Source organism: Phenylobacterium sp. (assembly GCF_041916435.1).
Classification (GTDB): Bacteria; Pseudomonadota; Alphaproteobacteria; order Caulobacterales; family Caulobacteraceae; genus Phenylobacterium.
Genome location: NZ_JAYRZM010000003.1, coordinates 53,848 through 160,077 on the forward strand (window position 1 = coordinate 53,848; position 106,230 = coordinate 160,077).

Genomic DNA, 106,230 nt, shown 5'->3' on the forward strand with positions numbered 1-106,230 from the left:
CGACATCCTCGTCGTCGTCCTCCTCCTCGGCGCAGGCCTCGTCTTCGTCGTCGTCTTCGGCCTTGCCCTTCTTGGACTTGCCCTTGCGGCCGTCGGACTTGTTGTCGTCCTCGTCGCCGTCCTCGGCGTTCGGATCGTCGTCGGACTCGTCGTCCTCGGCCTTGCCTTTCTTGGACTTCCGGCTCTTGCGACCGTCGGACTTGTTATCGTCCTCGTCGTCGTCGCCGTCCTCGGCGCGGGCCTCGTCCTCGTCGTCGCGCTCGGGCGCCTCCTCGGCCTTGGCGGCGCGGGGCTTGCGGCCAAGGCCGAGCAGATGGGCGAACGGCATGGTCGCCGCGCCCGACATCAGCGAAGTCTTCATGGCTTTTCCTTGGAAGCTTTTCCGTGGGGGGTGTCAGCCGAGCTCGGCGAGCAGGGCCCGATAGGCGGCGTCAGGCGCCATCACCGCGTCGGCGAGGCCGACGCGCAGGCCGTTCCCGCCCTGGAAGGTCGCGGCCTTCAGGTCGTTGACAGCCCTGGACGTGAGGCCGCGGTTGCGCGCCACGGTCTCGTCGAAGAGGCGGCCCGCCTCGTCGATTTCGGTCTTGAAGGCCCGATAGGCCTCGTCGGAAAGCGGGATCTCCGAATGGCCGTCGGTCTTCCGGTCGGCGCCCTCGGAGGTGATGAAGGTGACCTTGACGCCGAAGTCGGCCAGGCCCTTGGAGACGTCCACGTGCATGGCGATGACGCCGATCGAGCCGGTCCCGCCGGTGCGCGGCACGACGATCCGGTCGGCCGCCGAGGCCAGGGCATAGGCCGCCGAATAGGCGCACTCGTTGAGCACGGCCCAGACCGGCTTTTCGCCGCGGGCGTCGAACATGGCGTCCACCAGGTCGAAGCAACCGGCCACCTCGCCGCCGGGACTGTCGACGTCCAGCATGATGGCGCGCACCTGGTCGTCGGCGACGGCGCCGAGGAACGCCTGGCGCAGGCCGTCGTATCCGGTCAGGCCCCAGAACGAACCCATCCAGCCCAGCCGGTGGAGAAGGACCCCGTCGACACGGATCAGGGCGATCCCGGTGTCGGCGACCATGTCGTAGCCGGGCCAGGGCCGGCGATCGGTGACGCCGGGACCGAAGGCGCCCGCAGCGAGCATGCCAGCGTCCGCCTCCATCGTCGGCGCGCGGGCCGCCTCGGCCATGGCGGCGACAAGGGCCTGGGCGCGGCCACGATGCAGGGCGATCGGCGTGTTGAAGAGCCGCCGCGCCAGAAGGGGATAGGGGTTCACTGTTCCTCCGGCGTGGTGGGCTTGCGGGCCGCGTCGCGGGCGGGCTGGGCCTGCGCCCAGGAGGGCGCCGGGATGCCGTGCTCCTTGAACAGGCGCAGCTCCTGCGCGCGCTCCTCCAGCACCTCGTCCAGGTCCTGGCCTTGCTCGGCCAGCTCGCGCGAGTGGGTGGTGAGGGCGCCGTCGAGACGCAGGATCGCGCCGGCCGGCTCGTCGACCGGGTCCATCCAGCCGAGGCCGGGACCGAGCCAGACGGCCCGGCCGTAGGCGGCGCGGCATTCGTGGAACGGCGGCGCGCCGGGCGGCAGCGGCGGGTCGTCCAGCTCCATCGACTCCTCGAGCCAGGCCCCATAGATCGGTTGGGCGAAGCCGACGGCGAAATCGGTGCGGCGGCGGGTGGAGGTTTTCCAGAACTCCAGCAGCGCGCCGCGGGCGGAGGAATAGTTCACGTCCGACCAGTCGTTGCTGGCCTGCTGGGCCGAGACGCCGGCGGCCGAGGCGGCGTTGCGCAGCACCGCCTTCTCGAACGCGGCGTAGTTGCCGGAGGGCCGCGTGGCGGCGACCGTGCCGATCTTCTCGCCGGGAAACAGCGTCGGCATGCGCACGCCGCCGATCGCCAGGCGGCGCTCGTCGTGGAACTCGGAACGCAGTGTCTGGTAGCGGCCGAGGTCTTCGGTCCCGCCCAGGGCGTCGGCGATCAGCTCGTGATCGAACGGGCTTTCGATGTAGGCGCCGAAGATGGCGTTGACGAGCGCCTGGTCCAGCTCGGCGCCGTCATAGCGGAAGAGCATCTTCAGGCGCTGCAGCACCGGCGTGAGGATCCCGGCGCCGCCGCGGTGCTGGCTCGCGCGCGTACGTTCGAAGTCGTGCACGACTAGGAGCCGGCCGAACTCGGTCTCGCGGGGGACGCGTTCCCAAGTGACGCTGTCGGGACCGGCCCACCAATCGCCCTGGTGCGCCTTGCGGAAGTGGTAGGCGATCGCGACCTGGCGTTCGTCGATCTCCACGCCGCCGCGGACGTAGCGCGTGTCGTAACGAAGTTGCGGATTCGATAGGCGGTCGGGATCGACCAGGTCGACGGCCGTGGCGTAGCTGGCGCGGCCCTCGCCGATCCGATCCGGCAGCCATGGCAGCAGCGCCACGGCGTCGCCGTCGACGATCTTGTGGCGGAAGCCCACCGCCAGGATCTGCGGAATGGTCATGCCCCGCGCCGCATCACAGTAGCGGCCGGGATCCATCGACCAGGCGCGATAGTTGGCCTTGGCGTGGGAGGCGTATTCGGCGGCCCAGTCGGCGTCGAAGCGCTTGTCGCCAGTGTAGGCGGCCAGGAACTTGAAGTCCGGCTTGGGGACGGGGTGGAAGTTTCCGCCGACCGCGTTGTCGAGGACGCGGGTGACGATGCCCGAGGACCAGCCGTCGTTGCGCACCATGTCGCGCACGCGCGCGACGATGCGATCCCGGAAGATGTTGAGCTCGTTGTCGGCCGACCAGAGGTAGGGCCGCCACAGGGCGCCGTGCTCGCCGGAAACGTCGGCGGCGTCATACGGCGTGTTCGTTCCGCCGGCGAGGCCGTGCGCCCGCGGGCGCGGGGCGACCATCGGCTGGCCGCGCGCGTCGAGCACGCGCACGGGATTGGCCGGCTGAACGCTCAACGGTAGGCGAGCCGGATCGGGCGGCGCGCGCGCGTGGTGACGCCCAGCGCCTGCTGGAGCTGACGGATCAGCATCTGGAGCTGGGCCATGTTGGTGCGGGTGTAGGTGACGGCTTTGACGCCGTCGCCCTGGGTGTAGGAGAAGCTTTCGCCCTGCGAGCCCGTCGCCAGGTTGAGATAGGCGAGCTGGGCGTTGGCCAGGGCGGCCCGGAGCTGCGCCTCGGTCATGCCCGCCAGCAGGCCCACGGGGGTGTCGCAGGACATAGGCGCTCCTTTGCGGCTGGGTGCGAGCGGCGCTCGCGTGGTCAGGCCAGGCGCTTGGCGACCGACGCCTTGGCCGCCGGCGCCGGGGTCTCGGCGGCGGCCTGGGGCGTGAACACCGAACTGGATTCGTCCCATTCGGCCGCCCAGCCCGGAGGCCGGGTCCAGTCGATGCGCGACAGGCCGTGCAGGTCGGCGACGACGTGCGTGAGCACCATCAGGTCCAGCGCCTCGTTGCGCATATGCGGCGCGATCTTTTCCCAGCGCCCGGACTTGTCGGGCCGCTCTGAGACCAGTTGCTCGAACCACACGTGCGGCGTGGCCGTGGACTTCAGCGCCGCCGGAAAGTGCACGTAGCTGTCGCCCGGCTCGGCGCGCTGAAGCTGGCCGGCGAGGTCTTCCTTGAAGATGTTCGGGTTGAACAGGGCCACCGGCACTTCGCCGCGAGCGGACGCCTTGTTCGACTTGCGGGCGGTGTCCGGATAGCTGACCGACAGGCGCGGCGCGCGCAGGCCGGTGGCGCCCTTGGTCGGAATGATGGTCCAGGCCTCGCGTCCGCCGATCTGGCCGACCCGGCGGGTGCGGCTGGCCTTGCGCCAGCGCCGCCAGGCTGCGTAGGCGTTGGCCGCGACGCCCGGCTGACCGCCGGAGTCGTAGCCCATGGCCCGCGGCTTCATCAGCCGGCCGGAGCCGTCGGCCAGCGGATAGCCGCGATCGAACAGGGCCAACAGCCGTTCCCAGTCGTCCGGCGAGGTGGCGGGATCGACCGCCTTGGCGGTCTTGTCGTCGGCGGCGATGCGGCCGGTGTCGACGATCCAGCTTTCGCCGCCGGGGCCGAAGCCGCGCACCAGGTACTCGAAGCCCCAGATCTGCACGTCGACGGCGACGATCAGGAAGCGCACGCCCTCGGGCACGACGCCCAGCTTCAGGCCCGGCTCGGCGCGGTCGACCAGGTCCTCGGCGGCGATCGAGCCGGCGGCGCGGGGCGGCGTGTAGGGAACGCCCCATTTCTTGACCACCACCTGGCGCAGCGGACCGTCGTCGCCGTCGGCCAGTCGGGCGCGATCGGCCTTCACGTACTCGCGGGCCAGGCCGCCGATCCCGCCCAGGACGAAGGGCGACATGGCGCCGACGATCCAGAAGCCGGCGGTGTCGCGCTTGACGAGCTCGCCGGTCACCACGCCGTCCTCGGAGATCGCCTGGCCCTCGCCGATCCAGCCGCCGAACGGCGCGTGGAAGGCGGCGAGGTTCATGGCCTTGCGATGGTGGTCCTCGACCACGCAGCCGTTGACCGGACAAAGCAGATGCGCCTGGCGCTCGACCTCGTCCAGCGGGACGTCCTCGTCGGAGGGGAACTCCAGGGTCATGACCCTGTCGGCGATCGGGGCCGGCGAGGACCACGCCCCGCAGTGGGGACAGGGCCAGTACCAGACGCAGCGGGTGCTGTCGGCGAAGATGGCCATGACGCCCGAGGTCCAATCCTTGGCCCGATCGAGGCCGCGGGCGAGGTCGGGGTGGCTGAGCGCCAGCAGCTTGGACTGGCGGCCGAAGGTCTGGCGGCGCACGTCCAAAACCGGCTTGACGTCGCCGAGCCACTGGTAGTTGTCGATTTCGTCGGCGACGATGCGCGGGGCCGACTTGTTGATGATCGTCCGCGGCCCGAAAGCCAGGAACTCCACCGACATGCCCTGGAAGCGCTTGAAGTGCAGGCTGTCGTCGACCGGCCGGCGGCCCTGCTTTCGGCGCAGGATCTCGTGCTCGTCGATGAACGGGTTGATGCGGGCCTTGACGTAGCTTTCGACGCCGTCGTCGCTCTGCATGTACCAGAGGAAGTCACCGGGGGCGGTGTCGATCGAGTGACCTAGCCAGTTCTCGGCGATGACGGTCTTGGCGACCTGGCCGGGGCCGACCACGGCGACGGTCAGGTAGTCCAGCGAGGTCAGGCAGCGGCTCGGCTCGACCGTATAGGGGGCCAGGTCGTGGGTGTAGCGGCCGACGTGGCCGCCGCCGGCGTTGGACATCCAGCGCTTGCGCTCGGCCCAGGTGGCCACGTCCAGGCGCTCCGGGGGCAGGAGGTCGGCGAAGAGGTCGAGCACCAGGCGCGGGGCCGAGGCATAGGCGACGTCACTCATCGGGCGAGGCCGGCTCGAGCACGTCGCGGAGCTGGGCGAAGAAGGCCCGGCGGGCGTCTTCGATCTCCTGGCGGACCACCAGACCGGCCGATTCCGGCAGGGACAGGCGGCGCACCAGAATGTCCGGCAGGGCGTTGAGCGAGGTCGCCAGCTTGGTCACGGCGGTGGAGAGGGCGATCTTCAGGTCGGCGGCGTCGACCAGCTCGCCGCGGCTCTTGCGAAGGCGATCCTCCAGCAGGGCCGCCTGGACGCTGTCGCGGCGCTGGCGGGCGGTGGCCTCGCCCTGGTGCGCCACACGGGCGAGCGGCGCGGGCTGTTCGGGCGCGGGGGCGTCGGCCATCGCCTCGTCGCCGTCGTCGTCGATCGCCGGCGGCGGATCGTCCAGACCGAGGTAGGCGAACACGTCGGCGGCGTCGAACTCCCAACCGCCGCGCTGGTCGCCGCGCTGACGGATCGGGAAGGCGGCGTCCTGGTCGATGCGCCGGTCGAGCGTCGGACGCGACCAGCCCAGCAGGCCGCAGAGTTGTTTCTTGCCGACGATGCGCGGGGCCTCGCCGGCGACCGCCTGCGCCGTCGCCGCCATGCTCACCTCGTGTCATGCGGACACGCCCCGGACTCGGTCGCGTGTAAGGCGACGTGTCACGTGTCACGCGTTTTTTTTGCTCAGCCGGTCCGAAAGAACGCGCGCGGAAAATGCCCCCGTAGCTTTGAGGGTCTGGGAAGGACCCGCGGGCGCTATCGGGCTGTGGCGAGCGCGGCGGCCAGCGCCTTGGTGAACTCCGGCCCGGCGTGGGCGTTGATCACCTTCTCAGCGCGCTCGAAGTAGTGGAGGCGCGGGGCCAGCGGCGCCGGGTCGGCGAAGCGGATCAGCAGCTTGAGGCCGCCGGCCTTGCCCTTCCCCGAGGGCGAGCGTTGCCACACGCCGGAGACCTCGCCGCCGCGCTTCAGCCGGACCTTTCCCACGAAGACGTTGGGCTTGGCCTTCAGCGCGGCCAGCTTGCCGCGCGGCAGGTTGCCGTAGGCGTTGAGCGCGATGTTGCGGGGCTTCAGGATCGCCCGCTTGGAGCCCAGCACCTGGCGGCCGCCGGACAGGAAAGGTTCGAGATAGCGGGCCTGGATATCCTTGGCGAAGACGATCGCCACCGGGTTGTCCTTGCGCGCCGCCTTCACGGCGAACGCCCGCATGGTGAAGGGCGAAGGCCGATCGAACACCGACGGCAGGGCGTCGGTCTCGGCCTTGGCCACGTGCTTGGCCAGGGCCGTGGTCGCCTGGGCGATCGCGAACGGGAGCTGGCGCTCCTCGATCAGGGTCAGGTTGCGGCTCAGCGCCCGGTATTCGGCCCGCAGGCTCAGCCTCACCTGACGCCCTCCCGCCCGGTCACGAAAAACCCGCCTCGGCGGAACCGGGCGGGCTTCGGTCGCAAATCTCAGCGATGCGCTTTTCATGCGCTTATCGGTCCCTGATTCGCAACCCCCCCATTTTCGCCACGACGTCCTTCGCGGCCTCGACCGCATCCAGCGCGCGGATCAGCGCCTCGCGATAGGCGGTCCTGGCGCTGCCGCTGGCCGCCAACTGCGAGATCGTCAGCCCTTCGCCGGCCACCTTCTGGAGCACGAACAGCTCGCGGCCATCGACGCGGGCCTCCAGCACGAAGCGATCGAAGTGGTTCAGGCGCGCGGAGAGATAGAGGGTCTGCAGCATCGCCGGATCGGCCTTGCCGCCGTCCACGTTGGCCCCGGCGTTGGCGAGACAAGATTTCAGCCCCTCGCGCTCGCGCTCATAGGCGATCCGGTAGGCCAGGCCCGCATGGTACTGGCCAACGGTGATCGCACCGGCGCCATAGAGCGTCTTCAGGCCATCGTGGTTGCGAATGCGCAGCACGTTGGCCGCCCGCTTCTCGCCGCGCCCGACGTCGACCACCCCTTCGGCCAAGGTCTCCGCATCGACCGCGAGCTCCGCTCGCGCCTGCGCAGGCGTCATGTGGCCGACGGCGACGGCGACGGCCAGGTCCAGGCCCTTCTGCCGCATCAGCCGTTCGGCGACCTGGTCGCGCACGGCCTCGCGCGCCGCCAGGCCCTTGGGCTCGCCGGCGGCCGCCACCTTCACGACCACGCCGGCCGCCTTGCCATGGCGGGGCTGCGCCGGGTTCCGGCGACGGTGCTCGGCGCGGGCGCGCTTGGCCGGCGACAGGCGGCTTTTCTTGCTCATCGCGCCCCTCCAAAGGCGTCGGAACGCAGCGGAACGCGGCCGTTCCGGAGTGCGTTCCTGGTTATTTCTTTGAAATTGTTATTGAAAATAGACATTGGAACGGTTGGAACGCTCGGAACGCACCACGCCTCGTGCGCGCTCGCGCTCACTCCCGAGGCCCTGATCTGCGTTCCGAGCGTTCCGGCGTTCCGGTCGGGCGGTTTTCGCTTACCACTCAATGTCTTGCTCCGGAACGTTCCCCGGAACGTGGCCGTTCTCGCGGCCCGCGGAAGCCCGGACAGGGCTCTCCAACCAGGGGGTGAGGGGGATGGCGAGGCCGCGTTGCTTCACACCGACGCCGTAGTTCAGCGGCTTGGACGGCCAGGTCGCGAACTCGGGACCGAGGGCGTCGACATAGGACAGGGTCCGCCGCCACTCCGCCCAGGCCGTGCGTTCGAAGATCCGGGTCAGCACCGGATGGTGGTTGGCGACCAGCAGCCAGGGACCGGGCCGATCGCCATAGGCCCCGCGCCATAGCCGCAGGCCGCAGCTCTTGAGCGTGTCCTCGACATCGTTGTCGCCGTCGACCCAGCGCCGGATCAGGTCGCCCATGGTCTGGCGGCGATCGGACCGGAAGACGCCCGCGTCGGCCGCCATCAGGTGGGCCAGCGCGTCGGCGCCGGGATTCGAGACCACCTCGCTCGCCTCGCGCTGCACCAGCAGCGGGCGCCAGAAGGCCGCCTCGTCGTCGGCCGCCTCCGGTCCCAACGGCTCATCGAACAGCAGCAGGCGCCGTCCCGCCGCGAGCATGGCGGTCAGATCGGCCGCGCGCGGACTCTCCCCGGCGCGCAGCAGCGCCGCCTTCAGCTCGCCGACGTCGCTGCGATAGCGCCATGCGCCCGCCAGGGCGCGCGCCAGCAGGCCGCCGGCGAGACGCTGGGCCTCGGCCATCACCTCGGCGAGCTGGCCGTCTGAGACCGGCCTGGGCTTCGGCGTCCCGGCCGGCAGGTCCGATCCCGACAGCGGCAGAAGCCGCACCTCCACGATCCGGCTGGCGTCGGCCGGGCCCAAGCGCGGCGGGTTGATGGCCGCCAGCATCACCGCGCCGACGGCCGTCTGCGTCACCGACCCGCCGCCCACGTCGCCCTGCTTGCGCGTACCGCCCGAGCCGGTCGACATGCGCCGCAGCAGCTCCAGCGCTCGCTCAACCACGCCCGGCCCCTGACCGCCCGGCGTGGCCTCGGCCTCGTCCAGCAACACCGGCCGGGCCATACCGGCCAGGTCGTTGCGCAGGCCAGCCTCGGAAAAGCTGTCGACCACGTCGCCGGCCAGCGCCGACAGCAGGGCGTGGACGAATTCGATCAGGGTCGACTTGCCCGAGCCGGCCAGGGCGTTGACCAGGAGGTGGCCGCGGAACGGCGCCACCGCGCCCAGCAGCGCCGCCATCAGCCAACCGGCCACCACGTCGCCGCCGGTCAGCCCGTCGTCGCCGATCGGCGCGAACCGCCAAAGATCGAGCGTCCGCCGCACCCACTGGCCGTCGAGCGCCGAGCCGGCCTCGCCCGGCCGGGGGGCCGGGGGGCGCAGGCGGTAGAGCGGCCCCCGCCGCGCCCGCAGCGCCTCCACGATCGGCCGTTCCACGCGCTCGCCGTCGGCGGTCAGCGACCACACCTCGTCGCCGACGTGCAGGATCAGCGCTCCAGCTTCCCCCGGCCATACACCGAGCGAGCGGATCGGCCGGTTGGCGTCCCAATAGCCCGCTTCACGGCACTTGCGGACGAACCACATGCTGGCCAGGTCGCGCTGAAACTTGTCGTCGCTGTCGCGCCAATAGCCGAGGAACGCCGCGCCCGCCTGGCAGGCGAAAATGTCCGTGCGCAGCATGGTCCCGATCTTGGAGGCCAGCTCCTGGCGGATTTCGCCCTCGGGCATGGCGAACACCACCTTGCCGCCGACGAAACCCAGCGGCACGACCGGACACTCGGTCAGGTCGGGATTGGGGAAGACGCCGAGCCGCCGTTCGCTGCCCTCCGGCGCGTTTTGCATGTCCTCTCCCGCCAGGGGCTCATAGCCGCCAAGACCGCTCACTCACCACGCTCCCGCGCCAGCACACGGCGCAACTCGTCATTGAAATCGCACTTCATGGGCGGAGCGATCGCCCGCGCCCGGCCCCAGCCGGCGGCGCGCCAGCCGGCCACCGCCAGGCGTCCGCAGAGGCGCGCGCGGGCTTCCGGGGTCAGGTTGAACCAGCAGGTCTTTCCCCGCCGGCTGCGGCCTTTCACGCGGACCTCGCTCATGTCCCGGTCGACGCCGATCACCACCTCGCCGCAGTCTTCGATCGGCGGCCAGGTGAACGGCGGCGAGGCCGGGTCCGGCTGGGGCTCGAACGGGTCGATCCGGCCGTCGTCGTCGCGCGCCAGGCCTCCTTGCAGGCGGTTCAGCGACAGCGCCGCGCAGGCGCGCATCGGCACGCCTGCGCGCCACGCCAAGGCCGCGACCGAGAGCGCGGTCTCGATCCCCTCGGCCACCACCAGGTCGCCCTCGCCCGACGGGCCGATCAGCCATGCGCCGCCGGGACGTCCCTCGCGGTCGAGCTGCGCGCCCCACATGCGCTTGGCGGGCGCCAGGGCCGCCTTGCCCTGCCCGTCGCGCGCCAGATAGGTGGCGTGGACGCCGCCGGTGGGCCCGCTGGCGGTGACGACCTGGGCCAGCATCGCCGGCGCGGTGATCCACGCGCCCCGCGCCGCGTCCCATCCCCACTTGGCATGCGGGTGATAGCGCAGGTTGGGCGAAGCCGCGGCGATCAGCTCGCGCGGCGCTCCCCGCGCGGCGAGGTAGCGCGCCGCCAGCGTGCCCTCGATCCCGACACGCGCCTCGCGCAGCAGCTCGGCCGCCACGCGCTCAGAGGTGCTGGGCTTGTCGGCCGCCTTGACCACGGCGGCCCGTGGGCGCGGCGCGGCATGCGGAACATCGCCGCCCGTGAGCCGCCGGGCGGCTTCCGCCGGCGTGCCGCCGCGCAGCTCGCGCTCGAGGTCGACCACGTCGCCGTGGGCGCCGCAGCCATAGCAGCGGAAAGTCTCCTTCTGGAGCTTGATCGCGAACGGCGGCGAGGCCGACTTGGCGCCCGCCCCGCACAGCGGACAGCCGCCGCGCAGCTCATGGCCGGAGCGGCGCAGCTTCACGCCCTCGCGCTCCGTCAGCTCCTGCAGCGTGATCGCCCCGCGCGCGGCGTCGAACAGGCCCGCCGTGCGAGCGGCGCTCGCATAGACGGTCATGGCTGCGCCCTGATCGATTGGCGTCGGCCGGCGGCAGTCAGGCGCGCCGCCGCCAATACTCGACCGCAACCTCGCGTGACCCGCACTCGGGACCGTAGCTCCAGCATTGGAAGCAACCGACCGCCCAAGTTTGCGAGCCGCGCCCGAGCACGCCGGCTCGACGCACAAAGAAGAGCCCTACGCCGCCGCAGAATGGGCAGGCGGCGCCAACGGCGGCGTTGGCGCCATCTAGGAAACCTTCGGTGCGCGACCTCTTTAGGAACACCACATTCATCCTCCCTCGGCTCGCAGCGGCGCACTTGGGCAAAAGGTCTCGCCTGGAAATATTTCCAATAGTTATATTCATCCTTGCCGGAAATATCACCCTGGGTTATATTCTCCCCATGAAAGAGATCGCCTTCACCGCCCCCGCCCGCCGCCAGTTCCGGGCTCTGCCCCAGGACATTCAGGCGCAAATCCGGGCCAAGCTGGCGCGCTACGCCGAAACCGGCGCTGGCGACGTGACGGCGCTCCAGGGCGTGGCGGGCTTCCGCCTGCGCCACCGCGACTACCGGGCGATCTTCGTGGAGACCGAGACCGCCCTCGAAATCCGCGCGGTGGGCCACCGCCGCGACATCTACCGCTGAGACCGCAGAAAGGAACGACCGATGGCCGTCCAATTCATCAAGACCGAGGCCGGCGAGGAGCTGGCCGTCCTGTCCCGCCGCGACTACGACGCGCTCCTGGCCCGCGCCGGCGACGCCGCCGCCGAGGACCGCATGAGCGCCGACATCGTCCGCGCCAGCGAGGGCGAAACCGCCCTGCCCGAAGCCGTGTGGGAGAAGATCGAGGCCGGCGAACACCCGATCCGCGCCGTGCGCGAGTGGCGCGGCCTGACCCAGGCCGAACTCGCCCAGGCCGCCGGCATCAAGCAGAGCTACGTCTCGGCCCTGGAGGGCCGCCTGAAGGCCGGATCGACCGAAACGCTCCGCAGGCTCGCCAGCGCCCTGCGCGTCACCTTGGACGTGCTGGTGGCAGACTCCATGGTCGCGGCCATGACCTCGCTCGCTCAGGCCGCCGGCGCGCTGATCACAGCCGCCCAAGCGGCGCATGGCGAAGATGCGGCCGGGGTCGAGGCGGTCACGCCGGCGGACGACTGAGGCGGCCATCATCGCTCCTCGACGGAGACGCCGCCCGGACGATCCTTCAGCATGTTGTCACCGAACCGCGCCGCCCACTGCGACATGGCGTCGGTGTCGGGGTTGAGCTGGCCGTCGACAATGTCGCGGACGGCCGCCTCGACCCGGCCGAACGCCTCGGCGTCGTTGGCCTCGACGAGCTGCGCGCCGAAGTTCTTCGGCGTCAGGTACTTCGGGCCCTCCTGGGCCGCCACGAACGGCTCGCGCCGCGCGTCGGGGTTCAGGGCGAAGACCCAAAGCTCGTGCGTCGCATCCTTCAGGTAGAAGCGAGTTGCGCCGACCAGGCCGGGGATCGGCCGCAGGTGAACGAGTGCGATCCAATAGCTGTGCCAGATCGGGTGCGCCCAAGGCGCCTCGACCACCCAATTGGCCACTTGGCCGTCGCGCGCGGCGCCGGGATTGAGCCTCCAAAGGGCCTCCTGGTCGACCAGCCACGCGCGGCCGTGCGCACCCTCGATCGTCGGCGCGACGGCGATCGGATCGCCGCTCGGGTCAGACTTCGCCAGCGGTCCAAGATGGCCGCTCAAGCCGGCGATCGTCTCTGCCGCCGTGCGGCCGGACCCGACGACGACGACGTTCAATCCGGGTTTCTTGTCCTCGCTCATGGCGCGGGGTCCTCTTCAGGAGAAGCGGGGTCGAGCACCCCGAAAAGCGGCTGCGCGCTCTTCGCGCCGAACAGGCGCGCGTCGTCGGCGCGGGTCAGGCGGCGCTTGGCGCCAGGGCCGATACCGATCTCCACGTGGCCCGGCAGGCCGCGCTGGAGCGCCGCAGCGCGCACGGCGGCGATCCATGCCGGCTCGATCTCCGGCTTGAACCAGACGTACCAGTCGTAGTCGGTGGCGGTGGAGGCGGCCGGATCCCACTTGCCGAGCACCATCGGCACGCGCTCGAAGAACGGCGCGCGCACGCCCAATGGATGATCGCCATGGAACAGCTCGTAGCGGCCCGCCGAGCCGTACCAGGCGCGCCGGCAGAGCATGGCCACGCCACGCCGGGCGACGCGCAACCCCCGCGCGACGAATTCGGCCGCCTTGTCGAACGGCGGATTGGTGATGATCCAATCGGACGGGATCCAAGCGGCGTCGTCGGCAAGGAAGTCCGCCCGCCACGCGGGCGCGCCGTCGAGCTGGGCATGGGCGTGAATGTCGGAGCGCCAGACGGCCCCAAACGTCTCCTGCAGCCCGTAGGCGCCATGACCTTCACCGCAGGCGGGGTCATGGGCGCGCCATGAGCCGGGGTCCAGGCGCTGGATCAGCTCGCCACCGGCGCGGAACGACCACGGCGGCGAGGGGAAATAGTTGAGCTTGCGATAGAGCGCGGTCTTGGCGTCGTCGGCCTCGACCGTCGCCGGCGCATGGGCGGCCATCACCGCGCCCGCGCCCTTGGGCCTGCGCGGGGCCTTCATGCCGCGCCTCCGGCCAGCCGCCAGCGGCGAAAGCGCGCGCCTTCGAACGGCGCTTCGTCGGCGCTGGCGCGGCCTTCGGCGACGAGCTGCTTCAGCGCCTGGGTGACGACCAGCTCCTTTTCGCCGAGCACGGTGGCCAGCGCGGGCGCCGACCAGTCGCGGTCGGCCAGGTGCGCCAGGATCCGCGAGGTCAGCGGCGCGCCGGCCGTCCGATCGGGCGTCGCGTGAAAGGCGGTGGCGCGCGGCGTGTCCATCAGGATGCGGCCGACCGGCTTGGACTTCGGTCCTTGCGGGACGCCTTCCGCGGGTCGTTCGGAGGCGGGCGGCGATGGATCGGTCGGCGTCTCGGCGTCGGGGCGCGAGCCTGCCGCATCGTCGGGCGAACTGTTCGCCAGCGCCGCCAGAGCCTGGACGGCCAAGGCCGCGTCGATGGCGTCGCGAGCGCGATCATAGGCCTGGTCAAAGGCGGCGCCGCCCGCGCGGCGGGCACGCCAAACGCTGTTCGCCAGGATTTTCAGGATATCGGCGATGGGCGGCACTGAACGGCCGGTCCCGTCGCTCAACGCCGCGACCGCCGCCGGCAGGCAGCGGCGACGCGGCCCTCGCTGGGCGGTCAACGCGCGCACGGGATCATCGCCATAGGCCCGCGCCGAGGCGATCACGGCATGGGCGCAGAGATCGGCGGTCAGGGGCGGCAGAGGCCGCGTGTCGTTGGCGTCGGTCATCGCCTCATCCATCCAGATCGGCGCGGTAGCGCGGGGCCGGCGGCGGCAACGGCGCGGGCGGCGCGTCGGTTGCGAGCGACGCGCGGCAGATCTTGGCGAGGGCGGCCAGCTCGGGGACGCGCGCTTCCCGCGCTTCGGGCGACATCCCGCCCCAGGCGCGGCCGAGGTCCATGAGCTGGACCAGCTCGCCGTCGCGGCGACGCTGCGCCATCGGCAGGACCGCCCTCCCGGCCTGGTCGGCCGCGCGGCGGAAGGCCTCGGGATCGGAGTGCGGCCGCCGGACCATGCCCTCGGCCCGGCGCACCAGCCGGTCCAGCGCCTTCAGGTCGTCCGACGTGCAAACGACGGCCGTGCGCGGGCGGAAACGGCGGGTCACGGCTGGGGCTCCTGGGCCGCCGGCTCAGGAGCCCCAGCCGCATGCGGCGGCAAGGCGAAGAACCAGTCGCCGCTGAACGCCACCCCGCGCCGAAGCGCTTCCTCCCGCAGGCGGGTCAGGAACGCGAAGGGCGGCGGGTCGCGTTCTGTCTCGTATCGGGACACGCGCGGGCGGCTGACGCCGCCGATTGCGGCGATTTCATCCTGGGTCGCGCGAAAAACGTGGCGCCGCACCCACCTGAGGGGGGATTCGCTTTGCATGAGCGATTTTTTGTGCGTGATTCGCACAAAGTGTCCACGGGGTTTCGTTCGGAATATGAACGTGCGCGCCGCGCACATAGTCGCGATACGGCCGTTCATGGCCGAGCCGCGAAAGCCGCGTTCGCCCTCGGGGCGCCCCGCAAACCCGGTGGACACCAACACGCCGGGTGGACGGCTGCGCGCCTTGCGTGACGACTTCGGCCTGAACCAGGAACAGCTCGCCGAAGTCGCCGGCGTCACCCGCAGCGTCGTGTCGCGCTACGAAATCGGCAACCTCGATATTCCCGACCCGGTGATCCTGCGCCTGGCGCGCCGGTTCGGCGTGACGCCGTCGTTCCTGCGCTATGGCGACAGGACCCAGATGGCCCCCGTGATGGGCTTTGTCGGCGCGGGCGGCCATGTCGAGGCGGCCGAAGGCGCGCCCATCCGCCATGTCGAGATCCCGTCGAGCTGGAGCGACGCCCTGGCGCTACAGGTCAAGGGCCTGTCCTGCTATCCGATCTATGAGGATGGCGACGCCCTGGTCATCCGCGGCGCCCAGCGCCTGGCCGAAGACGAGTTCCTGAACCGCATGAGCGTGGTGGAGACCGCCGACGGGCTCGGCCTGGTCAAGCGCGTGCGCCGCGGCTCAGCGTCCGGGCTCTACACCCTGGAAAGCCCCAATGCACCGCCGATCGAAGACGTGCGGCTGACCTCCGCACGGCCGATCTGCCTGCATATCCCCAAGCCCGCCTAGCGGTCGGCGTCGGCCCTCGCGGCGGCAAGATCGCCGCCGTTCACGGCCTGCGGCCCGTCGGCAGGGTCTGTCGGCGTGTCGTCTTCGGTGACGACGACGGTTTCAACGGGCTTCGGCCGCGGCGGCTCGTAGAGCTCCAACTGGCCGTTGAACGCGTCCTCCAACGCCAGGCCGACGATCGTATCGGGGTTGAACGCCAACCGCTGGACATCGCGTCCAAAGGCGTCGGCCGCGACGATCTTCACCACCTCGCACGGGTTCGTGCAGGAGGCCACCGCATAGGTTCCATGGCTGACGGTCGCCACCGAATAGACGCCGTCCTTCTCGCCCAGATAGCGATACATGAACACTTCCGGCGCGCCGACACCGGCGCGCTGGTCGGCCTCGCTCAGCGCGCCCTGATAGCCATATTCGCGGCCTTCCTGATAGAACCAGTTGTGCGCCGGCGCGGGCGGCGGCCCCATCGGATAGCCGGAATCGTCGTCGCCTAGCGGGGCGCCGGCGTCCGAACCCGCCGAGGCGGTCATGACGGGCTGGCTCGGCGGCGTCGCCGTCGGCGGCGGATCGGGCAGGAACGACCCGATAACGCCCAGCGCCACGAAGACCGCCGCGGCGATCGCCAGCCATTTCAAGATGGGCCTGCCTTTGAACATCCCGCCGCCTCGGCCGCTACCTCAAGTGGCGAATGCTAGCTGATTGACCTTGTAAGGGTCCAGTCCGCAGCGCCCGGCGCGCGAACATATCGGCCCAGGTTTCGTTCCTCGATCGTCGTACGCTAGGAGCGGCTGATACGCGTTGAGGGGCCGCCGCGGACTCGTTTGTGCGCATTACGCACATTTCTGTTGACGACTCACGTTCGCTTTGCGCACAAATTCGGTCGCGGTGATCAGCACCGCAACGCCCCGCGCAGGCCCCGGATGGTGGCGATTTCGCCAGCGCTCCGCCCTTTGCGTCAGCCGGCCGTCGGCGCGGGGCGTCTCCACACCCACCCGGAGCGACCATGCCCCTCCAAGTCTCCGCCCCGATCCACGTCCCCCTCGCCGATCGCCCGGCCGACCGCCTGGCCGCCATCGCCCAGGCCCTGGAGGACGCCTCCGCCGATCCGCGGTTGCTCTCGCTGGCGGTATACGCCGGCGACGTGATCGACGCGCGCCTGGTGCTGTTCATGCCCGACGGCGGCCGTGAGCCCCTGACCCTGGCCGAGGCGCTGCTGCTGGCCCGCGTGATCGAGGACGGCGCCGGCTGGCCCCGCGCGCCGTTCGCCGCCTTCCGCATCCGCCTGGCCGTCGGCGACGCCCAGATCAAGGCCGTGCTGCGCCGCCAGGCGCTGGACGCGGTGCGCTGGGGAGGCCTCGCGTGACCGCGCACGCGGCCGGCGGGGCCGAGATCGCCGCCATGCTGGCGCTCAGCGCGACCTTCGGGGTGCTGGCGCTCGTCAGCCTGTGGCTGGCGCGCCAACACCGCGAAGACGATCCGGCCGAGGCGCGCATCGCGCGTGGCGCCGTCAACGTCTTCGCCGTGATGGCGGCGATCTGCGCCGCCGTGGCGCTGATCAACGCCGTCTGGCCGGCGGGGGCGCGGTGATGGGCATGACGCTCGACAGCGAATGGCGGATCGAGGAGATCGCCAACTATCAGGGACAAGCGCACCTGGTCGGCGCATGCATCGTCAACGACGCGGTGATGATCGCCGAGATACGCGGCGCCATCAAAATCGACGGACGCGATTGGGAGCCCAACCTCGCGCCCGCGCGCGTGATCGCCGCAGCGCCGGACTTGCTCAGAGCCTGCAAGGCCATGGTCGAGGCCTATCGCGAGGAGGTCGACGACGACGACGAGCCAAGCGTGGTTCGCCAGGCCCTGGCCGCGATCGCCAAAGCCGAAGGCCGCTGGTGGTGACTGCCCCCGCCCTCGATGCGAGCGCCGCTCGCGCCGCCGCGCCGCCGGCGGACCCGAACGCGGCCCGCGATATCCGGGTGCACCTGACGCCGTTCGCGCCGGGCTGCGAGCGCCGGCGCATCGACGATCCGCGCTGCTGGCGCACCTTCTACGCCAAGCGCCCCGTCGACGTGATCCGCGCGGTGCTGACGCGCCTGGAGCGGGCGCCGCGCGAGGTCGAGGCGCACCAGGAGGTCAACGGCGACCTGTGCCTCACCGCCCAGGCGCCGCCGGAAATCCAGCGCCTGATCAACACCGAGCCGGGCGAGCCCGTGGTGCTGGCGATCGTCTGGGAAGGCCTGGCGCTCGCCGAATGGGCCGCCTCCCGCGAGGCGCTGATCGCCACGGGCTGGAGTCCGAAGCCGCAGGAGGCCGACGCGTGACCGTGATCATCAAAAGCCCTTGCTCGCCGGGATGGGACGGACCGCTGACCGGCCCGGATGAGCCTTGCCTGCCGCCGATGCTGCGCGCGGCCCTGCGCGCCGACGACGATCGCCGCACCGCCGCGCTGCTGGCGCTCCAGCTCGGCCAGCGCCTCGCCGGCTCGGCCGACCCGCTCGACCACCAGCTCCTCGCCGCCCTCGGCCGCTGGGCCGAAGGCGAGCTCGTCTGAAAGGCTCCCCGATGAACGGCCCGATCAACGCGCCAGCTCCCGCCGAGGCGAATGGCGGCCTCACCCCCTTCGCCCTGTCGCACGCCGACACCCTGCGCCACCTGGCGGCGCATCCGGCGGCCACGCACCTGGAGATCGCCGCGGCGACCGGGCGCGCCGCCTCCAACGTCAAGCGCGACCTGATCAAGCTCGCCGACGTCGGCGTGGTCGACCGCGGCCGCATCCTCACCGACGTGGGCCGCCGCATCGTCGAGAGTCTGCGCCGCCTGGACGACGACGCGCCCCCGGCCGGCGAGGGGCTGATGATCGCCCACCACCACCTGCGGCCCAATCCGCTGAATCCGCGCGGCAAGGGAAGCCTGGGCGACCTGGCGGCCCTGGCCGACACCATCGAGGCGGCCGGCGGGATCCTGCAGAACCTGGTGGTCTATCCGCCCGACGCCGAGGGCGTGCACACGATCGCCGCCGGCGAGCGCCGCTGGCGCGCGGTGGGCCGGCTGATCGGGCAAGGCCGCTGGCCGGCCGATCGCCCGCTGCCTTGCGTCCAGCGCGAGTTCGACGAGGTCCAGACCCATTTCATCGCCTTGGTCGAGAACGGCCAGCGCCAGAACCTGTCGATCATCGAGGAGGCCCGCGCCTACGCCGCCCTGGTCGAGGCGCAGGGCTGGAGCGCCCGCCAGGCCGCGCTCAGCACCGGCCGAGACCCGCGCACCGTCCAGGAGATGCTGAAGGTGCTGCGCGAGGCCACGCCCGAGGCGATCCGCTGGTGCGAGGAAGGCCGGCTCACCTGGGAGGAGCTGCGCGGCCTGGTCCGCACGCCCCAGGCGCCGGCGACGCCGGCGGCCGAGCCCGAGCAGATCGACATCGAGGAGGTCGCGCCGGCGCCGATGACGGGGGCGATGGAGCTGGGGCTGATCGAGCTGGCCTGGAAGATCGCGACGTCGCCTGTCGACGGTCTGATGGGCGAGCCCGCCGCGTCGACCAACGGTTACAGCTACATGTCCCAAGTCTGGCGCGCGCTCTCGAACGCCGGCCTCATCTGTGAGGAAATGCCGTCGCCATACGGCCGTCGCTGTTGCGTCACCTGGCTTACCCCGGCGGGGCGCGAACGCCTCGCTGCTTTGTGGCCCGACGGCGTGACGGAAGATGCTGTCAGGGCGGTGCGGGAGCGTGTCGGTTATCCCGAGGGGCACACGCCGGGCGCTGGAGAAGACCTGGGCTATCACACCTATGTGCTGAACACCCGCATCAGCGACACCGCGCAGAGGAGCGCGCGGCGCATCTGGCTGGAGCCCACGCCGGCAGAACGCCTTGTCCTAGTGGAGGTCGCGCACAAGGTGCAGCGCGCCCCGCTCGGCGGAAGGACCGGAGCAGGTAAGGTCCGCGGGCCCGAGAACGGCGATTGGGACGACGCCGTGCGCAATCTGAGCTTCGTCAGCCTTCTGCAGATCAGCTACGAGCATGGACGACAGGTCGCGCTCGTTCCCGTCGCCGGCTTGGTGCGCCTGCGTCAACTTGGATTCGACCTTGCAGCCGACGCCGACGGTGCGCTGCGCAGGGCTTGGAGCGAAGCGGGGGTCTCTGCTGACGAGCAGGACGAACTCTGCAGCGGCAGCCGCTACGTCACGGACTGGCTGAACGACGGAGCGTCGAAGGCCGCGCCCGCCGAGCGCCCCGGCCTGACCGGCGACGCCTTCTCGCAGCAGGTGCGCGAGGCGCTGGGCGAGCCGTCCGGCGCGGAGGTCCCCAACGAAAACGCGCACCTGGCCGATTTTCCCCCCGAGGTGACGGAAGTCTGGGCGCCCGACGAGGAGGAGCTGGCCTACGACGCGGCCATGCTGCGGCTCGTGGAGGCGCGCCACCTGGTGAACGCCTGGGCCAAGGCGGGGGCATATCGGTTCCCTCCCACCTCGCCCTCGGCGCCCGCGGAGGGCGTCTTCGCGACGATCCTTGAGCGGATGGGATTGCGCGGCCCCTTCACGGCGCCGTCCGGCCCCATGGCCGGCGCGGTGATGGATTCGAGCTGGAACGAGGTCTGCACGGTCGACGTCAATCGCACCCTTCCCGACCCCGCCGCCGAGGCGACGGCGACCCTGATCGCCGCCGCCCTGAACATCTGCGCGGGCTTCAAGCTCGCCGAGCTGCGCGACCCGGACGACGTCGTAACCGGGGAGGCCGCCGCGTGACCCTCCAGACCGTCCTCGACGCCCCCAGCGGCGTCGCCGCCATGCGCCTGGTCGGCGCCCTGGCCTTCGCGATCGGCGCGACCGATTTCATCGCCGCCCAGGCCAAGGCCAGGCGATCGGCGGTCAAGTGGGCCTGCCGGCTCGCCGCCGGCTTCTGCCTGATCGCCATGACCTGGTTCGGAAACGGCGCGTGACGCCGCCCCGCCGCCTTCGGCCCCACTGGCCGCGGCTGGCGGGCCTCGCCCTCAACCTCGCCCTGTGGGCCGCGATCCTCGCCGCCGCCAGGGCCATCTTCGGAGACCGCTAGGATGAACGAGCCAACGCCGGCGATCGGCGACACCTCGCAAGCGCCGTTGACCTGCCCTGCCTGCGGCAAGACGCAAGCGATCGACGAGGCCTTCTTCACCTGCGACAGGGTCGGCGACGGCCCCTGGTGCGATCGCTGTTTCGCCGTGACGCCGTGCGGCCAGGGCCTGCATGACGAAGGCTGCGCCACGATGATGATCGAGGCCGGCGAGGTCGGCGCACGACAGATTGTCGAGGCGGCCGACGGTGAGGCGGCGGCGGACGCGCCTCTGCCGCTCGGCCGCGTCCGCTGGCATTGCAGCGAGGAAGATGGCGGTCCGGACGTCGGCGTCGAGTTGGCGCTGGGCGGCGGACTGACGCTCTACGCCGGCGAACTCGCCGACGAAACGGTGAAGAGCCATGGGATCAAGGCGGCGTCTCCTTCGGGCTGGTGGCTCGTCCTGTGGGGCGACAAGATCGAGCATATCTTCGGCCCGGTGTCTGACAGCTATGAAGCCCGCGAAGCCGTCGATCTGATGGCAGGCGCGCTCCGCGCGCTTGAACAGCTCTGGCGCGGCGCCAGTGAGGAAGCCGTCGCCTACAAGGCTCAGGCGGACAGGCTGGAAGACGCGCTGAACTGGTTCTCCGGCCAGCACGACCTTTCGCTGGCCTATCACGCGCCCGTCTACTGCGACGATGATGAAGACGGCGAGGAGTGGCGCGTCTACCGCGAGCGCGGCCCGATCAACGATCGCGAGTGGGAGATGGTCGGCGCCGGCGACGACGCGCTGAAGGCGATCCTCGACGCCCGCCAGACGATCGCCGGCGAGGTGGCCGTCCATGGCTGACGAAACCCTCTACTACCCCGACGCCTTCACCGACGAGGTCATGCCCTGCGACGCGCGGCTGGCGAGCTGGGCGACGTGGCTCGCCGCGCCGGATCCCGAGTGGGGCCGCGCGGAGGCGGCGAAGCATGGCGAGACCTTCCGCGCCACCACGGCCGCCGTCGACGAGCTGGAGTGCATGTTCACCCTGGCGGGGTGGTCGATCCCCGATCATGTCTCCTTCGCCGAGGGCGGCGGCATCTACTTCCTGCGCCACGGCCCCGGCCTTGGCTGGAACGCCGAGGAGGCCGGCGACACGGCCGCCGAGGTGCTGGAGACCTGCGCCGACGGCGCGGAGATTGGCGACCGCGCCTGGCTCGCCGTCTTCCGCTGGGGCGCGCGGGTCGAGCTGACCTTCGTCGCCGCGCCCGAGGGGCCGCGCATGGACGTGCGCCTGCTGACGGCCGAGGAGCGGGCGGTGGAGGACGGCCATGGCTGAAGACACCCGCAGCATTCTGGTCACGTTCCCCGCGCCGGTGGAGATCTCGCGCGAAATCGAGCGCGCGCTTCACGACCTGGTCCACACCATCTGCAAGGGCTATGAGGCCGGCCATCCCGGCCGGGTGATGTGGGTCGCCGGCTTTGGCGGTTTGATCACCTCCATGCCTATCACGGCCGAGGACGAGGCCGCCGGCGTGCCGCTGAGCTTCGACATGTCGGTGCTCTCGATCGATTGCGCCGAGCGGGAGGACTACGACTGGCTCTGCGCCAAGTGCGGTCTGAAGCAAGGCGATCACGAGAGCTGCATCGTCGATCCGCCGGCCGGAGACTGCGCGTTCGAACCTGCCGAAAGAAACGCCGTCCGAGCCCATCCACACCTGACCGAGGTGCAGGAACAGCGCCAGTGGCTCGCCAAGCAGCTTCTCGACGAACGTCTGACCGATGCTGAAGCCTACGGTGTGGTGGCGTTCCATCCGTCTGTGAAGGATGCGTGGACCAAGCCGACGGCCGAGGAGCGGGCCGCGGAAGGCGCGGGCGTGGGCGGCGCGGCCAGGGCGCGCGGGGACGCCTGATCCATGGCCCGGCCTCGCCCTCATGGACAGCCGACGACGCGGGACACGCTCCCGCCCGCGCTGCTGGCCGTGATCGAGGCCCTTGCGAAGGCGCAGGCGCGTGCAGACTATGCCGCCGCCAAGGAATCTTCGAAGACCTGACCTGCCATGCGCGCCGCCATCTACGCCCGCTATTCGTCCGAACGTCAGAACGAGCGCTCGATCGACGACCAGGTCGCGGTGCTGACCGACCTCGCCGGCCGGCGCGGCTGGACCGTCGTGGGGGCCTTCACCGACGCAGCGATCTCCGGCGCGGCCATGGCCAACCGGCCCGGCCTGGTCGCGGCCCTGGCCGCCGGCGAGGCCGGCGCGTTCGACGTGCTGCTGGTCGAGGACGAGGACCGCATCGCCCGCAACCTTGAGCACCAGGCGCATGTGTTCAACCGGCTGAAGCGCGTCGGCGTGGCGATCGCCACCCTGGGCTCGGAGCGCATCGGCATCCTCGAGGTCGGCCTCAAGGGGATGATGGCCGAGCTTTACCTGACCAACCTGTCGGACAAGACCCGCCGCGGCATGCGCTCCAACGCCGAGAAGGGCCTGGCCACCGGATCGCGGCTCTATGGCTACCGCACGGCCCCCGGCGGCGACATGCGGATCGTGCCCGAGGAGGCGGCCGTGATCCGCCGCATCTGCGCGCTCTACGCCGACGACGGCCTCTCCGGGCGGGAGATCGCCGACCGGCTGAACCGCGACCACGTGCCGGGCCCGCGCGGGGGCACGTGGAACGGCTCGACCATCAACGGCTCGCGCCAGCGCGGCAACGGCGTGCTCAACACCGACCTCTACGCCGGCGAGAAGGTGTGGAATCGGATGGACGTGGTGAAGGACCCGGTCACCGGCCGCCGGCGGCCGATGATGAAGCCGCCGGCCGACTGGCGGCGCACGCCGGTCCCGCATCTGCGGATCGTCGACCAGGCGCTATGGGAGCGCGTGCGGGCGCGCAAGGGCGCCGAGGCCGAGCACGCGCCGCGCGAGCTGGCCAACCGCCGCAAGCCGGGGATCTTCTCCGGCCTCCTGCGCTGCGGCGTCTGCGGGGCCAGCTACACCTCCTATTCGAAGCGCACCCTGGTCTGCGCCGCGCACCGGGAGAAGGGCGACAGCATCTGCGCCAACGCCCGGCGGGTGAGCCGCGAGGCGGTGGAGACCCGCGTCCTCGCCGGCCTGCAGACCCGGCTGCTGACGCCCGAGGCGACGGCGGCCTATGTGCGCGCCTATCACGCCGCTTGGGAGGCCGAGGCCCGCGCCGATCGCGACCGCAGGGCGCCGCTCATGCGCCGCTTGGGCGAGCTGGAGCGCTCGATCGAGCGCCTGGTCGACGCGATCTGCGACGGCAGCGCCAGCCCGGCGATGCGCCAGCGCCTGGCCGCCCAAGAGGCGGAGAAGGCCGAGGTGGCCGCCAAGCTAGACAGCCTCGCCGGCGAGGCCCCGCCGCCGGTCACCCTGCACCCCAGGGCGGCCGAGGCCTACGCGGCCCAGGTGACGGCCCTGCGCGCGCTGCTGAGCGCCATCTCGGCCGACCCGGACCTCGCCGCGGCCAACCGCAACCTGATCGACGCCGTGCGCGGCCTGGTCGACCGCATCGAAATCCATCCCAGGGGCGCATCGAAACGCGGCGAGGCCGACTTCGACCTGACGCTTCACGGAAACCTGGCGGTGCTCCTGGAGCCCGTTCCTGACCAGCCCAACACCCTGAGGGGGGGACTGGTGGTAGCTGGGGGCGGGATCGAACCGCCGACCTGTGGGTTATGAATCCACCGCTCTAACCATCTGAGCTACCCAGCCATGGGTCCGCGCGATCGCTCGCGCGCGAGGCGCGGGTTATAGGGGCTCGTCTTCGACCATTCAAGCCGCTTGGGCCCGAGCCAATACGCCGCTAGGTTCGCCCCCGCATGAGCGTGCTCCATCTCCTGGGAACGGCCGGCGAAGGCGGCGCGGAAACCTATTTCGTCGACCTGGTCCAGGCGCTCGCCGAGGCCGGGGTGACTGAGGCCGCCGCCATCCGCGCCAACGCGGCCCGCGAGGACGCGCTGCTCGCCGCCGGCGTGCCGACCCAGGTGCTGCGCTTCGGCGGCCCGGTCGACATCCTCACCAAGCCCCAGGTCGCCCGCTTCGCCCGCAAGCAGGACACCAGGATCGCCGTGGCCTGGATGAACCGCGCCGCGCGCCACACGCCCAAGGGCCCCTGGGCGCGGATCGGCCGGCTCGGCGGCTACTACAGCCTGAAGTACTACAAGGGCTTCGACGTCCTGGTGGCCAACACCGAGCACATCGCCGAGTGGATCGTCGAGCAGGGCTGGCCCGCCGGCCAGGTGCGCTGCATCCCCAACTTCGCCGACGCCCCGGCCGAGGCCGCCCCCGTCGATCGCGCGGCCCTGGCCACGCCCGCCGAGGCGCCGCTGCTGCTCGGCATGGGCCGGCTGCACGAGGTCAAGGCCCACGACGTCAGCCTGGAGGCCCTGGCCCGCCTGCCGGACGCCTACCTCTGGATCGCCGGCGCCGGGCCGCAGGAGGCCAAGCTCAAGGCCCTGGCTACGGCGCTGGGCGTGGTCGACCGCGTGCGCTTCCTCGGCTGGCGCAACGATCCCTCGGCCCTCTACCGCGCCGCCGACGTCTGCGTCTTTCCCTCCCGCTACGAGCCCCTGGGCAACGTGGTGATCCAGTCCTGGGCCCACGGCCTGCCGGTGGTGGCCGCCGCCAGCCAGGGCCCCTCGGCCCTGATCCGCGACGGCGACGACGGGCTCCTGGTGCCGGTCGACGATTCGCAGGCCCTGGCCGGCGCCGTGCGCCGGGTGCTGGACGAGCCCATGCTGCGCATCCGCATGGTCCAGCACGGCGCCGAGCGGGTGGAGGCCGAGTTCTCCCGCGCCGCCGTGGTCGCCCAGTGGCGCGAGCTCTTCGCCGACCTCGGGGGCGAATAGATGTGCGGCGTCGCCGGACTGCTGCACGCGGACGGCGACGTGCGTCCGCTGATCGAGGCCCTGGTCCACCGCGGCCCCGACGGCGTCCGCACCGAAACCCTGGCCGACGCGTCCCTGGCCCACGCGCGCCTGTCGATCATCGACCTGGAGGGCGGCTGGCAGCCGCTGCACGCGGCCGGCTCCACCGTCGTCGGCAACGGCGAGATCTACAACTACGTCGAGCTGGCCCGCGACTTCCATCTCCAGGACAAGCTCGCCACCGGCTCGGACTTCGAGCCCCTCCTGCATCTCTACGGCATGGAGGGCGAGGCCGCCTTCGCCCGCCTGCGCGGCATGTACGCCCTGTGCCTGGTCGGCGCGGACGGGCGCACCTGGCTCGCCCGCGATCCCTTCGGCATCAAGCCGCTCTACACGCTGGAGCTGGAGACGGGCCTGGCCTTCGCCTCCGAGCCCCGCGCCTTCCTGAAGGCCGGCCTGATCGGCGCCGAGCTTTCCGAGGACCGCGCCCGCGAGCTCCTGGCCTTCAACTACACCCTGGAAGACGAGACCATCTTCAAGGGCGTCCGCCGCCTCGCCCCCGGCCAGCTCGTCGAGGTCGTGGAGGGCCGCATGGTCGAGCGGTCGCGCCGGCTTCCGCTTCCGATCCCGTCTTCCGCCAAGGCTGGCCCAAGGCCCGGCGCTCAAGATCCTCCCCCTCTGGGGGAGGTGGCCGCGAAGCGGACGGAGGGGGACTTCAACATCGAGTCCGCCGCCCTCGCCGAAGAATCAAAGTCCCCCTCAGTCCCTGCGGGACAGCTCCCCCAGAAGGGGAGCATCTCGCCGGCGGCCGGCGCGCGTGGTCGAGACCTGAGCGACTCCACGCTCCTCGCCCGCCTCGACGCGGTGCTGGAAGACAGCGTGCGCGTCCACCAGCGCTCGGACGTGCCCTATGGCCTGTTCCTCTCCGGCGGGATCGACTCGGCCGCCATCGCCACCCTGATGGCCCGCCTCAACGAGCGGCCGGTCACCGCCTTCACCTGCGGCTTCGAGGTGGACGGCGCCCGCGACGAACGCCGCCAGGCTGAGCGGGTGGCCCGCGCGCTGAAGCTCGACTGGCGCGAGACCGGCTTCGGCGAGGCCGATTTCTGGCGGATCCTCCCCGAGGTCGCCTGGGCGATGGACGATCCCACCGCCGACTACGCCTGCCTGCCCACCTACAAGCTCGCCGAGGCGGCCAAGGGCACCCTCACCGTCGTGCTCACCGGCGAGGGGGGCGACGAGCTGTTCGGCGGTTACGGCCGCTACCGTCGGGCCCTGCGCCCGGCCTGGCTGGGCGGACGGCCCGCCGAGCCGCGCGGCGCCGAGCCGGCCGTGCTCGCCCGCTGGCGCGCCCAGGCCAAGGCTCCGCGCGAGCTCACCGGCCTGCAGCGCATGCAGTGGGCCGACGTCGCCACCTGGCTGCCCAACGATCTCCTGACCAAGCTCGACCGCTGCCTGATGGCCCACGGGCTGGAGGGCCGCACGCCGTTCCTCGATCCCGAGGTCGCCGCCTTCGCCTTCCCCCTGCCCGACCGGCTGAAGGTGCGCGGGCGCTACGGCAAGTACATCCTGCGCCAGTGGCTGGAGCGCGCCTGCCCGGCGGCCGAGCCCTGGGCCCGAAAGCAGGGCTTCACCGTGCCGGTGGAGGCCTGGATCGCCCCCCGCGCCGCCGACATCGCCGCGCGCATCGGCCAGGTCGCCGCCGTGCGCCAGGTGCGCACCGCCGAGGAGGTGAGCGCCGCCTTCGCCGCCGACGCCGAAGGCCAGCGTTGGCCGTTGCTGTTCTTCGCGCTCTGGTCTCTCATCCACCTGGAAGGCGCCGCGCCCGGGGAGGCCCTGCGCGCGGTCGTCGGCGAGATCTGAGGACGCGACCATGAAGCTCTGGATGACGGCGGCCGCCCTGGCCGCGGCGATGGCGGCGGCGCCGGCCCTGGCCGCGCCCCCCACTGCGATCTTCACCGACCCGCCCGCCGACGCCGCCCACCCGGCGCACATGGACGTGCTGCATATCCCCAGCGGCGGGGTGGAGATCAACGCCATCGCCTATGTGCCCGCCGGCGCCGGCCCCCATCCGGTCGTGGTGCTGCTGCACGGCCTGCCGGGCAACGAGAAGAACCTGGACCTGGCCCAGGCCATGCGCCGGGCCGGCTGGACCGTCGTCGCGCCCAACTATCGCGGCTCCTGGGGCAGCCCCGGAACCTTCAGCTTCCGCGGCAACCTCGACGACGCCCGCGCGGTCCTGGCCTACGTCCGCGACCCGGCCCACGCCGCGGCCCTTCAGGCCGATCCGAAGAAGCTGGTGCTGATGGGCCACTCCATGGGCGGCTGGGTGACCAGCCAGATCGCCGGCGCCGATCCCGCCCTCGCCGGCGCCGTCCTGATCTCGGCCGCCGACGTGGGCCGCCTTGGCGGCATGCCCGAGGAGGCCCGGGTCAAGCTCGCCAGCGACAACATGGAGGCGCTCGCCGGCGTGACCGCCGAGAGCATGGCCGCCGAGATGGCGACCCTCGACGAGGCCACCTTCGCCGCCGCCGCGCCGGGCCTGGCCAGGCATCCGCTCCTGGTGCTCACCGCCGACGACGGCCTGGCCCCCAACGCCGAGGCCCTGGCCGCCGACGTCCGCCAGCGCGGCGGCAAGGTCAGCGTGGTCCACGTGGCCACCGACCACGGCTGGAACACCGCCCGCATCCGCCTGGAGACCGAGGTGCTGAACTGGCTGGCGGCCCTGCCCTAGGCGCGCCTAAGCCTCGACCCGCCCGTACTGCCGGCCGAGCGCCGTGATGGTCTCCTCGAACTCGGCCACCGTCTCGGCGATGACCTCGGCCACCGGCTTGACCTCGTCGATCCGCCCGGCGACCTGGCCGGAAAGGGCGATCGAGCTTTCCATGTCCCCGCCGAAGTAGAGGGAAAGGGCGTTCTTGAACTCGCCCATCACCCCGTCGCCGCCCTCGCGCTCGTAGACCGAGGTCTTCTCCGTGCGCAGCGCCCGCAGCGCCGGACCCGGCCCGAAGCGGTTCAGGAACACCGTGTCGGTCTCCTTGGCGTTCAGGATCGCGTCCTTCCAGTTCTGATGCACCGGGCTCTCGGCGGCGCTGACCATCCGCGTGCCCATCTGCACGCCCTCGGCGCCGAGCGCGAAGGCCGCGGCCATGGTCCGCCCGCAGGTGATCCCGCCCGCGGCGATGAGCGGCACGCCCACCTTGGAGGCCACCAGCGGTAAGAGGACCATCGAAGCCACCTCGCGCGGGTTCTTGAAGCCACCGCCCTCGCCGCCTTCCACCACCAGCCCGTCGACCCCGGCCTCCACGGCCCGCAGCGCGGCGTGCAGCGACGGCACCACGTGGAAGACGGTCAGGCCCGCCTCCTTCAACTGGCCGCAGTACTTGTTGGGATCGCCCGCCGAGGTGGTGACGAACTTCACCCCCTGGTCCACCACGAACGAGACGATGTCCGGGTCGCGCACGAAGGCCTGGGCGATGTTCACGCCGAACGGCTTGTCCGTCAGCTCGCGCATCTTCCGGATCTCGGCGCGGATGTTGTCGAGCTCGCCCGACGAGGTCTCGATGATCCCCATGCCGCCGGCGTTCGACACCGCCGAGGCCAGCGGCGAGCGCGCGATCCAGCCCATCGGCGCCTGCACGATGGGATACTTCACCCCGAGCATGTCGGTGATGCGGTTCTTCATGGCGTCCTCCCGTTTCAAACGGACGTTCGCACGGGCGGACGCGTCAACTCAATGGGCCCCCGAAACCTCGCGATTGACGCGCCGGATTGCGCTCCTAACGTTCCCACCCGCAACCAGGGAGGCGACGATGCTCGTGCAGGCGCTGGAGAGTGTTTTCGCCAATGCGGCCACGCCGCAGAAGATCGTGCTGGTGGTCCTCCTGGCGGCCGTCCCCGCGACGCTGGCGGCCGCCGTGCTGGCGCTGAGGAGCGAAGCCCAAGACAACATCTGGCGCCGGATCGTCGCCGACCTGCGCATCGCCGGACCGGCCCTCGGCCTGCTCGTCGGCGGCCTCAACAGCTTCCACATGGGCCGCACGATCCAGCGGCTGCCGTTCGATCCCACGCTCAAGCAGCTCGCCCCCGGCATCTTCGAGGTCTCCACCCTCGTCAGCCTCGGCGCCCTGGCGGGACTGGTCGCCGTGGCCGCCCACGCCGCGCTCGGCTTGGCCGCGCTCCGGGCGCGAGCGGCCTGAGACCCGCCGGCGCCGAACCGAGGAAGGACGTCCCCATGGCCGAGATCGAGGTCGAACTGCGCAACATCGCCGGCACCGAGGCCGCCCTCGGCTGGGCCGGCGCCCACACCATCGTCGTCGACCGGCCGGAGGGACGGGCCGGCGGCAAGGGCCTGGGCTTCAACGGCGGCCAGCTCCTGGCCCTCGCCCTCGGCGGCTGCTTCTGCAACGACCTGCGCTACGCCGCCGCCGAACTCGGCGCGCCGCTCGCCGACATCTCGGTTTCGGTGAGGCTCACCCTGGACGGCGCGCCCCTGGTGGCGACCAGCGCCGAGCTGAAGGTGAGCTGCACCGGCGCCGGCGAGGCCGAGATCGAAAAGGTGATCGCCCACGCCGCGCGCAACTGCACGGTCGCCAACTCGCTGCGCGCCGGGTTTCCGGTCGACATCCGCCGCGACGGCTAGGGCCAGCGCGAGCGCGACCCTCACGCCGCGCTTTCGGCCTGCCGCTTCTTGCCGAACACCGGGAACATGTTGGCGGCTCCGTAGTCCGTGTCGCCCTTCGCGCCGTTCAGGGCCGCCATGTCGGCGTCTGAAATCACGAAGTCGACGGCCGCATTGTCCCGCATGTGCGCGGCCTTGCTGGTCTTCGGCAGCGGCAGCAGGCCCAGCTCAAGGCAGTAGCGGATGCAGAGCTGCGCGATGCTTACGCCGTACTTCCCGGCCATGGCGGCGAGATCGGCGTTGTTCAGCGCCGCGCCGTGGGCCACGGGCGAATAGGCTTCGACCAGAACGCCCTTGGATCGCGAATAGTCGATCAGGTCGAAGGGGGTGTTGCCCACGTGCGCCAGCACCTGGTTGACCATCGGCTTGACCGCGCCGTTGTCGAGCAGGTTGTCCAGGTCCGCCCGCTCGAAGTTGGACACCCCGATCGCGCGCAGCTTGCCCGCCTCATAAGCCTCTTCCAGCGCCCGCCAGGCTTCGAGATTGCCCTCGAAGAAGTGCTCGCCCTCCCGGAACTCCGCCCAGGGCTGCGGACTGTGGATCAGCATCAGGTCGATGTGATCGAGCCCGAGCGTCTGCAGCGAGCCGTCGATGAGCGCCTTGGCCTTCGCATAGCTCTTGCACTCGGCGACGAGCTTGGTGGTCAGGAAGACTTCGTCGCGCGCCAGGCCGCTGGAGCGCAGGCCTTCGCCGACGCCGCGCTCGTTCGCATAGGCCTGGGCGGTGTCGAAGTGGCGATAGCCGGCCTCGACGGCGTCGCGCACGACCTGCGCGGCTTCGCCGTCCGGGATCATCCAGGTGCCGAGCCCCAGCTTCGGAATCTCGACCCCGTTCGCCAGGGTGTACGTCTCTTTCAGGATCATCGTCCTAACCTTTCAATGTGCGGGTTTGGGGCCCGGCCCGTAGCCCGGCTTCTTCATCAGCGTGTCCCACTTGGCCTGGATGTCCGGCGCGTAGACCCGCGCCGACCAGTCGCCTGGGGCGACTTCCTCGAATCCCACCGACACCGACTCCTCGCCGTAGTTCAGGATCTGGGTCACATCCCGCACGATGGCGTCGGCGAGGGCGCGCTTCTGGGCTTCCGTCTTCCCGGGCCAAAGCTTCACGATCACGTGCGGCATGGCCTAGTCCTTGGCCACGGGCGCGAGGTAGTCCTCGTCGCTCACCTTCTCCATCCACGTCACCGGCGAGCCGTTGACGGCCTCCTGGATGGCGATGTGCGTCATGGCCTCGTGCGCGGTGGCGCCGTGCCAGTGCTTGTGCTCGGCCGGGCACCACAGGACGTCGCCCGCGTGGAACTCCAGCTTCGGGCCGCCCTCCACCTGGGTCCAGCCGACGCCTTCCGTCACGATCAGCGTCTGGCCCGCCGGATGGGTGTGCCACGCCGTGCGCGCGCCCGGCTCGAAGTGGACGAAGGCGCCGCTGACGCGCGACGGATCGGGCCGCTGAAACTGGCCGGTGATCGTGACCTTGCCGGTGAAGTACGCCTCCGGTCCCTCGACGGTCTTCATCTCTGACTTGCGCGTGATGTCCATTGTCGCGGGTCCTTCCTGCGCTGAGGCGGTGCTCGTGGCCGATGCGAGAGCGGCGGCCACGATTGCGGGCTTGATCATGACGACCGGCTCCCAAATCGATCGATCGCGGCGCGTCCGGCGAACGACGTGCGGCAAATCTAGGTCCCGGCCGGGCGCCGGATAAGCGACCTCACGCGCAACGAACTGATGATCTCTACTCAACAATGTGGTAGGAGGGGCGATGCAGCTCAGCCGGGCCGACATCGCCGATTTCGTCTATTTCCTGGCGATCGCCAGGCATCGCAGCTTCCGTAAAGCCGCGCTGGAGATCGGCGTGACGACCTCCGCCCTCAGCCACGCCATCACCGCGCTCGAGGCGCGCCTTGGCGTTCGATTATTGAACAGAACCACGCGAAGCGTCACCGTAACCGCAGCCGGCGAGGAGCTTCTGGCGGCGATCGAAGGCCCCTTCGAGGCGGTTGGTCAGGCCGCCGAGAACCTCAACCGCTTCCGCGACGCCCCGGCTGGCCGCGTGCGGATCAATGTCCTGGGAGACGCGGTTCCGCTGCTGCTCGAGCCGGTCATGCCGATCTTCATCGAGCGCTATCCGCAGGTCGAGGTGGATATCGCCGTCAGCAACCGAATGGTCGACGTCATCGCCGGCGGCTTCGACGCGGGCGTTCGCTACGGGGGCACGGTTCCGGAGGACATGATCGCCCAGCGGCTCTCGCCGGACATCCGCTGGGTGGCCGCGGCTTCACCCGCCTATCTTGAACGTTTCGGAACGCCCGCGGTCCCCCAGGACCTTCAGCACCACCGCTGCATCCGCATCCGCCTGGGCAACGACCAGCTCTACCAGTGGGAGTTCGAGCGGGGCGAGGAGGCGCTCGCCGTGTCGACGCCCGGCCCGATCACCGTGGACGAGAGCCATGCGGCGGTCGCCTTCGGCCTCGCCGGCCTGGGCGTCATCTACGGGGCCGAGCCGGTCCTTCGGCCGTACATCGAACGCAGCGCCCTCAAGGTGGTGCTGGGCGACTGGTCGCCGATGGGCGGCGGGTTTCACGCCTACTATTCCGGCCGCCGCCAGGTGCCCACCGCCCTGCGCCTCCTCATCGACCTCATCCGCGAGCTCCGCCCGCTCGACGCCCTCTAGAGCCCCAGCCGTCCGGCCACCTCTTCGCCGATCGCCAGCGACGACGTCAGGCCCGGGCTCTCAATGCCGAACAGCGTGACCAGCCCCGCGATCCCGTGCGCGGCCGGCCCGTCGATGCGGAAGTCCGGCTGCGGCTCGTCGGGGCCGTGCAGCTTGGGGCGGATGCCGGCGTAGTCGGGGTTCAGCGCCCCGTCCGGCAGGCCCGGCCAGAACTTGCGGATATAGTCGTAGAAGCTTCCCGCCCGCGCCGGATCGACGCTGTAGTCCAGCTCGTCCACGAACTGCAGGTCCGGGCCGAACACCGCCTGGCCGCCCAGGTCGCGGCGATAGTGGGTGCCGAGCGCCCCGTGGATCGGCGGCGGATAGATCAGCCGGCTGAACGGCGCCTTGCCGCTCAGGCGGAAATAGACCCCCTTGCCGTAGTGCAGCTTGGGGATCGTCGCCTTGGGAAAGCCCTCGATGGTCGCCGCCACCGCCTGGGCCGAGAGCCCCGGCGCGGTCACCAGCATGCGGCAGGTCAGGGTGGTGGGCTCCGCGCCCCCCGCGCGCACGGAAAAGCCGCCGGCCTCCAGCGGGCTCGCCCCCTCGAACGGGGTCTCCACCACCACCGCCCCGCCGGCGGCCTCGATCTCGCCCTGCAGCGCCAGCATGTAGCTGTGGCTGTCGAAGATCCCGCTCTCGGGCGAATGCAGCGCCGCTTCGCACTGGAGCAGCGGCTCCATGGCCTGGGCCTGCCCCTTCGTCAGCCGGGCCATGCCCTCCACGTCGTTGATCTCGGCCTGCGTTAGGATCGCTTCCAGCCGCTCGACTCCGGCCGCGTCGGTGGCGACCACCAGCTTGCCGCACTTGTCGTAGGTGACCTTGTGGGCCTCGCAGAAGGCGTAGAGCGCCCGCCGCCCCTGCACGCACAGCTTGGCCTTGAGCGAGCCGGTCGGATAGTAGAGCCCGCCGTGCACCACCTCGGAATTGCGCGCCGAGACCCCCTCGCCGATCAGCGGCCCGGCCTCCAGCACCGCGACCGTCAGCCCCCGCCGCGAAAGCGCATAGCCGCACGCCAGCCCCACGGCGCCCGCGCCGACCACCACCGCATCGAAATCGAAATCCGCCATGCCCCTCGCCTAGCCCAACGGGCGGCATATGCAAGCCGCCCGCGCCGGCTTAGCTTCGCCGCCCGAAAGAAAAAGCCGTCGGGGAATTAGGGAGTTCGTCCATGTCGCGTCCGGTTCAACGTCTCGCCGCCGCCGCGTTCGCCGCGGCCTGTCTCGCCGCGCCGGCCCTGGCGGCCGATCCGCCCCTGCCGCAGGGCGGCGCGGCGATCCTGATGTGGACGCCCGAGCAGCAGGCGTTCGGCTACCGCAACATGGAGAAGATCAACCCCTACCATGTGGTGGCGCGCGGCGACCGCGTGCGCGAGCTGCCCGCCGGCGAGCCCATCGACCCGAAGTGGACCTGGAAGGGCCAGGCCTACGACACCGCCAGCTACATGGCCGCCATGCGCACCTCCGGCGTCCTGGTGCTGAAGGACGGCAAGGTCGTCTTGGAGCGCTATGGCCTGGGCCGCACGGCGGCCGACCGCTGGACCTCGTTCTCGGTGGCCAAGTCGGTCACCTCCATCCTGATCGGCGCGGCGATCCAGGACGGCCACATCAAGAGCCTGGACGACAAGGTCAGCGCCTATATCCCCGAAATGAAGGGCTCGGCCTACGACGAGGTCACCGTCCGCGACCTGCTGACCATGACCTCGGGCGTGAAGTGGAACGAGGACTACACCGACCCGAACTCCGACGTCGCCAAGGTGGGCCTGTCCATCCTCGAGCCGGGCGTCAATCCGGTGGTCAGCTACATGCGCAAGCTCCCGCGCGAAGCGCCGGCCGGCCAGAAGTTCGTCTACAAGACCGGCGAGACCGACCTGGCCGGCGTCCTCCTCTCCGACGCCGTCGGCGAGCCGATGTCGCAATACGCTTCCGAGAAGCTCTGGGCGCCCTTCGGCATGGAACAGGACGCCATCTGGGTCGACGACGTCGCCGGCCACGAGCGCGGCGGCTGCTGCATGTCCATGACCCTGCGCGACTACGCCCGCATCGGCCAGTTCATGCTGGAGGACGGCGTGGCGGGCGGAAAGCGCATCCTGCCCGAGGGCTGGGTCGCCGACGCCACCGCCCCGCACGTGAAGTTCCCGAGCGATCCCACCTACACCGGCTACGGCTATTTCTGGTGGCTGATCCCCCACGGCTACGAGGCCGCCGGCATCTTCGGCCAGAACATCGTCGTCTATCCGGACGAGAAGCTGGTCATCGCCATCAACTCCGCCTGGCCCTCGGCCGACGACGACGCCCTCTGGGCCGCCCAGGAAGCCTTCGCCGAAGCCATCCGCGAGGCGGCGAAGTAGCGCGAGGGCTCGCACCCTCTCCTCTTTGGGGGCGGATGAAGAATCCTGCTGGACCGGCCGCCGCCTTCTCCTCCCCCTCTGGGGGAGGGGGACCCCGAAGGGGTGGAGGGGGACTTCGACTCATGCCGCAGACTCTCAGTCCCCCTCAGTCCCTCCGGGACAGCTCCCCCAGGGGGGGAGCATCAAGGCGCCGGCCAGAACGCCTGATGGAAGGGATGTCTGCGTTGGAAGCGGAGTGTTCTGAACCCCCTCAGCCGCCCTCAGCGCTTGCCGCGTCCGCCGGCGGTGTTCAGCACCACCGCCGCGCGCACCAGCGCCTTCAGGGCCTCGGCGTCGATCGCCTCGCCCTCGCGGATGTCGATGGCGCGGCGGGTGTCGCCCTCCAGGCTCGAATTGAACAGGCCCTTGGGATCGTCCAGCCTGGCGCCCTTGGCGAAGGTCAGCTTCACCACCGCCTTGTAGGTCTCGCCGGTGCAGACGATCCCGCCGTGCTCCCACACCGGCACGCCCCGCCACTTCCAGGTCTCCACGACCTGCGGGTCGGCCTCGCGGATCAGGGCGCGCGCCCGCGCCAGCGTCTCGCCCCGCCAGTCGGCGAGTTCGGCGATCCGCCCGTCGATCAGTTCGGAGGGCGACGGCCCCTCGCTCGTGGCGCTCTTGTCCATGCCTCAGGAACCTCCCGGCCGCCGGCCTCAGTCCAGCCCGGCCAGCACCGCTTCCATCTTGTCCAGGAACCGCGGCCAGCCGGCCGTGGCGCCGCGATAGGCCATCTCCTGGTCGGCGGTGAAGCCCACCTGCTCCATGCGCAGCCGCGTGCCCCCGTCCATCGGCGTCAGGGTCCAGGTGACCACGCTCTCCAGGCCCATCCCCGCCCAGGTGTACGACAGGCTCCGGTGCGGCTCGACGCTCAGCACCTTGCAGTCCACCGAGCCCCACTCGGCGCTGAAGCTGAAGTCGTGCCCCGGCTCGGGCTTGAAGTCGCAGGCCATCAGCCACTCGCCGATCAGGGGCGACTGGGTCAGCGCGCGCCAGACCTTCTCCGGCGGGTGCGGCATCTGCCGTTCGACGACGACGGCGCGGGTTGCGGCGGCGGTCTGGCTCATTGGTCCATCCTCTTCAGCAGGTCTTCCAGATGGTCGAACCGGCGTTCCCAGAACCCGGCCATCTCGATCGTCCAGTCGGCCAGCGGCGCCAGGGCGGAAATCTCGGCGCGATAGTGCGTCTGCCGGCCCGCCTGTCGGCCCTGCACCAGCCCGGCCGCCTTCAGCGCCGCCAGATGCTTGGAGACCGCCGGCTGCGAAATCCCGGCCCCGGCCGTCAGCGTCCCCACCGTCTGTTCGCCCTGCCGGCACAGCCGCTCGAACAGCGCCCGCCGCGTCGGATCGGCGAGGGTTCGGAAGAGTGTGTCTTGGGCGACGGACATGGCAAACACATAACTCGCTGGCTATGGATTCGATCCATAACCCATCAGCTATGGGTCAGGCAAGCCCCGCATCGTCCTGCGCGCCGGGCGGGCCCTCGTATTCGAACTCCACCAGATAGACCGTCTGGCCGGGCCCGTGCTTGGCCACCTTCAGAAGGTCCACCACCCCGGCGAAGCCCGAGCGGCGCGCGAGCTCGGGGGTGACGTCCTCCAGGCCGATCTGGCGGATCGAGGTCACATGGATCGCGCCCGGCCCCAGGGGGTAGCGGCCGCCCGCCTTCACGTGCGGGTTCTGCCAGATGCGCACGCTGCAGGTCACCTCGCCGCGCATGACCGGCGCCCGCAGCCGCTTGGTGAATTGCATCGCAAGATCCCCGGCGACCCCGACCCGAAGGTGGACCGCCCGCCCGGTCTTGTGAAGCGCGCCGGGATCGGTCGCCCGAACAACGACGCCCCCTCCACCCCTTCGGGGTCCCCCTCCCCCAGAGGGGGAGGAGAACTTGCGGCGGCGCAGTTTCGATCTCCTCCCCCGCGAAGTGGGGGAGGGGGACCGCGGAGCGGTGGAGGGGGCTGCGACGATTGAGCCCTCGCCCTACGCCGGCTCCATCGCCTCCGGCTTGGCCGGGTCGTGCGCCGCCTCCCAGCGCCGCCACAGGAGCTTTTCCTGCACCTTGGCCTGCTTGGCCGCGGCCTCCTTGACGTGGCCGAAGCCGCGGATCGACTGCGGGACCTCGGCGATCTGCACCGCCAGGTCCTCGCGCGCCGCCGTCAGGCCCTCCAGCATCCGGCCGACCGCCGCCTCGTAGTCGGCGACGAGCTGGCGCTCCATGCGCCGCTCGGCCGTCCTGCCGAACACGTCGAACGGCCCGCCGCGCAGCCCCTTCATCTTGGCCAGCATCGGAAAGGCGAGATCCAGCATCCAGCCGCCGAAGGCGATCTTCCTCGGCTTGCCGTCCGGCCCCTTGGGCGCCAGCAGCGGCGGGGAGAGCCACACCTTGGCCTTGCCGCCCTTGAAGGTCTGGCCGCGATAGTCGGCGAAGCGGCCGTCGGTGTAGAGCCGGGCCACCTCGTACTCGTCCTTGTAGGCCATCAGCTTGAAGAGGTTCACGGCAACGGCGCGGATCAGCGCCTCCGACGCCTCCGGATGGGCCGCCACCTTGTCCACCAGCGCCCGGTAGCGCGCCGCGTAGGCGCCGTCCTGGTAGGCGGTCAGCTCGGCCACGCGCCCGGCGATCAGCTCGTCCAGGTCCTGGGTCTGCGGCGTCGGCCCGGCCGGCGGGGCGACGTCGCGCGCCGCCGGATCATGCGCCGCCTGGCGGCCGATCTCGAAGGCCGTGAGGTTCGCTTCGGCGTCCACTCCGTTCAGCCGGATCGCCCGGTAGAGCGCGCGGCTGGAGACCGGCACCAGCCCCTTCTGCCAGGCGAAGCCCAGCATGATCATGTTGGAGTAGATGGCGTCGCCCAGCCGCGCCTCGGCCAGCTCCTGGGCCGGAAGCTGGTCGTAGGCCTTGGTCGCCGCCGCGATCCGCCGGGCCGTCGAGCCGGCGTCGAACCGCGCGTCCCGGTCGCTGACGAAGTCGGCCGTCGGCGAGAAGTCGCCGTTGCCGCAGGCCACCGTCCGGTCCTTGGCGTAGAGCGCCAGGGCGTCGGCCCCGGCCGCCACCAGCATGTCGCAGGCGATCAGCACGTGGGCGCTGGCCGCCGGCACGCGCCCGCCGACCACCGTCTCCTCGGTCTCGCCGATGCGCACGTGGCTGAACACCGCCCCGCCCTTCTGCGCCAGGCCCGTCATGTCCACCACCGAGGCGGCGCGGCCGTCCACGTGGGCGGCCATGGCCAGGATCGAGGCCACCGTCGTCACCCCCGTGCCGCCCACGCCGGTGAAGACGATGTTGCGCACGCCGGCCAGCGGCTCGAACGTCGGCAGAGGCGTTGAGTCCGCCGTCAGCGCCGGCGGCGCCTTGCGGTGCGCGTTCTCGGCCCCCTCAAGGGTGATGAACGAGGGACAGAAGCCCTCCAGGCACGAATAGTCCTGGTTGCAGGTCGACTGGTTGATCTTGCGCTTGCGGCCGAACTCGGTCTCCAGCGGCTCCACCGACACGCAGTGCGAGGCCGCCGAGCAGTCGCCGCAGCCCTCGCAGACCAGGGGATTGATCATCACCCGCCGCGGCGCGGCCGGCATGATCCCGCGCTTGCGCCGCCGGCGCTTTTCGGTGGCGCACACCTGGTCGTACAGCAGCACCGTCACGCCCGGCGTCTCGCGCAGAGCCTTCTGCACGGCGATCAGCTCGGAGCGCGGCTTCACCTCCACGCCCGGCGCCAGGTCGCTGACGCCCTCGTAGCGGGCCACCTCGTCGGCCACGATCACCGTCTTGGCCACGCCCTCGGCGGCGAGCTGGCGGGTGATCTGCGCCGGGGTGAAGCCGCTCTCGGCGTGCTGGCCGCCGGTCATGGCCACCGCGTCGTTGAACAGGAGCTTGTAGGTGATGTTCGAGCCGGCCGCGATCGAGCCGCGGATCGCCAGCGAGCCGGAGTGGTTGTAGGTCCCGTCGCCCAGGTTGACGAAGACGTGCTTCTCGTCGGTGAAGGGAGCGGCCCCCACCCAGGACAGCCCCTCCCCGCCCATGTGGCTGGTCAGGTCCGTCGAGGGATCGTTGAAGCTGGCCATGTAGTGGCAGCCGATGCCGGCCAGCGCCCGGCTGCCCTCGGGCAGGCGGGTGGAGGTGTTGTGCGGGCAACCCGAGCAGAAGAACGGCTTCCTCTGCTGGTCGGCGGCCAGGGTCACCGCAGCCATCGAGGCGGCCGAGACCCGCGCCAGATAGTCGTTCACCCGCTCCATGTGCGGCCCGGCCGGCAGCCGGTCGGCGATGGCCAGCGCCACCTCGGCCACCGACAGCGACCCGAGCTCGGAGAGCAGCGGATGGCCGTGCTCGTCGACCTTGCCGATGATCTGCGGCCGCGCGTGGGCCGGCAGCTCGTAGAGCGCCGCGCGGGCCTGGGTCTCGATCAGCGGGCGCTTGTGCTCGATCACCATCAGGGTCTCGAGCCCGGCGGCGAAGGCGCGCAGCCCCGTCGGCTCCAGCGGCCAGGGCATGCCGACCTTGTAGATCGAAACCCCCATGTCGGCGGCTTCGGCCAGGCTCACGCCCATGGCCGAGAAGGCCTCGATCACGTCCTTGTAGGCCTGGCCCTGGCAGACGATGCCCAGGCGCGGCCGGTGCGAGGCCAGCACCGTGCGGTCGATCCCGTTGGCCTTGGCGAAGGCCAGCGCCGCCGGCAGCTTGAAGGTGCGCAGCCGCCGCTCCTTGTCCAGCGGCTGGTCCTTCAGGCGGATCCCGAGCCCGCCGGCCGGCATGGAGAAGTGCGCGGGGGCGGTGAACTGGTGGCGGTCCAGCGACACGTCGATGGTCACGCCGGAGTCCATGGTGTCGGCCAGGGCGATCAGCCCGACCCACAGCCCGGAGAACCGCGACAGGGCGTAGCCGAGCAGGCCGTAGTCCAGCACCTCCTGCACGTCGGCCGGCGAGAGCACCGGCATCTCGAAGTCCTGGAAGGCGAATTCGGATTGCGAGGGCAGCGTCGAGGACTTGCAGGCGTGGTCGTCGCCGGCCACCGCCAGCACCCCGCCCTTGGGCCAGACGCCGGCGAAGTTGGCGTGCTTGAAGGCGTCGCCGGTGCGGTCCACGCCCGGGGCCTTGCCGTACCACATGCCGAACACCCCGTCGTAGCGCGCGCCGGGGAACAGGTTGGCCTGCTGGCTGCCCCACACGGCCGTGGCGCCCAGGTCCTCGTTGAGCCCTTCCTTGAAGACGACCTCCGCCGCGCGCAGGTGTTTCTCGGCGCGATGGGCCTGCTGGTCGAGCCCGCCCAGCGGCGAGCCGCGATAGCCGGAGACGAAACCGGCGGTGTTCAGCCCTGCGGCCTTGTCGAGGCGGTTCTGATCGATCAGAACCCGCAGCAGAGCCTGCACGCCGGTGATGAAAACCCGACCTTCCGTGAGCAGAAACTTGTCGTCGAGCGTCACCTCCGCATGCCGCATTGCAAATTCTTTCCTTTTTGGGCTCCCTATCAGCCTTGGAAGATCATATAAGATCGCAGCAATTGCTTGCCAAAGGCATGCCCCAAATCACCCGATTCGGGGCAAGAATGACACCAATTTGCAGGGGAAATAGGAGGAAATCTTGTCCGAGACCCTTGACGCCGTAGATGCCAAGATCTTGGACCTGATCCAGCATGACGCGGGTCTGTCGGTCGCCGAGATCGCCGAACGCGTGGGACTTTCGTCCTCGCCCTGCTGGCGGCGCATCAAGCGGCTGGAGGACGCCGGCGTCATCCAGCGCCGGGTGACCATCCTCGACCGGGACCTTCTGGGCCTTGGCTTTGAGGTCTATTGCACCGTCAAGCTCAGCCTGCCGACCCGCGAAAACCTCGACGCCTTCGAGGTCGCCATCGCCAAGATGCCCGAGGTCGTGCAGTGCGCCACGGTCACCGGCTCGGCCGACTACGAGCTGCGCATCGTCACCCGCGACATGCACGCCTTCGACGATTTCCTGAGGGAAAAGATTCTCTCCCTGGGCCTGGTTTCGAACATCGAAAGCCGCATCGTCATCCGCTCGGTGAAAAACACCACCGCCGCCCCCCTGGGCCTCATCAGCCCCTACGTCAGCGCGCAGGGCTAGGGCGCGCAGCCCGGCTCGCCGCCCATCCAGCCTGTTAGCCGCTTTACCGGGATAAGCTCACGGCTTTACCGGCCCGGGCCGCGCGCGATCCTGTCTCCAGCAGCAAGCGGAGACTTAAGTTCATGCGTGTGTTCCTGACCGGCGCCACCGGCTTCATCGGCTCGGCGATCATCGACGAGCTCACCGCGGCGGGCCACGAGGTCGCGGGTCTGGCCCGCAGCGACGAGGGCGAGGCCAAGCTCGCCGAGCGGGGCGTCACGGCGCTCAGGGGCGACGTCGCCGAGCCGGAGCGGCTGGCCGAGTTCGCCCGCGCCCACGACGGCGTCATCCACTGCGCCTACGACCATGACTTCACGAACTATCTGAAGTCCGGCGAGATCGAACTGGCGGTCGTCGCGGTCATGACCGAGGCCCTCGCCGGCACGGGCAAGCCGTTCGTCATCGCCTCGGGCATGACCGCCGGCGCGCTCGGCCGCCCGGCCACCGAGGCCGACCCCGCCGACCTAGAGGGCTGGACCGCGGTCCGCGGCCGGCCGGAGGCGATGGCGCTCGCCGCAGCCGCCGAAAACGTCCGGTCGGCGGCCGTGCGCCTGTCGCCCTCGGTCCATGATCGCGAGCGCCAGGGGCTGGTGCCGATGATGATCCAGGCGGCCCGCGCGAAGGGCGTCTCGGCCTACGTCGGCGACGGCTCGAACCGCTGGCCGGCCGTGCACCGCCGTGACGCCGCGCGCCTGTTCCGCCTGGGCCTGGAGCGCGCCGAGCCCGGCCAGCGGCTGCACGCGGTCGGCGAGGAGGGCGTGCCCATTCGCGCCATCGCCGAGGCGATCGGCGAGCGGCTCGGCGTTCCCGCCCGCAGCATCGCCCCCGAGGACGCCGCCGAGCATTTCGGCTGGATCGGCTTCATCGTCGCCGCCGACATTCCGGCCACCGCCGCCGCCACCTGCGAAAGCCTCGGCTGGACCCCGACCTGGCCAGGCTTGCTGGAGGGGCTGAGAGGCGACTACGTGGTGTGAAGGCCGCGCGACATTCGTCATGGCCCGCGCCTATATTGCCGCCCGTCGCAGCGCAGGAGCCCAGACCATGATCGACCTCGTCATCGACCAGCGCCGGCGCGATCTGGGGGGCTTCGAAGTGGGCCGGGTCCTGCCCTTCGCCAGCCACCGCATGGTCGGCCCCTTCATCTTCTTCGACCACATGGGCCCCAAGAGCTTCGAGCCCGGCTTCGGCCGCGAGGTGGACGTGCGCCCGCACCCGCACATCGGCCTGTCCACCGTCACCTATCTCTTCGACGGCGAGATCACCCACCGCGACAGCGTCGGCGCGGTGCAGGACATCCGCCCCGGCGAGGTCAACTGGATGACCGCCGGGCGCGGCATCACCCACTCCGAGCGCTTCGACGACATGCGCAAGAACGGCGGGCTGATGCACGGCATCCAGGCCTGGGTCGCCCTGCCCGAGGCGTTCGAGGAGACCGACCCGGCCTTCGCCCACCACGGCCCGGACGACCTGCCCACCTACGAATCCCCCGACGGCCTGTGGGCCCGGCTGATCGCCGGCAAGGCGTTCGGCGCGGAGGCGCGGGTCAAGACCCACTCGCCGATGTTCTACGTCCACTGGGCGCTGAAGGCCGGCGCCAGGGCCGAGCTTCCCGCCGAATATCCCGAGCGCGCCGCCTATGTCGCCGAGGGCGAGGTGGAGGTCGAGGGCCGCACCTACCACGCCGGCCAGATGCTGGTGTTCAAGCCGGGCGAGCCGGTGCTGTTCACCGCCGTGACGCCGGCCATCGTCATGCTGCTCGGCGGCGAGCCGGTGGGCCCGCGCTTCATCGAATGGAACTTCGTCGCCTCCTCCAAGGAGCGCATCGAACAGGCCAAGGCCGACTGGCGCGCCGGCCGCATGAAGCTGCCCGACGCCGACCACGACGAATTCATCCCCCTGCCCTGATGGCAAGCCGGCGAAGCGCTCAAGATGCTCCCCTCTTGGGGGAGCTGTCGCGAAGCGACTGAAGGGGACTTTGACTCCCCGCGCCGAAGCATCGGCGCGCGCGGGGCCGGCTGAAGTCCCCCTCAGGCCCTGCGGGCCAGCTCCCCCAAGAGGGGAGCATCTCGGCCGCTGTCGCTGCAGATCCAAAGAATCCGGCTAGGCGCCGTGGCGGCGCCTCCGCCACAATGGCGGCGACAGGTCGAAGGCGGCTCAGCGCGCCCGGCCAGGGAGAAGAAGGGCCAGGACATGAAGTTCTACACCTCCATCGGGCCGAACCCGGCCGTCGTCGCCATGTTCCTCGCCGAGAAGGGCGTCAAGCTCGACGAGGTCCAGGTGGACCTGATGGGCGGCGAAAACCGCCAGGAGCCCTACAAGGCCAAGAACCCGGCCGGCCAGCTTCCCTGCCTGGAGCTGGATGACGGCTCCTGCGTCTGCGAGATCACCGCCATCTGCGAATATCTCGACGAGAAGTTCCCCGAGCCGCCGCTGATCGGCAAGACGCCGGAGGAGCGCGCCGAGACCCGCATGTGGGTGCGCCGCATCGACCTGAACATCCTCGAGCCCCTGGCCAACGGCTTCCGCTACGCCGAGGGCCTGCCGCTGTTCCAGAGCCGCATGACCACCATCCCCCACGCCGCCGCCGACCTGAAGGCCCTGGCCAAGGAGAAGCTGGCCTGGCTCGACGGGCTGATGACCGGCCGCAAGTGGATCGCCGGCGAGCGCTTCACCCTGGCCGACATCCTGCTCTACTGTTTCCTGGAGTTCGGCGCCCAGGTCGGCCAGCCCCTCGACCCGGACAACAAGAACATCATCGCCTGGCAGGAACGCATGAAGGCCCGCGCCAAGGTTCCGGCCTGAGGACGTCTCTCCGCCCGCGGGCCTCGCGGGCGGGCCGGGACGAAGAATGGGAATCGACCGATGAGCCGCGTCGTCTACGAGGACCGCTGGTTTCAGGTTCTCGCGCCCGAACGGCCGTTGAACGACCGGGACGACGGCGGCCATCTCATCCTCATCAAGACCGAGCCGGTCACCGACCGCTCCGACCTGTCGGCGGAGGAAGCCATCGACTTCATGCGCATCTCCATGGCCGTGGGCCGGGCGATGTACGACGTGCTGGGGATCGAGCGGATGAACTACGAGGACCTGGGCAACTGGGGGATCGACGAGCCCGGCGGCGCCAAGATGCACCTGCACTTCATGGGTCGCGCTAAGACCCAGGTGCACCAGGTGCGCGGCCAGCACATCGCGCTCTTCCCAAAGGGCCATCCGATCTATGACGGCCACCTCAATCCGCTCGACGCCGCCCAGGTCGAGGCGCTGCGTGCGCGCGTGACGGAGATCCTCTCCGAGCCGAAGTACGCGACGATGGCCGCGCACGCGGGGCTCGCCTCATGAGCCCCCGCGGGTCGGTCCCGGACATCCGCCGCCGTCGCGGCGCCCCGCGCTAGGAAAAGGTCATGCTGCAAACGGTTCATGGCCTCGCTGTCGGCGTCTGGCTCGGCTGCGTCCTCACCGAGGCCCTGTTCGAGCGCGCCCTGCTCGGCAAGGGGCGCGACTACGAAACGGTGCTGGCCGCCCTGCACACGCGGGTCGACCTCCTGGTCGAGCTGCCGGCCATCGCCCTGGTGCTGGCCACGGGCCTGCCCCTGGTGTTGGCCGCCGCCCTCACGCCGGCGCTGGCCGTCAAGCTCGGCTTCGCCGGCCTCGCCATCGCCGCCAACCTCTACTGCGTGCAGCTCGTCTTCGCCCGCGACGCGGCGGCCAAGGCCGGGAACTGGCCCCGCTTCGAGACCCTCGACCACCGCCAGCACAAGGCCGGCGCCGTCGTCCTCCTCGCCATCCTCGCCGCCGCCGGGATCGGCGTGTTCCTGACATGAGCCGATCCAGGCCTGGGGATGCTCCCCCTCTGGGGGAGCTGTCCCGCAGGGACTGAGGGGGACTTTGACTCCTTGCCGCTCGCCCGCCGACTTGCAGTCCCCCTCCGTCGGCTTCGCCCCCCAGAGGGGGAGGATCAGGGCGCGCCAACTGAGACCCGTCTCACCCCCGCCGCGCGGATCAGCCGCCGCGAGGGGTTCCCCTCAATCCTCCGACAGCGCCCGGTGGGTCTGCTCCCAGTACTGCGCCCCGGTGATCAGGGTGACGATCGCCGCCAGCCAGAACAGGCCGTGCGCGGCGAGCGTGAACGGACCCTGCACGCCCGGATCATTGGAGAGGTCGAAGGCGCCCCAGGACGCCACCAGCAGCTCGGCGCCCAGGGCGGTCATCTGCAGGGTGGTCTTCCACTTGGCCAGGGTGGTGACCGGCAGCTTCACCCCCTTGCCCGCGCCCACCTCGCGCAGGGCGCTGACGGTGAATTCGCGGAACAGGATCAGCCCCGCCGGCAGCACCACCATCGGCTGCGGCCCCAGCGCCAGCAGCCCCAGCACCGCCCCGCACACCAGCACCTTGTCGCCGATGGGGTCCAGGATCGCGCCCCACACGCTCTCGGCGTGCAGCTTGCGCGCCAGCCAGCCGTCGAAGAAGTCGGTGACCGAGGCGACGACGAAGGCCCAGAACGCCCAGCGCTCCAGGCTGAACTGCGCCTGCGGGGTCAGCATCTCCGACAGCCGCGGCACGCCGCCCGCCGCCGCGGCCAGGGCCACGAACATGAACAGCGCCAGGATCAGGCGCATGGAGGTCAGAAGGTTCGGCAGGTGTTTCATGGGCCTCAGGCCTTGCGGAAAAAGTCGAAGATGCGCTGGGCCAGCGCCTGGCTGACGCCCTCCACCTTGGAGAGATCCTCCACCGAGGCGCGGGAGACGCCCCGGGCCGAGCCGAAGGCGTGCAGGAGGGCGCGCTTGCGCCCCGGCCCCACCCCGTCGATCTCGTCCAGCGGGTTCTTCTTCATGTCGGCGGCGCGCCGGGCGCGGTGGGTGCCGATGGCGAAGCGGTGGGCCTCGTCGCGCAGGCGCTGCAGGTAGTAGAGCACCGGCGATTTGTGGTCGAAGCGGAACGGCTCCTTGCCGGGGATGAAGAAGCGCTCCATCCCGGCGTCGCGGTCGACGCCCTTGGCCACGCCGACCACCGGGATGTCGTCGACGCCGAGGTCCGCCATGACCTCCATCACCACCGCGATCTGGCCGGCGCCGCCGTCGATCAGCACCAGGTCCGGACGCACCGTGTCCTCGCCGGCCTCCTCCTCCTTGACCAGGCGTGCGAAGCGGCGGCGCAAGACCTCCTTCATCATCCCGAAATCGTCGCCGGGGGTCAGCTCGGTCCCCTTGATGTTGAACTTGCGGTACTGGCTCTTCTGGAAGCCCTCGGGCCCGGCCACGATCATGCCGCCCACCGCGTTCGTGCCCATGATGTGGCTGTTGTCGTAGACCTCGATGCGCTCGGGCGAGGCTTCCAGGCCGAACGCCTCGGCCACGCCCGCCAGGAGCTTCGACTGGGCCGAGCTCTCGGCCATCTTGCGGCCCAGCGCCTCGCGCGCGTTCACCACCGCCTGGTCGACGAGCTGGCGCTTCTCGCCCCGCTGCGGCCGCGCGATCTCCACCTTGCGCCCGGCCTTCATGGCGAAGGCCTCTTCCAGGAGCTCCCGATCCGTCGGCTCCACGCTCACCAGCATCAGCTTGGGGATCGGCTTGTCGTCGTAGAACTGGCCGAGGAACGCGCTCATCACCTCGGCGTCCTCGTCGGTGCGGTCGATCCTCGGGAAATAGGCGCGGTTTCCCCAGTTCTGCCCGGCGCGGAAGAAGAACACCTGCACGCAGGCTTGGCCGCCCTCCGAATGCAGGGCGAAGACGTCGGCTTCCTCCACCGTCTCCGGATTGACGCTGGTCTCCTGGGCCACCGACGCCAGCGCCCGGATGCGGTCGCGCAGCCGCGCGGCCCGCTCGAACTCCAGCTCGTCGGAAGCCGCCTGCATCTCCTCGGACATCTTGGCCATCACCGCCCGGCTCTTGCCGCGCAGGAAGGCCTCGGCCTGGTCCACCAGCCCCGCGTAGTCCTCCAGGCTGATCAGCCCGGTGCAGGGCGCCGCGCACCGGCGGATCTGGTGCAGCATGCACGGCCGCGTGCGGCTCTCGTAAACGCTGTCCGAGCACGAGCGCAGCAGGAACGCCTTCTGCAGGGTGTTCAGCGTCTTGTTCACCGAGAAGGCCGAGGCGAACGGACCGAAGTAGTCGCCCTTGATGGTGTGCGCGCCGCGGTGCTTCTTCAGTTGCGCGGCCGGATGCTCGCGGCGGATGACGATCTCCGGAAAGCTCTTGTCGTCGCGCAGCAGCACGTTGAAGCGCGGCTTCATCTGCTTGATCAGGTTGATCTCGAGCAGCAGCGCGTCGGTTTCCGTCCGGGTGGTGACGAACACCATCTCCCGCGTCAGGTCGACCATGTGGGCGATGCGCTGGGTGTGGAAGCGGCCCTGCGCGTACTGGGTCACCCGCTTCTTCAGCGAGCGGGCCTTGCCCACGTACAAGACCTCGCCGTCCTCGCCGATCATGCGATAGACGCCGGGCGCGTCGGGCAGACGCTTCACCTCATCCTTGATCAGCGCCGCGCCGGTCAGCGGGGCCAGGGTCGAATCCGACATGCCCCAGATATAGGCCGATCTGCCCCGCGCTAGGAGACGTCCGCGCCTGATGCGGCCGACCTGCCGCCAGATCGTCTGCGCCTAGCCCGGCGAGCCCGCGTCGTAGGCCGGGCTGCTTTGTCCGAGGCGCGGCTCCGTCCCGGCCAGCAGCCGCCGGATGTTCGCGCGGTGGCGCATGATCACATAGGCCACGCCCGCCACCACCAGCAGCCGATAGGCCGTCGGGTTCTGCAGGCCGAAGACGAGGCCGATCGCCGTCAGGGCGCCCAGCATCGAGGCGAGCGACATGATGCGGAAGATCGCCAGCACGGCGCAGACGACCGCCGCGGCGCCGAGCCCCACCGGCCAGGAGATCGCCAGCAGCACCCCCAGGCCCGCCGCGGCGGACTTGCCGCCCGTGAAGTTCAGCCAGATCGACCGGGCGTGTCCCAGCAGCACCGCGGCCCCGGCCAGGGCCGCCATCCACGGCTCGACGGTGCGCAGCTCGAGCCCGGCCGGCGGCGTGACGTAGGGCGTCGCATAGAGCCACGCGCAGAACCACTTGATGAAGACGATCGCCCCGGCGCCTTTCAGCAGGTCCACCAGCAGCACCACGAAGAAAGGGCCCTTGCCCAGGGTCCGCAACACGTTCGTCGCCCCGGTGGAGCCGGAGCCCTGCTTCCTCAGGTCGATCCCCTTCAGCAGCCGTCCCGCCAGATAGCCCGTGGGCGTGGAGCCGAAGAGATAGGCGATCGCCAATCCAGCCGCGCTCGCGATCCAGAACACCATGGCCGTCACCTTCCCGATCGACTCCAGGCGCTCACTCTATGGCCCCCTGCGCCCGCGGCCGAAGCGGATTCGACGCCGAACCCTCAGCCCTCAGGCCGCGACAGCACGCAGATCGACTGGCCGACGTTGCCGAAATGCTCCAGCACGTGGCCGCCCTCCAGGGTGAGCGGCGAGGCCAGCGGGACGAAGGCGTCGTGGCCGTCGCGGATGTCCTCCACCTTCAGGTCCAGGTGGCTGGCCCAGGCTCCGATCGCGTCCCGGTCGATGAACACGTTGAGCGGCCGGTCGTTGGAGGCGCGGGCCGCCTCGACGGTCGCGCCGAACACGTCCCAGTGGTACGGCTGGCGGAACTCCAGGAACGAGAAGACGATCTTGCCGCCCGGCTTCAGCACCCGGCGGGCGTCTTCCAGATAGAGATAGCTCTGCTCGTGCAGCAGGTGCGTCAGCACCGAGAACATGCACACGAAGTCGGCGACGCCGTCCGCTTCCGGAATCTGCAGGCCGGTCACCACCTCGAAGCGCCAGTCGGGGCGGTTGCAGAGCGATCTGGCGTAGTCGACCAGTTCCGGCACCAGGTCGGTGCCGAGGTAGCGGCCCTTGTGGCTGGCCGCCAGCGGCTGGGCGGTGCGGCCGGATCCGCAGCCGACGTCGACGAGGTAGTCCTCGTCGCGCATGCCGTAGAAGCGCAGCATCTCCGACTGGACGACGCCATAGGCGTGGAACTCCCCGCCGATCGCATATTCCGCGGCCTGCTTGCGGGGCATCGCCCGCGCGGCCCGGTCGAACCAGTTCCGATAGGCCTTCTGCAGATCAAGCTTGTCGCCGAGCGAGGACATGGTCGTCTCGTCACACCTGTCGATTGAGCGCGATATAGCCGACCGATCCTGACGCGTATACGCGTCCGCCACCGCCGGACCGCGTTTTGTTGCGCCGCGTAACCGGCGCATCGCGCGCCGCCTTCTCTTTGTATCGCTCCGGTTGCACAGCGCGCGAAGGCCGTGGCGCCCGCCCCGGCGCTTGCTCAGCCCCCACCCTTCGCGGGCGGCGTCGCGCCATATCGCAGGCCGTCGATCAGCAGCGCGACCATGCGCTTGACATGGTCTTCCCCGTCGGGGCCCGTCGCGACCGAAAGGTTGCCGATCGCCCGCAGCAGATCATAGGCGGCGATGTCGTCGCGGACGGCGTGCGCGGCGGCGGCGGCTTCGAGAAGCGATTTCAGCACGGGCTCGAAACGGGCCCTGAAATAGGCCGGAAGCTCGTCGAAGGCCGGGTCGCCCGAGTGCAGCGCCGCCGCCAGCCCCTGCTTGGTCGCGATGAACTGCGTGTAGCGCATCAGCCAGCTCGCCAGCGCCTCGCCCGGCGCCTGTTCGGCGGCGAGCGTCGCCGCATCGGCGGCGCAGGCGTCGACCTCCCGCCGGAAAACCGCGGCGACAAGATCGGATCGCTTGGGAAACCGGCGATACAGCGTGCCCAGGCCCACGCCCGCCTCCGCGGCGATCTCGCGCACCGGCGCATCCACGCCCGACCTGGCGAAGATCCGCTTGGCGGCTTCGAGCAGGGCGTCCTCGTTGCGGCGCGCGTCGGCGCGCACCGGTCGCGCCTCGCGTCCGCTCGCCAGGCCGTTGTCCTGGCGCGGCTCAGTCACGCGGCCTTTCGTCATCGACCAATTCCTGCCTTTTCGCCCGACGCCCTTGATAAACGGAACAATGATCCGTATTTGCGATAAACCGGAACAATGATCCGGTTTATCCCTTTCCTCCCCAGCGACAAAGGCAGATCAGTGAACCATCGAGCCGCGTCAACGCCTCCGCCCGCCTCGGGCGCGCCCGCCGCCGTCATTTCCGTGGCGCCGGTGACCTTGGCCAGCCCCGGCCGGGGAACCGACCTCCAGCTACGCGTGTCGGCGCCGGCCGGCGCCGACATGTCGCCGATCATCGTCTTTTCGCACGGCAACGGGCAGTCGCTCTACGCCTACGGTCCGCTGGCGAACTACTGGTCGGCGCACGGCTTTGTCGTGATCCAGCCCACCCACCTCGACTCGCGGATGCTGGGCCTGGCCAAGGACGATCCGCGCCGGCCGCGCTTCTGGCGCCACCGCGAAGCGGACCTGGTCGCCATCCTCGACCAGTTGGACCGGATCGAGGCCATGGTCCCGGCCGTCCGCGGCCGCCTCGACCTCAGCCGCATCGCCGTGGCCGGCCACTCGTGGGGCGCGCAGACGGCCAGCATGCTGCTGGGGGCGACCCACCCGGATCCGGACGACGGCTCCGTCGTGGACATCGCGGACTCTCGCGTGAAGGCGGGCGTGCTGCTCGCCGTGCCGGGCACGGGCGGCGACAATCTCAGCGCCTTCGCCGCTGAGAATTTTCCGTTCATGAACCCGGATTTCTCCCGCATGCGCACGCCCGCGCTCGTGATCGCGGGCGATCACGACAACGGCGCCATGACGGTGCGCGGCCCCGACTGGTGGCGCGAGGCCTATGACCTGAGCCCCGGCGCGAAAGGCCTGTTCACGGTGTTCGGCGGCGAGCATTCGCTCGGCGGCGTTCCCAACTACGAGTCCAGGGAAACGACGGACGAGAGCCCCGAACGGCTCGCCGCCGTCCAACGGCTCTCGCTCGCCTATCTCCTCGGCGCGCTCTACCCCGGCGACGCCGCCTGGGACGAAGCGGTCGCCTGGATGGAGACGGTCGACAATCCGCAGGGGCGGCTCGAAACGAAGTGAGCCGGAGCTCGCGGCGAAGCGTCCGGCGCGAAGGAGGCGCCGGTCGTTATCGGCCGGCCTTCGCCTGGGGCAGGTGCGCCTGGATGTAGGCGATGACCGCCCACCGGTCCTGCTCCGACAGGCTGGCCTTGAAGCCCGGCATCGCCGTTCCGAACGGCGCGCCGCCCTCCGAGACCGTCCAGAACATGAAGGGGTCCCAGTTGCTCATCGGCATGCGCGACAACCAGGCCAGATCGGCGGGCCGCGGCGAGAGCGCGCGGGCGGCCGGACCGTCGCCGAACCCGGTCTGTCCATGACACGAGGCGCAGTTGTCGGCGTACACCTTGGCGCCGCGCTCGATGGTCGCGCTGGTCCTGGGGAGCGGATTGCCGACCCCGGTGTAGGGCGCGGGGACGCCGCCCATCATCGCCGCGTGATTTCGCGCCGCGCTGGGACCCATCATTCCGCCGCCCATGCCTCCCCCCATGCCTCCGCCCATCATGCCCGAGCCGTGGCCGCCCATCATGCCCGGACCCTGGGGCCACGGATTCGCGCCGCAGCATCCACGCCAGGTCTGAGGGGCTTGCGGCTGGGGCTGAGCATCGGCGGCCGAGCTTCCAACAATTGGAATGCTAAGCGCCAGCATAAGCCCTGCGAGAGTCAGTATTTTCATGGCGGGTTCTCCGCATCTTGCGCGAAACCACTATGAGACTCGAATTCCGCCGAGCATAGGCCGTGGCCGATATTATTCGGCGCGGCGATTCAGGCTTGACCGCGCGCCGCTCGCGCCTGGCCCAATATCTCCACGGCCTCGCGGATGACGTAGGCGCCGATGCCGGCGCCGACCATCAGGTCCAGCCAACGGAGCCCGGTCGCCAGGACGAGCAGCCCCGAGACGATCACCGCCGCGTTCGCGACGACGTCGGCGCGCGTGAAGATCCATGTCGCCCGCAGGTGGACCTCGCCATCCCGCACGCGCGCGAGCAGCCGCAGGACCGTCCAGTTCACCGCCAGCGCGACGGCGGCGACGCCGACCATCAGGGCGCCCTCCGGCTCGGTTCCGACGAAGGCGCGCCGGACGACGTCGGCCAGCACGCCGAGCCCCAGCACCACCAGGAGCGAGCCGCTCAAGGTCGCCGCGCCCGCCTTGAAACGGGCGGACCGGCCGACGGCCCACAGCGCCACGGCGTAGGCGGACGCGTCGGCGAGCATGTCCAGCCCGTCGGCCAACAGGCCCGTCGACTGACCCAGAAGACCAGCCGTCGTCTCCACCGCGAACATGACCGCGTTCAGCACCAGGGCGATCAGCAGCACGTTCCGCTCCGGCGCCGTCTCCGCCGCCCCTGGCTTGCATCCGCAGTCGTCCATCGGACAGTCATGGCCCGCGACGCGCCGGAACGCCAGCGCCCGCGTTCCGGCGACGGTCCGCTCAATCCGCGAAGACGGCCCCGCCGCCCCTACAGCCCGTACCCGCCGGCCTGCAGCTTCTCGAACACGGTCTTGGTCACCTTGATGAAGCCCTTGCCGGGGGCGTGGAAGTAGATCGGCGACTTGCTCTTGAAGGGGTCGAAGCCGTCTTCCACCAGGTCGACCTTGCGCTGCTTGAACGTGCCGGTCACCTCGATCGCCGGCAGGATGCGCACGAACAGCGGCTGGGCGTAGGCCGGCAGCTCGCGGCTCACGTGCTCGTCCAGCGCCTTGATGTCGAAGCTCTCGTCCACCACCAGCCCGGCCATGCCCGCGCGGCCCTCCGCGCCCGGCACGGCCACGCCGTAGACATTGGCCTCCAGCACGCCGGGGGCGGCCTCCAGGGTGGCGGCGACCTCGCCGGTGGAGACGTTCTCGCCCTTCCAGCGGAAGGTGTCGCCCACCCGGTCGACGAAATAGAAATAGCCGTCGGCGTCCTGGCGCATCAGGTCGCCGGTGGCGAACCAGGCGTCGCCGCGCTCGAACACGTCGCGCAGCACCTTCTTCTCGCTGGCGGCCTTGTCGACATAGCCGGTGTAGGCGCTGCGCGCGTCGGCGCTGATCTTGCCGATGCACTCGCCCACCTGGCCGGGACCGCACTCCACGCACAGGCCGTTCAGCCCGCGCACCGGCTGGTCGGTCTCCACGTCGTACTGCACCAGCCGATAGTTGAACCGCTCGCGCAGCCACTTGGGCGAGCGGCCGATCGCCCCTTCGCGGCCGTCGAAGTTGAACATCGACACATTGCCCTCGGTGGAGCCGTAGAACTCCAGGATCTCGGGAATGCGGAAGCGCTGCTTCATCTCGCGCCAGACATCCAGGCGCAGGCCGTTGCCGAACGCCATGCGCAGCTTGTGGCGCGTCTCGTCCTCGTGCGGCGGCTGGTTCGCCAGGTAGCGGCACAGCTCGCCGATGTAGACGAACATGGTGCAGCCCTCGGCGATCACGTCGCTCCAGAAGTGGCTGGCCGAGAACTTCTTCTTCAGCACCACCGAGGCGCCGTTCAGCAGCGCCGCGCCCAGGGCGCAGAGCCCGCCGGTGGCGTGGTAGAGCGGCAAGGTCACATAGACGCGGTCCTTCTCGCGCGCGCCGGTCGCCCCGGCGAAGCCGCGCATGTAGAGCTGGGCGCGCACATGGGTCACCCGCGCGGCCTTGGGCAGGCCGGTGGTGCCGCTGGTGAACAGCAGCAGCGCCGTGTCGCCGGCCTTCATCCCGTCGCGGCCGGAACGGTCCGGCGGAAGCTGGCTGCAGCTCTTCAGCGCCTGCACCAGGTCGCGCTGCTCGCCGGAGGCCGCGCCCAGCACCCACTGGCGCACCGGCCGCTCGAGCTGGTCCTTGACCTCCTCGAACGCCGGCGAGGTCTCGTCGTCGACGATGCAGGCGCTCGCCCCGCTGATCGTCAGGCAGTGGGCCAGGGCCGCGCCGCGCAGCTGGTTGTTCAGCAGGGCCGTGACCACGCCCACCTTCGACAGGCCGTACCAGATGGGGAAGTATTCCAGCCGGTTGGGCATCAGGAGCGCCACCACGTCGCCGCGGCGCAGGTTCTGGCCCCGGGCCCAGTGGGCGAAGCGGTTGGCGATGACGTCCAGCTCGCCGTAGGTGATCGAGCGGCCCTCGAAGGTCATGGCGCGCCGCTCGCGCCACATGTCCACCGCCGCCTGCAGGTCGTCGCACACCAGGTTGGCGGAGGCCGCGTTGATGGATTTCACACGCTTCAAGGTGCGGCTGAGGCCGCGCAGGAAACGCCACTCGCGATTGAGCCGGGCTTTGAGACTCATCCACCCCCTCCGAGGCGGCCCCACCTTGGCGGCGAGCCGCGCGGCCGGTCAAGGCGGGCCGCACGCCATAGCACCCTGATTCCGTTAAGACGCCCTTTGGACGGCGCCGCGCCCCGGCGCGCCCGCCGGCCGGCCCCGTCCGAATCGTCCCCCGTTTCGTCCACAGCAATCGGCTCCGTTCGCCCCGAAAAGTCACGCTTGGCGTGTGCGGCCATACCCCTCCTTAACCCCAAGATGCGACCTTCCGACGCATGAAGACAGCACCGGTCGGGGGGGCCGCGCCGCGGCGCGACCTTGGCTTCAATCTGCTTGCGCCGCTCGCGGTCGTCGCCGTCGGGGCGATGGTCGTGTTCGTCCTGAGCCTGGTGCTCTGGTCGCGCGAGGTCGACGCCGGCGCGCGCATGCGCGAGGAGAGCCTGGTCCGCCAGGGCGTGATCGCCCGCATCGGCGAGATCGAGCGCTCGATCTTCCCCCAGACCAACTGGGACGAGGCCGTGGTCCGCCTGGACAACCGCTTCGACCGCGCCTGGGCGCGCGACAACCTGGCGGCCTTCCTCACCCAGGCCGGCGGCTTCGACACGGTCTTCGTGGTCGACGGCCAGGGCCGGCCGCTCTACGCCAGCCGCCGCGGCGAGGATGCGCCGCTGGCGCTCTATGACGACTACCGCGGCGCCGGCGCCCTCATCGCCGACGTGCGCGAGGCCGAGCAGCGTCGCGGCCCCGTGGCCGTCCCCGCCGCCGGCGCGCGCAAGATGCTGACCCGGCCCATCCAGTCCAGCGGCCTGGTCATCGTCGGCGGCGAGCCGCAGCTCGTCACCGCCAGCCTGGTGCAGACCGACTTCGGCCACGCCCGGCCGAAGGGGCCGCGCGCGCCGGTCGTGCTCACCGCCGCCCCGCTCGACGCCGCGCTCCTGGCGCCCATCGGCGAGCGCTACCAGCTCAACGCCCTCAAGGCGGTCATCGACCGCCCGCAGGTCCCGCGCGGCGACCTGGCCACCGCCGGCTTCCATACCCTGCGCGGCGGCCCCTCGGTCACCCTGGTCTGGACCCCGCGGCGGCCGGGCGCGGAGCTGCTGCGCGCGGCGATCGGCCCGGTGATCCTGGTGATCGTCGCCTTCGCCGCCGTCGGCGGGCTGATGGTGGTGCGCGCCCGCCGCGCCGCCGAGGGCCTGATCGCCTCCAACCGCGCCCAGAGCGAATTCCTGGCCAACATGAGCCACGAGATCCGCACCCCGCTGAACGGGGTGGTGGCCATCGCCGCGGCCCTGGAGAAGACCGGCCTTTCCGACCGCCAGGCCGAGCTGGTGCGCATCATCCGCGGCTCCGGCCAGACCCTGGAGCGCCTGCTCTCCGACGTGCTGGACCTCTCCAAGATCGAGACCGGCGCGGTGGTGATCGAGCGCGAGCCCTTCCACCTGGGCGAGGCGGTGCGCGCCGTCGGCGCCCTGTGCCGTCCCCGGGCCGACGAAAAGGGCGTGGCCCTGGTCGTCGAGGTCGCCCCCGCCGCCGAGCGCCTGGTCCTGGGCGACGTGGTGCGGGTCAAGCAGGTGATCACCAACCTGGTCTCCAACGCCGTGAAGTTCACCGAGACCGGCCGCGTCGTCCTGCGGGTCCTGGCCGGCCGCGGCGAGACGAGCTGGCGCATCGAGGTGGAGGACACCGGCGTCGGCTTCGATCCGGCCGACAAGGCCAAGATCTTCGGCCGCTTCCAGCAGGCTGACGGCTCGGTCACCCGCCGCTACGGCGGCACGGGCCTGGGCCTTTCCATCTCCCGCCAGCTCGTCGAGCTGATGGGCGGCGATCTCGACTGCGACAGCACCCCCGGCGCCGGCTCGATCTTCATCGTCGACCTGCCCCTGCCCCCCGCCGCCGAGGCCGCCACGCCCGCGCCCCTGTTCGCCGCCGACCGGCTGGAGGCGCCCGGCGCGCTCGCGTCCCGCCCGGCGGCGAACGGGCCGGCCTTCCCCGCCCCCGGCGCCGACCTCCTCGACGACGACGTCGCCGAGCGGCGCCTGCGCGTGCTGCTGGCCGACGACCACCCCACCAACCGCACCGTGGTGGAGGTGCTGCTCACCGGCCTCGACCTCGACCTGGTCAGCGTCGAGAACGGGCTGGAGGCCTGCGAGGCCTTCGAGGCCGACCGCTTCGACGTGGTCCTGATGGACATGCAGATGCCGGTGATGGACGGCCTGAACGCCGTGCGCCGCCTGCGCACCTACGAGCGGCGCCAGCGCCTGTCGCCGTCCCTGGTGGTGATGCTCACCGCCAACGCCATGCGCGAGCACCACGACCTCAGCCTGGCCGCCGGCGCCGACCTGCACCTGGCCAAGCCGATCGAGGCGGCCCGCCTGTTCGCGGCCCTGGAGGCGGGCATGGCGCGCACCGCCGCGGCCGTCGCCGCCGCGATCTAGCCATTTACGCCGGATACGGACCATCGCCGCTTGGCCCGACTCAAGGATTGTTTAAGGCTCCTGCGGCACTCTTCCGGTTGAATGGGAGGGCTTCCATGAAGAATCTGCTCAGCCAGGACGCCGCGGAATGGGCGTCGGCCACCCTGGTGTTCGTCTGCGGCGCCTCCGCCGGCCATTTCGCCCAGCAGGGCATGAGCCTCACCCAGTGGGCCGGCGCCCTCGCCGCCGTCCTCGGCTCGATCACCGTCGCCGTCGCCGTCCGCGTCTGGCCCGCCGAAGCCCGCACCCAGGACGCCAACCGCGACTGAGCCAAGGGCTCATCCAAGATGCTCCCCCGCTGGGGGAGCTGCCGCGAAGCGGCTGAGGGGGACCGAAGACTCCGGCGAGGCATCATGGTCGGGCGCGACGCCTACATCGCCGTCTACATCATGACCAACCGGCCCTACGGCACGCTCTACGTCGGCGTCACCGGCCGGCTCGCCCATCGCATCTGGGAGCATCGCGAAGGCGTCTACCCCGGCTTCACCCGCCGCCACGGCCTCAAGCGGCTGGTCTGGTACGAGCCGCACGACGACATGACCGTCGCCCTCCAGCGCGAGAAATCGATCAAGCGCTGGCCCCGCGACTGGAAGATCAACCTCATCGAGCGCGACAACCCGCACTGGGACGACCTCTACGCCGGCCTGGCCTAGCCGGAGCGCCAGCCGCCCCACCCCGTCATCCCAGGCCTTGTGCCTGGGACCCATGCCGCAGCTCCCGCCGAGCCCGCCGCCGCCCCGCGAACCCCGCCGCCGCACAGCCGGGCCCGACCATGGATCCCCGCCACAAGGGCGGGGAAGGCGACAGGGGGGCCGGCCGCCCAGATGCTCCCCCGCTGGGGGAGCTGCCGCGAAGCGGCTGAGGGGGACTTCGACTCCCCTATTCCGGAAGCACGTCCACCCCCAGCGCCGCCAGCAACAGGTGCTGCTGCCCCCCCGTGATCTTCACCCCCTCGAATGAGGAAAGCGCCGTCAGCGCCAGCCCGTCGATCGCCGCCCCGCGCAGGTCGGCCCGCGCCAGCTTGGCCCCGCCGGTCAGCGCCTGGAAAAGGTCGCAGCCCTTCAGGTCCGCCCCCTCCAGGTCCGCGCCCGTCAGGTCGGCCTCCCGCAACGAGGAGCCCGACAGGTCGCACCCCGGCAGGCTCGCCTCGGACAGGTCCGCCAGCCCCATCCGGCAGCCGCGGAACGCCGCGGCCCAGCGCACCACCTTCTTGCCGAACGCGCGGGAAAAGTCGGCCCGGTGGAACCGCGCCCCCACCAGGTTGGTGTCGCTCATCTCCACCGCATAGAGGCTGGAGCGGTCGAAGTCGGAAAAGCTCAGGTCGCAGCGGGCGAACCGCGCCTCGTCGAGCTGGCAAAAGGCGAACGCGGCCCCGGCGTGCTCCTCGGCGTCGGTCATGACGCAGTCCTCGAACACCGCCTCGCGCAGGTCCACATGGGCGAAGCGGCAGCGCACGAACCGGCACCGCGTGAACCGCGCCCCCTGCAGCAAGGTCGCGGTGACCTGCACATCCACCAGCGCGCAGTCCTCCAGCACCAGGTCCGCCAGATCCCGCTCGGCCCAGTCGGCGGCCGACAGGTCCGCGCCGGCGATGTGCGCGCCGGGGATCAGGTCGGGGAGGTCGCCGTCAGCCGCCATCGCTCGCCTCTCCCCTCCCCGCGTCATCCCGCAAGCCGCGCAGCGGCTGTGCGGGACCCATGCGCACCGAATCCGCCGCCAACAGACCCCGTTCCCAGCCCCTGGACAAGCCGCCGCCCCACAGGTCGTAATTGGCGAGGTTGTATCGAAAACCTGCCCTGCGGCGTGTCGAGCCAGCTCAGCCGCCGCAGGCTTATTTTCGATACGGAGCAACTCCCAGGCTCGAAAACGAGCGATTTGGATACGGGCTAGCGCGCGCCGTCCTAGCCGTGCCGGTCCAGGCTGGCGACGATCTGGTCAGGCGGCTGTTTGTGATTTCCGCCGGGCTAGCCCCCCTACGGGGCCAAAGTTCCCATTCTCAGTGGGAGACATTGGCTCGCAACAGCACATCAAAATTTGGTCGCCCCTGCTGAGGCCGCTAACGTCAAGAAATCAATCGGTCCTGACGCGAGCAGTCCGCCATGAAAGCCGTAGTAGCCGCCACCGATGAGTTGCTTGCATCCATCGCGGCGCGTGCTGAGACGCCCGATACCTTGGAGGACTATCTGCGGAACCATCTTGTCGCGTTCCGCGAAGCTGCCAGCGAAGCGAAGGTAGGGACGGAAATTGAAAACGCTGCTCGGAGCCTGAGCAGGTTCTGCACCGAGCACATGGACTGGAACAGCGATCTATTCCGTCAGTGCGCCGAACTCATACGGCGCGCGAGGTTGGCTAACTGACGGACCAAAGCACCGCCTCGCGACAGCACATCGAAATTTGGTCGCGTGGCTTTTCAAATTGCGGGCGATAAGAATAACGTGCGCCCTGCCCAAGCGAGTAGGTGGGGATCGAACCCACGTCCTCTCGCTTAGCAGGCGAGCGCTCTATCCGCTGAGCTACTACTATGTAGTCCCTTGCGGGACTGCCGTGTTCGCACGACATGACAACATGTAGTGTAGCGTTGCCATGGCCGCAACCTTTGGGCCAAAATGGCGCAAACGGTGAGGCGCAATAGCTGCGGAACTCGGGCGAGCATAGAAAGCTATGAGCAAACAAAAGGGGGATGCCCCTCAGTCGAACGATATTGCGGAGTGGATCTTCTTTGGACGCGTAGTGCCGGAGCGGGTTCCCGTATACCTCGGGCCTCTCGATTTGCACTACGAGGACAAACAAGGACACGTAACCGACACCAGAGTATTTATTCATTCTAGCCAAATAACGGCGCGCGTGACCACAACAGTGGGCGAGAAAAATCAATACACGCAAAGGAACATTATTGAGAGTATCGTCCGATCAATGGTGGATATTGCAGGGTTTAAGCGGGGAATTGCTTTTGACGTTGAAATAGTTTCATGCGTATTGCCGGACAAAAATATCTACACTTTCGGAATTAGCATACCGATCCTATACAACAAAAATCATTTGGCGGATTTGGCATTGACGCCGGAGGCGCTGAACACGCTTCTATCAAATCCCTATGTAGGTTTGGTATTGTCAGACTTTAGAGAGGCAATGAAAAGTCCAGCCCAAACGGGATTTTTCTGCTATCGGGCTGCGGACGCGCTTATGCAGTCTATGAAAAAAGGCGACAAGGAAAATGACGGGGCGGCGTGGGAAAGGATGCGGTCCGCTCTGCGGATTGATAGAGCAGTGCTGGACTTCCTCAAATCTCATGCAGATTGGGCAAGGCATGGGAAGTTAGGCGGAGTGCTTGATGAGGAGCGAGCCGAAATGTTTCTCCTTACCGAAGAGCTCATCGCTCGGTTCATTGAATATTTGTACGATGGTGGCAAGCCGCTAGGACAGGACAAATTTCCGACCCTGCAACGGCAATCCGTGCCGACGGCATAGCGGCGTGAAATCCACCCGTTGCTCTCAAAGACGGTAGCGACCACTCGCAGTGGGATAGATGCTGTACAACGACCGCGAGCGCTTCCCCGGCCCGCCCCAAACTGCTACACAAAGCACCGACGCACGTAGCACACGGAAGCAGCTAAGCGCCTGATTTTATTGAAGGTGACCCCAAGAGCAAGTTGGTGGACATCGGTTAGTCTCCGACCGTGCACAAAGTCAGCTTGGGGCCGAAATTCGAGGTCAACTAGTGGCGCTTTCGTGCGCCCGGCTCCGAAAAATCTTGACTCCTCCCTTCCCACATGTTCTCTTTTTGTTCATGTCCACCTCGCTCGACGACATGGCTGAGATGCAGCGTGTGATGCTGGGCGAGCTCGCCGAGATGTCGATGGCGCTGGCCAGGCGCCTGCACGGGCGGGCGATGGCGGCGGAGACCGACGAGGAGGCGCAGAAGGGCGCGCTGGCGTTCCAGCGGGCGGCCCGGTCAGTGCGCCAGACCCTGGCCCTGCAGGCGAAGATCGAGCGCGACCGCCGGCGCCTGGCGGCCGAGGCCGAGCGGGCGGCCGGCGAGGCGCGCCGCGAGGCGGTGCGGGCCCGCCGGTCCTATGTGGGCGACGTCGGCTCGCGGCTGATCTGGACCGAGGCCGAGCCGGACGAGGTCGGCGCCCTTCTGGTGGAGCTGAAGCGCTGGCTCGACGCGGAGAGCTTCTTCGCCGACGAGTTCGCGCAGGCGCCCGTCGAGCACCTGATCGCCCGCCTGCGCCAAGACCTCGGCCTTGCCGCCAACGACGACCCCGATCCCGAGGGCCCCGATCTCGAGTACGACGCCGCCGAGCCCCCCGAACGACGAAGCTCGGGCTAGCCCCCTTCCCCGCTCTTCCCAGCGAAGGCTGGGATCCAAGCCGCCTTCCCGCTCCCTTCCCCGTCGTCTCGGCCGCACGGCCCTCGCCCACTCCCCGCCGCCCGCGACGCGGCCCGATGGATCCCCGGGACAAGCCCGGGGATGACGAAGGGGTGTGGGCGGACGCTGATGAGCGGGCGAAGATCGGCGCCCAGATGCTCCCCTCTTGGGGGAGCTGTCCCGTAGGGACTGAGGGGGACTTTGATCGGAGCAGCAGACTCACAGTCCCCCTCCACCGCTTCGCGGTCCCCCTCCCCCAGAGGGGGAGGAGAATGAGGCTGCACCGCCTGGAAAACCTCCTACTTCACCGGCACGTCGATCTCGCCGACCTGGCGGAACTTCTCCGCCATCTGCGCCATCCCCGCGTCCGCATCGTTCTGCCCCGAGTCATTCTGAGATCTGGCGGCCTCGCGAATGTCCTGGCTGATCTTCATCGAGCAGAACTTGGGCCCGCACATCGAGCAGAAGTGGGCGGTCTTGTGGGCTTCCTTGGGCAGGGTCTCGTCGTGGTATTCGCGCGCCGTCTCCGGATCGATCCCCAGGTTGAACTGGTCCTCCCAGCGGAACTCGAAGCGGGCGCGCGAGAGCGCGTCGTCCCAGGCGCGGGCGGTCGGGTGGCCCTTGGCGAGGTCGGCGGCGTGGGCGGCGACCTTGTAGGCCATCACCCCCTGCTTCACGTCCTCGCGGTCGGGCAGGCCCAGGTGCTCCTTGGGCGTGACGTAGCAAAGCATCGCGGTGCCGTACCAGCCGATCATCGCCGCGCCGATGGCGCTGGTGATGTGGTCGTAGCCGGGCGCCACGTCCGTGGTGAGCGGGCCCAGCGTGTAGAACGGCGCCTCGCCGCAGTGCTTGAGCTGCTCGTCCATGTTGGCCTTGATCTTGTGCATCGGCACGTGGCCGGGCCCTTCGATCATCACCTGCACGTCGCGCGCCCAGGCGATCTTGGTCAGCTCGCCCAACGTGCGCAGCTCGGCGAACTGGGCCTCGTCGTTGGCGTCGGCGATCGAGCCGGGGCGCAGGCCGTCGCCCAGGCTGAACGACACGTCGTAGGCGGCCATGATCTCGCAGATCTCGTCGAACCGCTCGTAGAGGAAGTTCTCGCGGTGGTGGGCCAGGCACCACTTGGCCATGATCGAGCCACCGCGGCTGACGATGCCCGTCACGCGCTTGGCCGTCAGGGGCACGAACGGCAGGCGCACGCCGGCGTGGATGGTGAAGTAGTCCACCCCCTGCTCGGCCTGCTCGATCAGGGTGTCGCGGAAGACCTCCCAGTTCAGGTCCTCGGCGACGCCGCCCACCTTCTCCAGCGCCTGGTAGATCGGCACCGTGCCGATCGGCGCGGGGCTGTTCCTGATGATCCAGTCGCGGATGTTGTGGATGTTGCGGCCGGTCGACAGGTCCATCACCGTGTCGGCCCCGCAGCGCAGGGCCCAGACCATCTTGTCCACCTCGTCGGCCACCTGCGACAGCACCGCCGAGTTGCCGATGTTGGCGTTGATCTTGACCAGGAAGTTGCGGCCGATGGCCATCGGCTCCAGTTCTGTGTGGTTGATGTTGGCCGGGATGATCGCCCGGCCCCGCGCCACCTCGTCGCGCACGAACTCGGGGGTCACGAAGTCCGGGATCTCGGCGCCGAAGCTCTCGCCGTCGCGGATGAAGGGATCGGAGGCCTGGCGGCGCAGGTTCTCGCGGATCGCCACGTACTCCATCTCCGGCGTCACGATCCCGCGCCGGGCGTAGGCCATCTGCGTCACCGTCTGGCCGGCCTTGGCGCGGTAGACCCGGCGCGGCGCGGTGAACTGGGGCGCCAGGTGCTTGCCCTGGGCGAAGCCGTTGTCCTCCGGCTTCACTTCGCGCGGGTCGGTGACGAGGTCCACGTCGTTCCGCGACACCACCCACGGCTCGCGGGTCTTCGGCAGGCCGGCCTCGATGTCGATCTTCACCGCCGGGTCGGTGTAGGGGCCGGAGGAGTCGTAGAGCGTCAGGGCCGGCTCGCCGGCGCTTTCGTGCACGGCGACCTCGCGGAACGGCACGCGGATGTCGGGCCAGACCACGCCGGCCTGGAAGACCTTCTTCGAGCCCGGCCGCTCGCCGGTCGGAATGGCGTTGTCGATGGGCGTCTGGATGTTCACCGGGCAAGCTCCCTAAAGGCTCGGCCGGGACGGTCCTGCGATGGAAAGCGGGCCCTTGCAGGCCCTGGTCCTTCCCTTCGCCGGCATGACCCGGATCAGGTTCTACGGGTCGCGGGATCGCCCGCCTCTCAGCCGCCCTGGCGCGGCCCCCCGAGGATGGCGGCCAGACTAGGCGCGAACGCCTCTCAAGGAAAGCGCCGCCGCGCCGATTATCCCTTGCTTGACGCGGGCGCCCCGGCGCCGTCCCGTGGCCGCGTCAGGCAAGAACAAGCCTCAAGGGGGACGCTGTGACCATTGAACTGAAGATGCTGGCCTGGACCCTGGTCCTGGCCTTCGCCCAGATCCTGCTGTTCGACGTGGCCCGCACGGGCCAGTACGGGCTGAAGTGGAACACCGGGCCGCGCGACGAATCCATGCCGCCGCTCAGCGCCCGCGCCGAGCGGCTCTCCCGCGCCCAGGCCAACCTGTTCGAGACCCTGCCGCTGTTCGCCGGCTTCGTGCTGATCGCCCACGTGGCCGACATCCACACGGCCAAGACCGCCCTGGGCGCGCAGATCTACTTCTACGCCCGCGTCCTCTACGTGCCGCTCTACGCCTTCGGCGTGCGCAACATCCGCTCGCTGGCCTGGATCGTCAGCATCGTCGGCCTGGTCATGCTCGCCCTGCCGGTGCTGACGGCCTGAGCCCTTCCGGGGCCCCGCCTCAGAGATCCTTAACCGCCCCTCGGGCACTCAGGGTTGCGGACGCGAGGCCCCTGGGAGCGGGAGAGGATCGATGGCCAAGGTGATGGTGACGGGCGGCTCGGGTTTCCTGGGCTCGCTGATGGTGGCCAAGCTCCTGGAAGACGGCCACGACGTCGTCTCCCTGGACCTGCTGCCCGCCGAGGCCAGCCATCCGCGCCTGGAGGCCGTGGTCGGCGACATCCGCGACCGGGCCGGGCTCGACGCCCTGTTCGCCCGCACGCGGCCCGAGGTCGTCTTCCACCTGGCCGCCCAGCTCGCCCACGGCCATCTGAACGAAGACGACGTGTGGACCTCCAACGCCGTCGGCACGGCCGTCCTCGCCGACGCCATGGCCGCCGCGGGCGTGCGCAACGTGGTCTACACCTCGTCCAACTGCCTGTGGGGCCGCGGCTTCGACGCCCCGGTCACCGAGGACGAGCCGCCCGCGCCGGTGGAGCTCTACGGCAAGTCCAAGTGGGAGGGCGAGAAGGCCCTGCTGGACCACCCGGCCCAGCTCCACGCCGCGGCCATCCGCTGCCCGACCATCATCGACGAGGGACGCCTGGGCCTCTTGGCCATCCTCTTCGAGTTCATCGCCGACGGCCGCCGGGTCTGGACCGTCGGCGGCGGGCGCAACCGCTACCAGTTCATCTACGCCGCCGACCTGATCGACGCGATGCTGCGCGCCTGGCGGCGCGACACCCGCGGCGTCTTCGGCATCGGCTCCGACGACGTCCAAAGCCTGCGCGACAACTTCCAGCACGTGATCGACCAGAGCGGCAGCCGCTCGCGCATCGGCGTGTTGCCCAAGGCGCCGACCCTGGCGGCCATGCGCCTGGCCCACGCCCTGCGCATCTCGCCGCTCGGGCCCTACCACTACCGGATGATCGCCCAGAGCTTCATGTTCGACACCAGCCGCATCAAGGCCGAGCTCGACTGGCGCCCGACCCTGACCAACGGCGACATGCTGCTCAAGGCCTACCGCTACTACCACGCCAACCGCGACGAGATCGCCGCGCGCAAGGATGTCTCCGCCCACCGCCAGTCGGCCAAGATGGGCGTGATCCGCGTCCTGAAGTGGGTGTCCTGACTCTGTCGCACCGGGCGTGCTAGGCCTGACTCCGAAAGGAGTCGTCGGCCATGAGCTTGATCCTGGGCCTTCTCGGCGGCATGGGCCCGGCCGCCACCGTCGATTTCCTGGCCAAGCTTCAGGCCCTGACGCCGGCCGAGACCGAGGCCGACCACATCCACGTGCTGGTGGACCTGAACCCCGGCGCGGCCGAGCGGGTCACCGATCCCCTGGCCGGCGGGCTGGTCCTGGCCGAGATGGCCCAGGGGCTGGCGGGCAGCGGCGCCGAGGTGCTGGCCATCGCCTGCAACGCCGCCCACGCCCACGCCCGCGACATCCAGCAGGTCGCCGGCCTGCCGCTGATCGACATGATCGAATGCGCCGCCGCCGAGGCCCAGGCCACCGGCGAACAGCGCATCGGCGTCCTCGGCGCGAAGCCGGCGCTGCGGCTCTATCACGAGCACCTGGCCGCCCGCGGCCTGTCGGCCGTCTTCCTGTCGCCGGAGCGCCAGGCCGAGTTCATGGACGTGCTCGGCGAGGTCAAGGCCGGCGACCTTGGCGAGACGACGCGCGCGCGGATGCTGGCCTTCGCCCAGGACCTGATCGGCCAGGGCGCGCGGGCGCTGATCGCCGGCTGCACCGAACTGCCGTTGGTGATCGGACCGCAGGACCTGGCCGTGCCGCTGATCGACAGCTCCCGGGCGCTGGCCCGCCGCTGCGTGGCGGTGTGCAAGGGCTGGGAGCGGCTCTGAGGCCACGGCCGTGCTAGACTGCAGCCAGTCAACAGGAGCCGCGTCATGAAGCTCATCGCCCTTTCAACCATCCTCGCCGCCGCGCTCGCGGCCGGCCAGCCGGCGAGCGAGCCGGCGGCCCAGGCCGAGACCTCCGCGGCGGTCGACGCCTCGGCCACCGCGTCGGCGGACGGGTGCTTCCGGATGAGCCAGATCCGCTCGCACCGGATCGCCTCGGAGGACACCGTCTACCTGAAGGTGGGCTTCAAGGACGTCTACCGGGTGACCATGGCCGGGGCCTGCGGGGCCGGCGCCATGCGCGACGACACCTTGATCCTGTCCACCGCAGCCAGCACCGACCTGATCTGCCATCCGCTGGACCTGGACCTGAAGATCCGCAGCAGCACGGGCTTCGTCACCCCCTGCATCGTCTCCAGCATCGCGCGCCTCAGCGACGAGCAGGTGGCGGCGATCCCAGCGAAGCTGCGCCCCTAGAGCCTTATCCGTTCAAACGATACCGTTCGAACGGAAGAATAGGGCTCTAATTCAAAGGCTTGAGCGCGATCTGGCCGCAAAGCCGGTGTCCGCCTTCGCGGATCGCGCTCTAGGCGCTAGCGGAAGTCCTTGCAGTCGTAGGCGTAGAAGCGGCTCACCCGCTCGGAGGGGTAGAGCTCGTTACGGCCGGGCAATTCCTCGGACGTCGGGGCCGCCCACGAGCGCGCCGCCAGCCCGGGGGCCGCGCGGACCAGCACCAGTTCGTCCAGGTCGGGCAGGCGCCGGCAGGTCGCGGCCAGGGCCTCGCGGGTCGGCGGGCTCGGCTTCGGCGGCATGCCCTTGAAGGCGCAGAACCTGTCGAAGCCGCCAGCGACCTCACGCGAGCCGAGGCCCTTGAGCGCCTCCAGCCGCGCGTGGAAGGTGGTCGCCGTCTGGCGGTAGAACATCGCGCCGGCGCCTTGCAGGCACGAATAGTAGCTGGGCCGGCGCAGCTTCAGCCACAGGACCTCCGGCCCGCCCTCCCAGTAGATGTTGCGCGCCGGTCCGACGAACCGCGCCAGGTCGGCCGGCGCACCGGGCGCCTCGAGGAAGCGCTGCCAGTCGGTGCGATGGTCGAGCCGCGCGAAGACCGCCACGCAGAGCAGCGCCGCCAGGCCGAACGCCAGCCTGCGCGCGGCGAGACGCGACGCGGCCCAGGCGACGCCGATGACCGCGAGGGTCGCCACGAGGTCCGCCAGACGCCCCGGAAACTGCTCCGACCTGGTTTGCAGGACGACGAAGATCGCCGAGAAGGCCAGCAGCCCGATGGCGACCGCGCGGCACGCCAGCCGCAGGGCCGTGCGCGCGGTCGGCGCCATGGTCTCGCCCCACCTCGCCTCGGCCGCCAGGGCCAGGCATGCGGTCAACGCCACGCCCCATACGGCGAAGGACGGAATCCATAGCGGCACGGCCAGCGCGCCGGCGACGGCGGCGATGAGGAAGAGTTCGCGCGACACCATCCCCTTGGGCAGGCCGAAGGCGAGGACCGCCAGGGCGCCGTTGGCGAAGAGGGTGGCCAGCCAAAGCACCCGCCAGACCTGAAGGTTGACGATGAGGACGTCCCTGGCGAGGTCCGAGCCGACGAAGCTGACTGCGAGGCCCGCGACCGTCAGCATGATCACGGCGCGGATCAGGCGGCGCAGCTTGCCCTCGGCGCGCCATTGCGCGGCCAGGAGCACGGCGAAGGTCGTCACGACCCGCAGATGGTCGAAGAGGCTCCACCGGGAGATGAAGGCGAACCGGCAGCGGTCATAGACGATCTGGAACCACGACGGATCGTAGACGCGGCTCACCCGCGCGAAGGGCTCCACGCCGGCCAGCACCAGCCCGGCGCCGACGACCGCGCCGAGCGCCGCCAACAGCCAGACCCGCCGATCGGCCAGGGCGGAGTAGAAGAAGAGCGCGCCAGCGCCGACCAGGGCCATCAGCGGGTGCAGGAGCCCGGCCGCCGCGATGGCCAGGACGGCGAGGACGAGCCGTCCGCGCAACGCGAAGCCCAGGGCGGCCATCGACAGGGCCTCGGCGTAGAGCCGGGGCGTCAGGAACGGCTCGCCGTAGCGGAACACGTTGAAGCCGCCGTAGTGCGCCTCGATCGCCACCACGCCGATCATCGCCGCCAGGCGAAGGCGGCGGTCGTCCAGGGCGGCGGAGGCGAGCACGAAGAGCCCCGCCATCCAGAGCGCCCCGCCCGCGAGCCAGCCGATGATGTTGGCGAGCGCCGGCCCGAGCGACCGGACGAGCGGCTCGAACGCCGCCGAGAACAGGGTGAAGGAATCCTGCGACCCGAACTTGAAGAAGAGATCCTCGGCCCATCGGCCGGGATCAAGCCCGTGCAGCGCCTGGAGGGTGTAGAGCCGTGCGTCGTGGAAGACGCCCTTGTAGCCGTGCGTGGCCAGCCACAGCGCCGCCATGAGCAGGGCCGACAGCAGGGTCGGCAGGGGCTTCCAGCCGCGTTCGGCGTCCGCCGCCTCCAAGCGCGCCCCGTCCATCAACGCCGCCCCGTCCACGCCCGGGCCCATCGCCCGCGCCCCGATCCTCAGAAAGCGGGCTCAACCTGGAGCGGCGGAGCAAAGGAATGGTGAAGGCGCGTGAACCAAACCGCGCGCCGGATCAGAGCCTGGCGGCGCTGAAGGTGTCGCAAGCGGCCGGATCGCCGGAATCGACGCCCTTGCGGAACCAGCGCATGCGCTGCTCGCTGGTGCCGTGGGTGAAGGCGTCGGGCACGACGCGGCCCTGGGCCTGGCGCTGCAGGGTGTCGTCGCCCACCGCCGAGGCGGCGCGCAGGCCGTCCTCGATGTCCTTCGGATCCAGCGCCACCTCGCCGTGGGAGACCTCGGCGGCGTGGGCGGCCCAGACGCCGGCGTAGCAGTCGGCCTGCAGCTCCAGCCGCACCGAGCCGGACTCGGCGCCCTTGGCGCCCAGCCGCTGGGCCCGTTCCGTCTGGCCGGTCAGGTTCTGGACGTGGTGGCCGATCTCGTGGGCGATGACATAGGCGCGCGCAGCGTCGCCCTTGGCGCCGAAGCGGCCCTCCAGCTCCTGCCAGAACGACAGGTCCAGATAGACCTTCTGGTCGGCCGGACAATAAAACGGCCCCATGGCCGCCTGGCCCGCCCCGCAGCCGGTGGGCGTGGCCTCGTCGTAGAGCACCACCCCGGCCGGCGGGCGATAGGTGCGGCCCTGCTGGCGGAAGATCGCGCTCCAGACATCGTCGGTGGAGGTCTCGATCACGTCGACGAACTGGCCGGCCTCGTCCTGGGGCGTGCCCTCGACGCCGGCCTGCTGCGTCTGCTGCGCCTCGCCGCCGGCCTGGCTGACCGCCTGCAAGGTGGTGGACGGATCGATGCCGAAGACGAAGTAGCCGATCAGGGCCAGGATCACGCCGCCCGCGCCGATGCCCCCCACCGCCGGGTGGATGCCGCGCCGATCCTCGATGTTGCCGGACCGCCGTCCGCCCTGCCAACGCATGCGCGCCTCCATCAGCCGATCGTGCTGTTAAAGCCGAGGCGCGGGCGTCGCGGCAAGCCTTAGCGGCGGTTCTGCGCGGCCTCGCGCACCCGCGCGTTGGAGGCGGCCAGCCGCTCGTCGGGGATCGAAGCCATGTCGCCAAGGCTCACGCTGGCCGCACCGGCCAGGGCCGGCGGCGGTATCGCCGTCGCCGCCTGCGCCGACTGATCCTGCAGGGCGCGCACGGCGGTTTCGGCGCGCAACGCCGCGTCCTGGGCGTTGAGCCGGTTCTCCAGGGACACCTCGCGCCGGTTGGCGGCGGCCTGGGCCTCGGCGTTCTGGATCGCCAGGTCGCCCTGGCTGACGAGGTCCGGGGGCGTCTGCGCCAGCGCCGGTCCGGCGAGGGCTGCGGCGAAGACGGCGAGGATCATGCGCATGGTCTGCATCCTACAGCGCCGAACGCGCGGACGCAGCGCCCGTTGCAGCGGCCGGCGGGATCAGCGGCCCCGCGCGGCGGCGCGCAGGCGCGCTTCGCGATAGACGATGTAGAGGCCGCTGGCGGCGACCACGGCGGCCCCGGCGAGCATGGCCGGGCGCGGAACCTCGCCCCAGGCGAAGAAGGCGATCAGGCCGGCCCAGAGAAGCTGGGTGTAGTCGAACGGCGCGACCACGGCCACCGGCGCCAGCCGCAGGGCCTGGGTGAGCAGGAGCTGGCCGAACGCGCCCGCCAGGCCCGCCCCGACCAGGGCCGCCAGGGTGAGGGGATCGGGCTTGACCCAGCCGAACGGCGCGCTGGCCAGGCCGACGACCATGCCGGTCACGGTGAAATAGAAGACGATCCGCGGCCCCGGCTCGGTGCGGCTGATCTGGCGGATCGCGATCATGGCGCCGGCCGAGCCGACGGCGCCGATCAGCGCGAAGGCCGTGCCGATGTTGGCCATGTGGGTCGGCTCCGGCCGCACCATGATCATCACGCCGATGAAGCCGATGGCGACGGCCGCCCAACGGTGGCGGCCCACATGCTCGCGCAGGATCAGCGCCGACAGCGCGGTCATGAACAGGGGCGCGGAGAACTGCAGCGCCGTGGCCTCGGTGAGCGGCAGGTGCGCGACGGCCATGTAGCCGCCGACCACGCCCAGCAGGCCGATGGCGGCCCGCACCAGGTGGCCGACCGGCCGGGTGGTGCGCATGACCGACATCCCGCCGGCGCGGACGATGTAGACGGCCAGCGGAAGGAAGCCGAAGACGCTGCGGAAGAACAGGGTCTCGAACACCGGCACGCCGCGCAGCGAGACCCATTTCACCAGGGCGAACATGGTCGCCATGCAGACCATGGCGGCGACCCGCGAAAGGATTCCGGCACCGACGTGCTGGGTCGGCGCGCCGGCGGCGTCGGCGGTGAGTTGGTCTGTCAAAAACGGGCTCCGGAACAGCGCGGCTCGTTAGGCGCTGTTCCGCGCCAGGATGCAAGCCGCCGCGACGGGCCAACCGTCGCAGCGGCCCGTCGACCCTACATCTTCGGCTTGGCCGCCTGGACCTCGATCTCGACCATCTGGCCGGGGCCGACGAGCGAGGCCACCTGCACGGTCACGCGGGCGGGCTTGTTGGGCTGTTCCGGCGTGCCGAAGAACATCTTGTAGCCCTCCATCATGCCGGCGAAGTCCATCTTGCCGTCCTTGGCCGGGTCGCCGACCAGATAGACGCGCATCATGACCACGTCGCCCATGCCCAGGCCCTGCTCCTTCAGCACGCTCTCGATGCGCTTCATCACGCCGATGGTCTGGGTCTTGGTGTCGCCGTACTCGCGCGGCGCGCCGGCCGGCGCGTCGGGATTGAGCGGCGGCGGGGTCAGGCCGCTCACATAGAGCATGTCGTGATCGGCGCTGACGCTGACCGCCGTGGCGATCGGCGAGGCGGAGGCGCCGATGTGGGCGACCTCGGCGGCGGCCGGGGCGGCCGCCGCCAGGGCCAGCGGCAGGGCCGCGAACATCAGCGGGGCGGCGAGGATTTTGCGCATGGGTGTCTCCCTTTCCTAAGTCGCGCTGAAGCTGTAGCGGCTCGCACCGTTCATCAAGCGCGGAGCGGCGAAAACCCGCGCACGGCCGAGGGTTCGACCCGGGGCGCAGACCTACGCGCGCCCGCCATCGCCCGCCGTCGAACACCCCGCAAGAGAGCGGCCCTCGGGCCGGTTCGCGGCCCCCGACTCCCCCGCCGGTTGATCAATGTCGCGGCGCCGGACGCTCAAATATTCCGCATATACTGGGTATAGACCCAAGTCTTTCCACGTCACCTCCGAAATAGACGTTACGGAAGACTCGCGCGCCACGCCGGCCGCCCAAAAATTGCGCTGGCTTCGCCCACAAAATCCGCTCCCATTTTAGCATTCGGCGACACTTCACTTCCGCGTTGACACAAATTTGGAGCTGTGAGGACCCTCAAGAAATCGGAGTTCGACGAATTCTGGAATCGACGACTCCGGTGCAGTTCTCAATCAAGAATAGTTCGCATATTGGGAGGAGCGCGCGGGTCGGGTTCTTATAACTCGGCCGAGAGTGAGCCCGTATGTCCGTGGGTCTGCGCATTTTCACGCATGGCGTGAGTAATCATGCTCACGTCACGGAAACATGTGGCCGCGAGCTCTTTCCCTCGACTGAAGAACTTCTCGCGACCGAGGCGTTTATCCCGGCCGCCAAACATCCCAGCGGCGGGCGGGAACGGCCGCACGCAAGCATCGGCGGCTGATCCAGCCGCGTCCAATGAGGGGGCACTCATGTCCAAAAAAACAAGAATGCAACTAATCGCCGGCGTCTCTCTGGCGGCTCTGACCACGATGGCCGCGCAAGCGGCGCAAGCGGCCGAAGCGGCGGCGGGCGCCGACAGCGAAGCGGTCGAAGAAGTCATCGTCACCGGCACGCGCCAGACGGGCCTGAAGGCCGCCGACAGCCCGGCGCCGATCCAGGTCGTCGACGCCACCTCGCTGCAGGCGTCCGGCCAGACCGACCTGCGCCAGGGCCTGAGCAACATCGTTCCGTCGTTCACCGCCCAGGCGTTCGGCGGCGACATGGCGAACATGACGCTGTCCGCCAAGCTGCGCGGCCTTAGCCCGAACCACGCGCTGGTGCTGATCAACGGCAAGCGCCGGCACGGCACGGCCAACCTCGCCGTGCTCGGCGGCCCCTACCAGGGCGGCGCCTCGGCCGACCTGAACTTCATCCCGCTGGAATCGGTGGACCACATCGAAGTGCTGCTGGAGGGCGCGGCCGCCCAGTACGGCACGGACGCCATCGCCGGCGTCGTCAACATCATCCAGAAGAAGGGCGACTCCGGCGGCGAGATCGTCGCCTCGGGCGGGCGCTACATCGACGGGGGCGGCCTGACGGGCGACCTGAGCGCCAATCTGGGCGTGGCGCCGTTCGAGAACGCCTTCCTGAACCTGACGGTCGAGACGAAGTATCACGACTACAGCTTCCGCGGGGACGTCGACCCGCGCCTGCTGGACACGCCGTACAACACGACCTCTTCGTCGCGGCTTTCCGCCTATCCCGCCGTCGCCTCGGCGCCCGGCTATCCCTACCTGAACCGCATCCCCGGCGACGCCGAGTACCGCCTGACCACCGGCTCGTACAACTTCGGCTACGACGTCACCCCGGACCTGGAAATCTACAGCTTCGGCACCTACGGCCATAAGTTCGGCCAAGCCTACGAAAACTACCGCACCGCCAACCTGATCGTCGGCAAGAACGGCGTCTGGGCCCGCCCGCTCGGCTTCAGCCCGCGCGAAGCGATCCGCGAGGACGACTACGCGGTCACCGGCGGCGTCGACGGCAAGGCCGGCGAATGGCGCTTCGACCTGAGCACGACCTACGGCTCCGACAGCGACTCCATCTACACCTTGGACAGCGTCAACCGCTCGCTCTACGTCGACACCTCGACGACGACCTCGGACGGCTATTCCCCCTCCGACTTCCACGACGGCGACTTCATCAACACCCAGTGGACCACCACGCTGGACCTGAGCCGCGAGTTCGACGTCGGCCTGGCCGGCCCGCTGACGTTCGCGGCGGGCGTCGAGTACCGGAAGGAGACCTACGAGATCAAAGCCGGCGACGCGGCCTCCCGCTACAAGGAAGGCGGCCAGTCGTTCCCCGGCTTCTCGCTCACCGACGCCGGCAAGCACGACCGCAACAACAAGGCCGTGTACCTGGACCTGGCGGTGAAGCCCGTCGACGCCCTGCAGCTGGACGGCGCGGTCCGCTACGAATCGTTCAGCGACTTCGGCGACACCACCGTGGCCAAGCTGACCGGCCGCTACGACTTCTCGCCCGCGTTCGCCGTGCGCGCCACGGCCAGCACCGGCTTCCGCGCCCCGACCCTGGCCGAGGAGTACTACTCGGCGACGAACGTGTCGCCGACGTCGGCGTTCGTGCAGCTTCCGCCGAATTCGGCGGGCGCCAAGCTGGTCGGCGTCGACGGCCTGAAGCCGGAGAAGTCGACGAACTACAGCGTCGGCTTCGTCGCCCACCCGATCTCGCGGCTGACGACGACCCTCGACGTCTACCAGATCGAGATCAGCGACCGGATCGTGGGCTCCGGCGCGCTGTACGGCTCCGGCGGCGGGCTCAACTCCCCGGCCGTGGTCGACGCGATCCTCGCCAACGGCAACGTGCTGGACTCGACGGTCTCCATCACCGGCATCAACATCTTCACCAACGGCCTGGACACGCGCACCAAGGGCGCGGATTTCGTGGCGACCTATTCGTCCGATTTCGGCGACTTCGGCCACGTGGACTGGACGGTGACGGCGAACTACACCTCCACCAAGGTGACCCACATCGCCCCGCCGCCGTCGCAGCTCGCCGCCGGCGTCTCGCTGTTCGACAAGACCGCGATCTCGATCCTGGAGGACGCCACGCCGAAGTACCGCGTGACGGCCGGCGCGGTCTGGAGCCTGGGCCGGTTCACCGTGAACCTGAAGGAGTCGCTCTATGGCGAATCCTCGGAGTGGAACAGCCGCAACGGCTCGACCTACTACCAGACCAAGATCAAGCCGACCGCGATCACCGACCTGGACGTCAGCGTCAAGCTGCTGGACTCGGTGAAGGTGGCCATCGGCGCGACGAACCTGTTCAACAAGTACCCGAACAAGATCAACGCCGATCTGCGCAACGACTACTTCACGCACAACAGCAACTCGTACGTGACGCAATACCCGACGTTCTCGCCGTTCGGCATCAACGGCGGATACTACTACGGCCGTCTGACCTGGACCTTCTGATCCAGCAGGACGCCACGAAGGAAGGAGCCGGGCGACCCCCGGCTCCTTTTTCGTATCGGCGCGGGCTTCAGAGCGCCTTGCGCATGCGGATCAGCGGCACGGCCACGCCGCTGGAGGTGTCCGCCGAGAACCGCTCGACCTCGACGTAGCCGCAGGCCCGGTAGAGCGGCTCGCCGGCCAGGGTGGCGGCCAGCTCGCAGGACACGAAGCCCTCGCCCGCCGCCTCGCCCTCGCAGATGTCCAGGATCATCCGGCCGACGCCGCGGCGGGTCCAGGCCGGATGGGTGTACATGGCGCGCACCCGCGCCGGCTCGCTGGCCGGATCGAGCAGGGCCGCGTCGCGCCCGGCGGTGTGGTCGCCGCCGAACAGGGTGGCCCGCCGGCTCCAGCCGCCGCAGCCCACGACCACTCCGTCCGCCTCGACCACGTGATAGGTGCCGTCGGCGACGAGCTGGGTGTCCAGCCCCATGATGTCGAACGACGCCTCGACCCCCTCGGCCGGCAGGTAGGGCTTGAGCAGTTGGCTGATCGCCGCGTCCATCAAGGGCCGGATCGCCGGGATGTCGGCCTCCGTCGCCGGCCGGTGGGTGAAGACGATCTGCTCGTCGGCGCGCGTCATGCTATTCTCCTGGCCCGGACGGGGCTGCCCCACAGGGCCGCGTGAGGCGCCTCGCACGCGCCCGCCGCATCATTCTGTGCGGTTTACGACGCATATCCACTGGTGCGCGCGCCTTTCGGCCTGTAATCAGCAACTCAGTCTAATCTCACGCCAGCTGCGGCTGGTTCACTTGGAATGAAGGCATGGCTGTCGGCACCGTAAAATTCTTCAATAGCGCCAAGGGCTTTGGCTTCATATCGCCAGAGGAAGGCGGGGCGGACGTCTTCGTCCACATCTCGGCCGTCGAGCGCTCGGGGCTGCCCGGACTCAATGACGGCGATCAGGTTTCCTATGAACTGGAGCAGGATCGCCGCTCCGGAAAGATGGCCGCCATCGACCTTCGCGTGCTCGCCGCCGGCCCGGCCCGCAGCGGCGGCGGCGGCGGTGGCGGCGGTCGCCCGCCGCGCAGCAGCTTCGATCGTCCGCCGCGCAGCTTCGACCGCGACAGCGGCCCCGGCGGCCCGAGCCTGGGCGCCGGCGAAGGCGTGGTGAAGTGGTTCAACCCGGTCAAGGGCTTCGGCTTCATCCAGCCCTCGGGCGGCGGCGGCGACGTGTTCGTGCACATCTCGGCCGTTGAACGCGCGGGCCTGTCGAGCCTGAACGAAGGCCAGCGCGTGAGCTTCGAGCTCACCCAGGACCGCCGCACGGGCAAGACCTCGGCGACCAACCTGCAGATCTCCGACTAAGTCGACCTCGACTCGAATCGGTTGCGACGCGCCCGGCGGCCCCTAGGCCGCCGGGCGTTTGCATGTGCGCGCCAGGCCTCAGAGCCGGATGATCTTGCCGGGATTGAGGATGTTGTCCGGATCCAGGGCGCGCTTGAGGGTGCGCATCAGCTCGACCGCCTCGCCCAGCTCGGCCTCCAGGCAGTCGATCTTGCCCAGGCCGATCCCGTGCTCGCCGGTGCAGGTGCCGTCCATGGCGAGCGCCCGGTCCACGAGGCGGCGGTTCAGCCGCTCGGCCTCGGCCGCCTCGGCGGGGTTGTCGGGATCGAGCACGAACAGCACGTGGAAATTGCCGTCGCCGACGTGGCCGACGATCGGCGCCGGGATCGAGGCGGTCGCAAGGTCGGCCTTGGTGGCCTCGATGCACTCGGCCAGGCGGCTGATCGGCACGCACACGTCAGTGGGCCAGCCCACGGCCCCCGGGCGCAGGCCGACGGCGGCGTAGTAGGCCTCGTGCCGGGCCTTCCACAGCCGCGTGCGGTCCTCCGCGCGCGTGGCCCATTCGAACGCGCCGCCGCCGTTGGCCTCGGCGATGGCGGCGACCGTGCCCACCTGCTCCTCCACGTGACGTTCGGAGCCGTGAAACTCGAAGAAGAGCGTCGTGGTCTCGACCAGGCTCAGATCGGACCAACGGTTGACGGCGCGCACCTGCACGTCGTCGAGGAACTCGACCCGGGCCACCGGCACGCCGCTCTGGATGGTCTCGACCACCGTGTCGACCGCGCCCTTCAGGGTGGAGAAGCCGCAGACGGCGGACGAGATGGTCTCCGGGATCGGATGGAGCCTCAGGGTCACCTCGGTGATGATCCCGAGCGTGCCCTCCGAGCCGACGAACAGGCGGGTCAGGTCGTAGCCCGCCGCCGACTTGCGTGCGCGCCGGCTGGTGCGGATGTCGCGCCCGTCGGCGGTGACGACGCGCAGGGAGAGCACCGCCTCGCGCATCGTGCCGTAGCGCACGGCGTTGGTGCCCGAGGCGCGGGTGGCGGCCATGCCGCCGAGGGTGGCGTCCGCGCCCGGGTCGATCGGGAAGAACAGGCCCTTGTCGCGCAGGTGCTCGTTGAGCTGCTGGCGGCGCACGCCGGCCTGGACGGTGCAGTCAAAGTCCTCGGCGTTGACCGCCAGCACCCGGTCCATCCGCGACAGGTCCAGGCACACGCCCCCGGCCACCGGCGTGAAGTGGCCCTCCAAGGCGGTGCCGGCGCCGAAGGCGATCACCGGCGTGCGATGGCGCGCGCACAGCCTGACGACGGCCACGACCTCCTCGGTGCTCTCGGCGAAGACCACCGCGTCGGGCAGGCGCGGCAGATGGTGCGCCTCGCTGGAGCCGTGCTGCAGGCGGGCGGTCTCGCCGGTGGCGAAGCGGCCGGCGAAGCGCGCGGCCAATTCGGCGGCGAGCGGCTCGGGAAGTCCCGGCCCGGCGGAGACGTTCAGCTCGGCGTCCATCACGCGCTCCTCCCGCGAGCGGGGCGCGCTCCGGCGGCGGCCCCTCGCCCGCACGAGAGCGCCGAGGCGCGCCGCGGGTCAAGACGCCGACGACGGCGGGGGAAGCGGCTCAGCGCTCCAGGACGTAGGTTCCGGGCGCGTCGCCCAGGTCCGCCGCGCCCGGTTCGCCCAGAGGCGGGGGCGCGACCGGCGGGCCGCTGTGGGCCGCAAGCCAGTCGAACCACGGCGCCCACCAGGAGCCCTCCTTCACCTCGCTCTGCTCGAACAGGGTGTCCGGATCCAGGTAGAGGGCCTTGGAGGTCTGGTGATGCAGGCGGTAGCGGCGGCGGGGGCTGTCCAGGGGCGAGACCACGCCGGTGTTGTGACCATGGTTGGTGAGGGCGAAGGTGATGTCGGCGTCCGTCAGCAGCAGCAGCTTGTAGACCGAGCGCCAGGGGGCGATGTGGTCGGTCTCGGTGCCGAGCACGAACATGTCGGCCTCGATGTCGCGCAGGGCGATGGGCCGGCCGCCCACCTTGAAGCGCCCCTCGGCCACGTCGTCGTTCATGTAGAGGCTGCGCAGGTTCTGCGATTCCATGCGGAACGGCAGGCGCGTGGCGTCCTGCGACCAGGCGTCCAGCGAGGTGGGCTCGCGCGTCTCGCCCATCAGGTAGCCGTGGATGATGCGCGACCAGATCAGGTCGTTGGACCGCAGGAGCTGGAAGGCGCCGGCCATCTGCTCGGGCTTCAGATAGCCGCGGTCCCACATCAGGTCTTCCAGGAGGGCGACCTCGGACTCGTTGATGAAGACGCTGAGCTCGCCCGCCTCGGTGAAGTCGGCCTGCGCCGCCAGCAGGGTCAGGCTGGCCAGGCGGTCGTCGCCGTCGCGGGCCATCGTCGCGGCGGTCATGGCCATCAGGGTGCCGCCCACGCAGTAGCCGACGCCGTGCACCTTGGGCGAGCCGGTGATGCGGCAGGCGGTGTCGATGGCGGTGAGCGCGCCCTCGCGCATGTAGTCGTCGAACCCGCAGTCGCGCTCGGCGGCGGTCGGGTTCTTCCAGGAGACGATGAAGACGGTGAAGCCCTGCTCCACCAGCGCCCGGACCATCGACTCCGCCGGGGTCAGGTCGAGGATGTAGTACTTCATGATCCAGGCCGGCACGATCACCACGGGCTCGGGCCGCACCTTGTCGGTGGCGGGGCTGTACTGGATGATCTCGGCCAGGCGCGTGCGCGCGACCACCTTGCCGGGCGTGGTCGCCACCTCCTGGCCGACGCGGAAGTGGTCCTGGCCGCGGCCGTCGAAGCTGTTGAGCGCGTCGAGGGTGGCGTTGACCCCGCCGCGCATCAGGTTCAGCCCGCCGGTCGAGGCGGTGCGCGCCAGCACCTCGGGGTTGGTGAGCAGGAAGTTGGAGGGCGAGAAGACGTCGAGCATCTGCCGCGAGACGAAGGCCGCCACGCGCTTGTGCTGGTCGGTGACGCCCTCGACCTCGGTCGTCGCGGCCTTCCACCAGTTCTCGGCCGCCTGGAAGCCGGTGGCGTAGTAGTTGAACGGCCACATGCGCCACGGCTCGCCGCGGAAGCGCGGGTCCTGGGCCGTTTCACGCCGGTCGGGATGCAGCGCGGCCTCCACGCCCATGGTCACGGCTTCCTGGGCGAGCGACAGGCGCTTGAACGGCGAGGTCGCCAGATGCTGCGCCCAGTCCTGCCAGGCCTGGACAAGTCCGATGACGGAAAGCCCGGACGTCGCCCGCGCCGCGAGGGCGCGAAGCTGGCGGTCCAGAACGTCGGCGGGGTCGCAGGGCTGCTCTCCCTCGCCGGACTCGCAACGGTCGACGCTCTGTGTACTCACGAATGACCTACGCTTGGAGAGGGGGCGCCGCATCCTTGGCGGCCGTCTGCATGAGCCTGAGACCGGAAGCGAGGCAGGCGCTGTAGTTGTCCATGAACCACGTCTGCTCGACGCGCAACACGTCCAACGGCGACTCGCAATCCTTCAGGTCGTTGAGCGCCTGGGCGCCCGTGCGCGTCATCTCGTCGAGCAGGCGCTGGCTTTCCTGAGTGCTGGAGCGCACCCAGGCCTGCCAGGCGTCACGCCCGCGATTGGCCGCGTCGGTCAGATTGGCCGCCAGGGCGTCCATGGTCTCGATCGAGGTGTCGAAAGGCGCCTTCGGCGCCGCGCCTGACTTCGGAGTCGGCATTGCAGGCCCTCCTCGGCTGTCTGCGATCGCCCGCACACCACGGACGAGGCCCGCATGATGAACCCTCGCCGGCGGCCCGCCTTGACGTGCGTCAACGCGGCCGTGTCAGCGCGAGGGGCCGGCGGCGTTATTTTCGAGCAGGCTGATCAGCCCGGCCAGGAGCTGGGAGGGCGAGGGCGGACAGCCGCGCAGGTGCAGGTCCACCGGCAGGACGGAGTCGACCGCCCCCTCGCAGGCGTAGCCGCCGGCGAAGAGGCCGCCGGTGCAGGCGCAGTCGCCGGCCGCGACGACCCACTTGGGATCGGGCGTGGCCCGCCAGGTGCGCTCCAGGGCCAGGCGCATGTTTTTCGTCACCGGGCCGGTGACCAGCAGCACGTCGGCGTGGCGCGGCGAGGCGACGAACCTCAGGCCGAAGCGCTCCAGGTCGTAGAAGGCGTTGCCCAGCGCGTTGATCTCCAGCTCGCAGCCGTTGCAGGAGCCGGCGTCGACCTCGCGGATCGAGAGGCTGCGGCCGAGGCGCCGGCGGGCCGCGCGGTCCAGACGCCCGGCGAGCTCGGCCAGTTCGGCGGCGGCCATCGGATCGGCCGCCGGCGCCGGCTCGGTGAGCGCGGACTTCAGCAGGCCTTGCAGGATCAGGTTGCGCATGGGGCTTAGAGGTCCACCCCCGAGTAGGAGCAGTTGAACGACTTATTGCAGAGCGGGAAGTCGGCGATGATGTTCCCTTCGATCGCCGTCTCCAGAAGCGGCCACTGGAACCAGGACGGATCGCGCAGGTGGCAGGCGCCGACGCGGCCGTCGTCCTGAAGCCGCAGCCAGACGAAGACGTCGCCGCGGAAACCCTCGACGAGGGCCGTCCCCTCCCCGGCCGCGGCCGGCAGGCCGGCGCGCACGGGGCCGGCCGGCAGCCTCTCCAGGATCTGGTCGATCAGCTTCAGGCTTTCCTGGACCTCGCGGATGCGCACCCAGACGCGGGCGTTGACGTCGCCCTCGGCCAGCACGGGCACCTCGAAGTCCAGGGCGTCGTAGGGGGCGTAGGCCGCCCAGCGGCGGGCGTCGAAGTCGCGGCCCGAGGCGCGGCCGACGAAGCCGCCGGCGCCGAAGGCCTGGACGTATTCAGGCCGCACGATCCCGGTGCCGACCACGCGGTCCTGCAGGGAGTTGGCCTCGTCGTAGACGTCGATCAGGTGCGGGAAGGCCTGGCGGATGCGGGCCAGGGCCTCGGCGATGGCGCGCGAGCCGTCGGCGGCGATGTCGGCGGCGACGCCGCCTGGGACGACCGCGTCCATCATCAGCCGGTGGCCGAAGGCGACGGCGCAGGCGCGCAGCACCAGCTCGCGCAGCACGCCGCAGTGGGCGAGCATGACGGCGAAGGCCGCGTCGTTGCAGATCGCGCCGATGTCGCCCAGGTGGTTGGCCAGCCGCTCCAGCTCGGCCATCAGGGCGCGCAGCCACTGGGCCCTCGGCGGTGCGGACACCCCCAGGGCCGCCTCGGCGGCGCGGGCGAAGGCCAGGGCGTAGGCCACGGTGCTGTCGCCGGAGACGCGGCCGGCCAGGCGCGCGGCGTGGTCCAGCGGCGCGCCGGCCATCAGCGCCTGGGTTCCCTTGTGGGTGTAGCCGAGCCGCTCCTCCAGGCGGGCCACGGCCTCGCCGTTGGCGGTGAAGCGGAAGTGGCCGGGCTCGATGATCCCGGCGTGCACCGGGCCCACCGGCACCTCGTGCAGGCCCTCGCCCTCCACCGGCAGGAAGACGTAGGGCGCGGGCTCGCCCGTCGTCGGCTGCGCCTCGCCCATGGGATGGCTCACGCCCCAGCGGCCATGGTCGAGCCAGGGCCGCGCGTCCGGCGCGCCGACGGGCGACAGGCCCGTGAGGTCGGCCAGGGACCGCTCCAGCCGGGCGGCCGGCGGATGGACGTGGCTGAGCGCCGGATAGGCGCCGCCGGGGCATTCCAGGGCGTGGACGCCGATCGCCGGGCCCTGGGCCTCGCGCACGGCCACGCGCACGGTGCGGCCCTCGCCCCAGAGCGAAACGAAGAAGAGGTCGCCGCGCGCCAGGGCCTCGCCGAGGGCGCGCCAGGAGCCGGTGTCGAGGACGGCGGGCCAGCTCATCCGAGCGTCCTCGCCACGTTCTGGAACCAGGCGACGATCGGCCCCGGCAGGAAGACCCCGGCGATCAGGACCAGGATCAGGTGCACGATCAGCGGGACGTAGGAGGCGCTGACCGGGTGGTTCTCGCCCTTCGGCTCACCGAAGGCCACGTGCTGCAGCCGGAGGACCAAGGCGCCGAAGGCGGTGAGGATGCCGATCACCAGCGGGATCGCCAGCAGCGGCTGGCGGGCGAAGGTGGAGCTGACCACCAGGAACTCGCTCATGAACACGCCCATGGGCGGCATGCCGGCGATGGCGACGACGCCGAGCACCAGCCCCCAGCCCAGCCCCGGATGGGTGACGGTGAGCCCGCCCATGTCCTGAAGCTTCTGGGTGCCCTTGGCCTGGGCCACATGGCCGACGGCGAAGAAGATCGCCGACTTGGTCAGGCTGTGCATGGTCATGTGCAGCAGGCCGGCGAAGTTGGCCAGCGGACCGCCCATGCCGAAGGCGAAGGCGATGATGCCCATGTGCTCGATGGAGGAGTAGGCGAACAGCCTTTTGATGTCGCGCCGCCGGTAGAGCATGAAGGCGGCGAAGATCAGCGAGGTCAGACCCATGACGACCAGGAGCCGGCCGGGGGCGATGGCGTGGGCGTTGGCCGCCATCACCACCTTGAAGCGCAGCACCGCGTAGAGCGCCACGTTGAGCAGGAGGCCGGAGAGCACGGCCGAGATCGGCGTCGGGCCCTCGGCGTGGGCGTCGGGCAGCCAGGCGTGCAGGGGCGCCAGGCCCACCTTGGTGCCGTAGCCGAGCAGGAGGAAGACGAAGGCCAGGTTCAGCAGCGCCGGGTCGAACTGGGAGGCGCGGGCGGCGAGCTGGATCCAGGACATGGCGTCCATGCCCTCGCCGATCACCGGCTGGGCGGCCAGATAGACCAGGATGGTGCCGAACAGCGCGAGCGCGATGCCGACGCTGCCGAGGATGAAGTACTTCCACGCCGCCTCGATGGCCTCGTGCGTGCGGTAGATGCCGACCATGACCACCGTGGTCAGGGTGGCGAGCTCCACCGCCACCCACATCAGCCCCACGTTCTGGGCGGCCAGCGCCAGGTTCATGCCGAACAGCATGAACTGGTACATGGCGTGGTAGAACCGCAGGTACGGCGGCGTCAGCCGGCCGGTCTCCAGCTCGTGGCGGATGTAGCTGGCCGAGAAGATGCTGGTGGTGAAGCCGACGAAGGTGCCCAGCACGATGAAGACGATGTTCAGGTCGTCGACGAACAGGAAGTCGTTGGGCGCCGGGCGCTGGTCGATCAAGAGCACGGCCGCCAGGAACGCCAGGCCCGAGGCGAAGATGTTGAGTCGCGAGGAGATCCGGTAGCTGGGGATGAGCGCCAGGAGCGCCGCCGCCGCCAGCGGGATCGCCAAGACGCCGAGGAGGCCGATCGAACCCAGGTCGGTCATCGCCGGTCCCCGCGGAAGGTGTCGAGGGCGCTGACGTCGACGGTGTCGAACCGCTCGCGGATGCGGAACAGGAAGACGCCGATGACGATGAAGGCGATCAGGATCGAGAAGGCGACGCTGATCTCCACCACCAGCGGCATGCCCTTGGCGCCCGTGGCGGCCAGGACCAGGCCGTTCTCCAGCGACATGAAGCCGATCACCTGACTGACGGCGTTGCGCCGGGTGATCATCATCAGAAGGCCGAGCAGCACCACCGACAGGGCGAAGGCCAGGTCTTCGCGCGCCAGCACGCCGGCGTGGGCGGTGACCGGCAGCATCACCATGATCGACAGGGCCACCAGCCCCATGCCGACGATCATGGTCAGGCCGATGCCGCCCACCGTCTCCACCTCGCGGTGGATGCCCATGCGCCGGATCAGCCGGTGCAGGGCCACCGGGATCACCGTGGCCTTGAAGACGAGCGCGATGGCGGCGGTGACGAACAGGTGCGGCGCGGCCTGGATATGGGCCTGCCAGGCCACCGCCAGGGCCAGCACCACCGCGTGCAGGGCGAAGGTGTTGAGCAGGCTGTAGAGCCGGTCCTGGTAGAGCAGCAGGAAGCTGACCAGCACCATCACGCCGGCCAGCATGTGGGCGATGTCGAAGGACAGGTCGGTCACCAGCGCCCTCCCTTCGAGACGAACAGCAGCAGGGTGGCCAACAGCCCCAGCATCAGCGCCGCGCCGAGGAACTCGGGCACGCGGAACACCCGCATCTTGGCGATGGAGACCTCGAACACGCCGAGCAGCACCCCGCCCAGGGTCATCTTGGCGAGGTAGGCGACAAGGCCGACCAGATAGGCCAGCGGCGGATCACCCGGATGGGCCATGCCCATCGGCAGGAACAGGGCCGCGATCATCGACAGGTAGAGGACAAGCTTCAGCGAGGCGCCGATCTCGATCATCGCCAGGTGGCGGCCGGAATATTCCAGCACCATGGCCTCATGGACCATGGTCAGCTCCAGGTGGGTGGCCGGATTGTCCACCGGGATGCGCGCGTTCTCGGCCAGGGCCACCAGGATCAGGGCGATCAGCCCCATGGCCAGCGAGATCCGCAGGCCCATCAGGGAGAAGTCGACGAGCTGGGAGATGGTGGAGAGCTGGGTGGAATGGGCCACCAGCGAGACGGTGAACACCACCATCAGCATGGCCGGCTCGGCGAGGGAGGCGATCATCACCTCGCGGCTGGAGCCGAGGCCGCCGAAGCTGGTGCCCACGTCCATGCCGGCGAGGGTGAGGAAGAAGCGCGCGCTGCCCAGGAGGGCGACGATGGCGATCACGTCGGCCGACCAACTGAACAAGAGGCCCGAGGCGAAAGTGGGCACCAGGGCGGCAGCCACCCAGGTGGCGGCGAAGATCAGGTAGGGCGCGGCGCGGAACAGCCAGGAGGCGTTGTCGGCGACCACCGCCTCCTTGCGGATCAGCCGGGCCAGGTCGAGGTAGGGCTGCAGCAGCGGCGGCCCGCGCCGGCGCAGCACCCGCGCCTTGACCTTGCGCACCAGGCCGGTGAGCAGCGGCGCCAGGGCCAGCACCAGGGTCATCTGCAGGCCCTGCACCAGGGCGGCCATGATCAGCGCCATAGGCCCACCACCATCAGGAGCAGGACCAGGGCGGCGAAGACCAGGCTGAGATACTGGCGGATGGTCAGGAACTGCAGGCGGTTCAGCCGGTCGGCGAGGCGCCCGACGCCCCAGGCGATCGGCGCATAGACATAGTCCCAGATCAGGTCGCGCACGCTCACGCTCAGGCGCGCGGGGGCGACCTCGCCAGGGCCGGGCATCTCCACGGTCTCGCGGGCGCGGAAGACGATGGAGCCGAACACCCGGCGCAGGGGCTGGGCGAAGCTGGAGGCGGTGTACTGGGTGATCGGACGGGCGTCCGGCGTGCCGCAGTCCCAGGCCGGGGCGCGGCGCAGGGCGCGCGAGGCGAAGGTGCGGATCGCGCCGGCGGCGATCAGGGCCGAGGCGGCGATGAAGACGAAGACGATCAGGCCGTCATAGGAGCTGCGCGCGTCGGAGATCGGCGCGAGGGTGAGCCAGGCGCGCGAGGCCTGCGGCGCCAGGCCCGCCCCGCCCACCGCCAGGCGCACCGCCCCGCCCAGGGCGTCGATCACCAGCCCCGGCAGGACGCCGCCCAGGAGGCAGAGGCCGGCGAGCGCCAGCATGGTCCAGGTCTGGAAGCGGTCGACCTCGCGGGCGCTCTCGGCGGCCGGCGAGCGCGGCCGCCCGAGGAAGGCGACGCCATAGGCGCGCACGAAGCAGGCGGCGGCCAGCGCCGCAGCCAGGGCCAGCATGGCGCCGGCGGCCGGCACCAGGAACTTCAGCGTCCACTGCGGCAGCTCCGGGCTGACCAGCACCGCCTGGAACATCAGCCATTCCGAGGCGAAGCCGTTGAGCGGCGGCAGGGCCGAGATCGCCGCCGCGCCGACGAGGAAGGCCAGGCTCGTCAGCGGCATGCGACGGATCAGCCCGCCCAGGGCCTCCAGGCTGCGCTGGCCGGTGGCGTCGAGCACCGAGCCGGCGCCGAAGAACAGCAGGCTCTTGAACGTGGCGTGGTTGACCGCGTGCATCAGCGCCGCGGTCATGGCGAGAGCCGCGGCCAGGTCCATGTGGTTGGCCTTGAAGGCGAGCGCCAGGCCGAGGCCGAGGAAGATGACGCCGAGGTTCTCCACCGTGCTGTAGGCCAGGAGCCGCTTCAGGTCGTCCTGCAGCACCGCGTAGAGCAGGCCCATCACCGCGGTGATCGCGCCGACCACCAGCACCGGAACGCTCCACCACCACTGCGGCGGGCCGATCAGGTCGAAGGCGATGCGGATGAAGGCGTAGACGGCCACCTTGGTCATCACCGCGCTCATCAGCGCCGACACGTGGCTGGGGGCGGCCGGGTGGGCCAGCGGCAGCCACACGTGCAGGGGAACCAGGCCCGCCTTGGACCCCGCGCCGACCAGCGCCAGGATCAGGATCAGGCCGGCCAGGGGATGGTGGCCAGCGGCCAGGCGCATGGACTCGAAGTCATAGTGGCCCTGCGGCCCGGCCAAGAGGCCGAAGGCCAGCAGCAGGGCCAGGGTGCCGAAGCTGGCCATCACCAGATAGACGTAGCCGGCGAAGGCGTTGCCGCGCTCCTTGTGGTGGGCCATCACCAGCGCCCAGGAGAGCAGCGACATGAACTCCCACGAGGCCAGGAAGGAGAAGGCGTCGGCGGCGGCGACCACCAGGCCCATGGCGCCCAGGAACGCCGGATAGAACGGCAGCACCCGGCCGGGCGAAGTCTCGTGGCGACCGTAGCCGATGGCGTAGACGCTGGAGGCGACGCCGCCCAGGTCGACGATCGCCAGGAACAGGCCGGCCAGCGGATCCAGCCGGAAATGCGCGCCGATCCAGGGCACGCCGAGCGGCAGGGAAAGCGTCTGCGGCTCCCCGCCCAGCAGCGCGCCGAGGCCGGCGGCCGCGCCGACGGCGCAGACGAGGGCGCTCAGCGGATAGACCGGCGCGCGCCGTCCCATGCGCGCGGCGACGCCGGCGACCAGGCCCAGGACCATCAGGGCCGCGTCGGCGACAAGGCTCGCAAGCACGAGGCCGGACGTCATGACGCCTGCGCGCCTCCCGTCGCTTCCTTGGCCGTCTCGTCCTTCGGCGCTTCGCGCTCGATCAGGCGCACGCCCCGGCCCGCGCCGTAGCTGGGCGCGCCGGCCGAGATCAGCTCCACGCCCGCCGCGTTCAGCGCGTTGGCCACCTTCTCGAGGCTGTCGACCACGGCCCGGACGACTCCGTCGCTGGCCTCCATGCGCTGGATCGTCGGAACCGACAGACCGGCCAGCTCGGCCAGTTGCTTCTGGTCGATGCCCAACAGCGCGCGGGCCGCGCGCATCTGCGCGGAGGTGATCATTCGACTATCTAAACTGATATCTCAGATATCATCAAGGATTGATGCGATATCTAGGCGCGCCGCCCCGGCCGGACGCGCGCCAAGACCCGCCGCGCGGACGCGGCGAACGGTCGTCGGATCTGTCGGGATGGCGGCGGCGCCCGTCCGCGCCCGGCTTGATGGTGCCCCAGGCCGGACTCGAACCAGCACTCCCTCGCGGAAAGCAGATTTTGAGTCTGCCGCGTCTACCATTTCGCCACTGGGGCACAGGGCGGGCGCGCAATCTAGCCAAGCGCGGCCGCGGGTCAACGCGGCGCGGCGACGGAGCTAGCGCAGGACCTCGGCCAGCCGGTGGCGCATCGTCAGGCGCAGCTCCTCGATGAGGCGGTCGCCCTCGTCCGGATCGACGGCGATCGCCAGGCGGATCGCGGCCCCCGCCAGGTGGGCGAAGAGGAAGCACATCGATTCCACCCGCGCACGGTCGGCCGGGGCGGCCAGGGGCGCGAGGCCCGCGGCCATCAGGGCGCCGTTCTGGCGGCTGTCCTCGATGTCGAGCTGCTGCAGGGCCTTGTCCGACTGGGTGGCGGCCCAGATGTCGCGCACGTCCGGCTCGTCCTGAAAGAAGCGGTAGTAGGCGAGCAGCAGGGCGTCGGACCGTTCGAGGGCCGCCTCCCGGGTCGCCAGCCCGCCCATGCCCTCGCGCAGCATGTCGCGCACGCGGGTCATGAAGCGGGTGGCCAGCTCGCGCAGGATCGCCGGCTTGTCCGGGAAGTACTGGTAGAGCGAGCCGATCGGCACGCCGGCCCGGGCGGCGATGTCCGACATCTTCAGGGCGTCGCTTCCGGCCTCGACGACGAGCTCGTGGGCCGCGGCGAGGATCGCCTCCACGCGGGCGCGGGAGCGTTCCTGCTGCGGCGTGCGCCGGCGGGGGGCCGCCGGGGCGGACAGGTCCTGACTCTTGGCCGCGCTCATGGCTTGCGCTCCGAAACATGAGGAGTTATCACATTCAAGAACGTGACAGTTCCTCATATATGGGCGTTCCAGATCGGGGGGAAGACGAATGGCGGACGGCGAAGCAGGCAGCGGCAAGGTGTGCGTCGTCGGCGCCGGGCCGGCCGGAATGGCGATCGCCCGGGCGCTGATCGCCCAGGAGATCGACTTCGACATCTTCGAGCGGCACCACGACGTGGGCGGGCTGTGGGACCAGACCAATCCCGGATCGCCGGTCTATGACTCGGCCCACTTCATCTCGTCGAAGACCCAGTCGCACTACCACGACTTTCCGATGCCGGATCACTATCCGGACTACCCCTCGCACCGGCAGATCCTGGCCTACATGCGCGGCTTCGCCGACGCCTACGGCCTGCGCGAGCGTATCCGGTTCGACGTGGGCGTGACCTCGGCCGTGCGCGACGGCGACGGCTGGACGGTGGAGACCTCGGACGGCCGGACCGGGCGCTACGCGGCGCTGATCTGCGCCACCGGGACCAACTGGAGCCCGGCCATGCCGGCCTATCCGGGCGAGTTCACCGGCGAGATGCGCCACTCCCACAGCTATCGGTCGATGAGCGAGTTCGCCGGCAAGCGCGTGCTGGTGATCGGCGCGGGCAACTCCGGCGTCGACATCGCCTGCGACGCGGCGCAGTCCGCCGCCCACGCCGCGATCAGCATGCGGCGGGGCTACCACTTCGTGCCCAAGCACATCTTCGGCACGCCGTCGGACGAATTCGCCGCGTCCGGCCCGCACCTGCCGATGTGGCTGACCCAGAAGGTGTTCGCGGCGCTGATCCAGCTCCTGCACGGCAAGCCCTCGCGCTACGGCCTGCAGGAGCCGGACCACCGGCTGTTCGAGACCCACCCGATCATGAACACCCAGCTCCTGCACCATCTGGCGCACGGCGACATCGAGCCGAAGCCTGACGTCGAGCGCTTCGAGGGGCGCACGGTGCATTTCAAGGACGGGACGGCCGAGGAGTTCGACCTGATCCTCTGCGCCACCGGCTACACCTGGGTGATCCCCTACCTCGCCGCGGAGCGCTTCAAGTGGAAGGGCGGGCGGCCGGACCTCTACATGAACCTGTTCAGCCGCGAGGACCGGAGCCTCTACGCGCTGGGCTACATGGAGACCAACGGCGGCGCCTATAAGCTGTTCGACGAGATGGCCGACCTGATCGCGCGGACGATCGCCGCGCGCCGCCAGGGCGGGACCGCCGCGGCGGCGGTGGACCGGCTGATCCGCGAGGACAGCCCGGACCTGTCGGGCGGCATCCAGTTCGTCGGCTCGGCGCGGCACTCGACCTATGTGGAGATCAGCGCCTACCGCAAGCACATGGACAACGTGCGCAAGCGCCTCGGCTGGCCGGGGCTGAAGGACGGCGTCTACGACCGCCTGCGCGCGACCGGCGCCGACGCCAGGGCGGCGGCGTGAGCCGGCGGCTGGCGTTCATCACCGGCGGCGGCGGGGCGATCGCCGGCGAGATCGCCCTGCGCCTGCAGGCGCGGGGCTACGACCTGATCCTGGCCGACCTCGGCGCCGAGCGGATGGCGGCGAACGCCCAGCGCCTGGAGCGCCCGCCGGCGCGCCTGCTGGAGGCGGACCTTTCCGCCACGGCCGGGATCGAGCGCCTCGCCCGGACGATCGCCGAGGACCACCCGGACCTGGACCTCCTGGTCAACAACGCCGGCTATGTGGAGCCCGGCGACGTGGCCGAGCTGGACCCCGAGGTCCTGGACCGCCACGTGATGATCAACCTCTTGGCGCCCATGCGCCTGGCCCAAGCCGCGGCGACGGGCATGCGCCGGCGCGGGCGGGGCGACATCCTGTCGATCGTCTCGATGGGCGGCATCATCGCCCTGCGCGGCAGCGCGGCCTATGCGGCCACCAAGTTCGGCCTGCGCGGCTTCCAGACCTCGATCCAGGCCGAGCTGCATCCGAGCGGCGTGCGGGTGATGGGCGTCTTTCCGAGCGGCGTCGACACGCCGATGCTGCACAAGGAGGCGGTGCATCCGGGCGGCTCGCCGCTGAACTTCGTGGGCCGCGTGCTGACCCCGGCGGAGGTGGCGAACGCCTGCATGAAGGCGTTGGACACCGGCAAGCTGGAAACCTACGCGCCCTATGACGACTCCGTGCTGGCGCGGTTCTTCGGCGCGTTTCCCGGCCTCTTGCGGCGCGTCGAGCCGTTCGTCGCCAGGATCGGGGAGCGGGGCCGCGAACGGTTCATCCGCGAACGCGGCCTTCGCCCGCACGCCTGACCCCGACGCTGGCCGGCCCGGAGGGCGCGGACGCCTCAGCGCCGGGCGTGGGCCTCGTCGGTGCGGTCGGCCACGGCGCTGAGCGGGCTGACAGCCACGGGCGCGCCCAGGAAGGCGGGCGTGATCAGCTCGGCGCGGCTGGGGCGCGCGGCGGGGATCACCTCGGGCGCGGACGCCGGCTCGCGCTTGCGGCCGAGGCCCTCGAAGAACGCGCGGAAGGCCGCCTCCAGGCCCGCGGGGCCGAGGGTGGGGGCCGTGTGATCGACATGGCTGCGAAGCGCGACGGTGGTAGGCATGACAGGTCTTCTCGGACTGCGCACGGGCGGTTCGCCACGGCGCCACGTTCGGGTGTATAGGCCGCCTCCAGGGGGCGCCGCCTTGATTCAGCGCAAAGTGTTGATCTGGCTGTGGCGCTATGCGTCCAAACGTCGGCTTGCGCTTGCGCGTCGGGATGCGTAAATGATAATCGTTCGCAGGATAACCCGCGCGACGCGGACTTCAGGACCATCCGAATGAACGATATGTTCGCCGCAGCCGCAGCTCTGGAGGCGTCCGCGCCGACCGGCGCGGTGGTGCGCCTGAGCGAGGCTTCGCCGGGCGATTGCGGCGTGATCATCGACGTGCGCGCCGAGAGCCACCCGGCCGACCACGGCGTGGACGTGCTCGAGCTGCAGCGCCGCCTCCTGGAATTCGGCTTCGTCGAGGGTGCGCGCGTGGCGGTGATCCACGAGGGCGCGATCCGGCGCGACCCCATCGCCGTGCGCCTGGACGACATGCGCGTGGCCCTGCGCCGGCGCGACGCCGAGGACGTGTGGGTCCTGCTGGATACGCCGCGTTCATGAGCGAGGCCGCGCTTCGGCCGGCGCGGGTCGCGCTGGTCGGCAACCCCAACTCCGGCAAGACCGCCCTGTTCAACGCCCTGACCGGCGCGCGCCAGAAGGTGGCCAACTACGCCGGCGTGACCGTGGAGCGGAAGGAGGGCCTGGCCCTCACGCCCGCCGGGCGCCAGCTCTACATCCTGGACCTGCCGGGCACCTACTCCCTGCGCGCGCGCAGCCCCGACGAGGTGGTCACCCGCGACGCGGTGCTGGGCAAGCTGGCCGGCGAGACGGCGCCGGACGTGGTGGTGTGCGTGGCCGACGCCACCAACCTGCGCTTGGTGCTGCGGCTGATCCTGGAGCTGAAGGCCGTGGGCCGCCCGCTGGTCCTGGCGCTCAACATGTACGACATCGCCCAGCGCCAGGGCCTGCGCATCGACCTGGAGGGGCTGTCGCGCGAGATCGGCGCGCCGATCGTCACCACCGTGGCCACGCGCAAGCGCGGGATCGAGGACCTGCTCGCCCAGGTGGACGACCTGGTCGCCTCCGGCGCCCTGGCCGGCGAAGGCCGCTGGCACGAGCCGGACGCGGGCGAGATCCGCGACGCGCACCGCGAAGCCCAGCGCATCATGCGCGCCCACGTGCGCCCGCCCGAGCGGCCGGACACCTTCACCGGCAAGGTCGACGCGGTGCTGCTGCACCCGGTGTGGGGCCTGGCGATCCTCTTGGGCCTGCTGTTCCTGATGTTCCAGGCGGTGTTCAGCTGGGCGACGCCGCTGATGGACGGGATCGAGGCCGGCTTCGCCGCGCTCGGCGCCCTGGTGGCCCAGGTCCTGCCGCCGGGGTTCCTGCAGAGCCTGATCGTCGACGGGGTGATCTCCGGCGTCGGCAGCGTCTTGGTGTTCCTGCCGCAGATCCTGATCCTGTTCCTGTTCATCATCCTCCTGGAAGACTTCGGCTACATGGCCCGGGCGGCCTTCCTGATGGACCGGATCATGGGCGGGGCGGGCCTGCACGGGCGCGCGTTCATCCCGCTGCTCTCCAGCTTCGCCTGCGCCATCCCGGGGATCATGTCGGCCCGGGTGATCGACGCCAAACGCGACCGGCTGACCACCATCCTGGTGGCGCCCCTGATGACGTGCTCGGCGCGGATTCCGGTCTACACCCTGATCATCGCCGCCTTCATTCCGAACAAGACCCTCTGGGGCGCGGTCAACCTGCAGGGGCTGGTGATGTTCGGCCTCTACGCCGCGGGCATCGTCAGCGCGCTGCTGGTCTCGTTCGTGATCCGCAAGGTGTTCTGGCGCGGGGCGGTGGAGCCGTTCCTGATGGAGCTGCCGACCTACAAGATTCCCGATGCGAAGAACGTGGCGCACAACCTCTTGCAGCGGGCGAAGATCTTCATCAACCGGGCCGGCCGCATCATCCTGCCGCTGAACATCCTGATCTGGGCGCTCTCCAGCTTCCCCCTCGCGCCGAAGGGCGCGACGGCGCCGGCGATCGACTACAGCTTCGCCGGGATCATCGGCCACTTCATCCAGCCGATCATGGCGCCCATCGGCTTCAACTGGCAGATGGCCGTGGCCCTGGTGCCCGGCATGGCCGCCCGCGAGGTGGCCGTGGCCACGCTGGGCACGCTCTACGCCGTGGGCGACGCCGACCACGCGCCGGGGGCGCTGGCCTCGGTGCTGGCGCGCGACTGGTCGCTGGCGACGGGGCTGGCGTTCCTGGCCTGGTACGTGTTCGCGCCGCAGTGCGCGGCGACGCTGGGCGTGGTCAAGCGCGAGACCAACGGCTGGCTCTGGCCGGCGATCATGTTCGGCTACATGTTCAGCCTGGCCTATCTGGCGTCGTTCGTCGTCTACCAGACCGCGGTGGCGCTCGGCGCCGGCTGATCCCGGCGCGCGCCAGGCGAAAAACCCGCCCCTCTACAGTCGAATTGCGACGCCATGGTGAACGCTGCGCGGGCGTCCAGGGCCAAACGCAACCGTGAGATGGCGAAAATCACAGGCCAAGCTTGTTAACCTGCGACAATTTGGAGCAAATTTTACCCCAAAACATGAGTTAACACGCCGAATATGCCTAAATCCTGCCTTAACCCTACGCTAAGCAGGTGAAATACAACTTGGACGGCGACAACTTGGGGGGCGTCATGGGAGCCATCGCCAATCAAGCCTCGGACAACACGCCATCCAGCGCCAGGCGGCCGCAGGGTCGCCAGGCCCTGGCCCGACGCGTTCGCGAGGCGCTGCTCGCCCTGGGCGGAGAAGCCCATCGGCAAATGGTCATCGAGCAGGTGGCCCGCACTCTAGGCCACGACGTGAAGCAGATTCCGGAAGAGCTGGAGGCCGCCGTGATCTCCAGCTTCGAGGAGACCTGGCGCAACGAGGCGCGCCGGCAGGCCTACGGCTTCCATCTGCGGTTCGGGGAAGGCTCGCACCGCTGGGCCGTGCGCCCCGCCAGCGTCGCCGCCTGACGCCTCAGCGGGGGCCCGCGGCGTCTCCGGCCAGCGCATTGGCCGCGCCTTGCAGCCGGCACAGCAGGCGCTTGAGCAGGGCCACCTCCGCCGGCGCCAGGCCCGCGATCAGGGCCGCCTCGTAGGCCATCGCCAGGGGCGAGATCTCGCTGTGCAGGCGCTGGCCCTCGCGCGTGAGCGCCAGGAGGTGGGAGCGCCCGTCGTGATGCTCGGCCCGCTCCACCAGCCGGCGGCGCGACAGGCCCTGCGCGGCCCGGCTCACCGTCACCTTGTCCATCACCGTGCGCGTCACGATCGCGCCCTGGGTCATGGGCCCGTCCTCGGCGAGCACGCAGATCAGCCGCCATTGCGGGATCGTCAGTCCGAAGCGGTCCTCATAGGCCCGCGCGATCAGGCGGCTGACGGCGTTGGACGCCACAGACAGCCGATAGGGCAGATAGTCGTCGAGGGTGAGGTCTGCATGGCCGGTCTCGGACATCCCTTGACGAGGCTGAGCGGTCATACCCGGGTCACCTCCTGTTCGATAGCGCCAAAGACTGAGTGGCGGCGCCCGTCCCGCATTTCAATCCTGACGCGATCTCCGAATCTCAGGAAGGGAGTCCTGGGCGCCCCGTGGGCAATCGCCTCAACTGATCGTTGTTCCGCCAGGCAAGAGTAGCCGACGCCGCCCTCGGCTATTGGTTTTCCTGGACTTCCGCCCTCGCCGCGGTTCGAGACCGTGCCCGAGCCGATGATCGTGCCGGCGCAGAGCGAGCGCGTCTTCGCCGCGTGGGCGATGAGCCGGCCGAAGTCGAAGGTCATGTCGATCCCGGCGTCCGGCTGGCCCAGCAGGGCCCCGTTCAACTCGACCTCCAGGGGACCGTGCAGCCTGCCGTCGCGCCAGGCCGGGCCCAGCGAATCGGGCGTGACCGCCACCGGCGAGAAGGCCGAGGCGGGCTTGGACTGGAAGAAGCCGAAGCCCTTGGCGAGTTCGTCCGGGATCAGGCCGCGCAGCGACACGTCGTTGACCAGCATGACCAGGCGGATGCAGTCCAGCGCCGCCTGCGGCGTCACGCCCTGGGGCACGTCGCCGGTGATCACGGCCACCTCGCCCTCGAGGTCGCAGCCCCACGCCTCGTCGGCCAGCGGGATCGGATCGCGCGGGCCGAGGAAGCCGTCGGAGCCGCCCTGGTACATCAACGGATCGGTCCAGAAGCTCTCGGGCAGGCTCGCGCCGCGCGCCCGGCGCACCAGGTCGACATGGTTCACGTAGGCCGAGCCGTCCGCCCACTGATAGGCGCGCGGCAGGGGGCTCGCCGCCTCGTGCTCGTGGAAGCGCTCGCTGGTCGTGGCGCCATGCTCCAGGCTCTCGGCGAGGCCGCGCAGCAGCGGCTCGCAGCGGCCCCAGTCGTCCAGCGCCGCCTGCAAGGTGGGCGCGATCTGGCCCGCGTCGGCGAACCAGGCCAGGTCGTTCGACACCACGACCAGCCGCCCGTCGCGGCCGGCCTTCAGCGAGGCGAGTTTCATTCGTCGGCTCCGAAATTCGACGGGCCGACGACGCAGGTCACGTGCGCCCCGTCCTCGAAGGCCTCGTCCTCGAAGACGGCGATCTCGATACGGACGTCGCCGCCGGGATCACCGTCCCACAGATAGTTGCGCTCGAAGGTCACCGGCCGGCCCAGCGGCGTGAAGCCCTCGTAGCTGTCGCCCCAGGGCAGATGGGATGAGAGCTGCTTCCAGCCCAAGGTGCAGGCGCGCGCCAGCTCCTCGGCGGCGGCGGCCTCCAGGTCGGCGCGCGGCCCCGCCGCCTCCGTCATCGACCAGATCCCGCCGCCCGCGCGCTCAAGGTTCGGACCTCCAGCTATTCACATAGTCGGCGTTCTCCGCCGCGGCGGCCCCCTCGCCCACCTCCAGCGGATCGCGCGTGTCGATCATCACCGCATATTCGTCGGTCGCCGGCTTGGATTGCACAAGCATGTTCTTCAGCGCCTTGGGGTGCGGGCCGTGGGTGAAGCCGGAGGGATGGAAGGTCATCATCCCGGCCTCGATGTGGTCGCGGCTGAAGAAGTCGCCGGCGTGGTAGAACAACACCTCGTCGTAATCGTCGTTGCTGTGGAAGAACGGCACCTTCAGCGCCCCCGGATCGGTCTCGAACGGGCGCGGGGTGAAGGTGCACACCACGAAGCGGTCCGACAGGAAGGTGGTGTGGACGCTGGGCGGCAGGTGGTAGCGGTGGCTCATCACCGGGCGGAAGTCGGCCACGTTCAGCCGCACGGGGGCGAGCTCGCCGTGCCAGCCCACCGCGTCCAGCGGGTTGTAGGGATAGGTGACCGTAGAGACCTGGCCGCGCTTCTTGATCAGCACGCGGTGCTCGCCGGCCTCGTCCTGCTGGGCCAGGAACGCCTCGTCGATCGACGGCGTCTCCAGAAGGGCCGGGTCGAACAGGGCGTGGCCGCCCAGGAGGCCCTTGTCGGGCAGGGTGAAGTGGGTGTTGGTCGCCTGGATCGTCAGGATCGCGGCCGGGCCGGCGGGCGAGAGCCGCCACATGGTGCCGCGCGGCAGGTAGAGGTAGTCGCCGGCGCGGAAGGCCAGGCGGCCGAAGTCGCAGAAGAGCTCGCCCTGGCCGGAATGCACGAACAGGAGCTGGTCGCCGTCGGCGTTGCGCGCCAGCGCCGGCATGGGCGCGTCGAGCTTCCAGAAGCGCATCTCCACGGCCGCGTTATGCAGGATCACCGGGGCGTCCCAGGGCGAGGCCGCCGCCTCGTTCAGCCGGTTCAGGTCGAAGGCGCGCGGACGCAGCGGCCCCTCGAACTTCGCCCAGCCGGTGGGCGGGCGGCGGTGGTAGATGAAGGCCGCCGGGCCGAAGAAGCCCTCCTTGGAGATCTCCCGCTCATAGGCGCCCTGCGGCAGGTCGGCGTGGGCCTGGCGCGAATAGCGGCCTTCCGCGCCGCGGACGGGAATCCAGTTGCGGTTCGCCATCAGGGTTCGTCCTTGTAGATGCCCACGGTGAGCGGCCGGCCCTCGGCCGCCGCGGCGCGGTACATGCCCGAAGTGTTGTAGCTCCAGGCGATCTGGCCGTCGGGCGCCACGGCGATCACCCCGCCGTCGCCGCCGAGCCGGGTGAGCTCGGTCTGCACCACCTGATCGGCCGCGGCCTGCAGGCTCATGCCCTTCATCTCCACCAGGGCGCAGATGTCCCGCGCCACGGTCAGACGGATGAAATACTCGCCGGTTCCCGTGCCCGACACGGCGCAGGAGGCGTTGGAGGCGTAGGTGCCCGCGCCGATGATCGGACTGTCGCCCACCCGGCCCCAGCGCTTGGCCGTGGTGCCGCCGGTGGAGGTGGCCGCGGCCACGTTTCCGCGCACGTCCAGGGCCACCGCGCCCACGGTGCCGTGCTTGCCCTCGTCGTGCGCCAGGCCCTCGGCGGGGTCGGGGCGATCCTCGGCGCCCTTCGGCGGATCGGGAATCGGCAGGCGCTGCGAGCCCAGGGCCTTTTCCAGCGAGCGCCAGCGGCGTTCGGTGAAGAACCAGGCCGGATCGACCTGCTCCAGGCCCTGCTCCAGGGAATAGGCGTCGGCGCCCTCGCCCTGCAGCATCACGTGGGACGAGCGCTCCATCACCGCGCGGGCGAGCGAGATCGGGTGGCGCGTGCGGGTGACCCCCGCCACGGCGCCGGCGGCCAGGGTGCGCCCGTCCATGATCGCCGCGTCCAGCTCGTTGCGGCCGGCGGCGGTGAACACCGCCCCGCGCCCGGCGTTGAACAGGGGATCATCCTCGAGAAGGCGGATGGTCGCCTCCACCGCGTCCAGCGCCGAGCCGCCCTTTTGCAGCACCTGGACGCCGGCCTCGGCCGCCTTGGTCATGGCCGCGCGATAGGCGGCCTCCTGGGCGGGGGTGAGATCCCGCCGCTCGATCACGCCGGCCCCGCCGTGGACCACGATCGCCCACTTCGGCGCCGCCAGCGCCCCGCTTCCATTCGCCATCGCCGCCACCGCCGCCAGGATCAGACCAAGACCGATACGCCTCATCAGTCCTGCTTAGCGGGCAGCACGCCCCGGCGCATCTGGTCCAGCTCGATGGACTCGAACAGGGCCTTGAAGTTGCCCTCGCCGAAGCCCTCGTTGCCCTTACGCTGGATCATCTCGAAGAAGATCGGGCCGATCATGTTCTCGGTGAAGATCTGCAGCAGCAGGCCCTGGCCCTCGGTCGGCGCGCCGTCCACCAGGATCCTGTCGGCCTTCAGCCGCTGCAGGTTCTCACCGTGGCCCGGCACGCGCGCGTCGAGCTGCTCGTAGTAGGTTTCCGGCGTGTCCTGGAAGCGCACGCCGCGCTCGCGCATGGCCTCCACGGCGGCGAAGATGTCGTTCGTGCCCAGCGCCACGTGCTGGATGCCCTCGCCGTGGTAGTCGCGCAGGAACTCCTCGATCTGGGAGTGGTCGTCCTGGCTCTCGTTGAGCGGGATGCGGATCTTGCCGCAGGGGCTGGTCATGGCCTTGGAGAACAGGCCGGTCTGCGCGCCCTCGATGTCGAAGTAACGGATCTCGCGAAAATTGAAGATGCGCTCGTAGAACTCGGCCCAGGCGCCCATGTGGCCGCGGAAGACGTTGTGCGTCAGGTGGTCGATGTAGGTCAGGCCCACGCCGCCGGTCCGCTCGGCCTCGGCCGCGCCCTCGATGGGAACGAAGTCGACGTCGTAGATCTCCTGGGCGCCGTAGCGATCGACCAGATAGAGATTCGAGCCGCCGATCCCTTCGATCGCCGGGATGTTCAGCTCCATCGGTCCGACCGGCCCCTGCACGGCCTTGGCGCCGCGCTCGACCGCCAGCTTCAGCGCCTTGGCCGCGTCCTTCACGCGAAAGGCCATGGCGTTGGCCGAGGGGCCGTGGACGGCGCGGAACTCGGCCGGCTGGCCCGCCGGCTCCATGTTCAGGATGAAGTTGATGTCGCCCTGGCGGAACCGCAGCACGTCCTTGGAGCGGTGACGGGCGACGGCGGCGAAGCCCATCAGCTCGAACAGCGTCTTCAGCCGCTCGGGCTCGGGCGAAGTGAACTCGACGAACTCGAAGCCGTCGGTGCCGAGGGGGTTGTCGAACAGGTCGCGCGCGGGAGGCGTCTTCACCGTTGCGGTCATGGGCGATCTCCTTTGCGAGGAGTAGTATCATATGAAACTAAATGAGCGCCACCCACGATGGCGCCGTCGGCGCTTCGCCCACGCCAAACCCCTGACGTTGGCGCGCGATTTGCTCTAGCAAGGGCGGCAAGACCGCCTCCCCGCCTTGGAACGCCGATGCTTCGCAAGACCTACGACTGGGTGATGAGCCTGGCCGGATCGCGCCACGCCCCCCTCGCCCTGTTCGCCGTGTCCTTCGCGGAAAGCTCGTTCTTCCCGATTCCGCCGGACGTGATGCTGGCGCCCATGGTGCTGGCCCGACCCAGCCGCGCCTTCGCCTACGCGGCCCTGTGCACGCTCGCCTCGGTGATCGGCGGCATGCTCGGCTACGCCATCGGCTTCTACCTGGAGCCGGTGGGGCACTTCCTGCTCAAGCTGATGGGCCACCCGGAAGGGCCGGAGGCGTTCCAGCACTGGTTCGCCCAGTGGGGCCTGTGGGTGATCCTGATCAAGGGCCTGACGCCGATCCCCTACAAGCTGGTGACCATCGCCTCGGGCTTGGCGCACTTCGACCTGTTCACCTTCGTCTGGGCCTCGGTGGTCACGCGCGGGGCGCGCTTCTTCCTGTCGGCGAGCCTGCTGAAGTACTTCGGCCCGGCGATCCGCGAGGAGGTGGAGCGGCGGCTGGGCCTCTACACCGCCATCGGCCTGGCGCTGATCGTCGTGGCCGTGGTCGCCGTGAAGATGTTGAAGCCCTGAGGTCTTGGGCTTGGCCGCGTTTTAGGCTCATATCGCGGCCCCATGCCGAACGTGCTGAACCCCATCCTCGATCGCTGGCGCCTGGCGGCCCTGGCCGCCTCGGCCGCCATGCTGGCGACCGCCCACGCCTTTGAGACCTTCGGCGGCCTGGCGCCCTGCACGCTTTGCCTGCGCCAGCGCGAAGTCTACTGGGTCGCCGCGACGGTGGCGGCCGTGGGCATGATCCTGACGCGCCTGCCCAAGGGCGAGCGGCTGCGCGCGCTGTTCAACGCCGCGCTCGGACTGATCTTCCTGGCCGGCGCCGGCGTCGCCATCTACCACGCGGGCGCGGAGTGGAAGTTCTGGCCCGGCCCGACCGCCTGTTCGGGCGGCGGCGGGGCGAGCGCCGAGGCGCTGTCCAGCCTGATGCAGGGCGCCAAGATCCGCCCGCCGGCCTGCGACGAGCCGGCCTGGGTGTTCCTGGGCCTGTCGATGGCCGGGTGGAACGCCCTGGCTTCCCTCGGCCTGGCGGGCCTGAGCCTGGCGGCCGTGATGCGTGAAAGGTCGAAACGATGAGCCAAGCGCCCCTGCCCCCCCGTCCCGGCCCCGGCGGCGTCTCGTCCCGCCTGGCGGAGATCCTGAGGGTCGACCACGCCGGCGAACTCGGCGCGGTGCACATCTATCGCGGCCAGCGCGCGGTGCTGGACCAGGCCAAGGACCACCAGCGCGTCGCCGGCCAGCTCGCCGAGATGGAGGGCCATGAGGCGGTGCACCTGGCCCATTTCGACAAGCTGCTGAACGAGCACCAGGTGCGGCCCACCGCGCTCGCGCCGCTCTGGCGCCTGGCCGCCTTCACCCTCGGCGCCGGCACCGCCCTGATGGGCCCCAAGGCGGCCCACGCCTGCACCGAGGCGGTGGAGAGCGTGATCGAGCAGCACTACGCCGGCCAGATCGCCGAGCTGGAGGAGCGCGACCCCAAGCTGGCGGGCGAGCTCTCCCACTTCCGCGACGAGGAGCTGGCCCACCGCGACCTGGCCGTCGAGGAAGGCGCACGCGAGGCGCCGGGCTACGCCCTGCTGAGCGCGGTGATCCGCACCGGCTGCCGCGCCGCGATCAAGATCAGCGAGAAGATCTGACATTCGGGGCGCCGCGACAATTTGTCCTGACCGCGCCTACATCGGCGGAATCGCCCGGATTTCGCCCTCGAACCCGTCAAACTGAAGGGACTCCCCGCGGCGCCGGCCAGGCCCGTCGACGCCGCAGGGCGGGGGCAACGTTCGGTTGCGAATGCACAACAGTAGCGGGAAGCTGTACAGTGCGCAGGTCCAGCGACGGGACTCCGAATGATCGAAGTCGGCTCTAGCGCTCACGAATGGTCCGGATCGAGCGGCGAGGCGCTGATGCGCGCCTTGCTCGATTCCACCAATGTGATCGCCGGGGTCCTGGAATTCCTCGAGGACGACTACCGCTACGTGATCGCCAACCGCACCGCCGCGGCCTTCTACGGGCTCGGCGACGGCGAGCTGGACGGCATGACCTGCCGCGACCTGGGCTTCGCCGAGGAGGTGATCGCCGCGCGCATGGAGGCGCTGCGCGCCTGTCACGCGGCGGACGGACCGACGACGGTGGAGTACGCCTCGCGCACGGCCGACGGACGCGACGGCTGGTACGTGGGCTCCTATCTGAAGGTTCCAGGCGCGCCGCCCCGCCTGTCGTTCGTGGTGATCGACATCACCGCCCAGCGCATGGCGCAGCAGATGGCCGAGGCCCAGACCGCGCGCTTGGCCCTCGCGCTGGAGGCGACGGACCTCGGCATCTGGGAATACGACGTCAAGGCCGACCGGGTGGACTGGGACGAGCGCACCCGCTCGCTGTTCGGCGTCGCGGCCGACACGCAGATCGACTTCGCCAGCTACGCCGCGCGCATCCATCCCGAGGACGTGCCGACGGTGCGCAGGGCCTATGAACTGGGGCTCTCCGGCGCCGACGGCGGCCGCTACAGCGTCGAGCACCGCACCTGGAACCGGGACGGCCGGCAGGTGTGGGTGCGCGGCGCGGCGCGCGTGATCTTCGACGGCAAGGGCGCGGCCGTGCGCATCCTCGGCACCGCCCAGGACATCACCGACCAGGTGGCCGCGCGCGAGCGCCAGGCGCTGCTGGTGGCCGAGCTGAAGCACCGGGTGAAGAACAACCTGGCGACCGTCCAGGCCATCGCCAGCCACACGCGGCGGGCCAGCAACGACGACATGGAGGCGTTCGACGCGGCCTTCCAGAACCGGCTGATGTCGCTGGCGCGCGGGCACGAGCTGCTCACCCGCACCAGTTGGGGCACGCCCGACCTGACCGAGGTGCTGCAGGCGGCGCTGGAGCCGTTCAACGCCGAGGCGTTCCGCATCGACGGGGCCAAGGCGCGGGTGCGGCTGCACCCGGAGCTGGCGATCAACCTGGTGATGGTGCTGCACGAGCTGGCCACCAACGCGACCAAGTACGGCGCGCTCTCGCAGGACGGGGGCCGCGTGGCCGTGGCCTGGTCGGTCGCCGACGGCGCCCTGGCGCTGGACTGGCGCGAACAGGACGGCCCGCCGGTGCGGCCGCCGCAGCGCGACGGCTTCGGCACGCGCCTGAAGGATGCGGCCCTGCGCCAGTTCGACGGGGTGGTGCACAGCGAGTTCGCCCCCGACGGGCTGCGCTGCCGCATCGTCGCCCCGCTGAGCGACAGCATCGTCGTGGAAGACGCCGCGCCGGGCGGCGAAAGCCGCCTGAACTAGGCGCGGCCGAGTGGCGAAGGCGCGCGCCTGTTGCGCGGAAAGCTTCACCTTACACCCACACCACAGATTGTGTTTCAAATATAGACGCGCGCAAGTGATACCCGAAATGAGTATATTCGGGGGCTTTACGCCTGTTTCGGCGGCCGCGCTTAAACAGATGTTGAGGACGATCCGGTAGAAGGACGTGCAGGCGCGGCGACAACTTGCCGCGCCCGGTCATCACCACGTCTGTTCAAAGGAAAGCCTTGATGAGCCAGTCCGCGTCGAGCGCCGCTGGATACGCCGACAACGACATCCCCGCGAGCGCGGCCTGCCGCGAGCGCCTGTTCGCCGGGGTGGACGCCCCGGCGCGCCGGCTGGTCGCCGCGCTGGCCCCTCTGCGCCTGCGGCTGGAGCCGAGCGAGGCCGGCGTGCGCGCGCGGGGCGACATGTCGGCGATCGAACTGGCCAAGGCCTTCATCCTGCGCTTCACCGACGCGCTCGAGCAGGACGCCGCGGCGACGCCGGCGCTGATCGCCGAGACGATCGACGAGGAGCTGAAGCACGAGTTGGCCTATCGCCTGCCCGGCCTGCCCCACGCGGTGCGGCCGATGTCGCTGGCGCAGGTCGCCTTCATGGACTCCATGCTGCGCGCCGAGAGCGGGCTGATCTTCGGCGTCGGCCCGGCGGGCACGGGCAAGACGCTGCTGGCCATCGCCGCGGGCCTGGCCCTGGTGGCGGAGGGCCGATTCAAGTCGTTCAAGATGACCCGGCCGCACGTCCTGCTGGAGGGCGAGGTGATGACGCCGACCCTGCGCGCGGAGACCGGCGGCGACGGCCAGCTCAGCGTGCTGGACGACGTGATGGCCGACCTGATCAGCCACGACGAGAGCGAGCGGCTGAAGGCGCACGGCGCGGTGGAGGTGCTGCCGCTGGGCGCGCTGCGCGGGCGGACCTTCAACGACGCGGTGATCCTGGTGGACGAGGCGCAGAACATGACCCGCGCCAAGATGCGCATGGCGCTGACCCGTCTCGGCCGCCGGTCGCTGATGATCGTGACGGGCGATCCGTCGCAGTCGGATCTGCGCGACGGCGAGGTCAGCGGCCTGACCCACGTGCTGGGCCTGATCGAGGGCTCGGGCGTGGCCGAGGTGCACCGCTTCCAGACCGGCGACATCGTGCGCAACGAGGTGGTGGCCCGGATCGAGGGGCTCTACGAATCCGAGACCGCCCCGGCGCGGCAGCGGCCCCGCGCCGCCTGAGGCGCGCTAGCCGGTCTCCACCGCCAGCCAGGACGGACGGCGTTCGGCGTAGACCGCCTTGCCGGGACGGGGAAAGCCCGGGTCGGCGAAGGCGCCCAGCGCCACGGCGACCATGTCGGGCTTGCGATGCGGCTCCCAATAGACGCTGGAGCCGCACGCCGGACAGAAGTGGAAGGTGACCGGCTGGCCGCTGTCGGACGGCCGGGTGTAGGCGGCGGCCTCTCCACGGACGGTCACGGCCTCGCGCGCGAAGAAGACGGCCACGCCGAAGGCGCCACCCGTGCGTCGCTGGCATTGGGCGCAACAGCAGAGCGACACGCTGGCCGGCTCGCCTCGGCAATCGGCCGAAAGCCGGCCGCAGGCGCAGGACGCCGTTCTCATCGCCGCCTCCCGATCGTCCAGGCGCAGGCTAGCGCCGCAGGGCCTAAGCCTCCAGCTCGATGTCCCAGTAGAGGATGCGGAGTTTGCGACGCGGCAGACCACTTTTCCCTTATTGCATAAGGGATTTCTGGGAAGGGCGCGGCTCGGAGATCGCGTCCGGTCACCACATGGTCACCACAGCTACAGACCTGGCGTGTCAGGCGAAATGTGCTCGCGATATTCGTCAATCGCCAAGAACGCTTCATGAGCCTTTTGGGGGTCGACCCTGTCCCGCACTACGATCGTATGGAAGTCGATGAACAACTGAGCGATTAGCTCGTCGCCCGTCATCGATCGCACGCGCATGTATGCCGCGCCACCACTGAAGGAAAAAGGAGCAGTCCAGTCAGGTCCGCCGCTTAGGAGCGGTCCAACCTTCACGCATCCTCTGGTTTCGCCGGCGAAGATTTCGCTGTTTGGTGTCCATGCCACAAGCGCTTCCGAGTACTTCACGCCCACCCCCTACGCCGCTTCCAGCGCCTTGATCGCCTGCAGTTCGTCGCGCGCTGCAATGGCGGCCTTGGACAGGTCGTGGGCGGTCTGGAGGTTGATCCAGAACTCGGGCGAGGTGCTGAACACGCGGGCCAGGCGCAGGGCCGTGTCGGCCGTCACCGGCTGCTGCTCGCGCACTAGGCGCTCGATCCGGGTCCGGTCCTTCAGGCCCATGGCGCGCGCCAGGGCGCCCGGGGTGAGCTTGTAGCCGGGCAGGTAGTCCTCGCGCAGGAACTCCCCGGGATGGGGAGCCGGGCTCTCGAAACCCGCGTAGTCGTAGGCCGCGGTCATGGTCTTGGTCCTCAGTTTCTAGGGTCTAGTGGTAGTCGACGAATTCGATCTCGGCGGGCCCCTTCTCGGTCCAGGTGAAGCAGATCCGGAACTGGTCGTTGACGCTGATCGACCACTGCCCCTTCCGGTCTCCGGTCAGCTCGTGCAGCCGGTTGCCAGGTGGAGAACGCAGGTCTTCCAGCCGGGTCGCGGCATGCAGGTAGCCAAGGCGCCGGCGCGTCGCCTTCACCAGATCGGCCGGGAAACCCTTGGGGCTCCTGCCCTCGAAGACCTCCCTCGCCGCTTCCGATTTCCAGCTCTGGATCATGTCGAGAGTGTAGCGCGATGCGCCACACACGCAAGCGAATTGTGGCGTATCGCGCTACAGTTCTAGCGAGACGCCTTGGCCGAAGCCATCGCTGCGCCTATCTTCGTTGCGGCTGATCCACCCAGAGGGCTCTCAGGCCCGTCAGCCACCGCCGGGGCGAAATGTGGAATGGGCTGCCGCCGCGGGGTTTCCGGTCATCCTGACACACGAAAACCGGGCGATCTCTTGAGGCTCCGATGGATATCGAGGCAAAGCTGCGCCAGCTCTTGATGGAGCTCTACGTGTCGAGCGTCCTGTTTCAGGACGAGCTCCCGGAGGCCGAACAGGCGCGCCTTCTAGACACCGTGCTTGCCGCGGCCGAGGGGCGCGAGTTCGAGCTGCTCGGCTTGCCGTTTCCGGCTTAGCGATCGGCCCTATCCGGCCGCCAGAATTTTCGACTTCATTTCCTGGAATTCAGCGTCGCTGATCACGCCATCGTCGAGCAGCTTCTTCGCTTCCTGGATCTCCGACAGCAAACGGCTACGCGCGGCTGGAGCCGGGCGCTCGGCCTGTTGCGGCTGCGTATGGACCACGACACCACCGGCGGCGGCACGGTGCTCCTCCATGGCGCGGACCCGGCGCTTTTCCTCCCACTGCTGTTCTTCGGACTGAGCGTGAGAGTACATCTTCGCCGCAATGTCGCTCGGCAGGCCGTCGACCGCCATCAGCTGGTTGGTGTAGGTCAGGTGGGCGAAATTGAGGTTGGAGCCGCACAGCGAGGCCAAGACGTTCTCCTCAATTGTGACGTCCTTCAGATCCTTCCACTGGATATCGCCCATCTTGAAGCCGCCCAGCAGGCCGCGGCGCACGATGATCACCCGGCTGTTGGTGATCGCCGCAACTGCACGGCGCCGAAACAGGGCGAATGCCCTGAGTTGGATGCCTACCGCGATCTGCGCCTCACCCGGCATCAACGTCGTCGCAACGATCTGCTCAGCCTTCGCTGCTCGCCCGGCGGACCCGGCGAACGTCAGGAGCATCAGCGGCAAGGCGACGATCAAGCCGAGGCCCATGGTCGCGATGACCAGTCCGACCAGCACGCAGATGTACGCCAGGATATTGAAGACGCCCTTCATCGGACCCATTCCCCCGTTTCGTCCGATACTCCTTATTGGGTAGAGATTTACGAGACGTCACAACCAACGCGGGAGGTACGTGAG

General features: G+C 70.2%; 117 protein-coding genes, 3 tRNA genes, 2 pseudogenes and 1 riboswitch (1 of these 123 only partly in view). Of the genes and pseudogenes, 52 read left to right on the forward strand and 70 right to left on the reverse strand.

All coding sequences use genetic code 11. The features are described from left to right. From ACE3TA_RS08490 to ACE3TA_RS08535, 10 genes are all read right to left on the reverse strand, one after another. On the reverse strand, nt 1-361 hold the 5' portion of the coding sequence (locus tag ACE3TA_RS08490; RefSeq protein ID WP_374572542.1) for a hypothetical protein. Its footprint begins 341 nt before the window's first position; the window shows 361 of its 702 coding nt (coding positions 1-361); its start codon is at nt 359-361; the stop codon falls past the left edge of the window. 33 nt (nt 362-394) lie between these two features. Then, complete coding sequence (locus ACE3TA_RS08495; protein ID WP_374572544.1) at nt 395-1,267, reverse strand: S49 family peptidase; 873 nt, start codon at nt 1,265-1,267, stop codon at nt 395-397. Then, nucleotides 1,264-2,916, reverse strand: a complete 1,653-nt coding sequence (locus ACE3TA_RS08500; RefSeq protein ID WP_374572546.1) for a phage portal protein — start codon at nt 2,914-2,916, stop codon at nt 1,264-1,266. Before ACE3TA_RS08500 ends, ACE3TA_RS08495 begins: the two co-directional genes overlap by 4 nt. Next, on the reverse strand, nt 2,913-3,179 hold the full coding sequence (gene gpW, locus ACE3TA_RS08505; RefSeq protein WP_374572548.1) for a gpW family head-tail joining protein: 267 nt from the start codon (nt 3,177-3,179) through the stop codon (nt 2,913-2,915). The genes ACE3TA_RS08500 and gpW overlap by 4 nt, the downstream gene beginning before the upstream one ends. A gap of 41 nt (nt 3,180-3,220) precedes the next feature. Further along, nucleotides 3,221-5,308: a terminase gpA endonuclease subunit gene (locus ACE3TA_RS08510; protein WP_374572550.1), complete on the reverse strand. Its 2,088-nt coding sequence runs from the start codon at nt 5,306-5,308 to the stop codon at nt 3,221-3,223. Further along, nucleotides 5,301-5,891, reverse strand: a complete 591-nt coding sequence (locus ACE3TA_RS08515) for a hypothetical protein (RefSeq protein WP_374572552.1) — start codon at nt 5,889-5,891, stop codon at nt 5,301-5,303. Before ACE3TA_RS08515 ends, ACE3TA_RS08510 begins: the two co-directional genes overlap by 8 nt. A gap of 152 nt (nt 5,892-6,043) precedes the next feature. Next, entirely contained in the window at nt 6,044-6,667 is a 624-nt protein-coding gene (locus tag ACE3TA_RS08520) for a hypothetical protein (RefSeq protein WP_374572554.1), read from the reverse strand. Nucleotides 6,668-6,758: 91 nt separating this feature from the next. Beyond that, complete coding sequence (locus ACE3TA_RS08525; protein WP_374572556.1) at nt 6,759-7,517, reverse strand: hypothetical protein; 759 nt, start codon at nt 7,515-7,517, stop codon at nt 6,759-6,761. Nucleotides 7,518-7,724: 207 nt separating this feature from the next. Then, entirely contained in the window at nt 7,725-9,542 is a 1,818-nt protein-coding gene (locus ACE3TA_RS08530; protein WP_374572558.1) for a hypothetical protein, read from the reverse strand. 38 nt (nt 9,543-9,580) lie between these two features. Then, complete coding sequence (locus ACE3TA_RS08535; RefSeq protein ID WP_374572560.1) at nt 9,581-10,771, reverse strand: CHC2 zinc finger domain-containing protein; 1,191 nt, start codon at nt 10,769-10,771, stop codon at nt 9,581-9,583. A 383-nt stretch (nt 10,772-11,154) separates the two neighbouring features. On the opposite strand from ACE3TA_RS08535, the gene ACE3TA_RS08540 reads away from it, so the two are divergent. Beyond that, on the forward strand, nt 11,155-11,397 hold the full coding sequence (locus tag ACE3TA_RS08540; RefSeq protein ID WP_374572562.1) for a type II toxin-antitoxin system RelE/ParE family toxin: 243 nt from the start codon (nt 11,155-11,157) through the stop codon (nt 11,395-11,397). Between the two features lie 21 nt (nt 11,398-11,418). Then, complete coding sequence (locus ACE3TA_RS08545) at nt 11,419-11,910, forward strand: helix-turn-helix domain-containing protein (RefSeq protein WP_374572564.1); 492 nt, start codon at nt 11,419-11,421, stop codon at nt 11,908-11,910. A gap of 8 nt (nt 11,911-11,918) precedes the next feature. Here the strand turns inward: ACE3TA_RS08545 and ACE3TA_RS08550 are convergent, their stop codons facing one another. The 5 genes from ACE3TA_RS08550 to ACE3TA_RS08570 form a co-directional block, all read right to left on the reverse strand. Continuing rightward, nucleotides 11,919-12,554: a hypothetical protein gene (locus tag ACE3TA_RS08550; RefSeq protein ID WP_374572566.1), complete on the reverse strand. Its 636-nt coding sequence runs from the start codon at nt 12,552-12,554 to the stop codon at nt 11,919-11,921. Then, nucleotides 12,551-13,354 (reverse strand): hypothetical protein, encoded by an 804-nt coding sequence (locus ACE3TA_RS08555; RefSeq protein ID WP_374572568.1) that lies wholly within the window; start codon nt 13,352-13,354, stop codon nt 12,551-12,553. The genes ACE3TA_RS08550 and ACE3TA_RS08555 overlap by 4 nt, the downstream gene beginning before the upstream one ends. Beyond that, on the reverse strand, nt 13,351-14,016 hold the full coding sequence (locus ACE3TA_RS08560) for a hypothetical protein (protein WP_374572570.1): 666 nt from the start codon (nt 14,014-14,016) through the stop codon (nt 13,351-13,353). Before ACE3TA_RS08560 ends, ACE3TA_RS08555 begins: the two co-directional genes overlap by 4 nt. A gap of 67 nt (nt 14,017-14,083) precedes the next feature. After that, nucleotides 14,084-14,455, reverse strand: coding sequence for a hypothetical protein (locus ACE3TA_RS08565; RefSeq protein ID WP_374572573.1), 372 nt, complete (start codon nt 14,453-14,455; stop codon nt 14,084-14,086). Beyond that, nucleotides 14,452-14,814, reverse strand: a complete 363-nt coding sequence (locus ACE3TA_RS08570) for a helix-turn-helix domain-containing protein (RefSeq protein WP_374572575.1) — start codon at nt 14,812-14,814, stop codon at nt 14,452-14,454. Before ACE3TA_RS08570 ends, ACE3TA_RS08565 begins: the two co-directional genes overlap by 4 nt. Between ACE3TA_RS08570 and ACE3TA_RS08575 the strand changes: the two genes are divergently transcribed. Further along, on the forward strand, nt 14,813-15,451 hold the full coding sequence (locus tag ACE3TA_RS08575; RefSeq protein WP_374572577.1) for a helix-turn-helix transcriptional regulator: 639 nt from the start codon (nt 14,813-14,815) through the stop codon (nt 15,449-15,451). The genes ACE3TA_RS08570 and ACE3TA_RS08575 overlap by 2 nt on opposite strands. On the opposite strand, the gene ACE3TA_RS08580 is transcribed toward ACE3TA_RS08575, so the two are convergent. Then, nucleotides 15,448-16,104 carry a hypothetical protein gene (locus ACE3TA_RS08580; protein ID WP_374572579.1) on the reverse strand — a complete coding sequence of 219 codons (657 nt, stop codon included), beginning with the start codon at nt 16,102-16,104 and terminating at the stop codon, nt 15,448-15,450. The two genes, ACE3TA_RS08575 and ACE3TA_RS08580, sit on opposite strands and share 4 nt — an antisense overlap. 347 nt (nt 16,105-16,451) lie before the next feature. Here ACE3TA_RS08580 and ACE3TA_RS08585 point away from each other — a divergent pair, with 347 nt between their 5' ends. The 11 genes and pseudogenes from ACE3TA_RS08585 to ACE3TA_RS08635 form a co-directional block, all read left to right on the forward strand. Next, the gene (locus tag ACE3TA_RS08585; protein ID WP_374572581.1) at nt 16,452-16,811 is read left to right on the forward strand and encodes a hypothetical protein; all 360 of its coding nucleotides are present in this window, start codon (nt 16,452-16,454) and stop codon (nt 16,809-16,811) included. Beyond that, a complete protein-coding gene (locus tag ACE3TA_RS08590; RefSeq protein WP_374572583.1) occupies nt 16,808-17,035 on the forward strand; it encodes a hypothetical protein in 228 nt (75 codons plus the stop codon). Before ACE3TA_RS08585 ends, ACE3TA_RS08590 begins: the two co-directional genes overlap by 4 nt. 5 nt (nt 17,036-17,040) lie before the next feature. Further along, nucleotides 17,041-17,349 carry a hypothetical protein gene (locus ACE3TA_RS08595; RefSeq protein ID WP_374572585.1) on the forward strand — a complete coding sequence of 103 codons (309 nt, stop codon included), beginning with the start codon at nt 17,041-17,043 and terminating at the stop codon, nt 17,347-17,349. Beyond that, entirely contained in the window at nt 17,346-17,771 is a 426-nt protein-coding gene (locus ACE3TA_RS08600) for a hypothetical protein (protein WP_374572587.1), read from the forward strand. Before ACE3TA_RS08595 ends, ACE3TA_RS08600 begins: the two co-directional genes overlap by 4 nt. Next, nucleotides 17,768-18,001 (forward strand): hypothetical protein, encoded by a 234-nt coding sequence (locus ACE3TA_RS08605; protein WP_374572589.1) that lies wholly within the window; start codon nt 17,768-17,770, stop codon nt 17,999-18,001. The genes ACE3TA_RS08600 and ACE3TA_RS08605 overlap by 4 nt, the downstream gene beginning before the upstream one ends. Nucleotides 18,002-18,012: 11 nt before the next feature. Beyond that, a complete protein-coding gene (locus ACE3TA_RS08610; protein ID WP_374572591.1) occupies nt 18,013-20,187 on the forward strand; it encodes a ParB/RepB/Spo0J family partition protein in 2,175 nt (724 codons plus the stop codon). Continuing rightward, the gene (locus ACE3TA_RS08615) at nt 20,184-20,381 is read left to right on the forward strand and encodes a hypothetical protein (protein WP_374572593.1); all 198 of its coding nucleotides are present in this window, start codon (nt 20,184-20,186) and stop codon (nt 20,379-20,381) included. Before ACE3TA_RS08610 ends, ACE3TA_RS08615 begins: the two co-directional genes overlap by 4 nt. Before the next feature lie 303 nt (nt 20,382-20,684). After that, nucleotides 20,685-21,320, forward strand: coding sequence for a hypothetical protein (locus tag ACE3TA_RS08620; protein ID WP_374572595.1), 636 nt, complete (start codon nt 20,685-20,687; stop codon nt 21,318-21,320). After that, a complete protein-coding gene (locus ACE3TA_RS08625) occupies nt 21,313-21,795 on the forward strand; it encodes a hypothetical protein (RefSeq protein ID WP_374572597.1) in 483 nt (160 codons plus the stop codon). Before ACE3TA_RS08620 ends, ACE3TA_RS08625 begins: the two co-directional genes overlap by 8 nt. After that, nucleotides 21,788-22,369 carry a hypothetical protein gene (locus ACE3TA_RS08630; RefSeq protein ID WP_374572599.1) on the forward strand — a complete coding sequence of 194 codons (582 nt, stop codon included), beginning with the start codon at nt 21,788-21,790 and terminating at the stop codon, nt 22,367-22,369. Before ACE3TA_RS08625 ends, ACE3TA_RS08630 begins: the two co-directional genes overlap by 8 nt. Before the next feature lie 147 nt (nt 22,370-22,516). Beyond that, a pseudogene (locus ACE3TA_RS08635) lies at nt 22,517-23,560 on the forward strand (recombinase family protein); the annotation flags it as partial. A gap of 249 nt (nt 23,561-23,809) precedes the next feature. On the opposite strand, the gene ACE3TA_RS08640 reads toward ACE3TA_RS08635, so the two are convergent. Together ACE3TA_RS08640 and ACE3TA_RS08645 are read right to left on the reverse strand one after the other, a co-directional pair. Further along, nucleotides 23,810-24,049 (reverse strand): hypothetical protein, encoded by a 240-nt coding sequence (locus ACE3TA_RS08640; RefSeq protein WP_374572601.1) that lies wholly within the window; start codon nt 24,047-24,049, stop codon nt 23,810-23,812. 64 nt (nt 24,050-24,113) lie between these two features. Continuing rightward, nucleotides 24,114-24,190 (reverse strand) — tRNA-Met (locus ACE3TA_RS08645). A gap of 107 nt (nt 24,191-24,297) precedes the next feature. Between ACE3TA_RS08645 and ACE3TA_RS08650 the strand changes: the two genes are divergently transcribed. The 3 genes from ACE3TA_RS08650 to ACE3TA_RS08660 are packed head-to-tail and all read left to right on the forward strand — an operon-like array spanning nt 24,298 to nt 28,078. Then, nucleotides 24,298-25,326 carry a glycosyltransferase gene (locus ACE3TA_RS08650; RefSeq protein WP_374572603.1) on the forward strand — a complete coding sequence of 343 codons (1,029 nt, stop codon included), beginning with the start codon at nt 24,298-24,300 and terminating at the stop codon, nt 25,324-25,326. Further along, nucleotides 25,327-27,207 carry an asparagine synthetase B gene (locus ACE3TA_RS08655; protein ID WP_374572605.1) on the forward strand — a complete coding sequence of 627 codons (1,881 nt, stop codon included), beginning with the start codon at nt 25,327-25,329 and terminating at the stop codon, nt 27,205-27,207. 10 nt (nt 27,208-27,217) lie between these two features. Continuing rightward, complete coding sequence (locus tag ACE3TA_RS08660) at nt 27,218-28,078, forward strand: alpha/beta hydrolase family protein (protein ID WP_374572607.1); 861 nt, start codon at nt 27,218-27,220, stop codon at nt 28,076-28,078. Nucleotides 28,079-28,084: 6 nt separating this feature from the next. On the opposite strand, the gene ACE3TA_RS08665 is transcribed toward ACE3TA_RS08660, so the two are convergent. Next, entirely contained in the window at nt 28,085-29,029 is a 945-nt protein-coding gene (locus ACE3TA_RS08665; protein WP_374572609.1) for an NAD(P)H-dependent flavin oxidoreductase, read from the reverse strand. Nucleotides 29,030-29,156: 127 nt separating this feature from the next. Here ACE3TA_RS08665 and ACE3TA_RS08670 point away from each other — a divergent pair, with 127 nt between their 5' ends. Continuing rightward, a complete protein-coding gene (locus ACE3TA_RS08670; protein ID WP_374572611.1) occupies nt 29,157-29,543 on the forward strand; it encodes a hypothetical protein in 387 nt (128 codons plus the stop codon). A 35-nt stretch (nt 29,544-29,578) separates the two neighbouring features. Next, nucleotides 29,579-29,986: an OsmC family protein gene (locus tag ACE3TA_RS08675; protein WP_374572613.1), complete on the forward strand. Its 408-nt coding sequence runs from the start codon at nt 29,579-29,581 to the stop codon at nt 29,984-29,986. A 20-nt stretch (nt 29,987-30,006) separates the two neighbouring features. Here ACE3TA_RS08675 and ACE3TA_RS08680 read toward each other — a convergent pair whose 3' ends face one another. Genes ACE3TA_RS08680 through ACE3TA_RS08690 form a run of 3 tightly spaced genes read right to left on the reverse strand, consistent with a single transcriptional unit; the run spans nt 30,007 to nt 31,560 of the window. After that, the gene (locus ACE3TA_RS08680; protein WP_374572615.1) at nt 30,007-30,888 is read right to left on the reverse strand and encodes an aldo/keto reductase; all 882 of its coding nucleotides are present in this window, start codon (nt 30,886-30,888) and stop codon (nt 30,007-30,009) included. A gap of 12 nt (nt 30,889-30,900) precedes the next feature. Next, entirely contained in the window at nt 30,901-31,146 is a 246-nt protein-coding gene (locus ACE3TA_RS08685; protein ID WP_374572617.1) for a tautomerase family protein, read from the reverse strand. A gap of 3 nt (nt 31,147-31,149) precedes the next feature. Next, entirely contained in the window at nt 31,150-31,560 is a 411-nt protein-coding gene (locus ACE3TA_RS08690) for a cupin domain-containing protein (protein ID WP_374572619.1), read from the reverse strand. 220 nt (nt 31,561-31,780) lie between these two features. Between ACE3TA_RS08690 and ACE3TA_RS08695 the strand changes: the two genes are divergently transcribed. Then, nucleotides 31,781-32,692: a LysR family transcriptional regulator gene (locus ACE3TA_RS08695; RefSeq protein WP_374572621.1), complete on the forward strand. Its 912-nt coding sequence runs from the start codon at nt 31,781-31,783 to the stop codon at nt 32,690-32,692. On the opposite strand, the gene ACE3TA_RS08700 is transcribed toward ACE3TA_RS08695, so the two are convergent. Then, nucleotides 32,689-33,801: an NAD(P)/FAD-dependent oxidoreductase gene (locus tag ACE3TA_RS08700; RefSeq protein ID WP_374572623.1), complete on the reverse strand. Its 1,113-nt coding sequence runs from the start codon at nt 33,799-33,801 to the stop codon at nt 32,689-32,691. The two genes, ACE3TA_RS08695 and ACE3TA_RS08700, sit on opposite strands and share 4 nt — an antisense overlap. A gap of 101 nt (nt 33,802-33,902) precedes the next feature. Here ACE3TA_RS08700 and ACE3TA_RS08705 point away from each other — a divergent pair, with 101 nt between their 5' ends. Then, entirely contained in the window at nt 33,903-35,081 is a 1,179-nt protein-coding gene (locus ACE3TA_RS08705; RefSeq protein ID WP_374572625.1) for a serine hydrolase domain-containing protein, read from the forward strand. Between the two features lie 260 nt (nt 35,082-35,341). Here ACE3TA_RS08705 and ACE3TA_RS08710 read toward each other — a convergent pair whose 3' ends face one another. The 5 genes from ACE3TA_RS08710 to ACE3TA_RS08730 form a co-directional block, all read right to left on the reverse strand. After that, nucleotides 35,342-35,746 carry a DUF1801 domain-containing protein gene (locus tag ACE3TA_RS08710; protein ID WP_374572629.1) on the reverse strand — a complete coding sequence of 135 codons (405 nt, stop codon included), beginning with the start codon at nt 35,744-35,746 and terminating at the stop codon, nt 35,342-35,344. A 27-nt stretch (nt 35,747-35,773) separates the two neighbouring features. Then, complete coding sequence (locus ACE3TA_RS08715) at nt 35,774-36,184, reverse strand: SRPBCC domain-containing protein (protein WP_374572631.1); 411 nt, start codon at nt 36,182-36,184, stop codon at nt 35,774-35,776. Beyond that, nucleotides 36,181-36,504 (reverse strand): ArsR/SmtB family transcription factor, encoded by a 324-nt coding sequence (locus ACE3TA_RS08720; protein WP_374572633.1) that lies wholly within the window; start codon nt 36,502-36,504, stop codon nt 36,181-36,183. Before ACE3TA_RS08720 ends, ACE3TA_RS08715 begins: the two co-directional genes overlap by 4 nt. A gap of 55 nt (nt 36,505-36,559) precedes the next feature. Beyond that, nucleotides 36,560-36,868, reverse strand: coding sequence for a hypothetical protein (locus ACE3TA_RS08725; protein WP_374572635.1), 309 nt, complete (start codon nt 36,866-36,868; stop codon nt 36,560-36,562). 228 nt (nt 36,869-37,096) lie between these two features. Continuing rightward, a complete protein-coding gene (locus ACE3TA_RS08730) occupies nt 37,097-40,543 on the reverse strand; it encodes an indolepyruvate ferredoxin oxidoreductase family protein (protein WP_374572637.1) in 3,447 nt (1,148 codons plus the stop codon). A gap of 142 nt (nt 40,544-40,685) precedes the next feature. Here ACE3TA_RS08730 and ACE3TA_RS08735 point away from each other — a divergent pair, with 142 nt between their 5' ends. The 6 genes from ACE3TA_RS08735 (at nt 40,686) to ACE3TA_RS08760 (ending at nt 45,043) form a co-directional block, all read left to right on the forward strand. Continuing rightward, complete coding sequence (locus ACE3TA_RS08735) at nt 40,686-41,183, forward strand: Lrp/AsnC family transcriptional regulator (RefSeq protein WP_374572639.1); 498 nt, start codon at nt 40,686-40,688, stop codon at nt 41,181-41,183. Between the two features lie 122 nt (nt 41,184-41,305). Then, nucleotides 41,306-42,196: an SDR family oxidoreductase gene (locus ACE3TA_RS08740; RefSeq protein ID WP_374572641.1), complete on the forward strand. Its 891-nt coding sequence runs from the start codon at nt 41,306-41,308 to the stop codon at nt 42,194-42,196. A gap of 67 nt (nt 42,197-42,263) precedes the next feature. Then, nucleotides 42,264-43,127 carry a pirin family protein gene (locus ACE3TA_RS08745; protein WP_374572643.1) on the forward strand — a complete coding sequence of 288 codons (864 nt, stop codon included), beginning with the start codon at nt 42,264-42,266 and terminating at the stop codon, nt 43,125-43,127. Between the two features lie 285 nt (nt 43,128-43,412). After that, complete coding sequence (locus ACE3TA_RS08750) at nt 43,413-44,024, forward strand: glutathione S-transferase family protein (RefSeq protein WP_374572645.1); 612 nt, start codon at nt 43,413-43,415, stop codon at nt 44,022-44,024. A gap of 60 nt (nt 44,025-44,084) precedes the next feature. Continuing rightward, nucleotides 44,085-44,561, forward strand: a complete 477-nt coding sequence (locus ACE3TA_RS08755; RefSeq protein ID WP_374572647.1) for an HIT family protein — start codon at nt 44,085-44,087, stop codon at nt 44,559-44,561. A 62-nt stretch (nt 44,562-44,623) separates the two neighbouring features. Then, a complete protein-coding gene (locus tag ACE3TA_RS08760) occupies nt 44,624-45,043 on the forward strand; it encodes a hypothetical protein (protein WP_374572649.1) in 420 nt (139 codons plus the stop codon). A 201-nt stretch (nt 45,044-45,244) separates the two neighbouring features. On the opposite strand, the gene pgsA is transcribed toward ACE3TA_RS08760, so the two are convergent. The 6 genes from pgsA to ACE3TA_RS08790 form a co-directional block, all read right to left on the reverse strand. Then, nucleotides 45,245-45,868: a CDP-diacylglycerol--glycerol-3-phosphate 3-phosphatidyltransferase gene (pgsA, locus tag ACE3TA_RS08765; protein WP_374572651.1), complete on the reverse strand. Its 624-nt coding sequence runs from the start codon at nt 45,866-45,868 to the stop codon at nt 45,245-45,247. 5 nt (nt 45,869-45,873) lie between these two features. Further along, nucleotides 45,874-47,736 (reverse strand): excinuclease ABC subunit UvrC, encoded by a 1,863-nt coding sequence (gene uvrC, locus ACE3TA_RS08770; RefSeq protein WP_374572653.1) that lies wholly within the window; start codon nt 47,734-47,736, stop codon nt 45,874-45,876. Nucleotides 47,737-47,817: 81 nt separating this feature from the next. After that, nucleotides 47,818-48,504 (reverse strand): glycerol-3-phosphate 1-O-acyltransferase PlsY, encoded by a 687-nt coding sequence (gene plsY, locus ACE3TA_RS08775; protein WP_374572655.1) that lies wholly within the window; start codon nt 48,502-48,504, stop codon nt 47,818-47,820. An 83-nt stretch (nt 48,505-48,587) separates the two neighbouring features. Then, on the reverse strand, nt 48,588-49,340 hold the full coding sequence (locus ACE3TA_RS08780; RefSeq protein ID WP_374572658.1) for a class I SAM-dependent methyltransferase: 753 nt from the start codon (nt 49,338-49,340) through the stop codon (nt 48,588-48,590). Between the two features lie 185 nt (nt 49,341-49,525). After that, nucleotides 49,526-50,164, reverse strand: a complete 639-nt coding sequence (locus ACE3TA_RS08785) for a TetR/AcrR family transcriptional regulator (protein WP_374572660.1) — start codon at nt 50,162-50,164, stop codon at nt 49,526-49,528. Next, on the reverse strand, nt 50,161-50,439 hold the full coding sequence (locus tag ACE3TA_RS08790; RefSeq protein WP_374572662.1) for a hypothetical protein: 279 nt from the start codon (nt 50,437-50,439) through the stop codon (nt 50,161-50,163). Before ACE3TA_RS08790 ends, ACE3TA_RS08785 begins: the two co-directional genes overlap by 4 nt. Between ACE3TA_RS08790 and ACE3TA_RS08795 the strand changes: the two genes are divergently transcribed. Continuing rightward, the gene (locus tag ACE3TA_RS08795) at nt 50,426-51,229 is read left to right on the forward strand and encodes an alpha/beta hydrolase family protein (protein ID WP_374572664.1); all 804 of its coding nucleotides are present in this window, start codon (nt 50,426-50,428) and stop codon (nt 51,227-51,229) included. The genes ACE3TA_RS08790 and ACE3TA_RS08795 overlap by 14 nt on opposite strands. Before the next feature lie 46 nt (nt 51,230-51,275). Here the strand turns inward: ACE3TA_RS08795 and ACE3TA_RS08800 are convergent, their stop codons facing one another. From ACE3TA_RS08800 to ACE3TA_RS08810, 3 genes are all read right to left on the reverse strand, one after another. Further along, nucleotides 51,276-51,734, reverse strand: a complete 459-nt coding sequence (locus ACE3TA_RS08800) for a c-type cytochrome (RefSeq protein ID WP_374572666.1) — start codon at nt 51,732-51,734, stop codon at nt 51,276-51,278. 236 nt (nt 51,735-51,970) lie between these two features. Next, nucleotides 51,971-52,522: a cation diffusion facilitator family transporter gene (locus tag ACE3TA_RS08805; RefSeq protein ID WP_374572668.1), complete on the reverse strand. Its 552-nt coding sequence runs from the start codon at nt 52,520-52,522 to the stop codon at nt 51,971-51,973. Between the two features lie 143 nt (nt 52,523-52,665). Next, the gene (locus ACE3TA_RS08810) at nt 52,666-54,453 is read right to left on the reverse strand and encodes a long-chain-acyl-CoA synthetase (RefSeq protein WP_374572670.1); all 1,788 of its coding nucleotides are present in this window, start codon (nt 54,451-54,453) and stop codon (nt 52,666-52,668) included. Nucleotides 54,454-54,704: 251 nt separating this feature from the next. Here ACE3TA_RS08810 and ACE3TA_RS08815 point away from each other — a divergent pair, with 251 nt between their 5' ends. The 3 genes from ACE3TA_RS08815 to ACE3TA_RS08825 all read left to right on the forward strand — a co-directional run bounded on the left by ACE3TA_RS08815 (nt 54,705) and on the right by ACE3TA_RS08825 (nt 57,556). Beyond that, nucleotides 54,705-56,864 carry an ATP-binding protein gene (locus ACE3TA_RS08815; protein ID WP_374572672.1) on the forward strand — a complete coding sequence of 720 codons (2,160 nt, stop codon included), beginning with the start codon at nt 54,705-54,707 and terminating at the stop codon, nt 56,862-56,864. A 95-nt stretch (nt 56,865-56,959) separates the two neighbouring features. Then, complete coding sequence (locus ACE3TA_RS08820; protein WP_374572674.1) at nt 56,960-57,172, forward strand: hypothetical protein; 213 nt, start codon at nt 56,960-56,962, stop codon at nt 57,170-57,172. 84 nt (nt 57,173-57,256) lie between these two features. After that, nucleotides 57,257-57,556, forward strand: coding sequence for a GIY-YIG nuclease family protein (locus ACE3TA_RS08825; protein WP_374572676.1), 300 nt, complete (start codon nt 57,257-57,259; stop codon nt 57,554-57,556). Nucleotides 57,557-57,782: 226 nt separating this feature from the next. On the opposite strand, the gene ACE3TA_RS08830 is transcribed toward ACE3TA_RS08825, so the two are convergent. After that, on the reverse strand, nt 57,783-58,541 hold the full coding sequence (locus ACE3TA_RS08830) for a pentapeptide repeat-containing protein (protein WP_374572678.1): 759 nt from the start codon (nt 58,539-58,541) through the stop codon (nt 57,783-57,785). 461 nt (nt 58,542-59,002) lie between these two features. On the opposite strand from ACE3TA_RS08830, the gene ACE3TA_RS08835 reads away from it, so the two are divergent. After that, nucleotides 59,003-59,260, forward strand: a complete 258-nt coding sequence (locus ACE3TA_RS08835) for a hypothetical protein (RefSeq protein ID WP_374572680.1) — start codon at nt 59,003-59,005, stop codon at nt 59,258-59,260. A gap of 96 nt (nt 59,261-59,356) precedes the next feature. On the opposite strand, the gene ACE3TA_RS08840 is transcribed toward ACE3TA_RS08835, so the two are convergent. Then, nucleotides 59,357-59,426 (reverse strand) — tRNA-Ser (locus ACE3TA_RS08840). A gap of 138 nt (nt 59,427-59,564) precedes the next feature. On the opposite strand from ACE3TA_RS08840, the gene ACE3TA_RS08845 reads away from it, so the two are divergent. Beyond that, nucleotides 59,565-60,371, forward strand: coding sequence for a hypothetical protein (locus ACE3TA_RS08845; RefSeq protein ID WP_374572681.1), 807 nt, complete (start codon nt 59,565-59,567; stop codon nt 60,369-60,371). A 319-nt stretch (nt 60,372-60,690) separates the two neighbouring features. Next, nucleotides 60,691-61,233: a hypothetical protein gene (locus ACE3TA_RS08850; protein ID WP_374572683.1), complete on the forward strand. Its 543-nt coding sequence runs from the start codon at nt 60,691-60,693 to the stop codon at nt 61,231-61,233. Between the two features lie 338 nt (nt 61,234-61,571). Here ACE3TA_RS08850 and thiC read toward each other — a convergent pair whose 3' ends face one another. Then, on the reverse strand, nt 61,572-63,404 hold the full coding sequence (gene thiC / locus ACE3TA_RS08855; RefSeq protein ID WP_374572685.1) for a phosphomethylpyrimidine synthase ThiC: 1,833 nt from the start codon (nt 63,402-63,404) through the stop codon (nt 61,572-61,574). A gap of 55 nt (nt 63,405-63,459) precedes the next feature. Beyond that, nucleotides 63,460-63,567, reverse strand: a riboswitch (TPP riboswitch). A gap of 124 nt (nt 63,568-63,691) precedes the next feature. On the opposite strand from thiC, the gene ACE3TA_RS08860 reads away from it, so the two are divergent. The 4 genes from ACE3TA_RS08860 (at nt 63,692) to ACE3TA_RS08875 (ending at nt 66,421) form a co-directional block, all read left to right on the forward strand. Continuing rightward, complete coding sequence (locus tag ACE3TA_RS08860) at nt 63,692-64,087, forward strand: MAPEG family protein (protein WP_374572687.1); 396 nt, start codon at nt 63,692-63,694, stop codon at nt 64,085-64,087. Between the two features lie 91 nt (nt 64,088-64,178). Then, nucleotides 64,179-65,216 (forward strand): NAD-dependent epimerase/dehydratase family protein, encoded by a 1,038-nt coding sequence (locus tag ACE3TA_RS08865; RefSeq protein WP_374572689.1) that lies wholly within the window; start codon nt 64,179-64,181, stop codon nt 65,214-65,216. A 50-nt stretch (nt 65,217-65,266) separates the two neighbouring features. After that, nucleotides 65,267-65,947 carry an aspartate/glutamate racemase family protein gene (locus ACE3TA_RS08870; protein ID WP_374572691.1) on the forward strand — a complete coding sequence of 227 codons (681 nt, stop codon included), beginning with the start codon at nt 65,267-65,269 and terminating at the stop codon, nt 65,945-65,947. A gap of 45 nt (nt 65,948-65,992) precedes the next feature. After that, nucleotides 65,993-66,421: a DUF6491 family protein gene (locus tag ACE3TA_RS08875; RefSeq protein ID WP_374572693.1), complete on the forward strand. Its 429-nt coding sequence runs from the start codon at nt 65,993-65,995 to the stop codon at nt 66,419-66,421. 116 nt (nt 66,422-66,537) lie between these two features. Here the strand turns inward: ACE3TA_RS08875 and ACE3TA_RS08880 are convergent, their stop codons facing one another. From ACE3TA_RS08880 to ACE3TA_RS08900, 5 genes are all read right to left on the reverse strand, one after another. Then, the gene (locus ACE3TA_RS08880; RefSeq protein ID WP_374572695.1) at nt 66,538-68,478 is read right to left on the reverse strand and encodes a hypothetical protein; all 1,941 of its coding nucleotides are present in this window, start codon (nt 68,476-68,478) and stop codon (nt 66,538-66,540) included. A 91-nt stretch (nt 68,479-68,569) separates the two neighbouring features. Beyond that, the gene (locus tag ACE3TA_RS08885; RefSeq protein WP_374572696.1) at nt 68,570-69,424 is read right to left on the reverse strand and encodes a neutral zinc metallopeptidase; all 855 of its coding nucleotides are present in this window, start codon (nt 69,422-69,424) and stop codon (nt 68,570-68,572) included. 59 nt (nt 69,425-69,483) lie between these two features. Then, a complete protein-coding gene (locus ACE3TA_RS08890) occupies nt 69,484-69,840 on the reverse strand; it encodes a hypothetical protein (protein WP_374572698.1) in 357 nt (118 codons plus the stop codon). A 60-nt stretch (nt 69,841-69,900) separates the two neighbouring features. Beyond that, on the reverse strand, nt 69,901-70,818 hold the full coding sequence (locus ACE3TA_RS08895; RefSeq protein ID WP_374572700.1) for a DMT family transporter: 918 nt from the start codon (nt 70,816-70,818) through the stop codon (nt 69,901-69,903). A gap of 95 nt (nt 70,819-70,913) precedes the next feature. Beyond that, the gene (locus ACE3TA_RS08900; protein WP_374572702.1) at nt 70,914-71,420 is read right to left on the reverse strand and encodes a RidA family protein; all 507 of its coding nucleotides are present in this window, start codon (nt 71,418-71,420) and stop codon (nt 70,914-70,916) included. A gap of 771 nt (nt 71,421-72,191) precedes the next feature. Between ACE3TA_RS08900 and ACE3TA_RS08905 the strand changes: the two genes are divergently transcribed. Continuing rightward, entirely contained in the window at nt 72,192-74,678 is a 2,487-nt protein-coding gene (locus ACE3TA_RS08905) for a TonB-dependent receptor plug domain-containing protein (protein WP_374572704.1), read from the forward strand. Nucleotides 74,679-74,745: 67 nt separating this feature from the next. On the opposite strand, the gene ACE3TA_RS08910 is transcribed toward ACE3TA_RS08905, so the two are convergent. Then, entirely contained in the window at nt 74,746-75,297 is a 552-nt protein-coding gene (locus ACE3TA_RS08910; RefSeq protein ID WP_374572706.1) for a GNAT family N-acetyltransferase, read from the reverse strand. A 182-nt stretch (nt 75,298-75,479) separates the two neighbouring features. On the opposite strand from ACE3TA_RS08910, the pseudogene ACE3TA_RS08915 reads away from it, so the two are divergent. Both ACE3TA_RS08915 and ACE3TA_RS08920 read left to right on the forward strand, forming a co-directional pair. Further along, a pseudogene (locus ACE3TA_RS08915) lies at nt 75,480-75,686 on the forward strand (cold-shock protein); the annotation flags it as partial. Between the two features lie 117 nt (nt 75,687-75,803). Next, entirely contained in the window at nt 75,804-76,022 is a 219-nt protein-coding gene (locus ACE3TA_RS08920; protein WP_374573665.1) for a cold-shock protein, read from the forward strand. A 78-nt stretch (nt 76,023-76,100) separates the two neighbouring features. On the opposite strand, the gene ACE3TA_RS08925 is transcribed toward ACE3TA_RS08920, so the two are convergent. The 12 genes from ACE3TA_RS08925 to ACE3TA_RS08980 form a co-directional block, all read right to left on the reverse strand. Beyond that, entirely contained in the window at nt 76,101-77,504 is a 1,404-nt protein-coding gene (locus tag ACE3TA_RS08925; RefSeq protein ID WP_374572708.1) for an FAD-binding oxidoreductase, read from the reverse strand. 109 nt (nt 77,505-77,613) lie between these two features. Next, nucleotides 77,614-79,335 carry a PHA/PHB synthase family protein gene (locus tag ACE3TA_RS08930; RefSeq protein WP_374572710.1) on the reverse strand — a complete coding sequence of 574 codons (1,722 nt, stop codon included), beginning with the start codon at nt 79,333-79,335 and terminating at the stop codon, nt 77,614-77,616. Nucleotides 79,336-79,342: 7 nt separating this feature from the next. After that, entirely contained in the window at nt 79,343-79,684 is a 342-nt protein-coding gene (locus ACE3TA_RS08935; RefSeq protein ID WP_374572712.1) for a hypothetical protein, read from the reverse strand. Nucleotides 79,685-79,789: 105 nt separating this feature from the next. After that, on the reverse strand, nt 79,790-80,329 hold the full coding sequence (locus ACE3TA_RS08940) for an NADH-quinone oxidoreductase subunit B family protein (RefSeq protein WP_374572714.1): 540 nt from the start codon (nt 80,327-80,329) through the stop codon (nt 79,790-79,792). A gap of 5 nt (nt 80,330-80,334) precedes the next feature. Then, nucleotides 80,335-81,789, reverse strand: coding sequence for a hypothetical protein (locus tag ACE3TA_RS08945; protein WP_374572716.1), 1,455 nt, complete (start codon nt 81,787-81,789; stop codon nt 80,335-80,337). Further along, the gene (locus tag ACE3TA_RS08950) at nt 81,786-83,234 is read right to left on the reverse strand and encodes a hydrogenase 4 subunit F (protein WP_374572718.1); all 1,449 of its coding nucleotides are present in this window, start codon (nt 83,232-83,234) and stop codon (nt 81,786-81,788) included. Before ACE3TA_RS08950 ends, ACE3TA_RS08945 begins: the two co-directional genes overlap by 4 nt. After that, nucleotides 83,231-83,893, reverse strand: coding sequence for a hypothetical protein (locus ACE3TA_RS08955; protein ID WP_374572720.1), 663 nt, complete (start codon nt 83,891-83,893; stop codon nt 83,231-83,233). Before ACE3TA_RS08955 ends, ACE3TA_RS08950 begins: the two co-directional genes overlap by 4 nt. Continuing rightward, nucleotides 83,890-84,852, reverse strand: coding sequence for a respiratory chain complex I subunit 1 family protein (locus ACE3TA_RS08960; protein WP_374572722.1), 963 nt, complete (start codon nt 84,850-84,852; stop codon nt 83,890-83,892). The genes ACE3TA_RS08955 and ACE3TA_RS08960 overlap by 4 nt, the downstream gene beginning before the upstream one ends. Further along, the gene (gene hyfB, locus ACE3TA_RS08965; RefSeq protein WP_374572724.1) at nt 84,843-86,858 is read right to left on the reverse strand and encodes a hydrogenase 4 subunit B; all 2,016 of its coding nucleotides are present in this window, start codon (nt 86,856-86,858) and stop codon (nt 84,843-84,845) included. Before hyfB ends, ACE3TA_RS08960 begins: the two co-directional genes overlap by 10 nt. Then, nucleotides 86,855-87,157 (reverse strand): helix-turn-helix domain-containing protein, encoded by a 303-nt coding sequence (locus ACE3TA_RS08970; RefSeq protein WP_374572726.1) that lies wholly within the window; start codon nt 87,155-87,157, stop codon nt 86,855-86,857. Before ACE3TA_RS08970 ends, hyfB begins: the two co-directional genes overlap by 4 nt. A 159-nt stretch (nt 87,158-87,316) precedes the next feature. Next, nucleotides 87,317-87,402 (reverse strand) — tRNA-Leu (locus ACE3TA_RS08975). A gap of 61 nt (nt 87,403-87,463) precedes the next feature. Continuing rightward, a complete protein-coding gene (locus ACE3TA_RS08980) occupies nt 87,464-88,108 on the reverse strand; it encodes a TetR family transcriptional regulator (RefSeq protein ID WP_374572727.1) in 645 nt (214 codons plus the stop codon). An 88-nt stretch (nt 88,109-88,196) separates the two neighbouring features. Here ACE3TA_RS08980 and ACE3TA_RS08985 point away from each other — a divergent pair, with 88 nt between their 5' ends. Next, nucleotides 88,197-89,564, forward strand: a complete 1,368-nt coding sequence (locus tag ACE3TA_RS08985; protein ID WP_374572729.1) for a flavin-containing monooxygenase — start codon at nt 88,197-88,199, stop codon at nt 89,562-89,564. Then, nucleotides 89,561-90,388: an SDR family NAD(P)-dependent oxidoreductase gene (locus ACE3TA_RS08990; protein ID WP_374572731.1), complete on the forward strand. Its 828-nt coding sequence runs from the start codon at nt 89,561-89,563 to the stop codon at nt 90,386-90,388. Before ACE3TA_RS08985 ends, ACE3TA_RS08990 begins: the two co-directional genes overlap by 4 nt. A 35-nt stretch (nt 90,389-90,423) precedes the next feature. Here ACE3TA_RS08990 and ACE3TA_RS08995 read toward each other — a convergent pair whose 3' ends face one another. Then, nucleotides 90,424-90,684 (reverse strand): hypothetical protein, encoded by a 261-nt coding sequence (locus tag ACE3TA_RS08995; protein ID WP_374572733.1) that lies wholly within the window; start codon nt 90,682-90,684, stop codon nt 90,424-90,426. Nucleotides 90,685-90,900: 216 nt separating this feature from the next. Here ACE3TA_RS08995 and ACE3TA_RS09000 point away from each other — a divergent pair, with 216 nt between their 5' ends. The 3 genes from ACE3TA_RS09000 to ACE3TA_RS09010 all read left to right on the forward strand — a co-directional run bounded on the left by ACE3TA_RS09000 (nt 90,901) and on the right by ACE3TA_RS09010 (nt 93,682). Then, a complete protein-coding gene (locus tag ACE3TA_RS09000; protein WP_374572735.1) occupies nt 90,901-91,230 on the forward strand; it encodes a ferrous iron transport protein A in 330 nt (109 codons plus the stop codon). Beyond that, entirely contained in the window at nt 91,227-93,101 is a 1,875-nt protein-coding gene (gene feoB / locus ACE3TA_RS09005) for a ferrous iron transport protein B (protein WP_374572737.1), read from the forward strand. Before ACE3TA_RS09000 ends, feoB begins: the two co-directional genes overlap by 4 nt. Before the next feature lie 257 nt (nt 93,102-93,358). Continuing rightward, nucleotides 93,359-93,682: a hypothetical protein gene (locus ACE3TA_RS09010; RefSeq protein WP_374572739.1), complete on the forward strand. Its 324-nt coding sequence runs from the start codon at nt 93,359-93,361 to the stop codon at nt 93,680-93,682. Between the two features lie 4 nt (nt 93,683-93,686). Here ACE3TA_RS09010 and ACE3TA_RS09015 read toward each other — a convergent pair whose 3' ends face one another. From ACE3TA_RS09015 to hppD, 6 genes are read right to left on the reverse strand one after another with little or no spacing between them, the layout of a single operon-like run. Beyond that, entirely contained in the window at nt 93,687-94,184 is a 498-nt protein-coding gene (locus ACE3TA_RS09015) for a MarR family winged helix-turn-helix transcriptional regulator (protein ID WP_374572741.1), read from the reverse strand. Next, nucleotides 94,181-95,188, reverse strand: a complete 1,008-nt coding sequence (locus ACE3TA_RS09020; protein WP_374572743.1) for a fumarylacetoacetate hydrolase family protein — start codon at nt 95,186-95,188, stop codon at nt 94,181-94,183. The genes ACE3TA_RS09015 and ACE3TA_RS09020 overlap by 4 nt, the downstream gene beginning before the upstream one ends. Further along, nucleotides 95,185-95,478: a hypothetical protein gene (locus ACE3TA_RS09025; RefSeq protein ID WP_374572745.1), complete on the reverse strand. Its 294-nt coding sequence runs from the start codon at nt 95,476-95,478 to the stop codon at nt 95,185-95,187. Before ACE3TA_RS09025 ends, ACE3TA_RS09020 begins: the two co-directional genes overlap by 4 nt. Before the next feature lie 25 nt (nt 95,479-95,503). Then, nucleotides 95,504-96,640, reverse strand: a complete 1,137-nt coding sequence (locus ACE3TA_RS09030) for a homogentisate 1,2-dioxygenase (protein ID WP_374572747.1) — start codon at nt 96,638-96,640, stop codon at nt 95,504-95,506. Then, entirely contained in the window at nt 96,640-97,692 is a 1,053-nt protein-coding gene (locus ACE3TA_RS09035) for an isoaspartyl peptidase/L-asparaginase family protein (protein ID WP_374572749.1), read from the reverse strand. The genes ACE3TA_RS09030 and ACE3TA_RS09035 overlap by 1 nt, the downstream gene beginning before the upstream one ends. After that, nucleotides 97,692-98,795: a 4-hydroxyphenylpyruvate dioxygenase gene (hppD, locus tag ACE3TA_RS09040; RefSeq protein WP_374572750.1), complete on the reverse strand. Its 1,104-nt coding sequence runs from the start codon at nt 98,793-98,795 to the stop codon at nt 97,692-97,694. The genes ACE3TA_RS09035 and hppD overlap by 1 nt, the downstream gene beginning before the upstream one ends. A gap of 156 nt (nt 98,796-98,951) precedes the next feature. Here hppD and ACE3TA_RS09045 point away from each other — a divergent pair, with 156 nt between their 5' ends. From ACE3TA_RS09045 to ACE3TA_RS09065, 5 genes are all read left to right on the forward strand, one after another. After that, nucleotides 98,952-99,533: a YqaA family protein gene (locus ACE3TA_RS09045; RefSeq protein ID WP_374572752.1), complete on the forward strand. Its 582-nt coding sequence runs from the start codon at nt 98,952-98,954 to the stop codon at nt 99,531-99,533. 42 nt (nt 99,534-99,575) lie between these two features. Continuing rightward, nucleotides 99,576-100,088: a disulfide bond formation protein B gene (locus ACE3TA_RS09050; protein ID WP_374572754.1), complete on the forward strand. Its 513-nt coding sequence runs from the start codon at nt 99,576-99,578 to the stop codon at nt 100,086-100,088. Then, nucleotides 100,085-100,648, forward strand: coding sequence for a demethoxyubiquinone hydroxylase family protein (locus ACE3TA_RS09055; protein ID WP_374572756.1), 564 nt, complete (start codon nt 100,085-100,087; stop codon nt 100,646-100,648). Before ACE3TA_RS09050 ends, ACE3TA_RS09055 begins: the two co-directional genes overlap by 4 nt. Nucleotides 100,649-100,855: 207 nt before the next feature. Beyond that, on the forward strand, nt 100,856-102,280 hold the full coding sequence (locus ACE3TA_RS09060; protein ID WP_374572758.1) for a sensor histidine kinase: 1,425 nt from the start codon (nt 100,856-100,858) through the stop codon (nt 102,278-102,280). Between the two features lie 248 nt (nt 102,281-102,528). After that, nucleotides 102,529-103,521 carry a PhoH family protein gene (locus ACE3TA_RS09065; protein WP_374572760.1) on the forward strand — a complete coding sequence of 331 codons (993 nt, stop codon included), beginning with the start codon at nt 102,529-102,531 and terminating at the stop codon, nt 103,519-103,521. Between the two features lie 6 nt (nt 103,522-103,527). Here ACE3TA_RS09065 and ACE3TA_RS09070 read toward each other — a convergent pair whose 3' ends face one another. From ACE3TA_RS09070 to ACE3TA_RS09085, 4 genes are all read right to left on the reverse strand, one after another. After that, nucleotides 103,528-103,902: a GFA family protein gene (locus tag ACE3TA_RS09070; RefSeq protein WP_374572762.1), complete on the reverse strand. Its 375-nt coding sequence runs from the start codon at nt 103,900-103,902 to the stop codon at nt 103,528-103,530. 180 nt (nt 103,903-104,082) lie between these two features. Further along, nucleotides 104,083-104,394, reverse strand: coding sequence for a hypothetical protein (locus ACE3TA_RS09075; protein ID WP_374572764.1), 312 nt, complete (start codon nt 104,392-104,394; stop codon nt 104,083-104,085). A 9-nt stretch (nt 104,395-104,403) separates the two neighbouring features. After that, nucleotides 104,404-104,724 (reverse strand): HigA family addiction module antitoxin, encoded by a 321-nt coding sequence (locus ACE3TA_RS09080; RefSeq protein ID WP_374572766.1) that lies wholly within the window; start codon nt 104,722-104,724, stop codon nt 104,404-104,406. Between the two features lie 25 nt (nt 104,725-104,749). Beyond that, nucleotides 104,750-105,061, reverse strand: a complete 312-nt coding sequence (locus tag ACE3TA_RS09085) for a type II toxin-antitoxin system RelE/ParE family toxin (RefSeq protein WP_374572768.1) — start codon at nt 105,059-105,061, stop codon at nt 104,750-104,752. 206 nt (nt 105,062-105,267) lie between these two features. Between ACE3TA_RS09085 and ACE3TA_RS09090 the strand changes: the two genes are divergently transcribed. Further along, entirely contained in the window at nt 105,268-105,435 is a 168-nt protein-coding gene (locus tag ACE3TA_RS09090) for a hypothetical protein (protein WP_374572770.1), read from the forward strand. A gap of 9 nt (nt 105,436-105,444) precedes the next feature. Here ACE3TA_RS09090 and ACE3TA_RS09095 read toward each other — a convergent pair whose 3' ends face one another. Next, nucleotides 105,445-106,146 (reverse strand): SHOCT domain-containing protein, encoded by a 702-nt coding sequence (locus ACE3TA_RS09095; protein ID WP_374572772.1) that lies wholly within the window; start codon nt 106,144-106,146, stop codon nt 105,445-105,447. Nucleotides 106,147-106,230 lie beyond the last annotated feature (84 nt).

Bases quoted from the DNA above. Each gene is read 5' to 3' on its own strand.
- gpW (WP_374572548.1), bottom strand. From the start codon at position 3,179: ATGTCCTGCGACACCCCCGTGGGCCTGCTGGCGGGCATGACCGAGGCG.
- ACE3TA_RS08510 (WP_374572550.1), bottom strand. From the start codon at position 5,308: ATGAGTGACGTCGCCTATGCCTCGGCCCCGCGCCTGGTGCTCGACCTC.
- ACE3TA_RS08515 (WP_374572552.1), bottom strand. From the start codon at position 5,891: ATGGCGGCGACGGCGCAGGCGGTCGCCGGCGAGGCCCCGCGCATCGTC.
- ACE3TA_RS08525 (WP_374572556.1), bottom strand. From the start codon at position 7,517: ATGAGCAAGAAAAGCCGCCTGTCGCCGGCCAAGCGCGCCCGCGCCGAG.
- ACE3TA_RS08530 (WP_374572558.1), bottom strand. From the start codon at position 9,542: ATGCAAAACGCGCCGGAGGGCAGCGAACGGCGGCTCGGCGTCTTCCCC.
- ACE3TA_RS08535 (WP_374572560.1), bottom strand. From the start codon at position 10,771: ATGACCGTCTATGCGAGCGCCGCTCGCACGGCGGGCCTGTTCGACGCC.
- ACE3TA_RS08540 (WP_374572562.1), top strand. From the start codon at position 11,155: ATGAAAGAGATCGCCTTCACCGCCCCCGCCCGCCGCCAGTTCCGGGCT.
- ACE3TA_RS08545 (WP_374572564.1), top strand. From the start codon at position 11,419: ATGGCCGTCCAATTCATCAAGACCGAGGCCGGCGAGGAGCTGGCCGTC.
- ACE3TA_RS08550 (WP_374572566.1), bottom strand. From the start codon at position 12,554: ATGAGCGAGGACAAGAAACCCGGATTGAACGTCGTCGTCGTCGGGTCC.
- ACE3TA_RS08555 (WP_374572568.1), bottom strand. From the start codon at position 13,354: ATGAAGGCCCCGCGCAGGCCCAAGGGCGCGGGCGCGGTGATGGCCGCC.
- ACE3TA_RS08575 (WP_374572577.1), top strand. From the start codon at position 14,813: ATGGCCGAGCCGCGAAAGCCGCGTTCGCCCTCGGGGCGCCCCGCAAAC.
- ACE3TA_RS08570 (WP_374572575.1), bottom strand. From the start codon at position 14,814: ATGAACGGCCGTATCGCGACTATGTGCGCGGCGCGCACGTTCATATTC.
- ACE3TA_RS08580 (WP_374572579.1), bottom strand. From the start codon at position 16,104: ATGTTCAAAGGCAGGCCCATCTTGAAATGGCTGGCGATCGCCGCGGCG.
- ACE3TA_RS08585 (WP_374572581.1), top strand. From the start codon at position 16,452: ATGCCCCTCCAAGTCTCCGCCCCGATCCACGTCCCCCTCGCCGATCGC.
- ACE3TA_RS08595 (WP_374572585.1), top strand. From the start codon at position 17,041: ATGACGCTCGACAGCGAATGGCGGATCGAGGAGATCGCCAACTATCAG.
- ACE3TA_RS08610 (WP_374572591.1), top strand. From the start codon at position 18,013: ATGAACGGCCCGATCAACGCGCCAGCTCCCGCCGAGGCGAATGGCGGC.
- ACE3TA_RS08620 (WP_374572595.1), top strand. From the start codon at position 20,685: ATGATGATCGAGGCCGGCGAGGTCGGCGCACGACAGATTGTCGAGGCG.
- ACE3TA_RS08625 (WP_374572597.1), top strand. From the start codon at position 21,313: ATGGCTGACGAAACCCTCTACTACCCCGACGCCTTCACCGACGAGGTC.
- ACE3TA_RS08630 (WP_374572599.1), top strand. From the start codon at position 21,788: ATGGCTGAAGACACCCGCAGCATTCTGGTCACGTTCCCCGCGCCGGTG.
- ACE3TA_RS08650 (WP_374572603.1), top strand. From the start codon at position 24,298: ATGAGCGTGCTCCATCTCCTGGGAACGGCCGGCGAAGGCGGCGCGGAA.
- ACE3TA_RS08655 (WP_374572605.1), top strand. From the start codon at position 25,327: ATGTGCGGCGTCGCCGGACTGCTGCACGCGGACGGCGACGTGCGTCCG.
- ACE3TA_RS08660 (WP_374572607.1), top strand. From the start codon at position 27,218: ATGAAGCTCTGGATGACGGCGGCCGCCCTGGCCGCGGCGATGGCGGCG.
- ACE3TA_RS08665 (WP_374572609.1), bottom strand. From the start codon at position 29,029: ATGAAGAACCGCATCACCGACATGCTCGGGGTGAAGTATCCCATCGTG.
- ACE3TA_RS08670 (WP_374572611.1), top strand. From the start codon at position 29,157: ATGCTCGTGCAGGCGCTGGAGAGTGTTTTCGCCAATGCGGCCACGCCG.
- ACE3TA_RS08675 (WP_374572613.1), top strand. From the start codon at position 29,579: ATGGCCGAGATCGAGGTCGAACTGCGCAACATCGCCGGCACCGAGGCC.
- ACE3TA_RS08680 (WP_374572615.1), bottom strand. From the start codon at position 30,888: ATGATCCTGAAAGAGACGTACACCCTGGCGAACGGGGTCGAGATTCCG.
- ACE3TA_RS08685 (WP_374572617.1), bottom strand. From the start codon at position 31,146: ATGCCGCACGTGATCGTGAAGCTTTGGCCCGGGAAGACGGAAGCCCAG.
- ACE3TA_RS08690 (WP_374572619.1), bottom strand. From the start codon at position 31,560: ATGGACATCACGCGCAAGTCAGAGATGAAGACCGTCGAGGGACCGGAG.
- ACE3TA_RS08695 (WP_374572621.1), top strand. From the start codon at position 31,781: ATGCAGCTCAGCCGGGCCGACATCGCCGATTTCGTCTATTTCCTGGCG.
- ACE3TA_RS08700 (WP_374572623.1), bottom strand. From the start codon at position 33,801: ATGGCGGATTTCGATTTCGATGCGGTGGTGGTCGGCGCGGGCGCCGTG.
- ACE3TA_RS08705 (WP_374572625.1), top strand. From the start codon at position 33,903: ATGTCGCGTCCGGTTCAACGTCTCGCCGCCGCCGCGTTCGCCGCGGCC.
- ACE3TA_RS08710 (WP_374572629.1), bottom strand. From the start codon at position 35,746: ATGGACAAGAGCGCCACGAGCGAGGGGCCGTCGCCCTCCGAACTGATC.
- ACE3TA_RS08715 (WP_374572631.1), bottom strand. From the start codon at position 36,184: ATGAGCCAGACCGCCGCCGCAACCCGCGCCGTCGTCGTCGAACGGCAG.
- ACE3TA_RS08720 (WP_374572633.1), bottom strand. From the start codon at position 36,504: ATGTCCGTCGCCCAAGACACACTCTTCCGAACCCTCGCCGATCCGACG.
- ACE3TA_RS08725 (WP_374572635.1), bottom strand. From the start codon at position 36,868: ATGCAATTCACCAAGCGGCTGCGGGCGCCGGTCATGCGCGGCGAGGTG.
- ACE3TA_RS08730 (WP_374572637.1), bottom strand. From the start codon at position 40,543: ATGCGGCATGCGGAGGTGACGCTCGACGACAAGTTTCTGCTCACGGAA.
- ACE3TA_RS08740 (WP_374572641.1), top strand. From the start codon at position 41,306: ATGCGTGTGTTCCTGACCGGCGCCACCGGCTTCATCGGCTCGGCGATC.
- ACE3TA_RS08745 (WP_374572643.1), top strand. From the start codon at position 42,264: ATGATCGACCTCGTCATCGACCAGCGCCGGCGCGATCTGGGGGGCTTC.
- ACE3TA_RS08750 (WP_374572645.1), top strand. From the start codon at position 43,413: ATGAAGTTCTACACCTCCATCGGGCCGAACCCGGCCGTCGTCGCCATG.
- ACE3TA_RS08755 (WP_374572647.1), top strand. From the start codon at position 44,085: ATGAGCCGCGTCGTCTACGAGGACCGCTGGTTTCAGGTTCTCGCGCCC.
- ACE3TA_RS08760 (WP_374572649.1), top strand. From the start codon at position 44,624: ATGCTGCAAACGGTTCATGGCCTCGCTGTCGGCGTCTGGCTCGGCTGC.
- pgsA (WP_374572651.1), bottom strand. From the start codon at position 45,868: ATGAAACACCTGCCGAACCTTCTGACCTCCATGCGCCTGATCCTGGCG.
- uvrC (WP_374572653.1), bottom strand. From the start codon at position 47,736: ATGTCGGATTCGACCCTGGCCCCGCTGACCGGCGCGGCGCTGATCAAG.
- plsY (WP_374572655.1), bottom strand. From the start codon at position 48,504: ATGGTGTTCTGGATCGCGAGCGCGGCTGGATTGGCGATCGCCTATCTC.
- ACE3TA_RS08780 (WP_374572658.1), bottom strand. From the start codon at position 49,340: ATGTCCTCGCTCGGCGACAAGCTTGATCTGCAGAAGGCCTATCGGAAC.
- ACE3TA_RS08785 (WP_374572660.1), bottom strand. From the start codon at position 50,164: ATGACGAAAGGCCGCGTGACTGAGCCGCGCCAGGACAACGGCCTGGCG.
- ACE3TA_RS08795 (WP_374572664.1), top strand. From the start codon at position 50,426: ATGTCGCCGATCATCGTCTTTTCGCACGGCAACGGGCAGTCGCTCTAC.
- ACE3TA_RS08790 (WP_374572662.1), bottom strand. From the start codon at position 50,439: ATGATCGGCGACATGTCGGCGCCGGCCGGCGCCGACACGCGTAGCTGG.
- ACE3TA_RS08800 (WP_374572666.1), bottom strand. From the start codon at position 51,734: ATGATGGGCGGCCACGGCTCGGGCATGATGGGCGGAGGCATGGGGGGA.
- ACE3TA_RS08810 (WP_374572670.1), bottom strand. From the start codon at position 54,453: ATGAGTCTCAAAGCCCGGCTCAATCGCGAGTGGCGTTTCCTGCGCGGC.
- ACE3TA_RS08815 (WP_374572672.1), top strand. From the start codon at position 54,705: ATGAAGACAGCACCGGTCGGGGGGGCCGCGCCGCGGCGCGACCTTGGC.
- ACE3TA_RS08820 (WP_374572674.1), top strand. From the start codon at position 56,960: ATGAAGAATCTGCTCAGCCAGGACGCCGCGGAATGGGCGTCGGCCACC.
- ACE3TA_RS08825 (WP_374572676.1), top strand. From the start codon at position 57,257: ATGGTCGGGCGCGACGCCTACATCGCCGTCTACATCATGACCAACCGG.
- ACE3TA_RS08830 (WP_374572678.1), bottom strand. From the start codon at position 58,541: ATGGCGGCTGACGGCGACCTCCCCGACCTGATCCCCGGCGCGCACATC.
- ACE3TA_RS08835 (WP_374572680.1), top strand. From the start codon at position 59,003: ATGAAAGCCGTAGTAGCCGCCACCGATGAGTTGCTTGCATCCATCGCG.
- ACE3TA_RS08845 (WP_374572681.1), top strand. From the start codon at position 59,565: ATGAGCAAACAAAAGGGGGATGCCCCTCAGTCGAACGATATTGCGGAG.
- ACE3TA_RS08850 (WP_374572683.1), top strand. From the start codon at position 60,691: ATGTCCACCTCGCTCGACGACATGGCTGAGATGCAGCGTGTGATGCTG.
- ACE3TA_RS08865 (WP_374572689.1), top strand. From the start codon at position 64,179: ATGGCCAAGGTGATGGTGACGGGCGGCTCGGGTTTCCTGGGCTCGCTG.
- ACE3TA_RS08870 (WP_374572691.1), top strand. From the start codon at position 65,267: ATGAGCTTGATCCTGGGCCTTCTCGGCGGCATGGGCCCGGCCGCCACC.
- ACE3TA_RS08875 (WP_374572693.1), top strand. From the start codon at position 65,993: ATGAAGCTCATCGCCCTTTCAACCATCCTCGCCGCCGCGCTCGCGGCC.
- ACE3TA_RS08880 (WP_374572695.1), bottom strand. From the start codon at position 68,478: ATGGGCCCGGGCGTGGACGGGGCGGCGTTGATGGACGGGGCGCGCTTG.
- ACE3TA_RS08885 (WP_374572696.1), bottom strand. From the start codon at position 69,424: ATGCGTTGGCAGGGCGGACGGCGGTCCGGCAACATCGAGGATCGGCGC.
- ACE3TA_RS08890 (WP_374572698.1), bottom strand. From the start codon at position 69,840: ATGCGCATGATCCTCGCCGTCTTCGCCGCAGCCCTCGCCGGACCGGCG.
- ACE3TA_RS08900 (WP_374572702.1), bottom strand. From the start codon at position 71,420: ATGCGCAAAATCCTCGCCGCCCCGCTGATGTTCGCGGCCCTGCCGCTG.
- ACE3TA_RS08905 (WP_374572704.1), top strand. From the start codon at position 72,192: ATGCAACTAATCGCCGGCGTCTCTCTGGCGGCTCTGACCACGATGGCC.
- ACE3TA_RS08910 (WP_374572706.1), bottom strand. From the start codon at position 75,297: ATGACGCGCGCCGACGAGCAGATCGTCTTCACCCACCGGCCGGCGACG.
- ACE3TA_RS08925 (WP_374572708.1), bottom strand. From the start codon at position 77,504: ATGGACGCCGAGCTGAACGTCTCCGCCGGGCCGGGACTTCCCGAGCCG.
- ACE3TA_RS08935 (WP_374572712.1), bottom strand. From the start codon at position 79,684: ATGCCGACTCCGAAGTCAGGCGCGGCGCCGAAGGCGCCTTTCGACACC.
- ACE3TA_RS08940 (WP_374572714.1), bottom strand. From the start codon at position 80,329: ATGCGCAACCTGATCCTGCAAGGCCTGCTGAAGTCCGCGCTCACCGAG.
- ACE3TA_RS08945 (WP_374572716.1), bottom strand. From the start codon at position 81,789: ATGAGCTGGCCCGCCGTCCTCGACACCGGCTCCTGGCGCGCCCTCGGC.
- ACE3TA_RS08950 (WP_374572718.1), bottom strand. From the start codon at position 83,234: ATGACCGACCTGGGTTCGATCGGCCTCCTCGGCGTCTTGGCGATCCCG.
- ACE3TA_RS08960 (WP_374572722.1), bottom strand. From the start codon at position 84,852: ATGGCGCTGATCATGGCCGCCCTGGTGCAGGGCCTGCAGATGACCCTG.
- hyfB (WP_374572724.1), bottom strand. From the start codon at position 86,858: ATGACGTCCGGCCTCGTGCTTGCGAGCCTTGTCGCCGACGCGGCCCTG.
- ACE3TA_RS08970 (WP_374572726.1), bottom strand. From the start codon at position 87,157: ATGATCACCTCCGCGCAGATGCGCGCGGCCCGCGCGCTGTTGGGCATC.
- ACE3TA_RS08980 (WP_374572727.1), bottom strand. From the start codon at position 88,108: ATGAGCGCGGCCAAGAGTCAGGACCTGTCCGCCCCGGCGGCCCCCCGC.
- ACE3TA_RS08985 (WP_374572729.1), top strand. From the start codon at position 88,197: ATGGCGGACGGCGAAGCAGGCAGCGGCAAGGTGTGCGTCGTCGGCGCC.
- ACE3TA_RS08995 (WP_374572733.1), bottom strand. From the start codon at position 90,684: ATGCCTACCACCGTCGCGCTTCGCAGCCATGTCGATCACACGGCCCCC.
- ACE3TA_RS09000 (WP_374572735.1), top strand. From the start codon at position 90,901: ATGAACGATATGTTCGCCGCAGCCGCAGCTCTGGAGGCGTCCGCGCCG.
- feoB (WP_374572737.1), top strand. From the start codon at position 91,227: ATGAGCGAGGCCGCGCTTCGGCCGGCGCGGGTCGCGCTGGTCGGCAAC.
- ACE3TA_RS09010 (WP_374572739.1), top strand. From the start codon at position 93,359: ATGGGAGCCATCGCCAATCAAGCCTCGGACAACACGCCATCCAGCGCC.
- ACE3TA_RS09015 (WP_374572741.1), bottom strand. From the start codon at position 94,184: ATGACCGCTCAGCCTCGTCAAGGGATGTCCGAGACCGGCCATGCAGAC.
- ACE3TA_RS09020 (WP_374572743.1), bottom strand. From the start codon at position 95,188: ATGAAACTCGCCTCGCTGAAGGCCGGCCGCGACGGGCGGCTGGTCGTG.
- ACE3TA_RS09025 (WP_374572745.1), bottom strand. From the start codon at position 95,478: ATGACGGAGGCGGCGGGGCCGCGCGCCGACCTGGAGGCCGCCGCCGCC.
- ACE3TA_RS09030 (WP_374572747.1), bottom strand. From the start codon at position 96,640: ATGGCGAACCGCAACTGGATTCCCGTCCGCGGCGCGGAAGGCCGCTAT.
- ACE3TA_RS09035 (WP_374572749.1), bottom strand. From the start codon at position 97,692: ATGAGGCGTATCGGTCTTGGTCTGATCCTGGCGGCGGTGGCGGCGATG.
- hppD (WP_374572750.1), bottom strand. From the start codon at position 98,795: ATGACCGCAACGGTGAAGACGCCTCCCGCGCGCGACCTGTTCGACAAC.
- ACE3TA_RS09045 (WP_374572752.1), top strand. From the start codon at position 98,952: ATGCTTCGCAAGACCTACGACTGGGTGATGAGCCTGGCCGGATCGCGC.
- ACE3TA_RS09050 (WP_374572754.1), top strand. From the start codon at position 99,576: ATGCCGAACGTGCTGAACCCCATCCTCGATCGCTGGCGCCTGGCGGCC.
- ACE3TA_RS09055 (WP_374572756.1), top strand. From the start codon at position 100,085: ATGAGCCAAGCGCCCCTGCCCCCCCGTCCCGGCCCCGGCGGCGTCTCG.
- ACE3TA_RS09060 (WP_374572758.1), top strand. From the start codon at position 100,856: ATGATCGAAGTCGGCTCTAGCGCTCACGAATGGTCCGGATCGAGCGGC.
- ACE3TA_RS09065 (WP_374572760.1), top strand. From the start codon at position 102,529: ATGAGCCAGTCCGCGTCGAGCGCCGCTGGATACGCCGACAACGACATC.
- ACE3TA_RS09070 (WP_374572762.1), bottom strand. From the start codon at position 103,902: ATGAGAACGGCGTCCTGCGCCTGCGGCCGGCTTTCGGCCGATTGCCGA.
- ACE3TA_RS09080 (WP_374572766.1), bottom strand. From the start codon at position 104,724: ATGACCGCGGCCTACGACTACGCGGGTTTCGAGAGCCCGGCTCCCCAT.
- ACE3TA_RS09090 (WP_374572770.1), top strand. From the start codon at position 105,268: ATGGATATCGAGGCAAAGCTGCGCCAGCTCTTGATGGAGCTCTACGTG.
- ACE3TA_RS09095 (WP_374572772.1), bottom strand. From the start codon at position 106,146: ATGAAGGGCGTCTTCAATATCCTGGCGTACATCTGCGTGCTGGTCGGA.